A 108,594-nucleotide genomic window follows, 5' to 3' on the forward strand; every position below is an offset into this window, starting at 1 on the left:
GTTCGACTGCCTCGCCATCTGCGCCGAACCACGAGAGTGCCGTGCCGCGCCCGACGTTCCGTGTCACGACTTCGTGGGTGATGTTGAGTGCTGCGGGTGCGTCCCAATCGAACTGTGCCCAAACCGCCTCCCAAGAGAACTCGTTGGCTGCTGGAATGCCCGTCATGGCTGCAGGTTTTCACCTCCAGAACTATGTGTGTGTTGTTCTCATTCAGCATAGTCCGGGTCGCGCTTTTCGAGAAACGAGAGCGCCCCTTCGTGTGCCTCCGGCCCGGCGAACAGGTAGCCAAGCCCGGTTCGCATCGCGTCGTTTTCACCCGCGAACTTGAGGCTCGTGTTCAGCCACGCTTTGGTCGTCTCAATGGCGGGCGGCGACCCACGTTTGAGGTTCGCCACGAGCGATTCGACGGTTTCGTCTACCTCATCGCCCGAAACGGCTCTGGCGAACAGTCCCCACTCTGTGGCCTCCTCACCGGAGAGCGTGCGCCCCGCGAGCGCGAGGTCGGCGGCGCGCTGGCGGCCAATCATCCGCGCGAGGCGCTTTGCGCCGTAGAACGGGTACGCCCCAATCTGCACCTCCGGCAGGGCGTATTCGGCGTCTTCGGGGACCACGGTGAGGTCACACGCGAGGAGCAACTCGAAGCCGCCGCCGTAGGCCGAACCATTGGCTTTCCCGACCACGGGCATCGGTGCGTCTTCAATCGCGCCAAAGCAGTCTAAGGCAATTTTGGTGAGTTCACGCACTGCTCGCGTGTCGTCGATGTCGCGCAGCGTGGCGATGTCGTCGCCCGCACAAAAGACGCGTCCTTCGCCCGTGAGCACCGCGACGCGCGCGCCGTCTCGGTCTGCTCGGGTGAGCAAGTCGTCTACGGCTTCCCACATTTCGAGCGTGAGCGCGTTCAGCTTCTCCGGCCGTGAGAGGGTAATCGTCGCAACGCCGGCTTCGAGGTCGTAGGTGACGTGGTCGGTCATACGCCACACTCCACGGCCACGGTGATAAACGGTAACACAGGTAGGCTTATTCGCCTCCACCGGAAGCTAGCACCATGAGAGATGTGAGTATCGTTGGCATGGGCACGACCGAGTTCGGGGTGCTCGATGCTGGCGTCAAAGACCTCGGGGTACGGGCCGTCTCACGGGCATTGCGCTCGTGTGACGTGAGTAGGGCAGACGTCGATGCGCTGTATCTCGGCAATTTCGTCGCGGGGATTCTCGAAGGGCAAGAGAACATCGCGCCGCTCGTCGCAGACAGCGTGGGACTCACGGGTATTCCCACGATGAAAACCGAAGGTGCGTGTGCGAGTTCGGGTATCGCCCTGCGGCAAGCCTATCAGGCCGTCGCCACTGGCGTCCACGACGTGGTGGTCGTCGCGGGCGTTGAGAGCATGACGAGCGCCGAAACCACGGAGTTCACCCGCGCGCTCAACAGCGCCGCAGACACCCAAACCGAAGGGAAAACCGGCCTCACCTTCCCCGGCTTCTACGGCCTCTGGCTTGACCGCTATACGTACGAACACGGGACGACCCGCGAGGAGGTGGCCGCGATTCCAGTGAAAAATCGCAAAAATGGGGCGACCAATCCACGAGCGCGATTCCGCGACCCAATCACCATCGACGATGTCGTCGAGTCCAGACTGGTCGCAGACCCGCTGCGTCTCTACGACTGTTGTCCGGCCGCAGACGGCGGCGCAGCGCTCGTCATCGCCGCGAGCGACCGAGCGCGCGAGTTGACCGATACACCAATTCAGGTGCTCGGGAGCGGCCACGCGAGCGGGCGAAGCGGCGCGTATCGCTACGACGACCTGACCACGCTCGACGCGACGGTCACCGCCGCGACCGACGCCTACGCGCAGGCGAACATTTCACCGACCGACCTTGACGTGGTCGAACTCCACGACTGCTTCAGCGCCGCAGAAATCGGCGACTCAGAAGACCTCGGGCTGTTCGAGAAAGGCGAGGGAGCAACGGCGGCCGCAGAGGGTATAACCGCGGTCGATGGCGACGTGCCAATCAACCCGAGTGGGGGCCTGCTCTCGAAAGGGCATCCGGTCGGCGCGACGGGTATCGGGCAGGTGTACGAAGCTTGTCTCCAACTGTTCGGCGAACACGAAAATCAGGTCGAGGGCGCGGAACTCGCGCTCACCCACAATCTCGGTGGGAGCGGCGCAGTCTGTACGGTCACCGTCCTCGGGAGGGATGCGTGATGCCCGCGTTCCCCGCCACCGAGTGCGCCGACTGTGGCGAACTGTATGGCTTCCCGGTCGTCGCCTGCCGCGCCTGCGGGAGCGAGTCGTTCGAGGCTCACGACGTAGTCGGGTCGGGAACCGTCTACGCCCGGACGACCATCCGCGTGCCCGGCGCAGACCATCAGGGCCAAGAGCCGTTCGAGGTGTGCGTCGTCGACCTCGCAGCCGACATCCGCATCACCGCACGGGTTCTCGACAACCCCGGCCTTTCTCCGGGCGACTCGGTACAGTTTGTCGAAGCCCGCGACGGCGTTTTCTTCTTTGAGGCGGCCTGACGCGGCTTATTCGAGCACGAACGGGTCACCCACTTCGCCCGCGTGGTTGTACCAGACGCTTTTGGTCTGGTAGTACTCCTCTAAGCCTTCGCGGCCGTTCTCGCGGCCGAGGCCGCTCGCCTTGTAGCCGCCAAACGGCGAGTTCGGCGCGATGAGACGATACTCGTTCACCCACACCGTCCCGGCCTCGACAGTTTCGACGAACTCGTTTGCGCGGTCCATGTCTTGGGTCCAAATGGCCGCCGCGAGGCCGAAGTCGGTGTCGTTGGCGATTTCGAGCGCCTCGTCTAAGCTCGAAAATGAGATGACGCTCGCAACGGGGCCGAAAATCTCCTCGCGGGCGACGGTCATGTCGTTTTCCACGTCCACGAACACCGTTGGCTGGATGAAACACTCACCCGGCTGGTCTGCGGGCATCTCGCCGCCAATTTCGAGCGTTGCGCCCTCTTCGAGTCCGGACTGGACGTACTTGTGGACGGTCTCCCACTGCCCGCGGAAGGCGACCGGCCCCATCTGTGTGTCCATGTTCCGGGGGTCGCCCATCTTGATGTCGCCCGCCCGTTCGGTCAGTTTCGACACGAACTCCTCGTGAACGTCTTCGTGGACGAGCACGCGCGACCCCGCCATGCAGGTCTGGCCCGTCGCGGCGAAAATCCCCTTCATCACGCCGTTTACCGCGTCATCAAGGTTGGCGTCAGAGAAGATGACGTTCGGACTCTTCCCGCCGAGTTCGAGCGAGACTTTGGTGAGGTTCTCGCCCGCCGCTTTCGCCACTTTGCGCCCGACTGCGGTGCTCCCGGTGAATGCGAGTTTGTCCACGTCCGTGTGTGCGGTGAGCGCCGCGCCGGTCTGCCCCTGCCCGGGTACGACGTTGTACACGCCGTCTGGTAAGTCGGTGTGCTCGTAGATGAGTTCCACAAATCGGAGCGCGCTCACGGGCGTCTCCTCGCTCGGTTTGTGGACGAACGTGTTGCCCGCTGCGAGCGCGGGAGCGAGTTTCCATGCCGTCAGGAGTAACGGCGAGTTCCACGCCGTAATCGCGCCGACGACGCCGAACGGCTCGTGGCGGATGTAGTTGAACATCTGCCCGTCTTTCTTATCGACGGGAATCGTGCGCCCGGATTCGACCTCCTCTGCGATGCGGCCGTAGTAGCGATACCACTCCCCCAACCCGCTCAGTTGCTCTTTCATCTCGCGCAGCAGCTTGCCGTTCTGGAGCGTTTCGAGTTCGGCGAGTTCGTCTGCGTGCGCGTCGATGGTGTCGGCGATTTGGTTCAGGATGACGCGTCGGTCGCTCGGCTTGGTGTCTCGCCACTCGTCGCGCTCAAAGGCGGCACGTGCCGCGGCGACAGCGTCGTCTACGTCTTCTTCGGTCGCATCTGGGACGGTCGCCCACACCGTCCCGTCGTACGGGAACGACACCTCGATGCGGTCGCCGCCGTGGGATGCCCGGAACGCACCGTCAATGAACAACTCGTAGTCTGTGACCCCCTCGATGTCTGTTGTTGACATGGCTCAATTGAGTGGTTCAGGTACTCGTTAATAAGCGCATGGACAACTGCAAGACAGGCGACTGAATCGTGACAAATACGTACGATTACTGCAGGAGGCACAGTTAAACTACCCTCCATACGGAAATCGAACGTCTATGCAATACGTTCACATTGGACGGGAGTATGGCTACTGAAGGCGGCAGAACGTGGACGGTCGACGGCGACCAACGGGCACGGAGTATCGAGGAGATTGACTTACACGACTTGGCGATGCAGCCGGTGCTGAAATTCCTTCTCGCCTTCCTCATCGGCGGCGTGTTCTTCCTGCTGCCGGTTCGCTACGGCGGCGAAATCACGGTTCCTTTCGACATCGCGGTGAGCTACATCACCGAAACCTTCCCCGGCGCAGTCGGCGTCTACGCGCTGGCGATTATCGTCGCCGGCGGCGTGTTGACGACGCTTGCGATGCTCACCGACGAACCGATTGCAGGCGTTGACCTCTCGTACTTCGAGACCTCGGTCGTGTTCTGGATGCTCCGGCTTGCGGGACTCGTCCTCGCCCCCATCATGTTCTTCAACCTCGGCCCGGCGTGGCTTCACACGCCCGGCACGGGTGGATTGATGTGGGGGACGCTCGTCTACAGCGTCGGCATCATCATCCCCATCGGCGCGGTGTTCATCACCATCTTCGTCGAACTCGGCGGCCTCGAATTCGTAGGCACTCTCTCGCGGCCGGTGATGAAGCCGCTATTCAAGGTGCCCGGCCGCGCCGCCCTCGACAGCCTCGCGTCGTGGGTTGGCTCCTACAGCGTCGGCCTCTACGTCACGCGAAACGTGTTCGAACAGGGTGGCTATCACAAGCGCGACGTGTTCACCATCGCAACCTGCTTTTCGACGGTGAGCATTGGCTTCGTCGGCGTCGTTGCCGCTACCCTCGACATGCTTGCACTGTTCCCCGTCATTTTTGGCGCGTACTTCGTTTGCGTCGTTCTCACGGGTATCATCCTCGTCCGGATCCCACCCATCTCCACGACGCCGAAAGAGTACATCGCAGAGCCGGACCCAGAAGTCGGCTTCACCGGCTCACTCGTAGACTATGCCCGCTTTGCGCTCTCTGAAGCTGTCAAAAAGGCGGACGAGGGTGAATCGTTCCTTGAAGCCGCAACCCGCGGGTTCGTCGATGGTCTCAAACTTACGAGCCTCATCTTGGGAACCATCCTCGCCGTTGGCTTGGCAGCCACCCTGCTGTCTGCAAACACGCCCGTCTTCGACATCCTCGGGCGGCCCTTGGTTCCCATTATCGCTGCCCTCGGCATCCCGAACGCCGCCGCAGTCGCACCCGCGACCATCGTTGGCATCACGGAGATGTACGTCCCCGTCTTACTTGTGACCGAGACCGCGCCGATGGCGAAGTTCTTCATCGCCGTCCTCGCCGTGTCCCAGCTCATCTTCTTCTCCTCGGTGGGACCGATGATTATGGACATGTTCAGCGACGTGCCGATTCGCTTTCGCGACCTCGTGGGGTTGTTCGTCATCCGGACGGTCATCCTCGTCCCGGTCATCGCCGGGATGACCCATCTCGTCGCGGCATTGGGCCTGCTTTAATCAGAGAAATTCGACCAGCATATCCGCAAATTTCTGTTCTGCGCGTCTGAGGTGGTGTTCGACGGTTCGCCGTCCCACGCCGACTTGGTCTGCGATTTCAGTTGTCGTCGTCCCCCGAGGAATTTCATAGTACCCGCCCTCGTGGGCCGCGAGGAACACCTCGCGCTGGCGAGCGGAGAGTGTCGGAAGCGCCGATTCAATCGACATGAGCGGCGTGTCCGAGGCGATGCTTTCGAGTTCCTGTTTCGATTCGACCGTCACCTGCTGGTCTGCGGTAATCGCCCGATAAAACGCCGTGAGATTCGTCGAGTCGAGGGCCAGCACGCGCACTATTTTCGCCCCCTTCTCGTAGCGAAGCGGCGGCAACAGCAAGCAGTCGTGGTCGGCGAGATACGATTCGATGTAGTCTGTGCCGTGTTCTTTCAGACAGGCGTTCGTGATGATGACTTGGTCTGCGCCGTTATCGATTCGCTCACGCATGCCCACCTCCGCTTCGACGCGCGCGAGCACGTCGTCCGTGTGCTCGCCAGTCAGGTGCAGGAGGTCACAGTGGTCGTTACACCAGAGTTCGATTTCCGTGTCGTTTCGCGCAGTTGCCCGGGCGTACGGGCCGCTTCCTGTGATACGGAACACGGCTTTGTACATGCGGCCACTTCGGGGCGTCAGTATAAAAATACAGTTCCATATGGAGACTCCACCCTCTCGGCGTCTCGCCTACTTGGTATGCGTATACATGGGACACAAGCAACCGACCGACCGAAAGAGCCGACTCGGTGAACCCTCCGCGCAGTGGCGCGAGTATCAGGGTGCACCAACCGGTACTGATATCGAATGTAAGGGCTGGCGACAAGAAGCGGCCCTCCGCATGCTCAACAACAACTTAGACCCTGACGTAGGCGAGAATCCCGAAGAACTCGTCGTTTACGGTGGAACGGGCCGCGCTGCCCGCAGTTGGGACGCCTACGACGCGATTCTCGCAGAACTCCGCGAGCTCGACGACGACGAAACCCTGCTCGTCCAATCCGGCAAGCCAGTGGGCCGATTCACCACACACGAGCGCGCCCCGCGTGTCCTGATTGCGAACTCGAATCTGGTGGGCAAGTGGGACAACTGGGAGCACTTCCACGAACTCGAAGCCAAGGGCCTCATCATGTACGGCCAAATGACCGCCGGGTCGTGGGCGTACATCGGCACCCAAGGCATCATTCAGGGAACCTACGAAACGCTCGCGGAAGCCGGTCGCCAGCACTTCCCCGACGCCAAGGGCCTCACGGGAACCATCACCGTCACCGGCGGCCTCGGCGGGATGGGCGGGGCACAACCCCTTGCAGTGACGATGAACCACGGCGTGTGCATCGCCGCGGAAGTGGACGAACACCGCATCGACCGTCGCATCGAGACGCGCTACTGCATGGAGAAAACCGACAGCCTCGACGAGGCCATCTCGATGGCAGAGAAAGCCGCCGCGAAGGGCGAACCGCTCTCGATTGGCCTCCACATGAACGCCGCCGACATGTTCGACGGGATGATCGAACGCGGCTTCGTCCCGGACATCGTCACCGACCAGACGAGTGCCCACGACGAACTTGAGGGCTACTATCCAAGCGGCTACACCGTCGAAGCAGCCGACCAACTGCGCGCCGAAAATCCCGAGAAGTATGTCACAGAGAGTCTCGATACGATGGTTCGCCACGTCGAAGGCATCCTCGCCATGCAGGAGCAGGGCGCTATCGCCTTCGAGTACGGGAACAACATCCGCGGGCAAGTCAAAGAACACCGTGGCATGGAGAACGCATTCGATTTCGAGGGCTTCGTCCCGGCCTACATCCGCCCGCTGTTCTGCCGCGGCAAGGGACCGTTCCGTTGGGCCGCACTCTCCGGAGACCCGGCAGATATCCACCGCACCGACGACGCCGTGAGAGAACTGTTCTCCGAGAAGGAGCACCTCCACCGTTGGATCGACCTCGCCCAAGAACAGGTCGCCTTCCAAGGGCTCCCCTCCCGCGTTTGCTGGCTCGGCTACTCGACCGATGAAGACGGCGTCACCGAGCGCGCGAAGTTCGCACTCAAAATCAACGACCTCGTCCGTGAGGGCGAGATTTCCGCACCGGTCGTCGTCACGCGCGACCACTTAGACGCGGGGAGCGTCGCAAGCCCGAACCGCGAGACAGAGGCCATGCGAGACGGCTCTGACGCCGTGGCCGATTGGCCAATTTTGAACGCCCTGCTCAACTGCGCGGCGGGCGCGGACATTGTGAGCGTCCACGACGGTGGCGGCGTCGGCATCGGCAACGCGCTCCACACGAACAACCACGTCGTCTTAGACGGGACGGACCTCGCCGCAGAGAAGGCCCGGCGCGTCTTTACGACGGACCCCGGCATGGGCGTCATCCGCCACGCAGACGCCGGCTACGAAGACGCCTTAGACGAGGCGACGGTGTCGAACGTCCCGATTCCGATGCGAGACCGGACATGACGCTCGAAGCAGCCGAAAACTGGCAGGGCACGTCGAGCGACCCGAACGACGAACAGTTCGGCCACGTCATCGAGGCCACGTCGCTTGCCGAAGCGAGCGAATACGACGCCGTGCTCGTCGGGGAACCCTACGACGGCGCGGTCATCTCGCGGAAAGGCGCGGCGGCCGGCCCTGCTGCTATCCGAAAATCCCTCGCAGGCACCAAGAGCCATCACTTCGACGCCGGACCGGTCTCGAATATCGGTGACCTCGGTGATGTGGTGATTCCCGACGGTTCCGTCGCAGCGGTGCAAGCCGCCGTCCGAGAGGTGACGAGTGAACTCCACGCACAGGACGCGCTGCCGGTGTTCCTCGGCGGCGACAACTCGCTCACCTTCCCGAACGTGGCTCCGCTGGTCGACACTGGTTCTGTTGGCGTCATCAATTTCGATGCCCACCTCGACGTGCGCGAAGTGCCCGACTCTGGACCGACGAGCGGGACGCCCTACCGGCAACTCCACGACGCGGGCCTCGATGGCTACGCCTGCGTCGGTGCGCGCCACTTCGAAACGAGCACGGACTACCATGATTTCGTGCTCGACAACGAGGGGGAAGTCGTGACCGCAGAGGAGGTCACAGACGACCCGGTGGCCGCAATTGACCGCGCACTTTCCGCGCTCGCTCACGTTGACACGCTCTACGTGAGCGTGGATATCGACGTGCTCGATGCCGTGTATCCGGGGTCGAGCGCCCCGACACCCGGCGGCCTCTCGCCGGGCGACCTATCCCGCGCGGTCAGACTCGCGGCGAGCGACGACCGCGTCGCTGGCTTTGAGGTGGTGGAGTGCGCACCGCCACTCGATGCAAACAACCGAACGGTCGATGCCGCCGCACGCACCGTCGCCCACTTCCTCGCGGGGTGGTCGGCGTGAGTGACCTCGTCATCCACGACGCCGCAGAACTCGTGGTCGGGAAGGGCGATGGAAAACCGCTCGAACGCTACGAGAATGCTGCGATTGCGGTGGTAGAGGGGAAAATCGTGGCCGTCGGCCCGACCGATGAGGTCACCCGCGAGTACCCCGCAGAGAACGCGACGGAGGCCATCGACGCCACCGGAAAGACGGTGCTTCCGGGCTTCGTTGACCCGCACACCCACGCCCTGTTCGCGGGCGACCGCTCGGACGAGTTCGAAGCGAAACTGCGCGGGAAAACCTATCAGGAGATTCTCGCCGCCGGCGGCGGCATTCTCAAATCCGTCCGTTCGGTTCGCAAAGCGAGTGATGAAACGCTCGTCTCGAATTTGCTGGGGCATTTGGACCGGATGCTCGCCCACGGGACGACGACCGTCGAAGTCAAATCCGGCTACGGTCTCGATACGGAAACCGAACTCCGGATGCTCGCGGCCATCCGCGACGCCGACGAACAGCACCCCGTGGACGTGATTCCGACGTTCATGGGCGCACACGCCGTTCCGCAGGGCGTGGACGCTGACGACTACACGCAAGCAGTCATCGATGAGCAACTGCCCGCCGTTGCAGAGCAGGGCATCGCCGAGTTCAACGACGTGTTCTGCGAGGAGGGCGTGTTTTCGGTCGAACAGTCGCGTCGCATCCTCGAAGCCGGGATGGAACACGGACTCACGCCAAAGGTGCACGCAGAAGAACTCGCGCACATCGGCGGGACGAAACTCGCCGCTGAAATCGGTGCGACGAGCGCAGACCACCTGCTCCACTCGACCGAAGACGACATTTCGGCGCTCGTGGAGGCAGGGGTCATCCCCGTCCTCCTGCCGGGAACCGCCTTCGGCCTCGGCGCGGAGTTCGCAGACGCGGGGATGATGCTCGACCAGGGCGCGCCCGTCGCCATTGCGACCGACTTCAACCCGAACTGCCACAGCCACTCGATGGGCTTCGCCCAGTCGCTCGCGTGTGTGGAGATGCGCATGACGCCTGCGCAGGCGCTCGTCGCCGCGACCGAACACGCCGCACTCGCGCTGGATAGGCAACATCTCGGTCGCCTCGACGTGGGCGCACCAGCAGACCTCGTCGTCGTGGATGCGCCGAATCACGTCCACGTGCCCTATCAGTACGGGACGAATCTGGTGGAGACGGTCGTCAAAAACGGCGAGCGCGTTTTTGGCTAGGTCAGTTCACGTTTCGTTCCGCGCCGTCCCAGTACTCGTCTCGCAGGTCGGTTTTCCGAACTTTCCCATACGAGCTGCGCGGCAGTTCGGCGACGATGTCGATTTCTTTCGGTTTCTTGTACGCGGCCAACTCCGTATCGCAGGTCGCTTCGAGTTCTTCCCGGAGGGTTGCTTCAGCAATCTCCGCGTCCGGGCGCGGTTCGACGATGGCGACCACCTTCTCGCCCCAGTAGTCGTCGGGGACGCCGATGACGGCGGCGTTCGAAACGGCCTCGTGGGTGGCGAGCACTTCCTCGATTTCGCGGGGGTAGACGTTCATCCCGCCGGTGATTATCATGTCCTTCTTGCGGTCTAAGATGTAGAGGAAGCCGTCTTCGTCGAAGCGTCCCACGTCGCCGGTGTGGAGCCAGCCGTCCACGATGGTTTCTGCGGTTTTTTCCGGTAACTCCCAGTAGCCCGGCGTGGCGAGTGGCGACCGAACGGTGATTTCTCCGAGTTCGCCCTGCTCGACGGGTTCATTTTTATCGTCTACGAGTCTGACTTCCGCGGTGTCCACTTCGCAGCCCGCAGACTGGAGCAGTTCTTCGTTTTCTTCTGCCGCCCGGCGGTGAGTTTCGTGGTCGAGCACGGTGATGGTCATGGGACATTCCATCTGGCCGTAGGACTGGATGAACACGTCGCCGAAGGTGTCGAGGCCTTCGCGCAGGCGGGCGGCGCTCATCGGCGCACCGGCGTAGTAGAGGTTTCGCAGCGAGGAGAGGTCGCGACCGTCGTCTGCGTCGTAGGTGTCGAGCAGTTTGTAAATCATCGTCGGGACGACGAAGATGGAGTGGACGCCGTGGGCGTCCACCGCGTCTAAGAACTCGTCGGGGTCGAAGCCATCGACAAGGATGTTCGTCCCGCCGACGAGCATCGTGGATTCGACGAGAAAGCCCGTGCCGTGGGTGAGCGGTGCGGCGTGGAGCGTCACGTCGCCGTCTTGCTGTGTGAGTTCGGCTTTGAGCGAGAGCGCAGTCGAGAGCCACGTGTCGTGGGTGTGGGTCACCCCCTTCGGGAGGCCCGTCGTGCCGGAAGTGTACATCAGCGCGCAGGGGTCGTCGCCGCTCCCGACCGACTGAGGGGCCGCGTCAGATTCGAGGAGCGATTCGTAGGCGTGCGTCTCGCCGGGGAAAGCTGCGTCTTCGTCACCAACGACCACGTAGTGGCCCGCTCGCGCCTCCATCTCCGTGCAGTGGGCGGCGAACTGGGATTCTGCGACGAGCACGTCGATACCGGCGTCAGAGACGAGGTGGTCGTGGTCGCCCGGCGTGAGCATCGTGTTGAGCGGGACTTTGAGCGCCCCGAGTCGGTAGGCCGCGACCGACGTTTCGATGAAGGCGGCGTGATTTTTCACCATCAAGCCGACGCGGTCACCGGGTGAAACGCCAAGTTCGGTGAGGCCCGCGACGAGTCGGTCCACGCGTGCATCGAGTGCTTCGTAGGTTCGCCCGTCTTCTGCCCCACGCCCGAGCAGCGCCGTTCGTTTGGGGTGGCGTCTCGCGACCCGCCGGAGAATATGCCCTAAATTCATGCGTGACAGTTTCTGACGTGGGATAAAATAATTCCGCATGCGACAGGATGTCGGCAAGAACGGGGCCGACCCGACGATACAAGCCACTTCGAATCCGTGTGTATCTATGCCACAGACGGCGTACTTCTACGAGGATTTGGCGGTGGGCGACACGTTCGAAACGCGCGGACGAACCATCACAGAGAGCCATCTCGTCACCCACGCGGGCAACACGGGCGACATGAACGAACTCCAGATGAACGCGGCGTTCGCCGAGAAAACACGCTTTGGCGAGCGCGCCGTCCACGCCCCGCTCACCTACTCGATGATGGAGGGGCTCATCACGAGCGACTTCCGCCACGAGGATTCGAACATCTGTTATTACGGGCTCGACAAGATGCGGATTCCACACCCCACCTTCATCGGTGACACCATCAGCGTCTCGCGGAAAATCATCGACACGGAAGACCGCGACGACGGCGGCATCGTCACGTTCCGCGACGAAGTGACGACCGAGGAGGGAAAAGTCGTCCTCGTCTGTGAGACGCTCGAATACATCCGGACCCGCGACTGACTACCACGCGGCTTCGAGGAACGCGACGAGGTCTGCTTCGGTGATATCTCGCGGATGACTGGCGAGCGACGGCTCCGCTGCAGCGATTTCCGCGATGGCTTCGAAATCGGCCTTCTCGACGCCCACGTCGCGCAGGCGGGTGGGCGTCCCGAGCGTCTCCTGAAGCGTCGTGACCGCGTCGAGAACGTTGTCGAGAATCTCTTCTTCCGTCCCGGCCACGTCGACGCCCATCGCCTGCCCGATACGACGGATGGCGTCGGGGGCCGCGGGTGCGGTGAATCGAATGCCGTGGGGCAGGAGGATGCTGTTGCCGTCGCCGTGTGAGACTGGGTGGCGCGCACAGAGGATGTGATTCACACCGTGGTTGATGCTGATGCCACCGACGACGCCGAGTCCCGAGAGCGCCGCGCCGAGCTGGGCTTGCACCCGGGCTTCGGGGTCGCCCGCGACCGCGCCGGGGAGGTTCTCTGTGAGCAGGCGAATCGCCTTCTCTGCGGTCGCCTGATAGAACGGATTGTCGCGTCGTCCCTCTGAGTAGAGAATTTCGACGGCGTGGTCGAGCGCGTTCATGCCCGTGCTCCCGATGACCGATTCGGGGGTCGTTTCCGCGATGGCCGGGTCGTAGATGCTCGCTTGCGGTCGCACCTTCTCGTCTAAGAGGACGACCTTCTCTTCGGGAGTGGACACGCCACAGATGTTCGTCACCTCTGCTGCTGAGAGCGTCGTGACCACGCAGTAGAGCGGCAGTTTTTCGGCGGGCAACTCAGGGACTTCGACCTGCCCGTCTACCGTCCGCGTTTTGAGTTGTTCGAGGTCTGCCGTCTCTTCTGCGGCGAAGATGGCGATGGCTTTCGCCGTATCGCTCGCACTGCCGCCGCCAATGCTGACGAGGGCATCTGCGCCGCAGTCGTGCAGGCGTTTGACGCCTTCGACGACGGTTTCGTGCGGGACGTTCGGTCGTGCGCCGGTGTAGGTTGCGACGAGGTGCTCGCCAAGTGCCTCGGTGACGGGTTCCATGACAGCGTCTGTCGCGCCGACGTGTTCCCCACAGACGACCATCACCTTTGCGTCTGCGTCGATGCGTTCGGTGAGTTGAGAGACGCTGTTCGGCCCCCACACGAATCGTGCCCGTTCGTATTCGTGGTCAAAAATCATACATAATGTAGGAATATGCAGAAAGTTAGCAGTTAGCATTCAGGTGATTTGTCGCGCTGGTTGCGTTCATCCCAAACGTCTTAGGGCATGATTGCCCTTGACAATGTAATGCAGTACAACGACTCTGCCCTCGCACAGGAAGTCTCCGGACGGGTGCGAGAGTTCATGGACGACGTGGTTATTCCAGCAGAACGTGACCTCGAACCGGGCACCGTGGTCTCCGATTCAGTCCTCGCTGACCTGCGCGAGCAGGCTCGTGAGTACGACGTGTACGCACCACAGATTTCAGAGGAGTACGGCGGGATGGGCCTCGAATTCCGTGACGTGCTCCCGGCGTTCGAGCAGGCTGGTCGCAGCATCCTCGGTGCGCCCGCGATGCGCGTAGACGCCCCCGACGAAGGCAACATGCACACCTTCGAAATGCTCGGCACCAAAGAACAGAAAGACAAGTGGCTCCGCCCGCTCGTCGCCGGAGACATCCACTCCGGGTTCGCCATGACCGAGCCGATTCAGGGCGGTGGCTCCGACCCGAAGATGCTGAAGACGAAAGCCGAGAAGGACGGCGACGAGTGGGTCGTAAACGGCCACAAGTGGTGGACGACCAACGGCAGCGACGCGAGCATCCTCATCGTGATGGCGCGCACCGACTTCGACGCCCACCCGTACCAGGGTGCCTCGCTCATTCTCGTCCCAATCGACACGCCCGGCGTGGAAGTCGTCCGCGACATCCCGCACACCGGCGGCGGCGTCATCGGAACAGTCCACTCGGAAATCAAGTTCAACGATGTGCGCGTGCCCGAAGAGAACTTACTCGGCACCGAAAACATGGGGTTCAAACACGCCCAACAGCGCCTCGGTCCGGCCCGCCTGACTCACTGTATGCGGTTTTCGGGGATGGCCCAGCGCTCGCTTGACGTGGCGAAAGCCTACATTTCAGAGCGCGAAGCCTTCGGTGGCCCCGTCGCAGAGAAGCAGGGCCCACGCTTTGCCATCGCCGAACACGAGACGAAACTCCACGCCGTGAAAACGATGGTGCGCCACGCCGCGTGGCAGATAAGTGAGGGCGACGAAGCCCGGATTCCCGTCTCCATGTGTAAGGTGTTCGCCGCGAACGTCGCACAGGAGGCCATCGACACGGCGCTCCAGTTCTGTGGCGCAAACGGGATGGGCAAAGACCTACCAATCTCTGATTTCTACGAGGAGGTTCGACAGTTCCGCATCGTAGACGGGGCAGACGAGGTGCACAAGCGCGTCATCGCCCGCAACGCCTTCGACGAAATCGACCCCGAAGAGATTTCGACGGTCACTCGGTTCGACGGCTAAAACCCACAGCTACCGGCGGCAACGCACGGCGCGTTGCCAACACCCTTATACTGGTATTTCATACCACAGCACACATGCGAATCGACGACTTGCTGGAGGCGCGCGTCGAGAAGACGCCAGAGAAGACGTTTCTGAATTTTGGTGACCAGCAGTACACCTACGCAGCCGCCGTCGCGGCCTCGAAACGCTACGCGAACGCGCTCGCAGAGTGGGGTGTCGAACAGGGGGACCGAGTAGCGCTCTTTCTCCCGAACCGACCCGAGTTCCTGTTCACGATGTTCGCAAACGCGTACCTCGACAGCATCACCGCGCCGTCGAATCCGGAGTACAAGGCAAGCGCACTCCGCCACTCGCTCGAACTCTCACAGCCCGTCGTGCTGGTGACCTCAGCAGACTTGCTCAACACTGCGGTCGAAGCCGCGCGTGGAACGAGCGTCGAAGAAATTCTCGTATGCGACGACGTTGAGGGCTATCAGTCGCTCCCCGACCTCGCCGCAAACCAGTCAACTGAGGTTACGCCGCCGTCCGACGACGACCGGGCAATTGGCCTGCACATGTACACCTCGGGGACGACGGGGCCGCCGAAAGCCGTTGAGTGCGAACACCGCAACTGGACGATTTCGGCCATCGACTTCCAGAAACGGATGGGCTTTACCCACGACGACGTGCTGTTCACGGCCCTGCCGTTGTTCCACGCCAACGCCCAGATTTACTCGACGCTCGGTGCGGCAGCCGCCGGAGCCGAGGTCGTCATCTACGAAAAATTCTCCTCGTCTAACTGGTGGGACTGGTGTCGCAAACACGGCGTCACTGAGTTCAACGCGATGGGGAGCATGCTGAAGATGCTCGACAACATGCCACCGGCAGACGACGACGCCGACAACCCGGTCGAGTACGTCTTCTCTGCGGGGACGCCGAAAGACCTGTTCGAGCCGTTCGAAGCGCGATTCGACATCCAGATTGTCGAGGGCTACTCGCTCACCGAAGACCCGTTGCTCATGCTCAATCCGACGGACAAAGACAAGCGCCGCGTCGGAAGCATCGGCCTCCCGCCCGCAGAAAAGCGCGTCAAGGTCGTCGATGACGACGGCAACGAGGTGCCACGCGGCGAAAAGGGAGAGCTCATCCAGAACTGCCCAGCCATGCTTGCGAGTTACTACGACCAGCCCGACAAAACTGACGAGGCAGTCGTAGACGGGTGGTTCTACACCGGCGACTACGCGAAAATAGACGAGGACGGCTTCGTCTACTTCTTAGACCGGAAGAAGGACATCGTCCGCCGCGGCGGAGAGAACATCTCCACCTACGAAATCGAGGGCGTCATCAAGGCGTTAGACGGCGTCGAAGAAGTCGCCATCATCCCGAGTCCGGACGAGTTCTACGACGAAGTCGTAAAGGCGCTTGTTATCAAAAAGGAGGGCTTCGACATCACACCTGAGGAGATAATCGAAGCGTGTGAAGCAGCGCTCTCGTCGTTCAAAGTGCCCCAGTACGTGGAGTTTGTAGACGAGTTCCCGTACACTCCAACCGGGAAGATTCAGAAACAGAAACTCCGCACCCGCGAGAAAGAAGAGCGCCCGAGCCACTGGTCGCGCCCGGAGTGACTCAGCGCCCGGTGTCGTACTTGTAAGTCGCGTCGGCCGGGTCGATGCCGAAGTCTTCGGGCGTGTCTTCTGGTTCCGGTTCTCGCTTTTTTTCTGCCTGCTTGAACCGTTCGCGCAGCGTTTCTGGCATCACGAACTCCTCGGGCGCGATGGCGACGGAAATCACGTCCGGTGACTGATGCTGTCGTTTCTCTTCGAGACGTTCTTTGAGTTTCTCGGGGAGGTCGCTCGTCGAAACCGGCTCGAAGCCGAACTGCGAGAGATATTCGGGTGTGTCGGTGAGCGCATACACCGTGTCGAAGTCGTTGTCTGTCGCTTGCGTGAGCAGTCGTTCGACGACGTGGGCAGAGACGCCCTGCCTGCGCCAGTCGGGGAGGGTACCAATGGACGTGAGTTCACACAGCTCGCCGTCGTCGATAACGTGGATGCGGATGCGGCCGAACCCGGCGCGCTCGTTGGTGGTTTCATCGACCGCAATCACGTAATCACGAGAGCGAAAAGCCGTGCCGTCGAGCCCCATCGCCTCGATGTGGTCGAGCAACCAGACCTCATCTCGGTTCTTCGCGTCTCGGACGTACATGGCAATAGCTTGTCTCGCAATGAGCAAAAGGATTTGGCGCGACTCGCTGTCCACGAGAAAAATTAGCCGGCGTGTGACACTGCGTTGGGATGTCGTGGCACAACTACTTTGTATTCGCTTGAATATCTCCATATAGGCTAATCATGGAATCCCTTGAGGACTTTGACGACATCGTGTACGAACCCTCCCAGGAGTTCGTCGAATCGACGAACGTCTGGCGGTTCATGCAGGAACACGACATCGCTGATTATGACGAACTCATTGAACGCACGACCGTCGATGCGGGCGATGGCGAATCGGGCGTGGAGTGGTTCTGGGACGAGATTGTTGAGTGGATGGGCATCGACTTCTACGAGGACTATGACTCGGTGCGCGACGACACGGACGGGCCACAGTTCTCGAAATGGTATCCGGGCGGCAAACTCAACATCGCGCACAACACGGTCGACCGCCACGCCGCGGTCGATTCACCGAACCGAAACAAGGTCGCCTGCATCTGGGAAGGCGAGCCGGGCGAGGTTCGGGAACTCACCTACCACGAACTGTACCGCCAGTCGAATCAGGTCGCAAACGCGCTCAGTGACCGTGGCATCGAGAAGGGCGACACGGTGGGCCTCTACATGCCGATGGTTCCCGAAGTCATCTCGATTCTCTACGGTTGTTTCAAAGTCGGCGCGATTGCAGTTCCCATCTTCTCCGGCTTCGGCGTTGACGCCACCGCAACCCGCATTGAAGACGCCGAGTGTCGCGTCCTGTTTACGGGCGACGGGTTCTACCGTCGGGGCAGCAAGGTGCGCCTGAAAGGACAGGCAGACGAGGCCATCGAGGAGGCCGGGCACGTCGAACATACGATTGTTTACAACCGCTTTGACGACGGCGAAGCGCCGTGGGACGACGCCCGCGACGAGTGGTGGGACGACGCCGTCACGACCCAAGACGACGAGTTCGACACCGTCGCCATGGATTCGGCCGACGAGTCAATGCTCCTCTACTCTTCGGGGACGACGGGCATGCCAAAGGGCATCGTCCACACCCACGCGGGCGCACAGACGATGACCGCAAAGGAGATTCACTTCGGCTTCGACCAGAAGCCGTCTGACCGCTTCTTCTGGGTGTCCGACATCGGCTGGATGATGGGGCCGTGGACGCTTATCGGGAACCACACCTTCGGCGGGACGATTGTGATGTACGAAGGCGCGCCGGACTACCCGAACCCAGACCGCTTCTGGTCGATGATCGACCGCCACAACATCTCTACGTTCGGCATCTCGCCAACAGCCATCCGCGCGATTCGCAAGAAAGGCGACCACTGGGTTGAGGGACACGACCTCTCGTCGCTTCGCCTCCTCGGTTCGACCGGCGAGCCGTGGGACCCCGAATCGTGGATGTGGTTCTTCAACGAAGTCGGCGGCGGCGATACGCCGATTATCAACATCTCTGGTGGCACCGAAATCTGTGGCTGTTTCCTCATGCCGATGCCGATTCAGCCGCTCAAGCCGTGTACGCTCGGCGGTCCCGGGCTTGGGATGGCCATCGACATCGTGAACGAACAGGGCGAGTCCATTGCCGCAAACCACGAACGTGGCTATCTGGTTGCCACAGACTCCGTGCCGTCGATGACCAAGAGTCTCTGGGACGGCGACGAACACTACCTTGAGGAGTACTGGTCTAAGTTCGGCGACATGTGGAATCACGGCGACTGGGCGCAGATTGACGACGACGGCCTCTGGTTCCTTCACGGCCGCTCTGACGACGTGCTCAACGTCGCAGGCCGCAAGGTCGGTCCCGCAGAGGTCGAAGGCGCGCTCATCGAACACGACGCCGTGAATCAGGCCGCCGCCGTCGGCGTAGACGACGACACCACGGGCACAGCCGTCGTCGCCTACGTCATCGTCGAGGATGGCGTTGAGGAGTCTGACGACCTGCGTGCGGAACTCACCGACCAAGTCGGAGAGGAACTCGGCAAGCCGTTCCGCCCGCGCGAGATTCTGTTCGTAAACGAGTTCCCAAAGACGCTGAGCGGGAAAATCATCCGCCGTGCTATCGCCTCGGCGTACGACGGCGACGCCATGGGCGACCTCTCAAGCATCGAGAACCCCGACGCCTTAGACGCCATCAAGAACGCGCGGTAAGCCTCACGGCCCCGACTCGCACCATTTTTGCTCGCGGACTCGTTACGACCAGTCATGGACACGTTCGCCGACCTGCTGGCAAGAGAGCGCCGAAGTGGTGCTCCCGCCCTTCGGACACACGGGAGTCGCATCCGGCGGTACACTTACACCCAACTGTGTACCCTCTCGTGGCAGTCGGGGAGCGTCCTTCGCCACGTCGGCGTCGCCAAGGGAAGAAAGGTCGCGCTCGCCGCCTCTCAGTCTCCTGAGCCGGTGCTCACCTTCCTCGGCGCTGGCCTCCTCGGGGCAGTCGTCGAATTCGAACCCGAAAAGGAGGTGGACGCTCGCGCGCTCGTCGCACCTTCTACAACCATCGCGGACTACGAACTCCCGCCGGGTGGCCAGCGAATCGCCTACGGCGAACGCCCCGACGACCCTTCCACGATGTTTTTCGAGAAGGAAGTCTGGAGCGAGAACCCGGTGATTCCACCCATCGACATTTCACCAGACGACCCAGTTCTGGCGGCCGGTGGCGAGGCCTACACGCAAGGACAGTTGCTCGCGGCGGCTGAGCGAGTGATTGAAGAATACGACATCACCGACGAGGACGAAGTCGCCATTCGCACGCCGCTCACCGAACCCGGAACGGTGGTCGCCGGGATTCTCGCACCGCTCGTGGTCGGCGGGACGATTGTGTTCCCCGGCGAGGATGGGGAGGGGACGGTTGCGGTCGCAGACGGTGACGCTCCCGAGTCGCGCGTGATTGCGTTAGCAGACGTGCAAGTCGAGTAACGGCTATTACGGGAGTTCGAATGCGAGGATTGCAACTTCGTCAGTCCCGACGTAGGCGGCCCCCTCTTGCACTGTGAGAGCGGTTACGGCATCACCTTTTGTCTCGTGCGTCCAATTGTGTGTGCCATCGGTCGAAAACGATTGTACTGTACCATCGGTCATCCCGGCCAGTATCTGCGTGTCAACCACAGTGGGACGAGTCGTCGGTGACGGGGTTGTTTCGCGCTCCCAACGGCGTTTTCCGGTCTCCAAATCGAACGCCCAGAGTCTTCCTTCGTTGTCGTGAGGGTTGTCAGGGGTTCGAGTAGATCTGCTTGCTACAAACACCGATTCCTCCGCAATCGTCGGTTGTCCAAACGGTTCGGTGACCGTGTTCGTCCATTCCACTTCACCAGTGTCTGCGCTGAGCGCAGTGACCTCTTTGCCAACGAGAACAATGTGATTTTCATCCCCCACTACGGTTTGCCCGTAAGAACCACTGTACGACCACCGCATCGTGCCTGTTTCTGGCTCAACACTAGCGAGCATTCCCTCTTGGTTGCTAGCAAAAATGGACGTGCCTGCCACAATGAGTGAAGTGATAGGTGACGGTCCTTCGAGAGACGTTTCCCACACCTCTCTTCCAGTGGTCACGTCTCGGGCCACAACCATTCCGTCATACTCTCCGGAGACGACTATATCGTTGAGTGCGAGCGGAGTGACGCGCATTCCTGGATTCTCGTCTCGCTGTTTTTCCCACAGCGTGTCCCCGTCGTGAGATAGTGCAGAGACGCCATACTCCGCATAATAAATCGCCCTTTGCGTGATTGCTGGCCCGTTACTGGAGGTTGAACTAACTCTTTTATCCCACTTGATGTCACCGGTCTCTCTTGAAACGTTGAAAAGTGTTCCACTGTGCGTCGCAAAAATGATTGCCTTGTCCGTGACACAAAGTGGAGACTCGATTTTCGTATGTCCCGTTGGAAGCCCGGTTTTCCATTGCTGAGACGGTTGTGAAAACAGGTTCAGTTTCGAACATCCAGCGATTGAGGTCACTCCCGCCACAAGTCCGCTGAGGATTGTTCGACGGGTAGGATCAGCCATTGTCTCCGCAAACGGACAGCATACAAAAATACATATGGGTTGACAAATAATGGTTCGGTGAGTTCCAGTCAACGCAGATACGAGGATAATGCGACGGACGCTCGGTCGATAACGGCGTCGCAGAAAACCGAGTCGCTGCTTAGAAACTGTTTTTCAACTTCTCGAAGAAGCCTTCGCTGACTTCGACTTCCTCGCCGCCTGCTTCGGCGAACTCCTTGAGCGCCTTCTTTTGCTCTTTGTTGAGTTTCTCTGGCGTGACGACCTGCACCTGGACGAACATGCTTCCCTTGCTCCGGCGGCGGAGGCGTGGCATCCCTTTGCCCTTCAGGCGGAAGGTTTCGCCCGACTGCGTCCCCTTTGGGATGTCCATCGTGACGCTTCCGGCGAGCGTCTCGATTTCAACCTTGTCACCAAAGACGGCCTGTGGGAAGGAGATTGGGTGGCGATAGTAGAGGTCGTCGCCGTCGCGCTCGAAGTCCGGGTGCGGTTCGATTTGAATGTCGATGAGGAGGTCACCGTTGGGGCCCCCCTTCTCGCCGGGTGCGCCCTCGCCGTCCATCCGGAGGGTCTGGCCGTCGCGGATGCCCGCGGGAACATCGACCGAGAGGGTTGCCTCGCGGCGCACGCGCCCGTCGCCGTGGCAGGTGTCACACGTCTCTGAGTAGAGCGTTCCTTCGCCGCCACAGTGGTTACACGTCTGGGTTTGCTGGATGCGCCCGAGCGGCGTCTGCTGGACGTGTGTGGTCTGGCCGCGCCCGTCACACTGCGGGCAGGTCTCTGCGTCTGCGTCTTCGGGATAGCCCTTGCCGCCACAGTCGTCACACGCCTCGGGTCGGGTGAGCGTGAACTGGCGCTGGAGGCCGTCGTGGGCGTCTTGGAGGGTGATGGTCATCGACGTGCGGAGGTTCTGGCCCTGTCGCGGGCCGTTGCGCTGGCTCCGACCGCCGCCGAAGAACTGCTCGAAGATGTCGTTCATCCCGCCCATGCCGCCACCGCCGCCACCGAAACCGCCGCCGAAGCCACCGGTTCCGCCCGCACCGCCGTCGAAGCCGCCGCGCTTTTCTGCCTGCTCGAAGCGTTCGTGACCCATCCGGTCGTAGGCGCTTCGTTTTTCCTCGTCAGAGAGAACCTCCTTCGCTTTCTTCACCTGTTTGAACTTCTCTTCTGCGTCGGGTTCGTCACTGACGTCTGGGTGATACTTCGCGGCCTTCTTGCGGAAGGCACTCTTGATGTCATCTTCGTCAGCGTCACGAGAGACGCCGAGCACTTCGTAGAAGTCCTCGCTCATTCGTTACCCGTGGTAAATCCCGGAAATACTTGAAAAGAACGGGTCACACCGACACACATTCGAGTCAACAATTTTACAAAAATCGGGTTCAGCGAACGGTTATGTTCGCATGACAACAACTGACGCATATGGCTACAGAAGCCGACTTCGTCCCGGTCGCCTCGCTCGCAGCCCTCAAAGCAGACGGGACGACCATCGTTTCACACCACGGCCGCTCGGTCGCGCTGTTCTACCACGAAGACCAGGTGTACGCGGTTGACAATCGCTGTCCGCACATGGGTTTTCCGCTCTCGAAAGGCACGGTCGATGAAGGCATCCTCACCTGCCACTGGCACCACGCTCGCTTCGAACTCTCCTGTGGCGACACCTTCGACCCGTGGGCTGACGACGTCCAAACGTTCCCCGTCCGCGTCGAGGGCGACGACATCCTCATCGACCCCGACCCAGAACCGACCGTCCCACCGGCCACCCACTGGCGAAATCGACTGGCAGACGGGCTGCAAGAGAATTTACGGCTCGTCATCGCCAAAGCCGTCATCGGCCTCGCAGACGAGGGTGAAGATATCGCAGTTCCCATCAAAACTGGCGTCGATTTCGGCACCAAGTACCGCGACGCGGGCTGGGGGAGCGGCCTAACCGTCCACGCCGCGATGGCGAACATCCTCCCCGCGCTCTCAGACGTAGACCGGAAACGCGCCCTCTACACCGGTCTCCGGTACGTCGCAAACGACGCCGCGGGCGAGCCGCCGCGCTTCGAGCAACCCGGGTTCACCACCACGGACGTGTCGAAAGATCGCCTGAAGACGTGGTTCCGTGAGACCATCGAGGTTCGGGACAACGACCCCTCAGAGCGCACTCTCCGCACCGCCATCGGTACGCTCTCACCGGAGGAAGTCGCAGAAATCATGTACACCGCCGCGACCGACCATCGGTATCTGAACGCGGGCCACTCCTTTGACTTCGTGAACAAGGCGTTCGAAGTCTTAGACCACATCGGCTGGGAGAACGCCCCAAACGTCCTCCCGACGCTCGTAGACGAACTCACGGGCGCAATGAGAAGCGAAGAACTCTCGTCGTGGCGACAGCCAATCGACGTGGCCGGACTGCTCGAAGATACTTACGACCGCCTCGATGAGATGGTCGCAACCGGCGCAGGCAAGACGTGGGAGAAACCTACCGACTTCACCGAAACCCTGCTCGCGGACGACCCACACGCGATTGTCGATGCCCTCGTTGAGGCCGTCGAATCGGGCGCGAACACGATGGAACTCGCCCACGCCGTCTCCATCGCTGCGATGCGCCGAGTCGCCCACTTCGGCACGGTAAACGAGTTCACCGACTGGAACACCGTCCACCACACCTTCACCTACGCGAACGCGGTGGAGCAAGCCACCCGTCGCACCGACGCCACAGAACTGTATCGGGGAATTTTCGATGGTGCGATTTCGGTGTATCTCGACCGCTTCCTCAACATGCCACCCGCACCACTCCCGGAACCCGGCGAGTCCGACGCCGACCCGGCCGAGATTCGCGCCCGCCTCATGGATGTGTTCGACGAGGAAGGCGAGGTGAACAAGGCAGCAACACTCGTGAGCGAGCACTTCGATGCGGACGGCGACCCAACCGAACTGATGCAGACGCTCGGTGAAGCCCTGCTTCGCGAGGACGCGAACTTCCACACGCTCCAGAACCTCGAAGCCTCGTTCAAGCAGTTCGAGGTGGCCGACTCGGAAGACGAAAAACGACTCGCGTTGATGACCGTCGCGCGCTACATGGCCGCTCACTTCCCGACGCGCCGGGAGGCAGAACAGACGTTCACGATTGCGTCACGGTTACACCGAGGAGAGAAAATTTACGAGGAATAGGCCGTCAGACCGTCGGTTCGCCGGGACTCCGCGTCGTCGTCCACACGAGATACCCGACGACGGCGACGACGATCGCCCCGAGTTCGAATTCGAGACGCGCGGTCCAGAACGCCCCCGCGAGGAGTCCCCAGATGCAGGCAAGCACGAAGGCGCGCTCCGTCTCGCCCGCTTTCCCCGCCGCGTACGTGAGGTACAGACCAACCGCCGCGACAAGCGCGAACAGAATCTGCTGGAGGATGACGATTCCGTATCCGAGAGTGGCGACGATGGCCAGAAAGACACCGATGTCGAGGATACGCCGATGCATGTCCGATATCGTGTCGGAGCGCAAACAATTGTTTTCCGCCAACAAACCTACATTTTTCACTCGCTGGCTCGATGGTGAGTCATGGTCATCTCACCAGAATCGCTCGCCGACGAGTTCGCGCAAATTTTCGAAGATGAGTACGACGACGTCGTCATCTACGGCGACGAAGCCAAATCGACGGTTCTCCACGAAGGCCCTGCTCGCATCCGGGCGAACGGGTGGGTCGAGGTTCCGAGTGGCCGCCTGTTGTCGCCGAACGCGGTCCACCACATCGACGTGCAGTCGACCAAGTAGCCGATTTCACACTGGCTGGCAGCGTGTTTTTCTCACCGAACAACGAATCGTCTAGCATGGCACTTGACGTTTTGATTCCGGACCCACCATCGCTCTCGGGTCCACAGTCACGAGGCGAGTACGAAGCGATTAGTAACCCAGTCGAGAACCCCGAAGACGACTATCGTCGGGAAGAACTCGCAACGATTCTCGCTGACGGTGCGTGGGAAGACGCCTTCGACGAGTGGGCGGCCCACACCGGAATGTCGGAGGAACAGTTCGAAATCGTCCTCGAACACGACCTCGTAGAGGGGTTCGACTTCTACTGGGACGCTAGCAGTGACGAGGTTGGCTACCGCTCTCCGACGCTCTCCGAGGATGCTCGCGCCGACCTCGACACGTCTGTCGTGGACGACATCGAACTAGAACTCGACTCCCTCGGCCGAGTAGTCACCGAGATGCTCGAAAACGACTACCTCCGGCGAGACGACGAAACCTTCGGCTTCTTCGCCGACGATTCTCCAGAGAACACGTACGAGTATCGCGACGACGACATACTCTGAGTTTGGGTTTTCGCTGCTCGAATAGTGTGACTCCACAGCCGTCGCTACAGTGTGGATGCGATGAAAAATCTGCGTGAATTAGGAGCCGAAGCTACTTGTCGTCGTCTTCCACGTCTTCGAAGTCGGCGTCGACGTACTCGTCGCCACCGTTGGTTTCGGCATCGGCGTCGCCGCCCATTCCACCCATGCCGCCCATTCCAGCGCCGCCTGCGGCCTGTTGCTGGGCCTGCTGTTGCTGGTACATGCGCTTGCCAATCTCTTGGAGGCTCTCTGCGAGGTCTTCGGTCGCGGCTTCGAGTTCGTCCGCGTCTGCGTCCTCGTCTTCGAGGGTTGCCTCGACTTCCTCGATTGACGCTTCGATTTCCTCGCGGAGTTCGTCGTCTACGTTCTCCTCGTTTTCGTCGAGCAGGGTCTTTGCACGCTGGACGGAGCCTTCTGCCTCGTTGCGAGCCTCGATGAGGCGACGGCGTTCTTTGTCCTCTTCTGCGTGCTGTTCTGCCTCTTGGGTCATACGGTCGATTTCATCGTCGGAGAGGCCAGCACCGCCTTCGATGGTGATGGACTCTGCATTCCCGGAGCCTTTGTCCTCTGCTTCGACGTTCACGATACCGTTTTCGTCGATGTTGAACGTGACTTCGATCTGCGGGGTTCCGGCGGGTGCCGGTGGGATGCCCGTTAGCTGGAACTCGCCTAAGAGTTCGTTCTTGTTTGCAATCTCGCGTTCGCCCTGGAACACGCGAACCTGCACCGAGGTCTGGTTCGGCGCGGCGGTGGTGAACACCTTCGACTCCTCGGTCGGGATGGTCGTGTTCTTCTCGATGAGGCGCTCGAACAGGCCGCCTTTGACCTCGATACCGAGGCTGAGCGGCGTCACGTCGAGCAGGACGATGTCGTCCACATCTCCGGAGAGAACGCCACCCTGAATCGCCGCACCGAGCGCGACGGCTTCGTCCGGGTTGACGTTCTTCTTTGGCTCTTGGCCAACGACGTCTGCCACCTTTTCGGTGACCTGTGGCATGCGCGTCGAGCCACCGACGAGGATGACCTCGTCGATGTCGGAGGCGGAGTAGCCCGCGTCTTCGAGGGCCTGTTTCGTCGGGCCGACGGTGCGCTCGATGAGGTCCTTCGTCAGGTTCTCGAACTTCGCACGGGAGAGGTCTTTTTCGAGGTGAACCGGGCCGTCGTCCGTGGCCGTGATGAACGGGAGGTTAATCTCCGTCTGCTTGCGGCTGGAGAGTTCGATTTTGGCCTCCTCTGCGGCGTCCTTCAGGCGCTGGAGGGCCTGCCGGTCGTCGCGGAGGTCGATGCCGTGTTCGGCTTCGAACTCTTCTGCGAGCCAGTCGATGATAGCCTGGTCCCAGTCGTCGCCACCGAGGTCGTTGTCCCCGTTCGTGGCGACCACTTCGTAGACGCCGCCACCGAGGTCGAGGATAGAGACGTCGAACGTCCCGCCACCGAGGTCGAAGACGAGGACGGTCTGGTCCGAGTCGTCGTCTAAGCCGTACGCCATCGACGCGGCGGTTGGCTCGTTGACGATGCGCTCGACTTCGAAGCCAGCGATTTCGCCGGCGTCTTTCGTCGCTTGGCGCTGGCGGTCGTTGAAGTAGGCAGGAACGGTGATGACCGCCTTCTCCAGTTCGTCGCCGAGGTAGTCCTCGGCGTCTCGCTTGATTTTCTGGAGAATCATCGCCGAAATCTGCTCGGGCGTGTAGTCCTCGCCGTCGATATCGACGGTGTACTCATCGCCCATGTGGCGCTTGATCGATTGAATGGTCTTTTCTGGGTTCTGGATGGCCTGGTTTTTGGCCGGTTTCCCGACTAACCGTTCGCCATCGTCGGTGAACGCGACCACCGAGGGCGTGGTTCGGTCCCCTTCACTGTTGACGATAATCTCGGGGTCTCCGCCCTCCATGACCGCGAACGCGCTGTTCGTGGTACCAAGGTCGATACCGAGAATCTTGTTGCTCGCCATCTTGGTGAGCACTATCGCCTTCGTCCGGTTAAAAGTTGCTAGATACGTTGCCTCACACCCACGCCACACAGCGCCTCAGTCGGGCGATTTCAAAATGTGTGTCTGTCTCACATCCTGTGCTTATATGATGACCGCAATTCAACCGCCGCAGTCGCCCGGTTACTCAGCGTCGCTGACCGTCACCTGCGCCGGGCGCAGGACGCGGTCTGCCATCTCGTAGCCCGACTGGAACACCTCTGCGATGGTGTCTGCGGGCTGGTCGCTTTCTACTCGCAACATGACTTCGTGGCGCTGGGGGTCTACCTCGCTGCCCGGCTCTGGGCGAATCTCGACTACGTTTTCGTCTTCTAAAATGCGGTCGAACTGCCGAAGCGTCGATTCGACGCCGCTCACGATGTCCGAGTCTGCAGACTCGTCGGCTTCGTCGAGCGCTCGCGCGAGGTTGTCGCGCACGTCGATGAGGCGTTCGACCAGGTCTTCGGTCGCGCGCTGTTTTTCCTGCTCGCGGCGTTTTTTCATCCGCTTTTTGTAGTTCTGGAACTCGGCTTGTTTTCGCTTCAGGCGACTTTCTAAGTCCTCGCGTTCTGCTTCGAGCTCTTCTGTGGCCGCTGCCTGCTCGCGGAGCGACTCGATTTCGCGGGCCAGTTGTTCTGGCTCCGTCTCCGCGATACGGGCAACGAGTTCAGAAAACGCATCGTCCTCGGTGTCTGCCACGGCCTCTGGGGCGTCCTCGGGTTCTGCGTCAGGCACAGGCTCCTCTGTGCCCTGATTTTCACTCATGACTAACACAGACGCGCCAGCGGCCATAAAAATTCAGAAATGCGATTCGGTTCGGTAGTTGGGATTTTCCACGCCGAGTCGATCTCGACACGGGAAACGCTCCTCTGCATCGCTGGCTCGGGTGGCGAACGTTAAGTGTCCCCACCGCCGAGTTTCGCCCGTGTCTGCGGTCACTCTCATCTTCGAAGACGGGACGATTCACGTGTCCGGGCTCCCAGAGCAAACCGCCCGCGACCTCCCGCACGTCGAGTACGACCCGCGCTCGAAAACAGCACGCGCACCGGCGATGCACTATCCAGAAATTCGTGACGCGCTCGCCGCAGCCGACGTAGACGACCGTGTCCTCTCGCTTGCGGCCGTCCCCTCCCTTTCTTCCACGTACGACCTTCGACCCTACCAACAGGCTGCCCTCGATGCGTGGCAAGCGGCGGGCAATCGCGGCGTCCTCGAACTGCCGACGGGAAGCGGGAAAACCGTCATCGGCCTCGGCGCAATCGAAGCCTTGCAGACCCCGACGCTCGTCGTCGTTCCGACCATCGACCTGCTCACCCAGTGGCGCGACGAACTCGAAACCGAGTTCGACTGCTCGATTGGCCAGCTCGGCGGTGGTGAGCAAACGCTCGAACCAATCACCGTCTCAACCTATCACTCGGCGTATCTCAAAGCCGATTCCATTGGCGACCGCTTCGGCCTCGTCATCTTCGACGAGGTTCATCACCTCGGCGGCGAGGGGTTTCGCCAGATTGCTCGCCTGCTCGCCGCGCCCGCTCGGCTCGGACTCACGGCGACGTTCGAGCGCGAAGACGACGCCCACGAGATAATCGAGACGCTCGTTGGCCCGCTTTGCTACACCATTGAGATAGACGACCTCGCGGGCGAGCACCTCGCGAACTACGACATCAAACGGCTCACCGTCGAGTTGACGCCGGAGGAACGCCGCGAGTACGAGCGCCACCAGTCGGTGTTCACCGACTACCTCGCCGCCTCGAACATCCACCTGAGAAGCGGGAGCGACTACCAGAAACTCGTGATGCGCTCTGGCACCGACCCCCGCGCCCGCGAAGCCCTGCTCGCCAAACAACGCGCCCGCGAAGTGATGATGAACTCACAGGCGAAACTCGACTCCCTCGCGACCATTCTCAACCGCCATCGCGGCGACCGCATCATTGTCTTCACCGCGCACAACGCCCTCGTCTACCGCATCTCAGAGCGGTTTCTCATCCCAGCGATTACCCACCAGACGGGAACAAAAGAGCGCCGCGATGTTCTCCGCAAATTCCGAAGCGGCGAGTTCTCGCGGGTCGTCACCGCGAACGTGCTCGACGAAGGCGTGGACGTGCCAGACGCGAACGTCGCCGTCGTCCTTTCGGGAAGCGGGAGCGAGCGCGAGTTCACCCAGCGCCTCGGGCGAATCCTCCGGCCGAAAGCCGACGGTGGTCGGGCGGTGTTGTACGAACTCGTGAGCAAGGAGACGGCCGAAGAAGGGGTCGCAAACAGACGGCGATAGCTTATTTTGGGAATTTAATCACGAGACTGCCTTTGGCGTCGAACGCTTCCATGGTGACGGGGAAGGGTACTTCGAACGACGCGGTTTCGCCGGGACCGAGGTCGAACATTTTGCCCGCTTGGTAGCTGTCTTCGCCAACGCTGATGTGGATGACGAGCGCCTGTTTGGCCTGCTTTTCGGTCACGTTTTTCGCGGTGCCAGTAATCACGAGGTTGCCAGCGTCGTCTGCTTTGAAATCGAACGCTTCCACTTCGATTGGCGTTGGCCCCTCGCGTTCTTCGCCGTCGTCGATGCTCTGTACGTCTCCTGTCCAATCGTTCGGGTAGCCGACGGTCGTCGTTGTGTCTCCAGAGCCACCAGACGAACTGGTTTCGGTATCATCCCCACCATTGGAAGAAGAGCATCCTGCGGCAAAACTCAGAGACGCGACTGTCGTTGTCGCGCCAACAGTACGAAGGAAAGTCCGACGTTCCATATCTATCACGTATCCATTCTCTTGTAAGAACGTTGGGGCCGTTGTCAGACGATTTTTGTGTAACCCGCACCCAATCTTACGTGTGCTCACGAAAGACCTCCTCCGGGTGTCGCGGGCGGGCGGTGGCTACACGCCACAGTTTGCCAGTCGCGAAGAGCGCCCGCTCGCCGCGCGCGTCATCGGAACCTATCAAGGCCACGTCGGCGAGACCCGCGCCCGCTTAGAGGAGGCACTCACCCGCCTTGAAGCCGATGCCGACTTCAAACTCGTTCGCGGGCTTGCCAAACTGGTTGAACGCGAGGCCGTCTTCGAGACGGACGCGCCACTCCCGCCGGAGCGCACTCGCGCGAGCGTGTTCGCCGCCGGAGAAGCCGTCGGCGTAGTGACGGAAGCAGAACGCGCAGAAGCTCTCGAACAAGCTGCTCAGTCGCTGGCCACCACCACGGAAACCGTCTCCCAATCGCTCTACGCAGACCTCGAAGAACGACAGGTGCTCACCTCGCTGTCGGTTCGCTGGACTCCCGACGAACTACTTGCGCAGTACAATCTCTCGCTCGCCCAGACCGCGCTGTTCGACGCGACGGAACTCAGAATCCGAAGCAGCGACCCGAAGGCGCTGATATCCGCCGTCAAGCGCCTCCGGCTGATGTACGAGATTCGCAAGACGGATGCGGGCCGTGAGGTGGTCGTCACCGGCCCGACCGGCCTGTTCCAGACGAGTCGGCGCTACGGCACGCGCTTTGCCCGCCTGCTCAGGTCGGTCGCAAAGGCTCCCGAGTGGCGCATCGAAGCCACCATCGACGACCGGGGAACAGAACGCCTGCTGACCCTCACGCAGGACGACGTGTCCGTCCCCGGCACGGAGCCGGTCACCGACGTGACGTTCGACAGCGGCGTCGAAGCCGAGTTCGCGGCGCGCTTTACCGCCCTTGACCTCGATTGGGACCTCGTGCGCGAACCCGAACCGCTCGAAGCGGGCGCGAGCGTGATGATTCCGGATTTCGCCTTCGACTGGAAGCACGCGCCGTTTCGCATCTATTTCGAAATCATGGGCTTCTGGACGCCCGAATACGTCGCAAAGAAACTCGGGCAGATGGACGTGGTCGAAGACGTCGAACTCCTCGTCGCCGTCGATAGCACCCTCGGCGTCGGCGAAGAAATCGCCGCCCGCGACCACCGCGCGATTCCCTACACCGGCTCCGTTCGCGTCAAAGACGTGGTGGGCGTGCTCCGCGAGTACGAACAGGAGTTGGTCGAAGCGAGTGCCGCAGACCTCCCAGCAGAACTCTCGCCCGACGAAGCTGTGATCACCCTCAAAACGCTCGCCCATGACCTTGGCGTGAGCGAATCGGTGCTCTCTGACAAGGTGTTTCCTGACCACGAACGTGTGGGGCGGACGCTCGTCCGTCCGCACATTCTCGATTCACTACGGAGTGAACTCCACGCTGGAATGTCGCTGAGTGAAGCCGAAACTATGTTTTCGAGGTACGAAGTGGATGACGTGAGTGCGGCGCTCTCCAGATTGGGGTTCCGGGTGGCGTGGGAGGGGCTGAGCGGCGGGACGATTCGTGAAAAATAACTGACAAAATGTGTCTCTTTTGGGAGGAAACGGGAGAGATCAAGAACGGGAAAGAGGGGGGTGGGGGATTCTGATTTTCCTTGTCCTCTCCCGTATAGTAAAATACTCCATCCGACGATAAACCCATCGTACACTTTATATTCACTCTTCTGAATTCAACAGAGAGAACCCATGTAAATTGCTGTTTTCGCAAACAATTGTGTGTGTTATCTGCATTTGATGCGATTATTTTGTGGATTCCAAATCATCGTCTCGGATCAGTCACTTATCAGACTCAGTGACTGAGGTATTTTCAGCGTGCGCGCTGCTCTGTTCGGTTCCTTGCAAGAAGAAATGGTTAAACGGCTGAACGTGACGTTTTCTCATCACTTCTGAGCTCTCGATTTCGCCACCGATGTTGTGGATGGAATCAGTAATCCGTGTCAGATCTCCCGAACTCGTTCCAACCACGTCAACGTGGAGATTCCGACGACCCGTGAGCATCTCACGAACGTCGATAACGCCTTGAATCCCTCGCAATTTCGTCGAATATTCCTCCAGTACCGTCGGCGGTACGCTCACGATAAACGTCACCTGTAACGGGAGGTTTGCCGCTTCGTAGTCAATCTCTGGATGGTATCCTTTGATGATGCCGTCTGCTTCGAGTTGGTCGATGCGATTGCGAACCGTGCTCGCTGAAACGCCAGCCCTATCGGCTATCTGTTGGGCAGTCGTATTCCGAGCGTCTCGTTGTAACATATAGAGAATACTTCGGTCAACATCGTCGAGGTCGCGACCCATGAGAGGAAGTACGGAGCGTTCGCTATTACGCTTTCTCGCTCTCACCCGCTCGAATTGGTCTCAAACACTCGAACGCTGGACTGGCTACTACGTATCCCTGCTATAGACGATTGTACGGAGTTCCACTCATCCAGTAATGAGCGAACGTGGTCAATAATTATTCTACGTTCTGCCGTACACACCGCATGGCCCCGACCGACACTGAGGCGTATCCGATGCCGCTGTTTTGCCAACTTGCCGTCTCCGACATCGAAGGTTCGCTGGCGTGGTACGACGCCCTCGGCTTCACCACCATCTACGCAATGCCGGTGATGAGCCACGTCCGCTATCGCAAATACGCCGACATCATGCTCGTCGCAGACGAAATGCGCGTTGGCGAGGAGCGTCCCGCGTCGCGGGGAAGCGGCCTTTCGATTTACATCAACGTCGAAAACGAGTCGGTCGATGACGTTGCTGCACGGGCCAAAGCGTACGGTGTGGACATCGAGAATGGGCCGACCGACACGCCGTGGAACACCCGCGAAATCTCCGTGCGCGACCCGGATGGCTACCGAGTCGTGTTCACCGAAGTCGCGGACAAAGCTCGCTCGTTTGCCGAAGTCATGGGTGACTCAACTTCGGAGAGCTACGAGTGGGACGAGGCCACGTCGGCCGAAAGCGAATAGCCTTCGTCAGGCTTCTACAGCCGTATGGCCGACAGACAACACTCGCTGTGCCTCCACGCGCTGGACGACGCAGCAGGCACTTCTTCGGACGCGTATGCCTGTTTCGTCGATTACTGTAGTTCAGACGGGACGCTCCTCGCGCGGACGGCCGCCGATGCGGAGCACAACCACTGGGGCGTGTACACGCGCAAACATCCACTTGACAACCCTTCGGGAAAGCGCGTCAAACGGCTCTCGATGAGCGGTGGGATGGCAGACACCATCGCCCGGTTCATGAGCCCCGAAAACGTGCGGATTTGGGTCGATGCGGAAGAACAGCCGATTCTCGATTTGCGGAGTCGGCAGGCGGATGAGCGCGTCGTCATCTACGTCGATAGCGACCGCAACTCGCTACGTATCAACGACCTTGGCCGGAAGAAAGAACTGCTCGAAATCAGCCTCGGCGAACAGCCAAAAATCGACTTCAAGGGTCTGCCGGTCGAGGGATTAGAACTTGAGGAATACGTCTCGAAAGACCGCTACGAAGCCCTTGAGAAGCGCGTCGAAAAACTCGAAAATCAGCTCGAATAGCTCAGTCGAACTGGCGTCCCTTCGGGACGACCGAGCGCAGTTCGCCGTGGAGGTAGAGACCGACGCCGATTGGTTCGGTGACGCCCGCGAGTTCGTGGGCGGCGATGAGATAGCCCCAGTCGCCGTCCCAGTCGGGGTAGTCGATGTCCGTCCCGTGGGCGAATTTCTCGGCTTGGTCTGCGTCGAGGAGAATGACGTTCTTGGTCGCGTGGCGGCCGAAGCGCTGTGCCCCGTTCGTCGTTGGCTTCCAGTGTTCTTGGCGGGTGCGCATGAGCTTCATGCCGAGTCCTTCGATGCTGATTGGCGCGGCCACGTCGCCGCCGAAAATCCAGATTTTCCCCGCGCCCTTCTCCCAGAGCGTGAAGTCGGAGAATACGGACTTTGGGACGCCATAACGGTCGTGCCAGAAGTTCACGACCTGCTCGCGCGAGGCCCGACCGTCGATTTCCTGTTCGTCGAGGGTTTCTGGGAGCCGGTCGAACTGCTGGCCCACGTTTCCGTCGCTCATTGGCCCACCTCCAACTTCGCACAGAAGAAGCCACCAGTGTCGTTGTGCTGCGGATAGACGCGCTTTGCCTTGGTCACCTGCTCGTCGTACTCCTCGCCCTGCCACTCGGTGATGCCGGGGACGTGTTCGAGGCCGAGGTCGTAGTCTACGACGCGACAGTCCTCTTTGTCGAGGACGTGGTCGAGAACCGCCTCGTTCTCCTCGGGGGCGAACGTACACGTCGAGTAGACGACCGTACCGCCGGGGCGCGTAATTTGGAGCGCTCGCCGGAGGATGCCCTTCTGAATACCTGCAATCGATTCGACGTGGTCGAGCGTCCACTCATCGACCACGTCAGGGTTCTTTCGAACCGTGCCTTCGCACGAACACGGCGCATCCACGAGCACGCGGTCGAACTGGTCGAAGCCACCGTCGTCGGGCGAGTCGAACGGCTTCATCGAGAAGTTGCGCGCGTCCTGGTTCGTGACCGCGACGCAGGTTGCGCCCAGTCGCTCGGCGTTGAATCGCAGCGCAGAGAGCCGACCGAGATTGTTGTCGTTGGCGATGAGCACGCCCTTGTCGTCCATCTGGGCGGCAATCTGCGTAGTCTTGCTCCCCGGCGCGGCGCAAGTGTCAAAGACGTGGTCGCCCGGTTGTGGGTCGAGCGCGAGCGGCGGCAGCGCAGACACTTCTTCTTGGCCGTGAATCCAGCCGTGGAAGTACGGCCACGTGTTTCCCGGACTGCTCGTTTCGAGTTTGAGCAGGTCTGGGTTCCACGCCAGTTGCTCGTAGCCGACCCCCTCTTCGTCAAGGGCGGCACAGACCTGTTCTCGCGTTGCTTTCAGCGTGTTCACCCGGACGACGGAGGGAAGCGGGCGCTCACAGGCTGCCCGATAGGCCTCCACGTCGTCCATCAGCGGTTCGTACCGCTCAAGAGCCTCCATTTACCGTCTCTATTCTCGGCGTCCGCTTGTGGGTTTCGAACGCGCACACTGCCCGGGCCCTTATGCAAGTCCGGTGAGTATGCCAATTTATGGCGCACGTCCAACTTCACGACGATTCGCTCGAACTCACAGAGCCAACGCTGGTCGAAGGACTCCCCGGCGTTGGCCTCGTCGGGAAAATCGCGGCCGACCACCTCGTCGAACAGTTCGAGATGACCCACTACGGGTCGCTCCACTGTGAGGGCATCCCCCGCGTTGCGGTGTACGGCAAAGGCGACGGAGCCGTCAAAGCCCCTGTCCGGCTCTACGCCGACGAAGCGCGCGACCTCGTCGTCCTCCAGAGCGACATTCCCGTCTCCCCCTCTCAGGCCGTCGAGTTTTCGAGTTGTCTCACCGGCTGGATCGCAGAACACGACGCAACCCCCATCTTCCTCTCCGGCCTCCCGACCGACAAAGACGCAGACGAACCCGCCCTCTACGGCGTCTCGACCGGCGACGGCGCGTCGCTCCTCGAAGCCGCCGACATCTCATTTCCGACCGAAGGCGGCCTCATCTCCGGTCCGACGGGCGCGCTCATAAACCGCGCCGCCGAACTCGACATCACCGGCGTCGGCCTCATCGTCGAAAGTGACAAACGCTTTCCCGACCCCGAAGCTGCCCGCATCCTCCTCCTGCGCGGCATCGAACCGCTCGCGGGCATCGACGTGGACACCAACGACCTCGTCGCTCGCGCAGAGGAGATTCGCACCGCGAAAGAACAGTTCGCAAAGCGCATGCAGGACGCAGACGAGGAGAGCACGCAGGCGAAGCCGCTTCGGATGTTCCAATGAAACTTTTTGAGAGCGCGGCATAAAGCCGCGCTCGAAAAACTTTCATGAAAAAGGCCGCACCGAACGCGACTCTGTCGCGTTCGGGTGCTGTACGTGACGATTACCGCTCCGCGACCGCACAGCACGGCCCCGCAACTGCACCACACTGCGTTCTCATTGCGACCTGTACAAGGTATTCTGCCAGTTTGAAATACGGTCGGGTTCAACCTCTCTGTATGACCGAGCTAGAAGACGCCGTCTCAGAGTTCCTGCGGAATGCAAAGAGCGTCTACAACGAGTACGAGCGCGGCTACACCGATGCCGACGCCGCCTTGTCGGTGCTCGAAATGCGCATCGACGAACTGCGTGACGAGTTCGAAAACTAACCTAGCGGTTGGCTATCTCTCGACCCGAATCACGCACCCTGTCCACACACCACACATCAGAGTTATTCTCTCCCCCACCCGACTTCGCCTATGACTGAATTTGCTCGTCGAGTCGAGCGCGTCTCGATTAGTGGCATTCGCAAGGTGTTCGAGGCCGCAGGCCCTGACGCCATCAACCTCGGCATCGGACAACCCGATTTTCCAACGCCCGTACACGTCCGCGAGGCCGCCCAGCAGGCCATCGCAGACGGCGTGGTTGACGCCTACACGCCGAACAAGGGCATCCTCCCGCTGCGCGAGGCCATCGCGGCCAAACACCAACGCGACAACGGCATCGCGGTCGACCCCGAGAACGTCATCGCCACCTCGGGCGGGAGTGAGGCGCTCCACCTCGCCTTCCAGGCCCACGTCGACCAAGGCGACGAAGTCATCTTCCCCGACCCCGGCTTCGTCTCCTACGACGCGCTCACCCACATCGCAGGCGGCGTGCCCCGGCCGCTCGGCCTGCGCGACGACCTGACGATGGACCCGGCAGCTGTCGAAGACGCGATTACCGAAGACACGGCGGCCTTCGTGGTCAACAGCCCCGCGAACCCGACCGGCGCGGTGCAGTCGAAAGCAGACATCAAGGAGTTCGCGCGCATCGCGGACGAACACGACGTGCTCTGTATCTCTGATGAGGTGTACGAACACATCGTCTTTGACGGCGAGCACTACTCACCGCTCGAATTCGCCGAGACGGACAACGTCGTCGTCGTCAACGCCTGTTCGAAGGCGTACTCGATGACCGGCTGGCGGCTCGGCTGGGTCACCGGCAGCCACCGCCGCGTCGAGCGCATGCTTCGCGTCCACCAGTACGCACAGGCGTGTGCCGCCGCGCCCTCACAATACGCCGCAGAAGCCGCGCTCTCGGGGCCACAAGACTGCATTGGGGAGATGGTGGCTGCGTTCGAACAACGCCGCGACGTGGTGTTAGACGGCCTCGCGGACATCGGCCTCGAAACGCCGAAACCTCGCGGTGCGTTCTATGCCATGCCAAAAGTCCCCGAGGGCTTCGTCGACGAAGTCATCGAGCGCGGCGTCATCCTCGTGCCCGGTGAGGCGTTCGGCGAGAACGGCGCGGGCTACGCGCGCATCTCCTACGCCACCGGCATCGAGGACCTGAAAGCCGCCCTCGAACTGATGGGCGACGCGGTCGCAGCCGTGCAGTGACGCGTTTTCCACCCTGCACACGTTTATCAGCTAACACGTCAATGGTACGGGTATGCACGTCTCCCGCCACGGAACCGGTCTCGCCGCGGCGATTCGGGCCCTCGCCTCACAGATTCATCCGGTGTTCATGCTCCCGCCCATCGCCGCGTCGTGGTTCGGTGCGGTGCTGGCGCATGACCTCTCGCCCTCGCTCGCCGCACTTCACATGACAGCGGCGTTCTTCGCGCTCTACACCGCCCACGTCAAAGACGGCTACGTGGACTTCTACATCCGAGGAGAGGACGACGACCACCCCCTCTCGTCAGGGGGAGCGAAACTCGCACTCACCCTTTCGTCTGCCGGATTCTTCGTCTGCCTGCTCACCATCGGATACGTCGTGGACGTGTGGGCCGCCCTGCTTACGCTGCCGGGCTGGCTCATCGGCTACCTCCACGCGCCCCAACTCGACATGCACGCCCTCACGACGACGATGGGCTACCCACTCGGGATTTCGATTTCGCTCCTCGGCGGGTTTTACGTCCAGACCCAAACGCTCACGCTCCCGGTGTTCGCCTTCGCCGCAGTCTTCCTCACCATCCTTTCAGGGGTGAAAATCATCGACGACGCACAGGATTACGACTACGACCGCTCCATCTCGAAACACACAGCCGTCGTCGTCCTCGGTACGACCCGGTCGCGGCGAGTCGCGTATCTGCTCATGACTCTCGGCCTCCTCGCTATCCTCGGCCTCTCTGCGCTCTCGGTGTTCCCGAAAAGCGCAATACTCGCTGTGCTCGGATTCGGCATCGTCGCCCTGTTCGCCCGCCGTGCTGGTCCCGAACTCGCTACGATGCTCCTGATTCGCGGCTCCTACGTCTTTCTCGCGCTGTTGCTCGTCGCCGTTTGGTTTCGGCCACTCGGGTGAACAGTTTTCAGTATTCCGACCGTTTTCTAGGATATGGAAAAGACCGTCATCGCACCAGAGGAGAGCGATATCGACTCCGAAGTTCTCGAGACGACCGCCTCATCACTTGGTGTCGTGACTCATCACGAGACACATCGTGAAGTGACGCTTTCCGGTCTTGCGTGGCCAGAAGACGACACCGCCGCCGAACAGGTGCGGACGCTACTCAATTTCGTCTCACTGGTCTTTGAGGAGGTACTCGATGCTACCGTAGATGACGTCACACACACGACGTTCTACGTTCGCGACGACGTCCTAACCAGCGACGTGCGGGCCGCTATTCACGAAGTACGCCACGACTATTTTTCACTCCCCCACTTTCCAGCGAGTACTCTGGTCGGCGTCTCGAAACTCGCGCTGGACGGTGCACTCGTTGAACTGCAGATTGAGGCAACTGTTCCGAACGATGGGTGGGACGTAGAAACAATCGAATTACCGGGAGCAGACGCATGACCTTCCCCATTCTCTCTGACGACGACGTACTCGCAACAATCGACACCGCAGACGTCGTCGCAACCATGGAACTCGCCATCCGCGAACACGCCTTTGGCAATCTCGTCTCGCCACCACGATTCAGCGTTGATGTCGAAGATGGGTCGCTCGTGTTCACCGCAGGGGCCGCGACGGGCGAAGTGCAGGCACTCGGCTTCCGCGTGTACGAAACCTTCCGCGACAATTCGCCGGAACACACCCAACTTGTCGCCGTCTTCGACAGTGAGACAGGTGCGTTCAAAGGCCTCGCCCTTGGCGACCAGATTGGCCTGCTGCGAACCGGCGGCATAGGCGGCGTCGCGGTCGAACACCTCGCCCGCGAGGATGCGACGACGCTCGCGCTCATCGGGGTTGGAACGCAGGGCCGGATGCAGGCACGCGCCGCCGCGAGCGTCCGGAATCTCGATGAGATACGGGTGTTCTCACGAACGCGCGACAACCGCACGGATGCGGCGATGGAACTCAACGCCGAACTAGATGCGCACGTCGTCGCCGTCGAGAGCGCGAAAGCCGCCGTCGAGGAGGCGGACATCGTCATCTGCGCAACGACAAGTCGCAATCCCGTGTTCGAACACAAGTGGCTCGCGCCGGGTGCGCACGTCACGACGCTCGGCCCGAAGTACGTCGGCGCACACGAACTCCCGATGGAGACGGTCAAACGCGCTCACACCGTCGTCACCGACTCGCTCGTACAGGTCGAGGGGTACGCCGAGTACAAACAGCCGTTTTTCGTAGAAGGCGACCGACGCGCCGAGATAGTCGAACTTTCGACGGTGGTTGCGGGCGACCACGCCGGGCGAAAGCGTGAGACCGACCTGACCGTGTTCTGCTCGGTCGGCCTCGCAGGCACGGAAGTCGTGTTGGCCGACGAAATCCTGCGGCGGGTCGGCGAGTAATCAGTCGAGTCGTGTCGCCAGCCGGTGACAGCGGTCTATCCACTCCACGTCGTAGGCTTCCGGTGAGAGCACGCGACCTGAGAGGTCTGGAATCGTTTCGACGCCCTCCTCTTCACACCAGTCGATACATTCGACGTACACCGGGAAGTCGTCGCTCGTGCGGATTTCCGGGTCGTAGGTGACTGGGAGTTTCATACACCCAGCGAGGTGCGCCACGAACGCCCGGGTGTGGCCGTCTGCGAGGTACGTCTCGCCTTCGTACTCGAACACCGGCAGCGGTCCGAACGTCGGCCCGTCGAAGTCGAACCAGTTCATCACGGCGGTGAGTTTTTCACTCGACAGATAGAGTTGGCTTGGCTTCACCTCGGCCAGCTCCACCCACGCAGTGTGGCTCATTTGGCCGACGAGACGATTTTGATGACGTCCCCTTCGTCGAGTTCGTGGTTCTCTGCGATGCGTCGATTCGACTTTGCATCGACGGCGTGGAGGTACGCGTCGCCGATGTCCGAGTGGACTGCGTACGCGAGGTCGTGAGGCGTCGACCCCCGCGGCAGAAGGAAGGCGTCGGGGAGAACGTTTCCTTGGCCGTCAGTCCACTTGCCCTCGTTCTGGACGGGGTAGGCGGTAAAGTGGTCGAGAAGGTCGTAAACGGCGGTGTTCAGCGCCTGTTGGACGCCCGTGCCGCCGAACTCGGCCATCACGTCGCGAATTTTCTCTAAGCCTTTTTTCTGCGGTCCAGAAAGGTCACCGAGAATCTCGAAGTCCTCGTCGCCGGGGTCGTAGGCGATGAGTCCGGCTTTTGCGCCCTGGCGCAGTGCGAGTTCTCCGTCTGCGGTGGCCGGAATGACCAAATCTGCGGCCTCGCGGAGACGTTCTACGTTTTCCGGTGGCGCAATGTCCGCCTTGTTTGCGACGATGACGATTGGTTTGGTTTGGGCGCGGATGTCGCGCGCGAGGCGCTCGCGGTCCGCGTCGGTCCACTCCTGTGGGTTGTCCGGATAGTCGAGGTTGCGGAGAATCGTGGTCACATCGTGTTCGGTCGCACCGACGCCCGTGAGCAGTTCGGTGAGAGCCTCGTCGATGTCGAAGCCGGGCGAGCGCGACTGGCGGGTGACCGACTCCCAGTTCTTGTTCAAAATACCGGCGAGCCAGAGGTCCATCTCCTCTTGGATGAACGTCACGTCCTCTACGGGGTCGTGGTCACCGATTTCGACGGGTTCTCCCTCGGCGTTCGTCCCGCCAGAGGCGTCCACGACGTTCAGAATCACGTCGGCGTTCGTGAGCGCGTCCAAAAACTGGTTGCCGAGGCCGCGTCCCTCGTGTGCGCCCGGAACGAGGCCGGCCACGTCGAGCAACTCGATGGCGACGTAGCGCTTGCCGTCGTGGCAATGTTCGTTGTTACAGCGTTCCTCGCGGGTGAGACACGGACATTCCGTTCGCACATAGCTCACACCCCGATTCGGGTCGATGGTCGTAAACGGGTAGTTGGCTACGTCCACCTCGGCGAGGGTGGCGGCTTTGTAGAAGGTTGACTTGCCGGCGTTTGGCTTCCCGGCAAGCGCGATAGAGAGCATGTGCTCACATACCGTGGTTACCCAAAATTGCCTTTCGGTCTATTCGGTGGTTTCGTCTTCGGTGTCGCGGACCTGCGTAATCTCGCCGCGGGCGCGAATCGAGCCGTCGATGACCGCGCCGTCGTGGAGCAAGAGGTCTTCACAGGCAACATCGCCGAGGATGCGGCTTCCTTCCGTTACCGAGACGGTTCCTCTGCGCGTCGTCACGTCGCCGTGAATCTGCGTCCCCTTGCCAATCGAAATGTCACCGCGCCCGCGGAGGCTGCCGAAGATGTTGTTGTCATCCCCGACTTCGATGGATTCTGCGCGGATATTCCCGTGTAGGCGACACTCGTTGCCGATGGTCGCGGGCGTCGAAACCCGCCACGCGTCGTCGCTGACGTGGGCGTTTCGTGGGATGACGACCGGTTCATCCTCCGGTTCGCCGCCGTCTGCGAGTTCGGTGAGGACGGACTCTGCAGCCTCTTCTTCACCGAGCCGGAGGAGCTGTGAAAGGTAGATGAACAGGAAGACAATGGTCGGCACCGGATTGCGAATCACGATCCAGCCGTTCGCCTCGAAGCCGTTTTCGATGTTCACGTCGTCGCCAATGTCCAAGTCTCCAGAGACGATGAGTTGGCCTTCGATGTGGACGCGCTCGCCGAGGTAGGCATCTTGGCCAACGAGGACGTTTCCGGCGATGTCAGACCACATGTCGATACGACAGTCGCCCTCCGCTTCGATATCGCCGCCGAAGGTGACACCCTCACCGGCGATGACGTTGCGTCCGCGAACCCCAAACTCGACCGTGCTGCGCGCGCCGACGAAAACGTCGCCGTCGGTCACGAGGTCGTGTTCTTCAACCGTCGTCCCGTCTGGGATGGCTAATTTGTCGAGAGGGTCCGAACGCAGTGGCACGAAACAAACTCGTCTCTCTGCTCGTATTAATCCTCCGTGAATGTCTGACGAGTGGCTGACGAGGTCGGTTGGTTTTTACTCTGCAAGATAGTACCCTTCCCTATGACGGTTCTTTCCTTTGATAAGCAGGGTGTTGATGTCGTTTACGAGGGGTCTGAGTTTCGCTTAGAGCGTGCGTTCGTCGAAGAAGCAATCGGGAAATCCTACCCCGACATCACCGACCACGAAATCCTTAAAATCATCGAGAAAAACCCCTCGCTCAACGGCCCGGCCCGCCGCATCGAAGACATCCTTCGCACGTAACGGCAAAAGACTCAAGAGACGACCGAGCAACGGTTTGCGTATGAACCTTCCCGCGCAGTTCGACCACGACTCGTTTACGGCCGCGATTGGCGCGTTCCTCGGCTACGGCGTCATCCTCGCGGCGATGACACTGTTGTTGTTCGCCATTCCGTACCTCGCCTTCCTCGCCCTCGCCCAGTAGCTACTCTGCCTCGTTTTTCCGCCTGTTGACCACGCGCCGAGCGTACCACAGAATCGAAAAGTCCTGTGGGCTCGGAATCGCACACGCCATCCAGCCGATGAGCGCGACCTGAAAGACGAGATTCTCGGTTGCAAACGGGTCGGGGAGGATGCCGAGTGGGATGCCTGCGAGCGGGAGTAACAACGTGAGCGGCATCATCGACGCGACCCTAAGCCGAAACGGTGCGCGGGCAGCCGGGAACGTCTGTGGCGTCACTGCAGCGAGTTTTCCGAAGAAAATCATCGCCAACAGCCCATCGTCGCGCGCGGGCAGCCAGTCGATGCGGTAGGACACGCCGAGCGCAGAGAGTGCAAGCGCGTGGGCCAATTCGTGGGCGAAAATGCCAGCGACACCGCTTGCGAGGAGCGCGAGCGCGGCACCGAGCAGTTCGTGAGCCATCTCAAGCGATGAATATAGAATCTGGACGCTGCCACCAGCATAACTGCTCCGAACTGTCCCAATTTCCCCCCTCTGAGAAGCTGTCAGTATAACGTACCCTTATTTTTATACGAGATGCGTGACCCACTGCATAACGAACCTCTCACCGGTTGTTCGTAGAGATATGGTACTCATAGAGACCGCAGCCATTGCACAACTCATCCCCATTCAGGCGTTCTCCGGTCAGTTCCTGCAATGGGCGATTGTGTTCTTCGTCCTCGCCATCATCGCCGCGCTCGTCGGGGCACGCGGAGTCGCGGGCGTCACGATGAACATCGCACGCTGGTTCGTGATAATCTTCGTCGTGCTTGCGCTCATAACACTCATCCTCTAACGAGGCAGAGCGCAAGCGCTTGAATCGAGCGACAAACAGAAAAACAGCGTTTTCAGGCGAACGTCTTCGAGACGTCCTCGTCTTCTTCTTCGGCCTGAATCTTCGCCCACGCGTCCTGGAAATCTTTCATCGCAACGTTGGTGCGCCCATCGCGGATGGCGAACATCCCGGCTTCCGTGCAAATCGCGCGAATGTCCGCACCGGAGGCGTTGTTCGTCACTTCTGCGAGGTTCGAGAAGTCCACGTCGTCGTCGACGTTCATTTTGCGCGTGTGAATCTCGAAGATTTTCTCGCGGCCTTCGGGGCCGGGCTTTGGCACTTCGATGAGCCGGTCGAACCGACCCGGCCGAAGGATGGCGCGGTCGAGCATGTCGAAGCGGTTCGTGGCCGCGATGATGCGGATTTCCCCGCGCTCTTCGAAGCCGTCCATCTCGGAGAGCAACTGCATCATGGTGCGCTGGACTTCAGCGTCACCCGAGGTTTTCGAGTCCGTGCGCTTGCTCGCGATGGCGTCGATTTCGTCGATGAAGATGACCGCAGGCTCGTGGTCGCGGGCGACCTGGAACAGGTCGCGCACCAGCTTTGCACCCTCACCGATGAACTTGTGGACGAGTTCCGAGCCAGCCATCTTGATGAAGGTGGCGTTGGTCTGGTTGGCGACGGCTTTCGCGAGCAGCGTTTTCCCCGTGCCCGGTGGGCCGTAGAGCAGCACGCCGGACGGTGGCTGAATCCCGACCTGTTCGAACATCTCGGGGCTTTCGAGCGGCATCTCGACGGTTTCGCGCACTTCGTTGAGCTGCTCTTCGAGTCCCCCAATGTCCTCGTAGGTCACGTCAGGCTTGTGTTCGACCTGCATCACCCGAGCGCGGACATCTGTCTCGTCGTCGAGCGTTTTGACGATGGAAAGAGAGTTGTTGACGGCGACGCGCGTGCCCGGTTCGATCTGCTCGAGCATCTCGTCTGTGACCTCGGTGAGCGCCTCCTGATTGTTCCCGTGTTGTTTGATGACGACACCTTTCTCGGTGATTTCCTGAATCGTCGCAATAAACAGCGGAGACTGCTTTAATTTCTTGTTCTCGTGGGTCAGTCGTTCGAGTTTCTGTTGGTACTTGTTGTTCTCTGCGTTGGCGTCGAGGAGCTTGTCGCGCATCTCCTCGTTTTGTGATTCGACCACCTGCAAGCGCTGGCGCAAAGCCTCAATTTTCTCCTGCTGTGACGCGTCCTCATCGTAGGGAAGGTCCACGTCGTCAACAGTATCAGTCATTACACCGGCTTAGGTCGCAAGTTCATAAGAGGCTTCGGGTAATCCCCGCCAACATATGACACATATGACGGCCGGATTGACTCTCCAGAAACGCAGGCGATATGCTCTAAGGTAATAATCACTATCCGGAATTATTAATACCGAGTATCTGCACACCTCTGATAATGAGTACACAAGAGCCAGTCGTGGCGGACGAAGAGCAAGACCGGTGGGAACTGGTACGCGAACTCCCCCCAAGTGCAAAACTCGTCGCGAAAATCCTCGATTACAACGACACGCTCACCCAGAGCGAACTCGTAGAAGAGACGCTGTTGCCACCGCGGACGGTGCGCTATGCGCTCAACCGGCTCGAAGACGCGGGCGCTGTCTCCTCTCGCTTCTCGTTTACCGACGCCCGAAAGCGTCTCTATTCACTCGACCTCGAATAGATATAGGAAGCCGAACCAGCGGGGGCTGTGCCCGACACAGACCCATCGACCGTTACCGTAAAACGTGCGCTCAGACGGCTCGCTTTTTCCGTTTCGGCTCCCCAGTCAGTCTGTCGTGACCCGGCTGCATGCCCAGATTCGACTCAAATTGTCACTCGCGCCGTCGCGGCGATAGACGACATCGAACAGGCGGCGGACTTTCTCACAGACGTTGGCATCGACCGGTTCGAACAGGCGCTCATCGAGTGCGAACGCGCAGGGACGACCGCGCTCGTCCAATCGGGACGCGAGGCCGCTGCGGCGTACCGGGCGTATCGTCGCGCGGCCAATCACTTCCGCTCTGGTCGCGGAACCCCTTTACGTCGAGACGCGAAATAGCTTCGACATGACTCGGGTGATTCACACGGGGGACACCCACATCGGCTATCAGCAGTACCACGCTGCAGAGCGCCGAGAGGATTTCCTCGCTGCCTTTCGACAGGTCGTAGACGACGCGGTGGCGGCGGACGTTGACGCCGTCATCCACGCTGGCGACCTCTTTCACGACCGCAGACCGGATTTACAAGATTTGCTCGGGACGCTCTCTGTCCTGCGAACGCTCGACGACGCCGACATCCCGTTTCTCGCCATCGTCGGCAACCACGAGGGGAAACGCAATGGCCAGTGGCTCGACCTCTACGAGAATCTCGGCCTCGCCACGCGCCTCGGCAGCGAGCCATACGTTCTCGGAAACACCGCCTTCTACGGCCTCGACTTCGTCCCGCAGTCACAGCGCGACCAACTCGCGTACGACTTCGCTCCACACGACGCTGCGCACGCCGCACTCGTCACCCACGGCCTGTTCACGCCCTTCGACTTCGGGGATTGGGACACCGAAATCCTCCTCGAAACGGCGTCAATCGACTTCGACGCGATGTTGCTCGGGGACAACCACAAGCCTGGCAAGACGCAGGTCGGCGAGACGTGGGTCACCTACTGTGGCTCGACCGAGCGCGCGAGTGCCACCGAGCGCGACGACCGCGGCTACAACATCGTCACCTTCGAGAACGGCGTAGATATCACTCGTCGAGGACTGCCGACCCGCCAGTTCCACTTTATCGACATCGAACTCGGTGAGGGCGAAGGCATCGACCACGTGCGCGACCGCATCCGCGAATACGACCTCGACGACGCAGTCGCCCTCATCACCATCACCGGCGACGGTGAGTCTCTCTCCCAAGCCACGGTCGAAGAGTTCGCAACCGACCGCGGGACGCTCGTCGCCCGCGTGACCGACAAACGCGAGTACGACGCCCCAGAAACCGTCTCGAACGTCTCGTTTGCAGATCCGGACGAAGCCGTCCGTGAGCGCGTTCGCGAACTCGGCCTGAGCGGGGCCGCCATCGAACTCGACGAGGTGGTTCGCGCGAGCAAACTCGCCAACGCGAACGTGCGAGACGAGGTCGAAACCCGCGTCCGCGAACTGCTCGAAGACGACGACTTTGCGGCATTTTCGCCCGCGCAACGCGAGAAGCCAAACGAAGCGAGCCAGCAACCTGCCGATGCGGACGACGACGTGACCGATGGCGAGACTGACGGAGATGCGCTCGAAGCAGCGACAACGGAAGCAGCCGCTGCCGCGAGCGAAGCTGCCGACGACACCGACGAGACGGACGACGCGACCGCTGGACCAGCGCCTGAGTCTGAGGCGGAAGTGGAAGCTGCACCTGACGCAGTAGGCGACGCAGATACAGCCGAAGAGTCGGATTCAGCAGCGACAGAAGAGACAGCCGAAGACTCGCCTGCGACGAGTGACTCATCCGGCAATGCCTCCCAGCGCTCCATGGAGGAGTACCTATGAGATTCGAGCAGATTCGCTTGGAGAACTTCAAGTGCTACGACGACGCCGACCTCGGCCTCGAACACGGCGTGACGGTCATCCACGGCGTCAACGGGAGCGGAAAATCGTCACTACTTGAAGCCTGCTTCTTCGCACTCTACGGCCCCGGTGGCTTCGACCGCAGCTTAGACGAATTCATCACCATCGGCGCAGAGGAGGCCGCGGTCGAACTCTGGTTCGCCCACGCTGGCGCAGAGTACCGCATCGAGCGCCGTATCAAACTGCGCGGCGAGCGCGCCCAGACGACAGCCTGCGTGCTCGACACGCCCGAGGGAACCATCGACGGCGTAAACGACGTGGAAGCGCACATCCGCAACCTGCTCCGGATGGACGCGGATGCGTTCGTCAACTGCGCCTACGTCCGCCAAGGCGAGGTGAACAAACTCATCAACGCCTCCGCGCGCGAACGCCAGTCGATGATAGACGACCTCCTCCAGCTCGGGAAGCTAGAGGAGTACCGCGAACGCGCGAGCGACGCTCGTCTTGGGGTCAAAAGCGTCCTCGACGACCGCCACGGGAGTCTCACGCAACTCGACGACCAAATTGCAGAAAAAGAGGCGAAGAATTTCCACGAGCAACTGAACGAGGCCGAGACGGAACTCGCCAAACTGGACACCGAAACCGAGCGAATCGAAGAAAACGTCGAGAAAGCGAGGAAGACGCGCGATGACGCCGAAGAAATCCTCGAAGCGCACGAGGAAAAACGCGAAGAACTCGCCGAACTCGTTGAAGAAATCGAAAGCGTTCGTGAGAGCATTCGGACGGACGAGAGCGAGCGAGACGCGCTGAAAGAACGCATCCGGAATCTCAAAGAGGCGACCGAGGAACTCAGAGACGACCTCGCGGCACAGGTCGAAGCGAGCGAGCTCACGGAGGGAACTGAGGAGGCGGTCGAAGCCGCCCTCGATGCCGTCGAGCAGGAAGACGACGACCTCCACGAACAGTTCAGCGAACAACGCGTTGAGGTACAAACGCATACCGGGAATGCAGAGGCACACGAAGAACGCGCGGCAGAACTCGAAGCCGAGGCGGAACAAAAACGCACCGAGGCAGAAGAAACGGCGGCGGCCATCGAGGACGACGAACAGACGCTCACAGAGCGCAGAGAGAAGGTCACCGCTCTCGAAGACGAGATTGCAACCGAGCGGGCGCGGTTCGATGACGCTCCAATCGACTTTGGAGACGCCGCCGACTTCCGCGAACAACTGACCGACGAGCGTTCGGAACTCACAGCCACGGAAACAGACCTGAGAGCGCAGATCACATCACTTCGCTCGAACATCGAAGACGCAGAGACGTTGTTGGCAGAGGGGAAATGCCCGGAGTGTGGCCAACCTGTCGAGGACTCGCCGCACGTCGATTCGCTCACGGAGGACACCGAGAGGCTCGAAGAACTCGAAGCCGAACTCGACTCGCTCAAATCGGAAAAAGACGCGCTCGAAGAACGCATTGAGACCGCAGAGTCCCTCCGCGAAGCAGAGCGAACCGTTGCAGACGTAGAAAGTCAGAAATCGAGCCTTGAGCAACTCGTCACAGAGCGCAAAGAGACGATAGAAGAACGACGCGAGTCAGTCACCGGACTGCGCGAGCAAGCAGCCGAACTGGTGACTCGGGCAGCCGAAAAACGCGAGGCGGCCGAAGAGGCAACCGAGAAAGCCAGCGAGGCGAGAAAGAAGGTTGCAGAACTCAACCAACAACGGACGACACTCCGTGAGCGAAAAGCTCGTTTAGAGGAACTACAGGCAGTTCTCGCGGACATTGCAGAGAACGAGGCACAAATCGAACAAAAGCGCGAGCGCCGTGACCACTTAGACGAGATAAACGACGAGCGCAGAGAGCGGCTTTCTTCCCTCACAACCCGAAAGCGTGAGCTAGAAGACGAGTTCGATGAGCAAACAATCGAGAACGCGCGCAGCGAGAAGAAGCGGGCGCGCACCTATCTCGACAAAGCAGAGCCGAAACTCGCCGAACTCACCGCAGAACGCGACGAACTCACTGGGAGGATTGGCGCACTCGAAAACGCCATCGAGGAACTCGAAAACCTCCGCGAACGGCGCGACCGCGTCGCAGACGCCGTCTCGCATTTAGAGTCGCTGTACGACGAGGCAGAAGACCTCCAGAACATGTATGGTGACCTCCGTGGCGAGCTTCGCCAGCGCAACGTAGAGACGTTAGAACGCATGCTAAACGAGGTGTTCGACCTCGTCTACCAGAACGACTCGTACTCGCGTATCGAACTCGACGGCGACTACGAACTCACGGTGTACCAGAAAGACGGCGAGGCACTCGCTCCAGAGCAGCTATCGGGTGGCGAACGCGCCATCTTCAACCTCAGCCTTCGGTGTGCCATTTACCGGCTGCTCTCTGAAGGTATCGACGGGGCCGCACCGATGCCGCCGCTCATCCTCGATGAGCCGACGGTGTTCTTGGATGACGGGCACGTCACCCAACTCATCGAACTCATCGACTCGATGCGAACGCTCGGCGTCGAGCAAATCGTGGTCGTCTCGCACGACGAGGAACTGGTCGGGGCGGCAGACGACCTCGTCGTGGTGGAAAAAGATTCGACGAGCAACCGGTCGCACGCGGAGCGAGAAACCCGTGAGTTACCCGCGGAGTTGCTGTAGCGCCTCGGTTGCGCGAGCAGTCGTTTTGTAGCCGCGTTCGCCAAACACGTCCGTTTCTTCGACGAGGCCAGCCGCGCGAAACTCGCTCATCGTTCCATACAGCGTGCTCTCGCACTTGTCGTCCGTTTCCATGAGTTCACGGGCGGCGAGCGGGCCGTTTTCTTCGAGATGGATGAGCAGGCCAAGCGCCCAGTCGTCACGGGTCGCAGAGAGGAGTTTTCTTGTGGGTTCGGGGACGGTTCGCGCGAGGGTTTCGAAGGTGGATTCGCCAGAGGTGTGGGAGAGACGGGCGTTTTCGACGTAGAACTCCTCGCCGGTTTCTGGGTCGCGGACGCGGCTGGCGTCGCTCGATTCGCTGATGAGCACGAGGTGGCGTCCTGTGTCGTCGGTGACCGTCCGCATGGGTAGCAACAGGTGCCCGCGAGGGTTATCGGTTCTGGTGGGCGCGGTACTTTGCGAGCCCGTAGACGAGCGAGAGTGCGCCGATGGCGAACACGGGGCCGCCGGTCCAGTAATCGGCTCTGAAGTACATCAACATCGCACCGAGGCTGAGGGCGAACAGGGCGACGTTGAACGTGAGGACGAGCGACCAGAACGTGCGAAAAACGTCGTCAGGAATGTCAGAGACGTCCGAGTTCGGCATTTTGACTGAGGGGATTTCCGGGCCGATGTCCGTCTCGGGGTTGAACTCCTTTGGCTCATCCGGCCAGGCGTCGGATTGCTCTTCCTCTAGGTCAATCACACTTGCCCTACGATGTCGGTAAAAAAGTATTCTCCGACGTGTGTTTTCGCTTCGGTACCCCAAACCCCCTCTTATGCCACGTCGCGGAGTAGAACTGCGTGCGTGGCCTGTACCCACGCAAGTGGATTCTCTGCGTCATAGAGCACGATTCCGTCCTCTGTCTCATAGACCTCTGTGGTCTCGACTCCGTCTGGAACGGCTGGCTCTGGTCTGTCAGCGCTATCTGGCTGCCGACGCGGACTTGCGTGGTTTGACATTAGGCCATTTCACCTCGAGGTATGGTATGTGTTATCATATTATATGTTTTGTGGATGAAGCAAGCGCGGGCGACAGACCGCTGGTGTTTTTATCAGCCGAACGACTTTGATGAGACAATGACGCAGACGGGGCTCAACCAGTTTGCCGCCGACGAGCAAGACGAAGACCGGCTCGCCGCAGAGGCACGAGCAGTCGCAGGCGACGACGGGAGGGGCGCGGTCGTCGTCAATTCGGCGGCGAAAAAATACCCGAATGCGACGGGCACCGTCGAACTAACGGTCTCGCAAGTCGATTACACGCTCGTCGGGAGTGGCGACCAAGAAGCGCCCGTGTTGCACGTGTTCGGGCGCACCACCGAAAACGAGTTAGAACACGTCATCGTCTCTGGTTTCCGCCCCTACTTCTACGCGCCGACAGCGTCGCTATCGGATGATAAACTCGACCTCGACACCATCACCGGCTGGGAGGAGGGCTACGAGAGCATCCGCGGCGAGAAACTGACGAAAATTTACGGGCGCACCCCCCGCGACGTGGGCCAGATGCGCGACCGCTTTGACCACTTCGAGGCGGACATCTTGTTCCCGAATCGCTTGCTCATCGACAAGGACATCACAAGCGGGATTTCCGTGCCTGAACGTCGTGGTAACGACGGGGCGATTCACGTCCCTCACACCGAAATTGAAGCCGTCGATGTGGACGCAGACCTCCGCATCAACACCTTCGACATCGAGGTCGAAGACCGAAACGGCTTCCCGGAAGACGGCGAGGAGCCGATTATCTGTCTCACCAGCCACGACTCGTTCGACGACGAGTATATCATGTGGCTCTATGAGGCTCCCGGCGGCGAGCGTGGCCCCGATGAACTCCCCGACTACGACCCAATCGAGGGCGATATCACCTTCGACATTCGTCGTTTCGAGGCCGAAGACGAGATGCTCGCCGCATTTCTCGACTACCTCATCGAAACCGACCCGGACGTCCTGACCGGGTGGAATTTCGCGGATTTCGACGCGCCGTATCTCTTAGACCGCCTCGAAGAACTCGAACGCGGTTCTGCGTACGACCTGAACTACAACCGCCTCTCGCGCGTAGACGAAGTCTGGCGCTCTGACTGGCAAGGACCGAACATCAAAGGACGCGTCGTGTTCGACCTGCTGTACGGCTACAAACGCACGCAGTTCACCGAACTCGACTCCTACCGACTCGACGCGGTTGGCGAAGTCGAACTCGGCATCGGGAAAGAGCGCTATGCGGGCAGCATTGGCGATCTTTGGGAGGAAAACCCGTCGAAGCTCCTAGAGTACAACCTCCGCGACGTGGAACTCTGTGTCGAACTCGACCGCAAGCAAGGCATCATCCCCTTCTGGCGCGAGGTGGCGTCGTTCGTCGGGTGTAAACTCGAAGACGCGCCAACGCCGGGCGACGCGGTCGACCTCTACGTGCTCCACAAGGTACACGGGAGTTTCGCGCTACCCTCGAAGGGACGCGCAGAGAGCGAAGACTACGAAGGCGGTGCGGTGTTCGACCCCATCTCGGGCGTCCGCGAGAACGTGACTGTGCTCGACTTGAAGTCGCTGTACCCGATGTGCATGGTCACCATCAACGCCTCGCCCGACTCGAAGGTCGATTCCGACTACGACGGCGAGACGTTTGTCGCGCCAAACGGGACGCACTTCCGGAAACAGCCAGACGGCATCATCCGGGAGATGGTGGACGAACTGCTCACCGAGCGCGAGCAGAAGAAAGAACTCCGGAACCAGAACGACCCCGATTCTGCGGAGTACGACCGCTTCGACCGCCAGCAGGCGGCGGTGAAGGTCATTATGAACTCGCTATACGGGGTGCTGGGTTGGGAACGTTTCCGCCTCTACGACAAGGAGATGGGCGCGGCGGTGACGGCGACGGGCCGTGAGGTCATCAACTTCACCGAACAGTCCGCGAACGACCTTGGCTACAACGTTATCTACGGCGACACGGACTCCGTCATGCTCTCGCTTGGGCCGGACGTGGACAAGGAGACGGCCATCGAACAGTCGTTCGAGATTGAGAACCACATCAACGCAGCCTACGACGCCTTCGCACGCGAGAAACTGAACGCCGACGAACACCGCTTCCAAATCGAGTTCGAGAAGCTCTATCGCCGGTTTTTCCAGGCAGGCAAGAAAAAGCGGTACGCGGGCCACATCATCTGGAAGGAGGGCAAGGACGTAGACGACATCGACATCACCGGCTTCGAGTACAAGCGCTCTGACATCGCGCCGATTACGAAGGAAGTCCAGCTTCGAGTCATCGAGATGATCGTCCACGGCGAACCGTTAGAGGAGGTCAAAACCTACGTCCACGACATCATCGCGGATTTCAAAGAAGGGAACGTAAATTTCGATGACGTGGCGATTCCCGGCGGTATCGGCAAGCAGTTGGACAACTACGACACCGACACCGCTCAGGTGCGCGGGGCGAAGTACGCCAATCTCTTACTCGGCACGAACTTCCAGCGCGGGAGCAAGCCAAAGCGTCTCTACCTCGCAAAGGTTCACCCGTCCTTTTTCCGGCAAATCGAGGCAGAGCGAGGGCTTGACCCAGCGGGAATGAGCGCCGACGAACTCCTCTATGGCGAGTTCAAGCGCGATCCGGACGTCATCTGTTTCGAGTACGCAGATCAAGTTCCCCCAGAGTTCCACGTCGATTGGGATAAGATGTTAGAGAAGACGCTTCAAGGACCTATCGAGCGCATCTTAGAAGCGCTCGACATCTCGTGGGAAGAGGTCAAATCCGGGCAGGAGCAGACTGGGCTTGGCAGCTTTATGTAACTGTCTGTGATGTGACGGGTAGTCTGGTTTTTAATGCGAAATCACGGTGCAGACGGTCGATTTTCTCTGAACTCCCATCCGTGATTGAGTGTCTCTAGCAAAAATCGATACACTGAGACTGTGTTATTGGGAACACCGTTCCGTTACCAACAACAACTGTTTCTGAATATGCACAATTACTTTTCTGAAGTGAAAACTTCTGTTTGCTCAAATCGAAAACCTTTGCGCAAGATTGCGAAAGGATTATGGGCGCGACGTACCCATCTCAGGACGACTTAGGTGTCTCCAGAATGGCTAGGCTAGAAATCAAAAACCTACACGCAGAAGTAGCAGAAGAGGACGGCGAGCAGATTCTCCGCGGTGTGAATCTAGAAGTCAAATCCGGCGAGATTCACGCGCTGATGGGACCAAACGGCTCCGGGAAGTCGACGATGGCGAAGATTATCGCCGGTCACCCGGCCTACGAGGTCACCGACGGTGAGATTCTGCTCCACCTCGAAGCAGACGAATACGCCGACTTAGAAGAGGCAATTCCAGAGGCCCGTCGCACCTGGAACCTCCTCGAACTCGAACCACCAGAGCGTGCCGCACTCGGCATCTTCCTCGGCTTCCAGTACCCAGCCGAGATCGAGGGCGTCACGATGGTCAACTTCCTTCGCACCGCACTCAACGCGAAACTCGAAGAGCGCGAACACCTCCTGTTCGGTGAGGACGACGAGGAAGCAGCCGAAGAAGAAGAAGAATCCGGCTACTCCACCTCCCCGATGGAAGGGCCAGCAGACGACGGCGAAGTCGGCGTCGCTGAGTTCCAGCAGATCCTCAAAGAAAAGATGGAACTCCTCGACATGGACGAGAAGTTCGCCATGCGCTACCTGAACGCCGGATTCTCCGGCGGCGAGAAAAAGCAGAACGAAGTGCTTCAGGCAGCCATCCTCGAACCGTCCATCGCCGTGCTCGACGAAATCGACTCCGGGCTGGACATCGACCGTCTGCAGGACGTCTCGAAGGGCATCAACGCGCTCCGTGACGAAGTCGGGACGGGCATCCTCCAGATTACCCACTACCAGCGCATCCTCGACTACGTCGAGCCAGACCACGTCCACATCATGATGGACGGGAAGGTCGTAAAGAGCGGCGACGCGTCGCTCGCAGAGGAACTCGAAGACAAAGGGTACGACTGGATTCGCGAAGAAGTCTACGAGACAGCGTAAAGGGACTGTAAGACAAACACCCACACAAGATTATGAGTTCACAAGAAGACCACCTCAAGAAAACCGACACCGAGGCCCGCTTCGAGTTCAAAAAGGAGCAGAAGTCGGCGTTCAAAACGGAAAAAGGCCTCAATGAAGAGACAATTCGTCTCATCAGCGAAGACAAAGACGAGCCCGAATGGATGTTCGAGCGTCGTCTGCGCGCGCTGAAGCAGTTCCAGAAGATGCCGATGCCAACCGACTGGCCGGGCCAGCCCGACCTGACGGAGCTCGACATCAACGAGATTGTCCCGTACATCCGCCCGGACGTGGAGACACGCGGCGGTGTCGACAACTGGGACGAACTGCCAGAGGAGATTCGAGACACGTTCGACAAACTCGGCATTCCGGAAGCTGAACGCAAGGCGCTCTCGGGCGTCGGTGCGCAGTACGAATCCGAGATTGTCTACCAGAACATGCAAGAGCAGTGGGAGGAAAAGGGCGTCATCTTCTGCAACATGGACCAAGCGGTCCGTGAACACCCAGAGATCGTCAAAGAGTACTTCATGACCAAGTGCGTGCCGCCAAGCGACAACAAGTTCGCGGCACTCCACGGTGCGGTCTGGTCCGGTGGCTCGTTCGTTTACGTCCCAGAAGACGTGACCGTCGAGATGCCAGTCCAGGCGTACTTCCGCATGAACTCGGAGGGGATGGGCCAGTTCGAACACACGCTCATCATCGCAGAGAAGAATTCCGAAGTTCACTACATCGAAGGTTGTTCGGCACCGAAATACGGTGTCCACAACCTCCACTCCGGTGGCGTCGAAGTGTTCGTCAAAGAGGGCGCACACGTCCAGTACTCGACCGTCCAGAACTGGTCGAAGAACACGTTCAACCTCAACACGAAACGCGCCATCGTCGAGAAGAACGGGACGATGGAGTGGGTCTCCGGGTCGATGGGGTCGAAAGCAACGATGCTCTACCCCGCGACCATCCTCAAGGGACCAGGTGCACGTGACAACCACATCACGATTGCATTCGCTGGCAAGGGCCAGAACATCGACACCGGCGCGAAGGTGTACCACAACGCGCCGAACACGAAGTCCACCATCGAGTCGAAATCCATCAGCAAGGACGGCGGCCGCACGAACTACCGTGGCCTCGTCCACATCTCCCGCGGAGCAACCGGCTCCTCTACGAGCGTCGAGTGTGACGCGCTGATGTTCGACAACGAGTCCACCTCGGACACGATGCCGTACATGGAGATTCAAGAGTCCCAAGTCGACGTTGCCCACGAGGCAACCGTCGGGAAAATCGGCGACGAGGACATCTTCTACCTCCAGAGCCGTGGGCTCGATGATGACGAAGCAAAGCAGATGATTGTCGCCGGGTTCATCGAACCCATCACGGAAGAACTGCCAATCGAGTACGCCGTTGAGCTGAACCGGCTCATCGAACTCGAAATGGAGGGCAGCCTCGGATAACATGAGTGCGCAAGTACACGCCAACCTCAGCGAAGAACAGGTTCGCCAGATCAGCGAGCAACTCGACGAACCCGAGTGGATGCTCGACACGCGTCTTTCCGCCCTCGCGGCGCTCGAAGACGCCGAGATGCCCCACGTCATCCGGACGCCCGGGCGCAACTGGACCAACCTCGCAGACTTAGACTTCGAGTCGTTCGTCGATCCGCTCAACGCGGCCGAAGACAAAGACCAGGTTGGCCCTGACAACGTCGAAGTCCTCTCCTTTGCGGAGGCACTGGCCGAACACGAAGACCTCGTCAAAGAGCACTTCGGCTCGGTCATCCCGACCCAGGAGAACTACCTCACGGCCCTCTCTACGGCCCTGTTCACTACGGGCACCGTCGTCTACGTCCCCGAGGGCGTCGACGCAGAGGACGTGAAGATTCGCACCACGATGAACTCCCGGTCGCTGTTCAACTACACGCTCGTCATCACGGAGGACTCCTCCTCGGTGACCATCCTCGAACGCCAGTCTACTGGCGAGGCAGTCGAGGGCGAGCGCTACTACAGCGGTATCGTCGAAATCGTCGCGGGCGAGAACAGCCACGTCCAGTACGGCTCGCTCCAGAACCTCGACGAGGAGACGTACAACTACCAGCTCAAGCGCGGCCAGACTGACACCTACTCGACTATCAACTTCATCGAGGGCAACATCGGCTCTCGCATGACGAAGTCCTCGGTCGAGACGCAGCTCAACGGAGACACCTCGGAGACGAAAATTGTCGGTGCGTTCTTCGGTCACGACGACCAGCACATCGACATCGCCTCGCGCGTCTGGCACAACGCAGAGCACACGACCGCAGACCTCGTCACGCGTGGCGTCCTTGACGACGCCGCACGCTCTGTGTACGAGGGTGTCCAAGACGTTGGCCGCGAAGCATGGGACACGAGTTCCTACCAGCGTGAGAGCACGCTGATGCTCTCAGACCAGAGCGAAGCGGACGCGAGTCCGAAGCTCATCATCAACAACCACGACACAGAGGCAAGTCACTCCGCCTCCGTCGGACAGGTTGATAAAGAAGACCTCCTCTACATGACCTCACGGTCGATTCCAGAGCAGGTTGCCAAAAATATGCTCGTCGAAGGCTTCTTCGTCCCCGTCTTAGACGAAATCGAAGTCGACGAGTTCCGCACGGACTTAGAATCGCTCATCGTAGAGCGCCTTTCTCCCTAAACGGGTGAGTAGGGAACTGCTTAAGTTCCCCTCGCTCTGAACTACCCTTATGCGAATGGTCACGACGGCGACGGTCTCTGGTCGTCATGCGGGGTGCGCGCCATGAGCCTTGGCCAGCGCGTCTCGTCGGACCACCAACTCGCCAGACTGCTCCAGATTGGAGTCGTCTTAGAAGAAGTGGTCGAAGCGAGAGCCCACCACCACTACGAATCGCTCGGCAAAGATGAACTGGACGACGAGATCGTCCACCTGCTCGAACACGCAGCAGAGGAGTCAGCCGAGCACCGCGAACGGCTCTCTGCGCTCATCGACGAACTCGACGCTGAGGTCATCGGCTACGAAGAAATCGAGATGCTCGTCTCAGAGCGCTACGGGCGCACCAAACCAGAGGACTTCGACGGGCTGCTCTACGACCAACTGTGCAACGAGGAGACGGCCTACAAGTTCTACGACGACCTTATTGACGCCATCGAAGCGAGTGACACCGCCTTTACCATCGACCGGAATCGCCTCATCGAAACCCTAGCCTCTATCCGCGAGGAGGAAGCAGAGGGCGTAGAAGCAGTGACGAAACTCATGGAGACGCGCGAATGAACACCGCCGACCAATACCTGAAAGCAATCTACCTCGTCCAACAGATGGAAGACGGCCCGGCCGCCACGGGCAAACTCGCAGATATGCTCGAAGTGAGTCCCGCGAGCGTCAACGAAATGGTCGGGAAACTCGAATCCCGCGACCTGCTCATCCACGAGAAGTACAAGGGCGCGTCGCTCACCGACGAGGGCATCATGCGCGCACGCGACTCGCTGCAGACTTACTGCATCATCGAGCGCTTCCTCATCGAAGTGCTCGGCGTAGAGGAGTTTAACGCCGAGGCGAAAGCGCTCGAAAGCGTCATCGACGAGACGGTGGCAGACCGCCTCGATACGATTATCGACCGTGACTCACAGTGTCCAGACTGCTTCTCAGCAGAGGACGACGTGTGTTCGTTGCTCGTCTCCGAACTCGAATTCTCCCAGTCGTCTTCGCAGTCGAGTCCGGCGAAGTAACCCGGTTCCGTCGGCATCTTTTATCACACTTCCTTGAGTAGCCACTGGCATGGACACTGGATTGGTTGTCGTCGAACCCATCGACAGCACACGAGAACTCGTCCGCGAAGCCGGTGCGCTCGCCAAAGGGAGCGACGGTCGGCTCATCCTCCTCTCTATCCTCCCCGAAGAGGAGTACGACGAGCGCCACGAGGCCCGCAGACAGGGTTCTGACTTCGAGACCACCTACACCCTTGAAGAGGCAGAAGACGAAGCCCTACGCCTCGCACGGAAGATTGGCCTCGAGGAACTGAAGCCCCTCGACGTGCCCTACGAGACGATTGGTGTCGTTGGCCAGCTCACAAAGCGCATTCTCGCCACCGCAGCGGAACACGACGTAGACCACATCTTCCTCGTTGGAACGCGCCGGTCGCCCTCTGGGAAGGCGCTGTTTGGCGACGTCGCGCAGTCTATCCTCCTCAACTTCGACAACGGGCCGGTCACTGTGTTGATGCAAGACCGAGAGTGACACACCTTCACGGGCTTGCGGATTCTCGAAGCGTTCAAGTATCCTGCAAAGATACGTCGAAGTAAGTCGCGTACGAAGGCGTGACAGAAGTCCCATGGTGGTGAGCAATCTCGAAGAGATTGCGAACTACATGGGACGAGCGAACGGTAGTGAGCGAAGTCCCATGGTGTCTTCACGCCGCGCGTGAAGGCTGGTGGGGCAAACGAAGTGCAGTCCCATGGTGTAGTGGCCAATCATAGCGGCCTTTGGAGCCGTTGACTCCGGTTCGAATCCGGGTGGGACTATTGTGTTTTCGCGCTGGAAATCCCAGCGCGTAATTCGTACCAGAAGCAACCGGTTCGAATCTTGGAGCGACCTCTGGGAGCGACTTCGGTTCGAATCCGGGTGGGACTACTTTTCCCGAAGCACAACCCTGAGCCTTGACTGTGAGAAAAACTCCACCATTCACGTCACCGGCTCAGGAAAATCCCCAAACTCAGCGTTATCAGGAGTAAGCCGCCAACGAGGCCGAAGAACACTTTGATGAGCGGGTAGCTCTCCTGCAGTTGTCCGACGTAGGCGTAGCCAAGGGTGGCGATGACGACCGTGACGAAGGCGAGCACCATCCACGGTTCGAGGACGGGCGTCAGGGATGTGCGATTGCCGGTGTGTGCGACACGTGTGTACGGTCTACGGTGAAACGAGAGTCCTTGCAAACCGTATCGACTTGCTACGTTTCGTTGCTCTGCGATGCGTCGGACGTCTGCGTTTCCGTCGGAGATGTCCCACCAGTAGATGGCGATGTAGTTGAACTGCTTGCTGAGTGCCTTGAGCTGGAACTGAAAGGCCTTCATGCCGGAGGCGCGGGTGTCGCCGATGATTGCGATACCGATCTCACCGTTTACCACCACGTCTGCAGAGAGGCTGCCGCGGCGGCGTTCGATAATATCTTGTTCCCAAATGGGTCGGTCGTCGGTGTTGAGACTCGCATCGAGGTAGTTGCTCAGTCGTTGCCCCAGCGTGTCGGTCTGTTGTGCACCCTCCGGATTCCAGCTATCCAGGAGGGTGCGGACGGCGTCGAACGTTTTCGCTGAACCCTCTGCACCGAAGTTATCGGCCATCGTTCGTGGTTCCAGTGGCTGACTTGAGCGGTTGAATCGATGGCGAGTCAGTTGCGTCGAACGTTACGCAGAAATCCATCGGCTGTTGGAGAATTCGTCTCGTTTTCCGGCCAACGGTGTCAGAAATCACGTACAGTGCGGTTTTTTGGGTCGCTGCGACACGCTTTGAGACCAGATAGAGGAGTCGATAAATCGATTGGACGGGTTCGTGTTCGAGCAGCGCATTGATGTTCGTGATGTAGAGGATATCACAGCGTGGAGTCGCGTCGAGTGCTTCGAACAGTTGCTTCCCGAGTTCTGGAATGGGGATGTGTGTCGCAGGGTCGTTTGAGCCGTCGCCAGAAAACCCGATTTTGGTGAGTGGCAGGTCGAACGATGCGTCGGTGAGCTTTTCGGTGTAAAACGGCTGGTCACAGCTCGAAATGGCGATGCCGAGACCGCTGTTCGCGTCTTCTATGTGGCTGTGAAAGTAGTCCCAACTTTGGTCTGGTTCACCAACGACGAGGATGTTTGCTCGGGGGAGGCTCGACTCCTCGTGTGGAACCCCGCGCGCGTCTTGTGCGTTGTTCTCAGTGGGCGTAGAAGTAGTCATTCTCGAAGGATTGCAAAGACGTCATCGTTCGAAAGCTGATAGAGTGCGGCACCGGCTTGTTGGTCTAATCGCTCCCACTCTTGTTTGAGCGAGTGATACACCTCACTCTGTGCAAGCTCCGCACTGGATTTGTGCGTTTCAAGCAACGCCAGCTTTGAGCTGACGGAGAACAGCTGTTTGAGGCGGTCGTCGTACTCAGCGCGCGACAACATGCGATTGATGATGTTCTTGAGGTCGTCTTTTCCGACGGGTTTGACGAGATAGTCGTCGAACCCCATTTCGTAGATATCGAAGTCTGGCTCGATCGCAGAGATGATGGCGACGGTGCAGTCGAATTCTTGGTCGCGAATCCAAGCGAGGACTTCGTCACCACCCATCTGTGGAAGATTCCTATCAAGGAGAATAACATCGAAAGAGTCGTCGAGGATGTCGAGTGCTTCCCGACCCGTGTATGCAATTTCGATGTCGTATGTCGACCCTATCCACTTGGCATAGAGCTCTGCAATATCTTTCTCGTCTTCCACGACCAAGACGCGATGCGTACTGGAACCGCTCGTATCGTTCATGTCTTACCCACCAACTATCAATATGGTTACTGTTGGAACTATAATAAGTCACACGGATTTATCAAATGTGGATAGTTATGGTTGAAAACATTTTATCGCCGATATTTTCCCAGCGATCTGCCCGGAGATTGAATTGTGGCAGTCACAGTTCCTGATGAGCCGACAGATATATTATAATCAATCATTCAGAATTTGGGGCGCGCGCAACACTCGGCCGACAAAATCTTTGTGGCGGATATTGCCAGAATTGGTTGTCTCATTGATATTATTATTCGTCAGTCTCACAGTGACACATCATGTCAGTGTCCATTCAATCTCGTGGTGTGAAAACCCTAAAAATCGGGGGTTATGACCTCTCTAAACGTGACTGGACGAGGAACCACTACAATTGTTGATAGGTGTGTGAAATCGTGACGGATTCGAATAATTGTGGAAAGTCCATAATTCGAAATATGGGTTTTCAGGCCTTGAAACTACTGAAAAACACAAATGCAACGGTGTGAAACGATTCGTTAAGCACTACCTAGTTTCACCTATTTCTTCCGACATTAATCAGTCCATGTCAGGATATTACTGAAAGCATAACAATTTTATATCCTTGTAAGAATGTTAATATTAGAAAGTAATTCAAACGGGAATTACTATCACGAAAATAAGAAAATACGGCTTGGCGATAGCTACGGGTATAGTCCCAACTCCACTCATACGGCATTCGACGTGCCCGAGAATCGCTACAGAAAAACATGGAAAACCTCGACAACATCTCTCAATCGGCAGCACAGGACGACTCTACTTCGCACATCGGGCGACGCAAATTCATGGGCGCAGTTGGGGCAACTGCCGCGGGCGCAACATTGTTCTCTTCGCAGAACGCGAAAGCAGCGACCACGACCAGCATTGAAGACGGCTACAGTCGTGTCATCGACATTGTCGAGGACGCAGGGGCTGACAACACTGGCACGGAGTCAATCACGCCAATTCTCCGCAAGTACGCGGGCGATGATACGCTCATCAAGTTCCCACCGGGCCGATACTACATGGACTCACAGTTCCGCTTTACGGGCTTCCGGAACTTCGGGCTGGTAGGCGACGACGCCACGCTCGTCCCCGCGAACTACGACGAGTTCGACGGCCCGCAGTACCGTCTGTTCCGGCTTGGCATCTACTACAACCCCGGCGTTGACCTCCGTGTCCAGGGGTTCACCGTTGACCTCACCGCAGAACGCACCGGGATTCGCGCAATCGACGCGATGGTCGATGACGGCCTGTTCGTAGACGACATCACCATCGTCGGCCGCCACGACACGGGCACCTTCGGGCCAGCGCTGTTCTCGATTACGTCTCCAGACGGCAAGGGCATGGTCAAGCGCTTCCGCGCAAACGACGGTGGTGCGTGGGACGAAAACACGCCCGGCGACCTCTGGCGGGGGCCAACGGGCATCCTTTGCAGCCAGTACCACACGGGTCAAATCGAGTTCAAAGACTGCGAACTCGACGACTGGCCGGACAACGGGCTCTACGCGGTGACCAACGGTCGCGTCATCGTGAACGGTGGGCGCTACGCCAACAGCGAGGCAGCGAGCATCCGCCTCGGTGGTCACGACTGCATCGTCACGGGCGCAGAAGTCGTCGTCGACAAACAGAACCCACAGAATCAGAACCAGCGGGGCATCCGGCTCGACGCAGGCCCCAACATGGCGGTCGTCGATACGACGATCCGATTGGAAAAACCAAACGGCCACGCGCTCACGGTGATGAACGACTGTGAAAGCGCGTACCTCCGCGGCCTCGATATCTCTATCGGCGACGAAGTCTGCCACGGTATTGTTGTCCAGTCGCAGGCCGGCCCAACCGAGATTGTTGACACGAACATCGACATCCAGCGCGGCGGCAACGCCATCCAAATCAACGGCACCGACGCGGGCAAAGTCCACTGTGAGTACGTCGACATCACGGGTAACGCAGACGGCGACTCGTGGCGACACGCGATTCGCTGCAACCGTAACGACTGCGAGTTCCGCGTCGTGAACGTCAACCAGCCGGGCGACCACTTCCGACGCGCACTCGTGCTCAACGGCGACAACGTGCTCGTTTACCGCGGCAAGCAGGCCGCAACCCACGTCCCAATCGTGGTCAACAGTGCGGGCGCATGGATCGAACGCATCGAAGCGGAGTCGTTCAGCGGGCGCGAAGGCATCAAGCTCAACAGCATGAGCTCTGACGTAACCATCAAGCGCAGCACCATCGCAAACGGCATCTGGGACAAGAGCACTGACGGACTGCGGATGTACGGCAACGAGTTCGAATTACGTTAATTAACTCTTCTGGCCGTTTCGGTGTCCACGATTGGCCCACACACCTTTCTGTGTCTGGCGGTGTGTGCCTGTATGGTTGAAAACGACCTCGGTCAGGCGACTATCGTGTATGACAGCCCCGACGGCACTGTCGAGCAGACGGTCGATAACGAGCACGTCGCGTATTTTCAGGACCACTGGATCGTCAAAACCGGCGAAGACGACCACGGCAACGACACCATCCGACGCATTCCGCACCAGCGTGTCCACTACGTCGAACGGAACGTAGAGCAGTTCGAAAACGAAGTTGAGACGCTGAAAGACCGCGTCCAGTCGTTCACCGACGACCTTAGAACGCGAATCATGGGCGACGAACAGTCACAGTCTCAAGAACAGACCCAAGAGTCGATTCACGTCGATATCGAAGACGAAGACCGGTCGCAGTGACCGCAGGGCATTGTTACTCCTCGCGCGCGAACACCGGATACGTGCGAGCGAGCGTCGGTCTGTCCGCTCGGTCGAGCGCTACACCCGCATTTTGAATCGCGCGCACGACATCTTCGATGTCCGTGAGCGTCGTCCGGTGTGAGCAAATCGAGAAGCGCAACACGGTGCGGCCATGGATGGCGCTCGTGCCGAAAAACGCGAGGCCGCTTTCTTGGATTGCGTCGGTTATTTTCTGATTTAGCGTATCGAGATACGTGTCGAGGGCGTCTTGTTGCTCGGCCGTGAGCGACTCGATTGTGCCGAGGTCTGTGGGCACGTACCGGAACGAATAGATGTAGAGGTTCGGCTCTTGAATCGCCGCTAAGTCGGGTTCCCGTCGCACGAGCGTGTCGAGATGGTGGGCACACTCGATGTTCTGGCGAAGCAGATCGCGGTAGCCCTGTACGCCGTAGTGTTTGAGGCTCATCCAGACTTTGAGCGCCCGGAAGCCGCGTGACATCTGCGGGCCGTGTTGGTAGAAGTCGTGGCCTTCGTACGCAGTGGGGAGCGTGCCGTGGAGATACGGCGCCTCCATGTCGAACGACCGGCGGAGGCGGTCTGGCTCGCGCACGAGAATCGCGCCACACTCGTAGGGGACGTAGAGCCACTTGTGCGGGTCAAGCGTTATCGAGTCTGCGCGGTCTAATCCCTCGTACTTGGTGGCGAGTTCGGGAAGCATCGCGCCGACTGCGCCACACGCACCGTCTGCGTGGAACCACAGGCCGCGTTCGTCGCAGATGCGCGCGATGTCTGGAAGTGGGTCGATGGCGCTCACGTTAATCGAGCCGACCTGTCCGATGACACAGAAGGGGATATCGCCGTTTTCGATGTCTGCGTCGAGAAGTGTTTCGAGTGCGTCCGTGTCCATCGTCAAGTCGTCGTGGCTCGGGACGAGACGCACGGCGTCGCGGCCGAGGTTGAGCATATCGGCTACGCGGAAGATGGAGGAGTGGCCCTCGTGGTCGGCCATGTAGAGCGTATAACGCCCGGTTCGGGTGGGCGATTGGAGACCCCCTGCGGTGGTGTCGTACTCGGCGGTGTTCCTGAGTGCGGTGAGAATGGCGACGAAGTTCGCCATCGTCCCGCCGCTGGTCAAGAGGCCGCCACAGTCCGGGTCGTACCCAATAAGCTCTGCGAGCCATGAGAGAACCGTGCGCTCTACTTCCGTCGCGGCGGGTGCGGGCTTCCACCCCCCGGTGTTCATATTCACGGCCGCAGCGAGCGCCTCTGCGAGCGTTCCCATCATGGTCCCAGACCCCATCACGTAGCCGAAGTAGCGCGGCGAGGTGTTGTGGGTCGCGTTCGGGAGGATTTTTGTCTCCCACTCGCGGAGAATCGTCTCCGGGTTCTGCCCTCGTTCCGGAAGCGGTTCGTCGAACAATGCTTCGACCGCCTGCTCTGACTTTGCTGGGAAGACGGGACGAGTCTCGACGTCCTCGTAGAACGCCGTAAGCATGTCCACGGTTTGGTACCCAAGCTTGCGGAACTCTGCGGGTGTCAGGTCGTGGGTCGAAAATTGGTGGCCGCGCGATGCCATAGCTGAGGTTGGCTGTGCGATTCGATAAGTAAGCACCGCGACACTCTTGAAATAGCGATACACCTGCTGCTGGGGTGTTCTCGCGGCGCTGAGTCTCCCGATTTCGTGGCTACCGCAGAGGGCGTGCGGGTTGTGTGTCGTGCTAGCACCGGTTAAGAAAGCATTAAGCCACTCCCCTTGCTTGTCCAGCCACGAATGCTTCGCTGTCCCCACGACGATTGCGGCTGGCACGCCGTTGCGCCGACGACACAGGCCGCACAGGACAGGCTCGCAGAACACATCGCCGTCGAACACGCAGTCGAGGTCGATACGACAATCCCTGCGGGGATGGTACAGGTATGCTTCGGTGACGGTGAGTGGAAAACCGTCACCCCGGAAGAGGCGCTCGAACTCCACCGCGAACAGCGTGACGACGAAGCTTAATACGCCACTTTTCCTGACTACGCGGCTGCAAGCGACGAATAACTACGTGAAACGCTCGCCTTTCTCTGTGGGAGGCTACACCAATGGCTCACCAAGTAATCTGCCGCGACGCTGGCAACGACTGCGACTTCATGGTTCGCTCTGAGAACCAAGACGAGCTCATCGAGATGGTCAAAATGCACGCAAAAGAGACCCACGCTCTCGACTACTCGACGGACGACGTCAAAGGCGTCATGAAGTCGGCCTAAATCACCCGTTCAACTCGTCCTTTTTCAGGTTGCCACAACCCGTAGCGTAAAGCCGGGGCTTTCACAAGAACGAGCATGTCACTCGAAGGCACACCGGCACCGGAGTTTACGGTCACCGGCACCGACGGAAGCACGCTCTCGCTCGCAGACGCGGTCGAAAACGGCCCCGTTGTCGTGCTCACGCTCCGCGGTCACTGGTGTTCGTACTGCGCAGAACAGCTCCAGACGTTCAGCAACCACGCCTACGACCTCTGGCGAAATCACGACACGACCATCATTCCGGTCAGCCACGACCCCGTCTCGAAACTCACAGAGATGCGCGACCGCTTTGGCCTGAAGCTGCAACTCTACTCAGATCCCGACTTCGAGATGGTGTCTGCCTACTCGGGCACCGAACAGTCGAAAAAACACGGAAAGATTCCGCTCTCGGGGACGTTTATCGTAGACGAAGAGGGCATCGTGCAATACGAACAGGTCGCTGAAAACGCTGCAGACCGGACGTACGCGAACTACGCGCGACATTTCATCAACCTCGGCTTCGAGCGACCGTACACCGACTAGGCTTAGCCACCCCACTCGCTGCCGATGTCGTCTGCGACCTGCTGGCGCCACAGACTGAATCCTTGATTACACGATTGACTCGTCTCGATGTGGTCGATGAAGCCGGAACCACCATCGACCAACGCTGCCTCACAGAACGGACAGTGTTCCGGGTCACTCCACACCGGGGAAGTATGCATATGTTCAGCTGATTGCGCCATATGGAATGTGTTTCGATGTGTTATTAGATAATTCTTTGGCCGTTAACGCAGATAATTCGCGCATTCTCGCAGACAAACGTCCAAAAATAAGGGTTTTCTGGATGGTTAGTCGTGGAGCACGAATCGCACCCGCTCGAAGCCCTTGCCCCGCGACTCTCTGCCCTGCATCTCGAATTCGCCTAGCTCCTCGGTGTTGGCGACGTGCGTGCCCGCACACGCGGTGCGGTCGTAGCCCTCAATCTCCACGATACGGAGCTGGTCGATGGATTTCGGCAGCAGGTCGATGCGCGTGCGCTCGGGGTCAAGTTCGCGTTCTGCGGTCTCGCGGTCTAACTCGTACCACATCACCGGTCTCGCGTCTTCGATGAGTTCGTTCATCCGGTCGGTGATGTACGCGAGGTCGGCTGCGTCAAATCGGTCGTGTTCGACGTCCATGCGCGCGTAGTCGGTGTAGAGTTGGTTCCCCGTCGTCGGGGCGTCGTACTCCTCAATGAGCAACGCCGAAAGGAGGTGCTGGGCGGTGTGATAGCGCATATGCGCATAGCGCCGTTCCCAGTCAAGTTCGCCCGAAACGGTCGTCCCCTCTTCGGGTGGGTCGCCTGCGAGCGTGTGGTAGATGGTGTCTTTTTTCTGGACGTCCGTGACGGTCCACTCGGTGTCGTCTGCGCGAAGGGTGCCGTGGTCTGCGGGTTGACCGCCGCCTTCGGGGTAGAAGAGGGTTTCAGCCAGTACAACGCGATCGTCTTTGACGCGCGTTACGGTCGTCTCGAACGACCGCGCGGCAGTATCGGTGAGATACTGTGGAGTCGTGTCCATACCTGCTAGAGGAGGCTCGTTATTAATCAATCGGGTTGTCGTAACGCTAAAGAGTGGTACATACGTTTTTCTACGTAACATGAACACATCACCAACGCTCGGGAGGCGATTCTGTGGGAGTTGAGATCCAGGAGTCACCCATCACCGACGAGGCGTTCGAGGAGATGAAGCAGTTTGTCTTTGATTATCTCCAAGCGTCCGTCCGAAACGAAGACGAGGGTGGCCGAATGCGGTGGTACCCGTGGCACTCTGCGGAGTACCGATACAACCACATCCTGAACGTGGTGGCGATTGCAACGAAAATCGCGCGCAGAGAGGGGGCAAACGTGGACGTGACGCGCGTCGCCGCGCTGTTTCACGACGTTGCCAAACTCGAAGCAGACCAAGAGATTCACGCAGAAGAGGGCGCTCGCGTCGCCCGCGCGTTTCTCGAATCACACGGCGACTACCCAGAGTCGTTCATCGTCCAAGTGTGTGATTCGATTACCGACCACTCCTATCAGGGCGACCTCTCGAACCTTACACTGGAAACCCGGTGTCTCATCGAGGCCGACTTGCTCGATAAGGTCGGCGCGAACGGCACGGCGCTCATGCTCCTGCGGATGGGGTACGAGGCGCGCACGCACATGGATTCGGCCGAGATGGTCGGACGCGTGCTCGAACGCGGCCGCGACGCCGCCCAGCGCGTCGAAAGCGACACCGCTCGCTCGATTGCCTTCGAGCGCCTAAAGCGCGTCAAGTGGTTCCAAGAATGGCTCGAAGGCGAAATCGCTGAGATGGAAAGCGAGCTGTAAGCTGATTCGCTTTAGAGCAGCGTTCTCGCTGCGTCAGAAAGAAAGAGGACGCCGAACAGCGCGAGAATCCCCGCGCTCGCGTAGGCGACGGCGGGCGCGACGGCGTCCATCCGGCTTTCGGCAGCCACGAGCATTGCCGGAAAGCCGCCGACCCAGACGAGAATGCCGCCGAAAAATCCGGCGAGAAGCATCGCGCTTCCTGTTTCGACCACGAGCGACCCGGTCAGTGAGTCCCCCACGTAGGGCACGAGTGCGAACACGTCGATAGTGCCGGGTTGGAGCAGGCCAACGCCAATCGTGAGCCAGAACACGATTTGGTAGGGGTTCGTGAGCGCGAGCACGAACGCTTTTTTGAAGCCGTTTTGCTCATCGCCGTGACTGGTTCCCGTAAAGCTCTGTGTCGCGCTCTTTGCTGCGCCGTAGGCGAAATAACACATCAAGATGCCGCCCGCGCCGACCATGACGCCACGGACGGTCGGATAGGTTTCGACAAACGTCACGGCTCCGTACAACGCGAGCACGAAAAACACCACGTCAGCCGTGAACGCGCCGAGTCCGGCGCGAACGCCCGCGAGCCAGCCTCGGAGGACGCTTTCCTCTGCGATAACCGCGTTCATCGGGCCGGGGGGCGCAGCGATTGCGAGACCGAAAATAACGCCCGCAAAGAGCGTCGAGAGGGCTTCCAGCATTGGTGGCACATAGGGGTGAAACTGCGAAAAGGGTGGTGTTCCCGGTTAGAAGCCGAGGCCCATCAGGTGACTGCGGAGGATGTCATCTTCTTTGTTGCCCGCGCCGGTGTTCATGAGGACGATGGTGTCATCTTCGTCAAATTCACCTCGGTCTGCGAGTTCCCACGCGCCGCTCGCGGCGGCCCCGCAGGTCGCACCCATCTCGACGCCGGTCTGTTGGGCGACCGCGACGGCCGAGTCGAGAATGTCGTCGTCGTCGGTGGCAACCGCACCGCCGCCCGACTCGCGGATGGCGTCAAGAATCAACGGACTCGCACCGGGATTCGGAATCTCGATGCCACCACAGATTGTGTCCGGAACCTCCCACGGCTCGTGGCGGTCGTTGCCTTCCTCGAAGGCTTTGACGATTGGCGCACAGCCGGAGGCTTGGGCGGCGTACATCGGCGGAAGCTCGTCGATGAGTCCCAACTCGCGGAACTCGGTTGCGGCTTTGTGCATCCCGATGAGGCCGACACCGCCGCCGGTAGGATAGAGGATTGCGTCTGGAACCTCCCAGTCAAGCTGCTCGATAATTTCGTAGAGCATCGTCTTCTTGCCCTCGTGGCGGTAGGGCGTCTCGAAGGTAGCGGTCGAGTACCAGTCTTCTCCTTCCATTTCGCTCTTGTAACGCTCGCTCGCGTCGTCGATGCGCCCTTCGACCACCGTCATGTCGCCGCCGTGGACGTTGACCATCGCCTTGTTCACGAACGGCGAACGAGACGGGAGAAATACGTGGGAGGCAAGGCCTGCGCGGGCGGCGTAGGCGGACGCCGACTGGCCCGCGTTCCCCGCAGAGGGCAGGGCGATGTCGGTCGCACCGTGCTGGACGGCGGCGGTGACGGCGACGGCGTGCCCGCGGTCTTTGAATGTCCCCGTTGGATTCCGACCTTCGTCTTTGATGAGCACGCGCCCGACGCCCAGGCTATCTGCGAGGTCGGGAGCCTCGACAAGCGCCGTCGCGCCTTCGTCCATCGTGACGCACGATGCGCGGGTGAACGGGAGGAGTTCTTCATAGCGCCACATCCCCGTGAACGGGCGCGATTCGAGTTCCTCGCGCGTGAGGTCGATGGCGTCGTAGTCGTACGTCGCATCCAAAATCCCGCCGCAATCGGGACAGCGGTGAGGCGCGTCCTCGGCGTCGAACGCCTCGCCACACTCTGTGCACGTAAGGCCGCGGAAGGCCGCAGTCGTCTCCATACCTGTGTGTTCGAACCAATCGACTAATCGCTGTCTGTCTGGACGCGCAACACGGTTTAGTGTCTTGCCTGCCAACAAATTTCCATGACCACAGTCGTGATACTGGGAGCCGGACTCGCCGGACTCGTCGCCGCCCGTCGCCTCGCTGACGCCGGATTTTCTGTCCACGTCGTCGAACAACAAGAAGCCGTCGGCGGCCGCGTCCAGACCATCGAGAAAGACGGCTTCACCCTCGACCGCGGCTTTCAGGTGTTGTTTACGGCCTACCCCGCCGCCCGACGCGAACTCGACTTCGACGCGCTCGACCTCCACGCCTTCTCCCCGGGCGCGACGATTGCCCGGCCCGGACACCGCGCAACGCTCGCAGACCCGTTTAAGAATCCCGGCGACCTCACCGAATCGCTGTTCAACCGCGAGGTGACCTTTCGCGACAAAGCCCGTGTGTTGAAACTTCGGCGTGAACTCACAAGCACCGACCCTGAGACGTTCTTCGACGGTGTAGACCAGTCAATCGAGGACTCGCTGCGTGAGCGTGGGTTCTCTCAGGCGTTCATCGACAACTTTGCCGCACCCTTCTACGGCGGCATCACGCTCGACCGGTCGCTTTCGACCTCTGGGGCGGTGTTCGACTACACCTTCAGCATGCTCGCAACGGGCGATACGGTGGTGCCCAAACAGGGAATGGGAGCGATTGCAGAACAACTCGCAGCCCGCGCCCGGCGCGCCGGTGCCGACATCAGCCTCGAAACGCACGCCGTTGGCGTCTTCGACGGCGACTCACCAACCGTTGAGTTGGAGGGTGAAACGCTCGATGCAGATGCCGTCGTCGTCGCAACTGACCCGAAAGCCGCAGGCGAGTTAACCGGTAGTTCGGAGATTCCAACGCAGGCCCACTCCTGTGTCACCCAGTACTACTCGATTTCCGTGCCGCTCGAAACCCACCGACGACTCGTGCTCAATGCGACCGACGAGGGGCCGAACCACGTCGCGCCACTCTCTGCGGTCTGTCCGAACTACGCCCCCGGCGGTGAACACCTCGTGAGCGCGACGTACCTCGGCCTGCCTAACGAAACGGACGCGGCGCTCGCCGAGCAGACGCGCGATGCGCTTGCCTCGTGGTTCCCCGAGCAGTCCTTCGGCAGCCTTCGCCACATCCACACAGATCGCATCGAGTTCGCCCAGTTCAGCCAGCCACCGGGCATCCACGACCGCCTGCCGGACGTGCGCGACGGCGGCGAGAACGTCTACCTCGCGGGTGACTACACGCAGTGGTCGTCGATTCAGGGCGCGCTCAAAAGTGGCCGGGTGGCCGCAGAAGCCGTCATCGAAGACCAGTCCTAATGCGCACCTGTTCAGTAAGGCGACAACTACTGCCAGCTGTACCCGTGTTGTCTCTCCCCGTCACCTTCGTGGCGAGCAGACCCATCGCCGTACAGCTGTCAGTACAATTTATAGCCCCCCGTCCGTAGGATGGGACATGGCGGATGTTCTCGAAAACAAGCGCGCTGCCACACGGTTTCGCATCCTCGTCGAAATCGCAGACCGGCAACCAGCCGTGAGCCAAGGCGAAATTGCTACCGCGGTTGGCGTGACGAGTCAGGCTGTGAGTGAATACATCCGCGACCTCGTAGATGAAGGCCTCGTCCGCAAAGAGGGGCGCTCTCGCTACCGCGTGACCAAAGAGGGCGTCGACTGGTTGTTCCAGGCCGCGACCGACGTGCGGAGATTCGCAGAACACGTCACCGACGACGTGCTCGGCAACGTCGGTGAAGACGCCGCAATCGCCACCGACTCGGTCGAGGCAGGCGAGACGGTGACGCTCTCGATTGTGGATGGCCTCCTCCACGCAACGCCCGGCGACGACGGCCCGGCGACCGGCGTGACGACGACGCTGGCTGAGGAAGGGAAGGTCGTCGGCGTCACCGGATTTTCGGGTGTTATCGACTTAGAACCCGGCCTCGTCACCGTCTATCAGGTCCCACCCATCCGCGCGGGCACCGACGAGGTAGACTTAGAGACGCTCGCAAAGGCGTGTGAAGGCGCAGACCTCGTCGCCGCGATGGGCGTCGAAGCGGTTGGCACGCTTCGCAGTCTCTCGCTCACACCGGACACGATTTTCGCCGCCGGTGAAGTCGCTGCAGACGCTGCAAGCCGCGGACTGGACGTGGTCGTCGTCACCACCATCGATACCGCCGGGCGTGTCACCGACGCGCTCCGCGATTCTGGTCTGGCCTACGAAGTCGCAGACCTCTAGTTCGCGCGCTTTTTCGCCGTCGTGTAGGCTTCTCGCACGCGCGTGAACGTCTCGTAGTCGCCGCCGTGGTCGGGGTGCACCTCTTTGATGCGCTTTCTGTAGGCCTGTTTCAACTCGTTGCTGCTCGCGGTTTTTGGCACGCCAAGCACGGCGAACGCCATACTCGTCGCATCCGGCGTCCCATCGGTGAGTTCGATTTCCGGCGTCTCAAAGGGGAGGCGTCCGGCGAGCTGGAAGCCCGGCATCTCGTGTTCGACGAGGACGGCGTAGGTTGGCGAGCGCTCAATGCGGTAGTACGCCCGGGCGTCGAACGTAATCGCTACGTCGCGCATCGGGAGGTAGAAGGCGACGGTTTGGCCTTCTACGAAGTGATTCTCTGCGAATGGTTCGTTGATGGTTCGCAGAAACTCGCGGATTTCGGCGCGCCTGCGCTCGTCGCCGCTCCACACCCGCCTCGGGTCTATCGGAGCGGTCGGGTACAGCCGCTCGCCGACGATGAAAGTGGCCGCGATGGCGACAGAAAACACCATGCCGAGGGCCACTCCAAGGACGAGCCAGTCTGGCAACACCGCCAACAGCTCACCAATCACACCGGTGTCTTTGGGCGCGACGAATATGAACCGTGTGGGCACGTCGCGCACAGCAGGTGCGGCGGCTGGCTACTCGAAGAAACTCGTCCGCAAACGGGTGAAAATGAGGGAATCGTTAGCCGATATAGCGCAAGTCTTCGTCTGTCGCGCTCGAACCCTGCTCCATCTCTTTGATTTTGCCCATCACGTCTTCCATCTCGTCTGCGCGCTCCTCTAAGTCCTCGTAGTCGAGTTCGACCGAGAGCACGGTTTCGAGGATTTTGAGCACAGCTTGGGCGCTTTTTGGGTCGACGAGGTAGCCGCTCGTCTCGCCCATCAGACAGGCCGCAGGAATCCCCCGACGGCGACCGAGGCCGAGCATGAGCCCGCTCACGCCGACGATGCCGCCTGCAGGTTCGTCCTCGCGGAACTCAACGTCGAGTTCTTCGAGCGATTCAACAAGATCTTCGTTCGTCGCCGCGCCGAGGACGGCGTACTCCTCGATGAGTTCGCCGGTTGGCACGCCACCGAGCGCGTAGATTTTCGAGACGTCGAACTCTTCTGCGATGTCGAGGAAGGCGTTCGTGAGGTGGTAGTGGCCAGCGTTGTCCTGTGCTTGGTGGTCGCCCGTGAGAATGAGCAAGTCCTGTTCGTCGCCTTCGATGGCGTGGAACTCGGCGCAGGTGAGTTCTGCAATCCCGTCTTCGAGGGTCACCTGTGGCGGGAAGTGCTCTGAGTAGACGCGGCGTACCAGTTCGCTATCTAACTGTTCAACGAGGTACTCTGCGGCTAGCTTTCCAACGTGCCCAACACCCGGCAGCCCCTCGACAAGAATCGGGTCAGAGAGGTCTGGGTCTGCGAAGACCTCGATATCAAACTCGTCCATATGGCCCTACTCGTGTTCTCGGCGCTTAAGTGCGCGTCGGTACTCCCCGTAGGGGTCTTCGGGGTTGAACTTCGCCGGGGCTGAATTTACGGCCTCGGCTCCACAGATGGGGCAGGTCGCAGAAAGCGTGTACACCGGGCGGTCGTGCGCGATCGCACTCGCCGAACACACCCGGATGTCGGATTTCATTCGTCGTCTTCGTGGCGCTCGCGGTGGTAGTGGGCAGTACCGCCGTTTGCCTTGATGTAGTCGGCTGCTCGCTCGGCGCTCGATTCGAGCGCGTCTTCGGCGAGCTTGTAGTCCGGTGCCTTCACCTTGATGCGGTATTCGGGCGACCCGACGTAGCTGACGGAGAGTTCGATGTCATCGGAGAGGTCGTCGTCGCTTTCGGCAACCTTGAGCGCCTCTTTGATGACGTCCACGCCGTCCGGGTCCGGACAGCGCAGGTCGATGTAGCCCGTGACGTTCACGTACGGCACCGACACGTTCTCGCGGGCGGATTCGACGATGGCGCTGACTTCGTCATCGTCCAATCCCGTCTCTTCTAAGGCTTCTGCGCCGTGAATCGCGGCGGCCTCGAATCCGGCGTACAGGCTGCCGTACTCGTCGAGCAGTTCGTTTGCGATGGCGGCGTACTCGTCGTCGGCGATGTCCTCGCCAAATGCGATGAGCATCCACTTATCGGCCTTCTGCTCGTTTTTCCAGTCCTGAATCTTGTCTTTGCGCTGGTGGTCGTTTACGTCCTTGATAGAGAGGTCAATCTGCTGGGAGCTCTCGTCGACAGAGAGCACCTTACAGACGACAGTTTGTCCCTCACGGACGTGGTCACGAACGTTCTTGATCCATCCGCTGGCCACCTCGCTGATGTGGACGAGTCCGCGCTTTTCGTCGTACTCCTGAAGGTCGATGAACACACCGAAGTTCTCGATGTCTTCGACCTTCCCGACGACGAGTTCGCCCGGCTCGGGCCAGCCGCTGTATTTCATCGTGACTCGACGACCTCTGTGACCTCACCCTCGATGGCCGCTTTGCCGCCGGTCGGGCGGGCGAGCGTGTGCCCGCAAACGGCGCACGCAACTTCGGTGGCTGCGCGTTCGAAGAGGGTCTGTTCGTTCTCACAATCTGCGCATTTGACGGTGATGAAAGAGCCTGCCATGAGATTACTCCTGGAACTCAAGCTTGCCTGCCCGCCAGCCAGCGCGGAGGTGGGCTTTGCCGCAGTCGCTGCAGCGGTATTTGAGGTTCGTTTTCTTGGTTGGCTTGTCGCCACCAGGCACCTTCGAGAACTTACCGGCGTTACCAATCGTGGCTTTGCCACGGGCACGCTGGCGGTCGATCCACTTCATCCCGGTCTCGCGACCGCGGCGAACTTTCTCGACTTCGTGTTCGTGATGCGTTTGGCAATGCGGACAGTACGTATTGAAGCGTCGTGGCATCTGCATAGCTAATCCCTTACTTCAGCCGTAACGTGCCACGCCTTAAAACGCATTTGGTTTATCCGTGTCTCACGCGCGGCGCGTCCGCCCGCCCTCCGGGAGTCCTCGCGCTACTCGCTCACACACAGAGTACCAACTATCGGCCAATTTTCTGTGTCTCTGTAACTTCGCTCTCGGTGCGCTGTCTCGCCACGCCTTATCGCGGTTGGACGCATTCTCCAGAATTTTCGAGCGTGTCGTCGGTGAATCGGACGGTCGCACTGTACGACGCGCACGTCTCGGTGTCCCACGTCTGTTCTGTTTTCCAGTCGGTCCCTGACACAGTGACCGTGTAGCGACCTCGCTCTGTGACGGTGAAATCGAAGGATCGACCAACGCTCACGTCAAGGCGGTCGGTTTCTTCGTCTAGTACCGTCTCATCTGCGTCGGTGACCGTGACGGTCACGTCGGTCGGTGAACTGCTCTCGTTTTGAATCGTGAGCGAGAGCGAACTCGACTGCGATGTGGACTGGGTTGGGATAAGCGAACAGCCCGACAAGGAAGCTGCGAGGACGAGGAGAAATGGGCGACGACCGTACATTACACCACCCACGCACGCTACGACCAAAATCCTTCTGTGACTACAGGACGCACGGGTTCGGTTTGCCGTCTCACTGCTAGCCTACAACAGTCACCGACAACCGACAGTATAATTTCACCCACGTCCATATCCGAGACCATGAAGCGGCTCATCATCCACGGGGACCCCGGCATCCGTAAGGGTGGTATCATCGAATACGACGGCGAACAAATGCACTGCTTTGGTGTCGCACGACAGGGCGATTACCACGGGCCAGACCGCGTCCAGCTCTGGTGTACCATCGGTACCGAAGACGAACTGGAAGCCTTCGAGCGCCGGGAGTTCATCCCGATGCACTTAGACGTAGACGCCGTAGACGCCTCGGAAATCGTCGTCGTGAAAGCGAAAGGCGACCTCGCTGTTTGAGAAACTCGGTTTTCCTCTCGAACCTGATTCTGGCCCAAAAGTACGTCTCACGTTCTGAGACCCGACGATAGGTGTATTCCCCCAACCAGCCTATCATATCGTATGGCCAGCACAACGGCTGCGTCAAGAGGAGTACCGAGTGGGGAACGTGGAGATAGTACTGGCAGACGCACCTTCTTGAAGGCAACTGGGGGACTCGCCATTGTCGCACTCGCTGGCTGTACGGGCGGTTCCGGCCCAAGCCCGGACACGACAGTGGATGTGACGCTGTCCGATTTCAAAATCGAATTGAGTGACAGTTCGGTCTCCGCTGGCCGAATTCAGTTCGACATCACGAACGTGGGGCCATCGCTCCATGAGTTCGTAGTACTGAAGACGGAGATTATGGCTGGAGAGCTACCGACCGACGAAGACGGGGCGGTAGACGAAGCGGGTGCAGAAGGTATCGAACTCGTAGACGAAGTCGAAGATATTGAGGACGAAGCGACAGCGACGTTGACACTTGACCTTGACGCGGGCCACTACGCGCTCATCTGTAATCTCCCCTCCCACTACGAGTTGGGGATGTTCGCAGACTTCGTGGTGACGTAAGTCACTGGCAACTGTGGCTTTTTACGAGTGCCACACCTACCGACTGCTATGCGCGTGGCCCTCGTTTCCGTCGGTGATGAGATACTTGCAGGTGATACCGTCAACACGAACGCGACGTGGCTCTCCCAGCAACTGAACGCTCGGGGAGCGACCGTCGAACGCGTCACAGTCGTCCCCGACCGCATCGCGGACATCGCCCACGTCGTAAACGAGTACCACGCAGAATACGACGCCGTCATCGTGACCGGCGGGCTTGGCCCGACCCACGACGACCTGACGATGGAGGGCATCGGGGCTGCGTTCGGCCGTGCTGTCGAACGCCACGAAGAAGCTCTTGCGTGGCTCACGACCCACGGCGGCTACTCCCACGATGACCTCGCCACGGGAACCGCCCACCTGCCCGTCGGCGCGCGGATGCTCCCGAACGAAGTCGGCGTCGCGCCGGGGTGTGTCGTAGACGCCGTCTACGTGTTCCCGGGCGTGCCCGCCGAGATGAAGGGGATGTTCGACCTCGTCGCAGACGAGTTTTCGGGTGTGAAACGCTACACAGACGAGGTGATTGCTGCAGAGCCAGAGAGCGCGCTCATCGACCGGATGAACGAAGTCCAGGAAAAATTCGGCGTGAAAGTCGGGAGCTATCCCGGTGAGAACGTTCGCATAAAACTCGAAAGCGAGGACGAAGACGCCGTCTCAGCGGCGAAAGCGTGGTTACAGGAACGTGTGACGGAAGCCTATCGGTAGAGCGAGTACCACCACGCGCCGACGATGGCGAGGCCGATAATCCCGACACCCCCACCAATAAGGTTCATTTGTCCTGCAGTGAACGCCGTTTCTCCCATCTCAGCGAGCGGAACATACATGGATGGCCGTTACAAGCGGGTTCGCATAAATGTTGATACGTTGGCTCAGTGGGACTCAGCCGCTTCGAGGTGCGACCGGCAGGTGCTGAGAAACTCCACGAACGAACATTCGGCGTCAGTGTCAAACGAGAGGATGACCGCGCCGTATTCGACCAAATCGTCAAAGATTACCATGACGGCTTGTTCGAAGACACGCACTGTTGCCTTGAGCGACCCGACGGCGTACAGCCCTTCGTGGTGGCGCTGTTCGAGCGTACTCAAGACGAGTTCGTCGCGGATACGCGAAAACGCAAGTTCATCGTAGAGTTCAGAGACATCCTCTCGCATGAACGTGTACGTTATCTCCGCTTCTGTGGCGTAGCCGACCGCTCGCAACTTCTCCCCCAAACACGCCGTCGCATACTCCAAAACCGCTTGTAGGCCTTCAATATTCATGGTGGTGTTTATAAGTCGGTGTATATGTCACAAACAAGGACTATAAGAGTTAGCCTTCGCGGAACTCGAATGGCGCCACCGCATGCCTTTTCTATCGCTCTCGCACATGAACAGGTATGCGACGCATCGGCGTGGTTGTGAACCCAATCGCTGGCATGGGCGGGCGCGTCGGCCTCAAGGGAACCGACGGCGCAGTCGAGCGTGCCCGCGAACTCGGCGCAGAGCCGCGCGCACCCGAACGTGCACGCACCGCCATCGAGCGCCTCGCAACTGACGCCCCCGACACCACGATTTTCACTGCCGCCGGTGAGATGGGGGAACTCGCGGTCACCGCTGCCGGATTCGACCCCGAACTCGTCTACGAACCGCCTGCAGCGTCGAGTGCCGCCGACACCCGCGAAACCGTCCGTCGGTTCGTCGCGGAAGGCGTTGATTTGATTCTGTTCGTCGGCGGCGATGGCACCGCCGTGGACATTGCAGAGACACTCGCGGAACTGGACGCAGACACACCCGTGCTCGGCGTCCCGGCGGGGGTGAAAATCTACTCGTCTGTGTTCGCTGTCTCGCCTGCGGAGGCCGGGCGCATCGCAGCCACCTACACCCGTAGCGAGCCAAACGAAGTGATGGACATAGACGAGGAGGCATATCGAGCAGGCGAGGTGCGCGCCGAACTCAAAGCCGTCGTGAACGTTCCGGTCGCAGAGGGCCTCCAATCGTCAAAACAGCTCTCCTCGGGAACGATTGAAACGCTCGTCGAGGGATTCGTCGAAGACGTAGACCCAACGGTCACCTACGTGCTTGGCCCCGGCAGCACGGTCGGCGCAATCAAAACTGCGCTTGGGTTCGACGGCTCGCCGCTCGGCGTCGACGTGTGGAAAGACGGCGACCTGCTCGTCAAAGACGCCCGTGAACAACAGATTCTCGACGCGCTCGGTGAACGAAATCGCATCGTCGTGTCCCCGATAGGCGGACAAGGCTTCATCTTCGGGCGCGGGAACCACCAGCTTTCACCGGCCGTGATTCGCCGGTGTGACATCGACGTTGTTGGCTCGCGGGCGAAAATCGACGACATCGGCGTCCTCCGCGTTGACACGGGTGATGCGGCGCTTGACGAGGAGTTAAAGGGCTGGTATCAGGTTCGAGTCGGGCGATTCGAGCGGCGGATGCTGAAAACGGTTTAACAATGCATAGGTCCCTAGTACGAAGCATGGGGTATAGGGTTCCCATATAGTGAGATATAAGGTCGTGCAAATAGAGTAATCTCCCTATGGAAACACGTAAGGTACAGCGACTCGGCCCCTCGACGTTAGCAATGACGTTGCCCGCAGAGTGGGCGAAGGCACACGGTGTCGAGAAGGGCGATGAGGTAACGATTCGGATGGGTGGAAAGGGGACGCTCACGGTCATGCCGGAGTCCGCGCAGGCAGAAGAGTCAGAAGCGATTATCCACGCCAAAAACCTCGATGCGGATTCTGTCGAACGGGCAATCGTGGCACAGTACGTCCTCGGACGCCGCGTCATTCACGTCGAAGCCGACGAAGGTGAGACGCTCACGAGCGCGCACATCAACGCGGTGTACAACGCAGAGACCCAGCTCATGGGCCTCGGCGTCATCGAAGAAACCCCAGACCGAATTGCGATTCGATGCTCTGTCGACCCTGAAGACTTCACCCTCGACAACCTCTTAGAGCGCCTCGAATCGACGGGCAGCACGATGCGAAACGAGGCCGTGAAGGCACTCGCCCACGGAAACCCCGACTTGGCCCAGCGCGCGCTCAACCGAGAGCGTCAGGCAAACAAGATTTTCGTCCTCCTGCTTCGCCTCATTTTCACCGCTTACCAGAATCCGAACCTCGCCCGAGCTGTTGGCCTCGCAGACGGCTTCCCGCTCATCGGCTACCGGTCGATTGCGAAAAACCTCGAACTGACGGCTGACAACGCAGAAGACATCGCAAAGACCGTCATCGAAACCGACGGGCACACCCTGAACGTCGACTCTGCGACGATGCGCCGCATCCGCGAGTTCACCGACCAAGTGAACGAAATCACGGAACTCGCCGTCCGCTCTGCGGTCGAGCGTGACTTCGATATGACCATCGAGGTGCGTCGGATGTTCGCAGAAATCGGTGACAAGGAACACGAGATTCTCGATGACCTCCCGGAGATGTCGAACAAAGACCTCCTGCAGGTGCGCGAAGTGCTCGTGAGCCTCCAGCAGACCGCCCAGTACGCCGTCCGCAACGCCGAAATCGCCACCAACCTCGCGCTGAACGAGGAGTCAGAACACACGACGATTCGGTAACTACGCTTTTTTCACCGCCAACGGATTTCGCCGCGTGATACGGCAATCGAACGCCGGATGCTCAGCGACGTGTCGCACCAACAGGTGGCGACACAACCCGGTGATTCCGCTTTTACCGACGTCCGTCGCAGTGAACGTCTCTGGCAGTCGGTCGTAGAGTCGCTCTAACTCCTCGAAACGCCGGAACACTTCTGCGTTGCCCGAAGAACTCCCCGCCCGGCGACTCACGCGATACGAGCCATTCTCGCGGTACTCGCTGACGGTTTTGAAAAACTCCGTGCGCTGGCACAGCGCGTCGCCGAGGTCGTCGTGCAACTGCTGGGCGACCGCGGGTGGCAACTCGTGAGTCTCGCCGTCGATTGTCACAAACACCGAGTCACCGTCCGCCGTTACGCCATGCTCACGGGAGAAGAACGCGACCAGGAGTGTGGGTACTCCGTGTTATTGTAGCCGAATTTACACGAGACCGGAATAAAATGCTATCGCCTACCGACGAACGAGCGCGAGCGGGGAGCGTGGCACGTCGAGGATGCCGCCGTCGTCGGTGGTTTCCGTGGCGGTCGTGGTGGTCTCCGTGGTCGTGGTTTCCGTGGTCGACGCTGTCGTTTCATCCGACTGCTCGGTTGTCGTGGTCTCTGCGGTTTGCGTCTGCTCGTCGTCTGTCGAGGTACTGCTGTTCAGGTTCGTGTCGATGTCCGTCTGGTCTTTCGTGCCGAAGATGTCCGTTTCGACGGTCTGGGTGTGGGTCAAATCGTCGAGTGGGAGTCTAAAGGAGGGGCCGCTCTGGCCGACTTGCACCTTCGCGTAGAAGTCGATGCGGAGTTCTGTGACCTGATTATTTCTGAGGTGGGAGGCCCACCAGTCATCGAGCAGCTGGTTGTTGATGGTTGCCGTCGTCGCAACCGTCTCCGTTGCGCCGCCGGGGATGACGTGCGAGCGGTCGGTCACGCCCTCGCCCACGGTGATGTTGTTCATCGTAATCGTGTAGCCGAGTTCGGTGATGGTGTAGGGCGTCGCCTTTGGATTGTAGAGGACGAACTGGAGGTCGATTGGCGTCTGTTGGTCGGTGACCGTCCCCCACGTCGCGCTCGTCTGGTTGATGTAGAGCACCGGATCCGAGATAACCGCCTGATTGGCGTTTATCGGCCGCGTCTCGTCTGAGTTCAACTGCCCAATCAGATTCGTGTGGATCTGCTGTGACTGGGGGACGTTGAACGTGCGCCCGAGCAACGAGGAGTGAACTTGCGCGTTGATGTTCACGTTCGTCGTCTCGTTGTTCTGGATGTGCGTGACCCACCACGCCGGTATCTTCTCGTTATCCATTCGCGTGTCGAACTGGAGGGTTGTGTTGCCCTGTTCGATGTCGAGTCCCTCTTTTTTCCCGTAGGCGATGGACACGTCGTTCATCGCCACGTCGTACTCCACCGAGGTACCCCCGAGCTGGAGGCTGATGGGGTTCGGATTCGAGACGACGAGGTCGGTCTGGATGGCGGTTTGGGTGTCGCTCACGCCCGTAAACCGGTTCTCGACGCCGCCGACGACCGGGACGCCGATGATGCCAAGCGCCCACGCGCCGCCAATGCTTGCGACTAGGAGGCCGACGACTGCGACGAGAACCTTCAATTTACTCCCAAAAACGAGTGTCTTTGCCCCTGCCATTATGCTCAGATATGCGCTTTCCTGTATAGTTCTTCGGACGGCAGGCCGTCGCCGGAAAAGAATGAACTAAGACCCTCCTGTCGTTACCACATGATATGACCGCAGAATCCGCCGCCGCGACGGACAAGGGCATTGGCATGGCCATGCTGTTTGGCGCACTCGCCCTCGTTGGAGTACTCGTGATGTACGTCTTCCCAGAGACGCTGAACGCCGCCTACGGCTTCGCTGCCGCCATTGTGTTCGGGTGTATCTTGATTACCACCTTGCACGTCTACGGCAACTGAGTCGGTAACGGTTAAACCGTTGAGCGTCGTATTTACTTGTTGATGACAGACTTCACAGATGAGGACCTGCGAATTCTCGCGCACCTGCGAGAGAGCGTCGCCAAGGGAGAACGCTACTTCCGGGCGAAGCACATCGCAGAACAGATTGGGCTTACAGCCAAGCAGGTTGGCGTCCGCCTTCCCCGTCTTTCTGAGAAGTCAGAGGACATCGAAATCGAAAAATGGGGTCGCGCCCGCTCGACGACGTGGCGCGTGACGCTTGGCTAATCGGGCACCCGCTTTCTGCACCGTCGTTTTACGACACGCGTATTCGGACAGGGCGTACTCCCCAGTCAGCGCCTTTTTTACGTGGCGAGCAAGTAGGAGTGTCGTATGACCGTCCGGGTTTCAGAAACGTTCGAGTTGCCCGCCACCCCCGCTCGCGTCTGGGAGTTCATCGCAGACCCGGCCAAACGCGCAGAGTACATCAGCGTGGTCGATTCCTACACCATCGACAACAAGGAGGGGACGAAAGCCACGTGGCAAATCAGCCTCCCCATTCCGTTTATCAACAAAACCGTTCCCGTGCGCACAGAGGACGTAAAACGCGAGGAACCGGCGTTCATCAAGTTCGTCGGCAAGTCGTCGGTGATGCACGTTGTTGGCGAACACGAACTCACGGAAACGGAGACTGGCACGAAACTCGCAAATCGGTTCGTCGTGGAAGGCAAAGTGCCGGGTGTCGAGCGATTTTTCAAACGCAATCTGAGCAAAGAGCTCTCCAATCTCGAAGCTGCGTTGCTCGCAGACCTCCGCGACTCAGCCGAGTAACAACCGGGTCGACAATGCGCGAATTTATGTGTGGTGAGTGTCTTCTCTCAGACACCGGGACGACGCTTTTCTCGTCAGACCGGTAACAACGCACCGCCACATCGGACCGTCATGGCCACGGTCCACCGACGCCCGCCGCAGCGTCACCACGGCTCGGTCGCGTGCAGGGCGCACACGCGACTCAGCCATCATCACTTGAAATCTGCTTTCCAGAGCGACTGCAGGAACATAGACCATGACTCTTGAACCTCATTCACCTTCTGCCGGTACGTAGGATTTGATTTAACCTTGTAGCGACGTGGACGGTGAGTTTGATAACCGAGAGCCACATCCTGAGTGGAAATGAAATTAACAGTCACCCATCTGACTCTCCTGACCTACGCGGTTTCGCCAGCCCATAAAGACTGCAACACGGGTTCGGCAGCCTCGAACGCCACCGGATTCGTCCTGCAAGCGTACGCCGAGTAGTCCTCGAACGGTGCGTGTTGCACTCCCCAATTCTCCGTGAACAAGAGCAACGGCTTTCCCGGGTGCTCAGGATGTCGAAACGTCACAATCGTTTTCACGTCGAACCCAGACGGGTCAGTGCCCGGCAACGTAGCGTACATCTCTTGATTCTCCATGACGTGCCGGGCAGTGCGTTCACTCGGGATGAAGCAGAGTTCGAAGCTCACAGGCGTCGTTGGCCGAGGCGTGTACGCACTCCCGGGGAAGAAATGCGCTCGTGCGCGGTTGAACTGACGAATCACCGCGTTTGCGCCGGTCACGGAATTAAGCGCAGCATCCGACTTGAACTCGAATACGTGCACGCCGCCGATTCCTCGCTCGTAGAGGTCGATTGAACCGCGATTCCCGTAATGGGAGTAGGGAACTTCCACGTCGTGAAACGCGGATTTGATTGGGACGCCGTCCTCGCGGCTGGCTTGCTCTCGCTCGCGTGTGTGCTCGATGAGAGCGTTGGTGAGGTCGTCTTCAGTGTACGGGCCGGTTGGCTGCGACGTGGCCGAGTGTGGGTTATCTGTGGACATTGGCATGGAGTAGGCGTGGGCTGGTTGGCCGAGCGTTACCACTCGTCGAATGAGTGAATGTTATCGTTGGAACTGGCCTGTTGAGGGGCATGGCGGTCGATACCGACAATTGCCCTTTCCCATCAGAAAATTGGACATACAGTGATATAAGTGATTTTGGAGGTTTGACAGACTGTGTACCAAGATTGTCAATCAAACCGTACATTCCAATAATTTTATCAATCTTTCTGGAATGTGCCCGTGGAGCTATCGTCGGTCGAGCGTTGCCACTCGGTGAGTAGGCTATTTTCATGGATGTGGCTGGTGTGCGGCCAGAACTTCTCGGTTCCGGCTGGTTTCCCCGAATCCCATCAATCTGGAAGCGAGACGCACACTTGAGTCATATGCACCGTTAGGTAGGCATAGATGCGCGAGCGATGTTACTCTCGGCGTGATGGTATTCGTTGCAGTCAATCGGACGAAGGCAACTGGTAGAACGGTTCTACCTGCCTAAGTCACACTTGTGACAACGGACGCCCCCCAGAAAAAGACTCGCGTTTTGTACAGGGACTACCAAGGCGCTACTCATCCAACTTCGAAAGAATCGCCCGCGACGTGGACTCGCCGACGGCCCCACAGCGTCACCAAGGTTAGGTCGCGCGTTTTTCGATTTCACCCTTCACGACTCCAGCTTCGAAATCGTGGTCGGGGCGCATGTTGATGAAGTCGAGAAAGTCCTGTGCGGCGAGCAGCTCGTCTACGCTGTAGCTTTCGAGCGCGGCGTCTACGGCCGAGCTTGCGCCGATGAGCGGTTCGAGTGCTGCGAGCGCGCACGCGAGGTCGTACGACCGGGCGTCTGCGAGGCCGGACTCTTTCACGTTGGTCGCGTCGATGAAGTAGAGCGTGTTGTTGGCGATGAGGACGTTCTCACCGCGGAGGTCGCCGTGGGCGAGGCGGTTGTCGTGCATGGTGGCGAGCGACTCGAACATCTCCGGCGCGTAGGACAGTGCCTCGCGGCCCGACAGCTCGTTGAGCGTGCGAAATTCGGGGAGATATTCGAGGACGAGCACGCCGAGGTCTTCGAATTCGAAGGCTTCGACGGGTTCGGGGGCGTTGATGCCGATTTCGCGCAGTTTCTTCGTCGCCTCGAACTCGTGTTCGGCCATGCCGTAGGCGGTTCCAAAGTGGTCGAAAAAGCCCTCCGTTCCGCTCGTAAACGCACCGATGTTGCGGCCCGTCGTGAGCAGGGCGTGGACGAACGAGTTCTGCTCGGTGATGATTTTCACGAACCAGCGTTCGTTGATGACACAGGGTGTAGAGAGCCAGTTGTCGGCTTCGAGAAACTCGATGCGAACCTCGTCTTCGTCGTAGCGCTCGGCGATTGCTCTTGCGACCGACTCTAATCGGTCCCATTCAATCCGGCCGCGGAGGAACCGCCTGAATGCCATTGGAAAAATACGGGCGGCCCGGAGACATATGTCTTCGCCAGAACGCTTATGCGCCGTATCACCGCGTGGCACAGTCGTTAATGATTGTCGGTGTTTTTATCTTCCGTTGCCCGAATCTTCGGGTATGGATTTCAGCCTACCTGCAGAACACCGGATGATTCGAGATACCGTCCGGGAGTTCTGTGACGAGGAGATTGTCCCCATTGCACAGGAAATCGAGGACGAACACCGCTGTCCGACCGAAGTGTTCTCCGCCCTCGCAGACCTCGACATGATGGGCGTCCCCATCTCCGAGGAGTACGGTGGGCTTGGCGGCGACCAACTCATGTATGCGCTCACGACCGAAGAAATCGGGCGCGCCTCCGGCTCTGTCGGGCTCTCCTATGCTGCACACATCTCGCTTGCCTCGAAACCTATCGAAATGTTCGGTACCGACGCACAGAAAGAGCGTTGGCTTCGCCCGCTCGCAGAAGGCGAGTATCTCGGGTCGTGGGCGCTCACCGAACCCGGCAGCGGCAGTGACGCCTCGAACATGGACACTACCGCCGTGAAAGACGGCGACGAGTGGGTCATCAACGGCACGAAGCAGTTCATTACGAACGCGAGCGAGGCCGGTTCGGTGCTCGTAAAGGCCGTTACGGACCCCGACGCCGGGTACGACGGCATCTCGACGTTCATCGTCGACCCGCGCAACGACGACGGTTTCGAAGTCACGACCGTCTGGGACAAGATGGGCTTGAACGCCTCCCCAACCTGCGAGATTCAGTTCAACGACGTTCGCGTCTCTGAAGACCGCCTCCTTGGCGAGGTTGGTGAAGGCTGGAAACAGACGATGAAGACGCTAAACGGCGGCCGCATCTCGATTGCCGCCCTCTCGGTCGGCATCGCACAGGGCTCTTACGAAGCCGCCCACAAGTACTCGAAAGAGCGCGAACAGTTCGGCCAACCGATTTCGAAGTTCGACGCCATCCGCGACAAAATCGTCTCGATGGACCGCAAAATCGAACGCGCACGCCTCCTGACCCACAAGTCGGCGTGGCAGTACGACCAGGGCATGGACGTGACCAAGTCCTCGGCGCTCGCCAAACTCGACGCGAGTGAGGTCGCCCGCGAGGTCTCAGAGGACGCCGTGCAGGTGCTCGGCGGCTACGGCTACACCACCGACTTCGCCCCACAGCGGATGTACCGCGACGCAAAGCTCATGGAAATCGGGGAAGGCACCTCCGAAATTCAGCATCTCATCATCGGCCGCGAACTCGGGCTGTAAGGCGAAAGGCCGAGCGGTCACTAACCTGATTTTTCAGAATTGTCGGAAAACGAGCGGGCGCGAGCGGTTTTAGGGGAAGGTGCCGCCTTCTTCGAATGCCTTGACGACGCGCTGGATAGCGACGACGTAGGCTGCCGTGCGGAAGCTTGGCAGGCCGTGGGTTTCGTAGGCGTCCACGAGGCCGTTGAACGCGTTGACAATGATCGTCTCGAGTTCGTCGTTGACGCGCTCTTCAGACCAATAGAAGCGCTGGCGGTTCTGTACCCATTCGAAGTAACTGACCGTCACGCCGCCGGCGTTTGCGAGGATGTCGGGGAAGACGTACACGTCGCTTTCGGTGAGCACTTCGTCGGCCTCGGGGGTGAGTGGGCCGTTTGCGGCTTCCACGATGACGTCTGCGCGAACCTGCTTCGCGAGGTCGCCGTCGATGGCGTTTTCGAGCGCCGCGGGGACGAGCAGGTCCACGTCGAGGGTGAGGAGGTCTTCGTTCGTCAGCTCCTCGGTGGCTTCGGCGTAGCCCGTGACCGAGCCGGTGTCGTTTTTGAACTCCTTGACCGCGCGGGCGTCTAAGCCGTCTGGGTTGTACACGGCACCCGACGAGTCGCTCACGGCGACGATGTTCGCGCCGAGGTCTTCGATGAGGTAGGCGGCGATGGAACCGGCGTTCCCGTAGCCTTGGACGGCCACGCTCGCGCCTTCCATGTCTTTGTCGAGATAGTTGAACGCCTCGCGGGCGGTGAGCATCGTCGAACGACCGGTCGCCTCGACGCGGCCTTCACTGCCGCCACTTTCTAAGGCTTTCCCCGTCACGACGCCGGGTGCGGTCGTGTTTTCGAGGGTCTCGTAGGTGTCTTTAATCCAGTTCATCTCGCGCTGGCCGGTGTTCACGTCGGGTGCGGGGATGTCGCGGTCTTCACCGATAATCGGGCGCAGTTCCTTTGCGAACGACCGCGTGATGCGTTCGAGTTCGCCTTCCGAGTGGTCTTTGGGGTTGATGACGATGCCACCCTTGCCGCCACCGTAGGGAATGTCCACGACGGCGCACTTGTACACCATCCACCCTGAGAGTGCTTTGACCTCGTCGCGGGTGACACCCGGGTGATAGCGAATCCCGCCTTTGTACGGCCCGCGGTCGCCGTTGAACTGCGAGCGGAAGGCTTTGAACACGCCAATCGTTCCGTCGTCCATCTTCACGCTCAGATTCGTTTCGAGCACGCGCTGGGGATGTTTGAGCCGCTCTAAAACATCCGATCGAACGTCGAGGAACTGAGACGCGTTGTCGATTTGTCGCTGTAGGCTTTCGAATGGGTTCGCCTCTTCAGACATACCCTGTAAAAATGGGACACGGTACGGTTAAACGTACCGGCAAATTTTCGTATGAATGGTCTTCCCTATAGCAAGTTTGCAGCCCGTGCTCGCGCAACGATTCGCTCTGCTTGGGCGATGAGCGGGGCATCTATCATCTCGTCGTTGACGCGAAACACGCCGCGCCCCTCTGCTTCTGCCTCGTCGCGTGCAGCAAGGACGGCACGCGCCCACTCGACTTGGTCGGGCTCGGGCGTGAACGCGTCATTGATAACCGACACCTGTGCCGGGTGAATCGCCATCTTGCCGTCGTAGCCGAGTTCGATGGCGAACGCTGTCTCGTCTGCGAGACCGTCCGTATCACGAATCGCCGTATAGACAGTGTCGATGGCATCAACGCCCGCCGCGCTCGCCGCGAGGACGACGTGTTCGCGCGCGTAGAGCACTTCCGTTCCGTCCTCGGTGCGGGTCGCACCAATATCTGCAGCGAGGTCTTCTGCGCCGAACACGAGCGCGGCTGTCGCCTCCGCATTCGCAATCTCGACGGCGTTCAACACGCCCGCCGCGGATTCGACCAGCGAGAACACGGGCAGGTCGAAGCCACGTTCTGCGAGCAGGGCCTGAAGTGCGTCTACGTCGGCCGCCCCCGTCGCTTTCGGGAGCATGATGGCGTCGATGCGCGGGTCGCCAGCGAGAACGCCATCGAGGTCGGCGTCCGTGACGGTACCAATTGGGTTCACGCGCACACACACCTCGCAGTCGGGGTCGAACGACGAGTCTGTGAGCACTTCGTTTATCGCCTCGCGTGCGGTTTGTTTGCGTTCTGGGGCCACGGCGTCTTCGAGGTCGAAAATCACTACATCCGCGCCGACACCGGGCGCTTTCTGCATCATCTCCGGGCGGTCGCCGGGGGAGAACAGGAGGCTTCGTCGTGCCATATTCAACCCTCTCGCGGAGACGGTTTGAACGTACCTCTCTTCGGCTAATCGGCGGGATTTTTCACCTCACTTCGCGCATGTGCGGATATGACCGGCCGATACTACGAAGAGTTCGAGGTTGGCGAAACTGTCGAGCACGCCGTTCGTCGCACCATCTCAGAGAGCGACAACCAGACGTTCTGTGACATGACGATGAACCAACAGCCACTCCACCTCGACGCGGAGTTTGCAAAGGACACGCAGTTTGGTCAACGGCTCGTAAACGGTCTCTACACGATGAGTCTCGCGGTGGGTCTCACCATCCCCGACATGACCGACGGCACCATCGTCGCAAATCTCTCGTACGACAACGTCAGTCACCCGAAACCCGTCTTCCACGGCGATACGATTCGCGTCCAGTCGACGGTAACAGAAAAGCGCGAGACCTCAGACGGCGAACGCGGCATCGTCACCATGCACGTCGAAGTGTTCAATCAGGACGACGAACTGGTCTGTGAGTTCGACCGAACGACGTTGTCGCTCAAAAAGCCAACCGAGTAACTAGATAACGAGGAAAACGAGCACCGTATTGATGCACACCGCGATAATCGACGGTGTAGCAAGCCCGAGCGGAATAATTGGGGCGTACTGCTTTGGGGTGAGCGCCCAACACACCAAGCCGATTCCGAGGGCCAGACATTTGAGTACGCCAAGTCCCGCGTAGCCAAACGCCGAGATTGCGCGGACGGCAACGGGGTTCAGCTCCGTCAATCCGAGTTCGAGACCGTACATCGTGAGTAATACGTCGGCAGCCATGGCACTCACCACGATGAACCACAGTTTGTACTGGAGCGGGCCAAGGACGTGGGTAATCCAACCGCCGGACTCATCGGGGGGTGTCGATGAAACGTCAGCGCGCGTCTGTCGAAGACGACGAGACTCATCAGTATGGGACATTGTAGATACTCTTGGGGTGCTCCGTGGGGAGAGCCGGTGTGCAACTCACACACAGACCGTGATGGGGCGTTTTACAGCACCACAACGGCAAAAACAGGTAAGCAGACTGACCGCATAGTTACATGTCGCTTACAACAGCGCCTCGCTGCTAGCACTGACATAACGTTCTCCCAACCCAGAGTGTTCGAAAAACCGGACGCTCTGCCGATTAGAGAATCGTGCCGTGTTTCTTGCTCGGCAGGTCTTTTTCGACGTCTTCGTAGAAGTTGAACCGGTTGATAAGTTCCTGGCGAAGCGTGCTCGGTGGCACGATTTCGTCCACGACGACTTCGCTTGCCATGCGGTGGATGTCGATGTCGTGGCGGTACTCCTCGCGGAGTTCTTCGGTGCGTTTTGCGCGCTCTTCGGGGTCTTCGATGGCGTCCAAATGGTTGCGATAGACGGCGTTAATCGCAGCTTCCGGCCCCATAATCCCGATTTCGCCAGTTGGCAGCCCGATGACACCCTCCGGGTCGTAGGCGGGCCCGGACATGGCATAAATGCCTGCACCGTACGCCTTGCGGATGACAACCGATTGCTTTGGCACCGTCGCAGACGACGTGGCGTAAATCATCTTCTTGCCCTGCTCTAAGATGCCCTCTTTCTCGACTTGCGACCCGGCCATGAAGCCCGGCGTGTCACAGAGGTAGAGCAGGGGCACGTCGAAGGCGTCGCACTTCCAGACGAACTCTGCGGCCTTCTCTGCGGCCTTCGGGAAGATTGCGCCCGCGCGGTGGGCGGGCTGGTTTGCGATGATGCCGACCGGCCGTCCATCGAGGCGGGCGAACGCCGTGATAATCTCCTTGCCGTACTCGGCTTGCAGCTCGAAAAAGGAGTCGCGGTCGACGATGCGTTCGATGAGGTCGACCATGTCGTAGCCGCGATTCGGCTCGCGGGGAATCATGCCGTCGATGCCCTCTGGCGACTTCGCCGGTGGCTTTGGCTCTGTGTGTGGCGGTTTCTCGTCTGCGTTGTTCGGCAGATACGAGATGAGTTTCGCCCCGAGTTCGCGGGCGTGTTCCTCGTCGCGGGCGACGAGGTCGGCACTGCCGGTGTGTTTTGCATGAACCATCGGGCCGCCAAGGTCTTCCATCGAGATGTCCTCGCCGGTGACCATCTGCACCATGCGTGGGGAGGCAATTGCCATCGCGCTCATCTTCTCGACCATGATGGTGAAATCAGCGAACACCGGCGTGTAGGCCGCCCCCGCGATACACGGCCCGTAGAGCACACAAATCTGGGGAACGCGTCCCGACAGCATCGAGTGGTTGTAGTAGTACTTGCCAATCCCTTCGCGGTTGGCGAAAAAGCCGGTCTGCTGGTCGATACGTCCGCCGGATGAGTCCATCAGATAGAGGACGGGTTTCCCGCTTTTGAGCGCGCGCTGTTGCATCCGGAGGAACTTCTCAACCCCGTGACGCGCCATTGACCCAGCTTTCACGGTGAAGTCGTTCGCCATGAAGTGTACCTCGCGGCCTTCGAACTCCGCCGCGCCCGTGATGAGGCCGTCTGCAGGGAGTTGGTCCTCGGCGTCGAACTGGGCGAACTTCCCATCCTCAAACAGTAGTCCGTCGTCGAACCAGAGTTTCATCCGGTCGCGGACGAACAGCTTGCCCTGGTCGGGGAGGCGTTGTTTGTACTTCTCCGGGCCGCCGAGGTCGATTTCCTCGATTTCCGCCCAGAGCTGCTCCTCGCGCTCGGTCGGCCCGAAATCATCGACTTCCGGCTCCGGTTCTGGCTCCGGCAGGTCACTCCCGTCTGCAGTTGCAGCGGGTTCGTCCGCTCCGCGCACGTACACCTCAACCTCGTTTCGGAAGTTTTGGGCGAGGGCTTCCGCGATGGCCGCGGCTTCCTCCTCGTTTGCACCCTTTGCGATGGTGACTTTCATGAAAAACCAGAGGTGGTAGGGGATTGAAACCGTTTCCCTTGAAAATTGATGAGGGTTATCCGGCCTCAGTCTGCGAGTGCGGCTTCGAGCCGGTCGATGAGGCGAGAATTGCCAACGTGAACCGGCACTCGCTGGTGGAGGCTGGTCGCTTCAACCGAGAGCAGTGACCCGGTTCCATCGGAGGAACGGCCACCTGCGGCCTCCACGATGTAGGCGATCGGGTTCCCCTCGAACTGGAGGCGGAGTTTGCCCTCCGGGCGCGACTGGAGGCCGGGGTAGGCGAAGATGCCACCGTAGGTGAGCACCTGATTTACGTCGCCTATCATCGCCCCACCGTAGCGCAGTTTCAACTCCTGTTCTATCTCGCGGGCGAACTCGGTGAACGCGGGCGTCCACTCGGGGACGCGCCCGCCAAAGCCGTAGGTGACCGGCTCTGCGGGGAGCGTGATGTCCTCGCGGACGGCGCGTTTGTCGCCGTCTTCGATGACGTACTCGGTCACACTGTCGCCCTCTGCCACAATCATCGTCGTGATGGGGCCAAACAGGACGTAGGCGGCGGCGACGAGGTCGTGTCCACTCGCGGGGAGCGGGGCGTCGTAGACGCCGAGAATCGTCCCCATCGTGTTGTTGGACTTGAGATTCGACGACCCATCGAGGGGATCACACGCGAGATGATACCCGTCTGCGTCAGGGTTTCCATCGATATCGTCGCGTTCTTCTGAGGCGTAGGTCGCAACACCGTCGAGTGCGAGCAGGCGCTCACTGAGGAGGTCGTCCGCGTAGAGGTCAGCGGCGAGTTGCGCCTCTCCGGACGGATTCTCCTCGGCTTCGTAGGTGCGTCGCCCGGTCAGCCCCGCACGGATGTCGGGGGCCGTCGCGGCGACGGTGTCGATGATGCGAGTGAGTGTGCTCATTCGAGGGCGGCTTCGACGGATTTGCCGTTGAAGATGAGCTCTTCGAGCGCATCGAGGATGTGCGCTGGCTCCTCACGCTGCCAGACGTTGCGGCCCACAGCGAGGCCCTTCGCACCGGCGTTCATCGCGGAGTTGACTGTCGAGAGGAACTCCTCGTCGGAGGTCTTCGACCCGCCGCTCATGACGACTTTCGTCGCGCCTGCGGCCTTGACGGCGAGTTCCATGGCGTCCTGACTGCCGGGGTACTTGACCTTCGCAATGTCCGCGCCGATTTCGTGGGCGATGCGGGTTGCGTAGGCGATGGTGTTCGGGGAGGTGTCGTTTTTCAGTCCCTGACCGCGTGGGTACGACCACATGACGACGGGGAGGTCGTACTCGCGGGCTTTCTCCTGGACGTCGCGGAACTCTTCGAACATCTCGACTTCGTGGTTCGAGCCGCTGTAGACGGTGAAGCCTACGGCGTCTGCGCCAATCTCTGCGGCGTAGTCCACAGAGCAGTTGACCGGCGAGTCTGGCTCGCCCATCCAGAGATTCGAGGTGCCGTTCATCTTGACGAGGAGGTTCACGTCGTCCTCGTAAGAGGGGTAGTACGCTTCTGCGAGCCCTTTCTGGACGGCAAAGGCACTCACTGCGTCGTGCGTTGCGATGTCGAACACCGTCTCGGGGTCCATCCGCTCTGGGACGTCGGTGAAGTCCACCGGACCGTGTTCGAGACCGTGGTCGTACGCGAGAATGAGTGACTTTCCATCCCGGATAATTGGGGAGTCGTCAACCGGAATCATACGCCTAAAACTGGGGTGACTTTGCTTAATAGTCTATTGGGTCGGGTTGTGCTGTATGCCCACGTATCCCACCCTACGCGCCCGAATCCAGTTGTCGCCAGTCGTCGCGCCTGAGGCGGTCGATCGTCGCCTCGACGGTGTCGCGTGGCAGCTCGAAAAAGCGGAGTCTGCCGGCGGGCGTCTGGATTTTGACGACACAGGAGTGTTCGGTGAGCGTGTACGCGGTGAGCGTTTTCCCCGTGCCGTAGCGCAGCGAGACGGACTGGTCTACTGGTGCGTGCTCGGTCAAGTATTCACCCAACTCACAGCTCAGCCGATGGGCAGATTCGATGTCAAACGGAACGCCGCGGCCACCAGACTGGTCGCGGACACCATGCGATGCCATGAATTACCATAGTCGGTCCGTTCGCAATAAAATATGGTATTCGTGGACACACCTGGCGGTTTGTGGCAGTGTCTCCCACGACTTCGGCACGTTTACACCCCCTGCCGAGAGTGTGTCTCGTATGCGCGGAATGGACGACATCAACACGATTGGCGTGATTGGCGCGGGAACGATGGGCAACGGGATTACGCAGGTCGCGGCCGCCTCGGGCTACGACGTCGTGATGCGCGATATCAAAGACGAGTTCGTCGAACGCGGACTGTCTGCCATCGACGACTCGCTCACTCGGTTTGTCTCGAAAGAGAAGCTGAGTGAAACCGAGAAAGATGCCGCGCTCGACCGTATCACGGGCACGACAGAGTTCGACGACCTCGCAGACTGCGACCTCGTCATCGAAGCCGCAGTCGAGAACATGGAAGTCAAACAGGACATCTTCTCGGACTTAGACGACCTCATGCCCGAAGACGTGGTTCTCGCCACGAACACGAGCACGCTCTCGATTACGACCATCGCAAGCGCCACCGAGCGCCCAGAACAGGTCGTTGGCCTTCACTTCATGAACCCGGTTCCCATCATGAAGGGCGTCGAAGTCGTCATCGGCGAGAAGACGAGCCCCGAAGTCGGGAAACTTGCCCACGAACTCTCTGAGAAACTCGGCAAAGAGACGTGGGAGTCCGACGACAAACCGGGGTTCATCACCAACCGCATCCTCATGCCGTGGCTGAACGAGGGCATCCGTGCCTACGACGAAGGCCTCGGCACGAAAGAGGACATTGACAAGGGCATGACCCTCGGGACGAACGTCCCGATGGGGCCGCTCCAACTCGCAGACCACATCGGCCTCGACGTCTGTCTGCATGCGAGCGAAACGCTGTTCGAAGAGCTTGGCGACCGCTACAAGCCAGCCTACCTGTTAAAGCGCAAAGTCGCCGCAGGCGACCTCGGGAAAAAGACCGGCAAAGGCTTCTACGAGTACTGAGCGAGTTCGCGTTCGTACACGTCCAACAACTGGTCGACCGCCGCCTCGACGCTAATCTGGTCGCGGCGAGAAACACAATTTTCACTCAGCTCTGCATTGTTCGCAAGCGCCCGCTCTAAGCCGTCTCTGAAGCCGGCGATGTCGCCGGGTTCGAAGTGATACCCAGTCACGCCATCGATGACCGTGTCTTCGAGCGCACCGGCGTTCACGCCGACGACTGGCGTCCCGGCAGCGTTCGCTTCGAGCGCGACAATGCCTTGGGTTTCGACCGGACTCGGGAACGCGAACACGTCGAGGGCGGCGTAGAACGATGGGAGGTCTTCGCGGTCGAGAAAGCCGAGGAAGCGAATGTCCATGTCCATCTCTGCGGCTCTCGCTTCGAGCGTTTCCCGGGCGGGGCCGTCGCCGCCGAAGACGACGGTCACGTCCATTCCGTCGATGGCATCGAGGATGGAGGTGAGCGACTTCTCGAAGCCGTGGCGGCCGGTGTAGCCAATCAGCGGTCGGTCCGTGTCGATGCCGTGTTTGTGCCGGAACTCTGCGCCGTCTGCGGGGCGAAACGTCTCGATGTCAACCCCGTTCGGGACGACTTCCACCAGACTTTCGATGCCGACTTCGTCCGTGAGGTGCCGTTTCGTGTCTTCACTCGGGACGAGGACGGTGTCTGCTTGGCCGAAAAACCAGCGCTCGTAGGACTCCGCGATGCGGCCGAGACCGTTCGAGAGGAACTCGCGCTGAGCGAGGTAGTCTGCGTACTCGCTCGTCGGCGTGTGATACGACGTGATGAACGGCGCGTCGACCTCCCGTGAGAGTCGAAGGCCGCCAAGCCCGAGAGAAAACGGCGTGTGGGCATGGACGATGTCCACGTCAGAGACGGCAGACGGAACGGAGGGTGTCCCGAGATAAAACCCGTCATAGAAGGGGAACGGCAGGCTTCTGACGGCATGTTCGCCCTGGTCGGGGCTGTAGCCGCGCGCTTTGGGAAAGACGATGTCCATGCGCCCGCCGCGGGCGAGCCACCGGTCGCGCCACGTTTTGACCGTATATGTGACCCCGTTTACCGTGGGCAGGTAGGTGTCCGTGAAGGCGGCGACCCGGGGCATCATTTCTCACCCTTGTTCAGCCGAGACTTAATGGTTTGTGACATCACGATAGATTGTAAGAAGTTCGCTTGCAACGCGGTCTAAGCCGTGGTCGGCCGCGGTCTGCCTCGCGTTTTCCCCGAGTCGTTCTCGGAGGTCGGGTTCTGTTGCCAGTCTGTCAAGTGCGGCGCGGAACTCCGCGTGAGTCGAACACTTGAGGCAGTCTTCGCCGTGGGTGTAGAACTCGGAGAAGACCGGAATGTCGCGGATGACGACGGCCTTGCCACAGGCCATCGCTTCGAGGACGGCGATGCCCTGATTCTCGTTTTTCGTCGGGAACAGATACACGTCGCCTGCGCCGTACGCGCCGCGAATGTCTTCGACCCACCCGGTGAACGTCACATTTTCCGGTGGGTTGTTCACCCACTCGGTGACGGTTGCGCTCGCTTGTGGACCGGTGTCGTAGGTGCCGAACCACGCGAAATCGTAGTCCGTCTCTTCTGCGAGTTCACAGAACGTGGTGAGGCCCTTTCGCTCGAAGACGCTCCCCACAGCGAAGACGACCATTCCCGAGAGGTCGTATCTGTCCCGGTACTCCTCGCGCAACTCCTCGTGACCTTCGAGCGCGTCGATATCCACGCCGTTCGTTATCGGGCGAATCGGGGCGGTCACAGGGTACGATTCGAGGATGTCCTTCGTGAACTCGCTCGGGCAGAGCACGAGGTCTGCCTGCGAGTAAAACCACGTCAGGTAGCGCGCGAGAATCGGCGCGGCGAGGTTCGACCCGCGGAAACTCTCTGCGAAATCTTCGCCCGTCGTGTGGGCGTGTAAGATGAGCGGAATACCCTTCGATTTCGCGTGGCGAGCAAGTGCAAGCGAGACCGGTCCAATCGTGTTCAGATGCACCACATCGACCGATTCGAGCAGCGGGCCGCCGTACAGCACGCTCCTGAGTCCGCGGTCTACGTTCCCACCCACCCACGGGGAGGTGATGACCTCTACATCGGTCTGTTCGAGCGCCGCGCGTTGCTGGTCGGTTGCGGTGCCAATTCCGCTCCGCGCTAGCGCCGATTCGAGTTCGAGATAGTTGAGCGCGCGCACAGCAAAACCGACCCACGGATGCCGATTAACTGTTGCGGTCACTGCCGTATATTATCCCGGTAATCGGAATCTATTTATATGCAACAACAAATCAATTCGCTTGGGGCTACACAGGAGCTTTTCTTTCCTATGTGTTCGGCCCCGGAAACCCCCCACCCCACCCCTCGTTTCCGATGACTACTATTGCCGAAGAGCGGATTGCGCGCCTGCACGACCTTTCAAGAGACGCCGTCAAAACCGGTTACGATGACCGGGCACGCGAGTACGTGAGACTGGCAAGACGCATCGCCGAGCGACATCGGTTGCGTCTCCCCCGGGAGTTCAAACGCTTTACGTGCGCCTCGTGCGACGCGTACCTGGTTCCCGGGCGCAACGCACGCGTCAGGCTGCAAGACGGGCACGTCGTCATTTCCTGTGATTGTGGCCACCACGCCCGTCACCCATACTAAACTGTTTTCCCTAACCTGACACCGGGCACGACGGCCATACCTCAATATTCACATAGCTCCGGTTAATAAAGCGCATAAGCCAATGGTAAATCAAGACTTGCGGAAAGAAGCCCACGATGTCGAAGTCACCGTCTGGGTCGGCAAGAGCGGCCACGGTGCCGTCCTCGAAGAGTTGAAAACCCAACTCCAAGACCGAAAGCTGGTGAAAGTCAAGTTCCTCCGCGCCTCGCGGGGCGGAACGACGGTCGAAGAGATGGCTGAAGAACTCGCGGAAAACGCCGGTGCGGAGGTCGTTGATACGCGGGGCAACACGGCGGTTTTCCACTAGATGGTTGGAACACTCCCCATCTTCGAGCAGTTTCTTGGGGCGACGTACGGCCTCATCGCCACGCAGTTCGTGCTGTTCGTCGGCGCGTTCATCGCGGTGTTCCTGCTCGGAAAAATCATCGTCACGCCACTTTTCGACCGCGTGGTTCGCTCTCGGGGCTTAGACGAACACGCTCGCCAGCCGCTTCGTCGCCTCGTCTCGATCATCGTCCTCTTTACGGCCATCTCCGTTGCCTTCGGCGCGGCTGGCTTCGGCAGCTTCCTCACCTCGCTGGCCACCATCGCGGCGGCCGCCACGCTCGCCATCGGCTTTGCGATGCAAGACGTCATCAAGAACTTCGTCGCGGGTATCTTCATCTACACGGACAAGCCGTTTCGTGTCGGTGACTGGATCGAGTGGGACAGCTACTCGGGCATCGTCGAAGACATCAGCCTGCGGGTCAGCCGCGTGCGCACATTCGACAACGAACTGCTCACCGTCCCGAACTCGACGCTCACCGACGGCGTCATCAAGAACCCGGTCGCCAAGAGCAGGCTTCGCCTGAAGTTCGTCTTCGGCATCGGCTACGACGACGACATCGACCTTGCGTCGAAGATTATCGTCGAAGAAGCCGAAAAACACGAGGGCATCATGGACGAACCAGCGCCGACGGTTCGCCTCACGGAACTCGCAGACTCCTACGTCGGCCTCCAGTCGCGCATCTGGATCGACAATCCGAGCCGCGCAGACTTCGTCAAAACGCGCGGCGAGTACGTCACGAACGTGAAAAACCGATTCGACGAAGCCGACATCGAGATTCCGTACCCACAGCGCGACCTCTCTGGGGCTGTGGTTCTCCAGAACGGCTCTGACTTCGGCGCGGTCGAACAGTAAGCGGCCCTTTTTTTGAGTTTTCGTCTCCGACAGCAGCATACAGCGCAGCGGCTCACGGGTGTGAATACGGTATGAATGCGGACGGACGGAGTTGCCTGGCGTTCCACCACGGGGAATCCCGGTTGCCGCCTCCACCCCGCACCCCTTCGAGCGACAGGTGTCCACGAGTTCGCTGCTCGCTTCCGCGCCTGACGGGTTGCTCGCGGTTAACCACGGTGAGACGTCCCTGCAGACGTTCACCGAAAGACCGCTGTCCCCGAAGGACGAGGCTTCTACGTTGGCTCCCGGGGCCCGTGCCGGTCTGACCGGACGCACCCGTTGTTCGGTCCCCACTAAAGACCATAGCGTGGGTGACGAGCAGGGCCTAACTGCCCGACCTAGTCCAGTTATTTGATAACTGTCTCCGGCTTAAGGGCCTTTCGACTTTTCGCGCTAAAATAACTTGAGGGCGCGGGCGTACCACACGCCGCTCACAGGCACGCCGAGCGAGCACAGCAGCACAATCCAGCGGTGGTTCTCCATGAGCGTCGCACCAAAGGCGCTCTCCACCGTCGTGAGACTGCCGAGTACGTCTACCGGCACCGCGAGCGCCCAGAGCAGCGTCAACAGCACCATGAAGACGCCGAGGGCAGTCGTCGCTGCCGCAACCGTCACCGGCTCGGTGCGCTGGTAATACCCCGCCGCAAAGGCGATGAGCGTCACGAGCGCGAACCCGGCCGCGCCGAACACGCCTGCGAGGCCGCTCGTGTAGTAAACGGTCAATCCGGACGCCGCGTTTGTGGGCAAGATGAGATAGGGCGCGAAAATCGCCGCGAGAACGGCGATGTCGGCGGCGATACCGAGCAGGGGTGCAGGGGTGTGAAACGAAGAATCCTCAGCCATTGCCGGGAGTTGTCGGGGAATCGAATTAAACGCCCCGCTCTGAAAGCCGCAACGCACACGTAGTTCCACTCCATACGCCCGACCATGGGACTTGGTGGAACCGCAAAGAAGTTGCAAAAAGTCGCAGACACCGCAGAAGAACTCTATAAGCGCTTAAACGAGTTGCGCGACCAGATTCTCGCGCTCAGACAGCAGGTCGAATCGACCGGCGCGAAAGTCGAGTCGATAGAAGCGGACCTCACCGAACAGCGCGTTCTCTTGGAAGCGCTCGCGGAGAAAGAGGGCCTCGACGTAGAGACACTGCTCGCGGAAGCCGAAGCAGAAGCCACAACGGATGACATGGAGGAAGAAGATGTCGCGCCGCCCGCCGAAACGCCAGCAGAAAGTAGCGACTGACTGGCAAAACGTGCCGCTTTAACTGGCCGGGTGCGAACCACCGGGTATGACCACGCACCGAGAACCGCTCGACTCGGTTCTTGAGACGATTGGCGAAACCCCGCTCGTCCGGGTCACTGCCTCCCCTGACACTGTTCGCGTCTACGCGAAGCTCGAATCGTTCAATCCGGGCGCGAGCGTGAAAGACCGCATTGGCCTGTATATGTTAGAACAGATGCTCGACCGTGGCGAGCTTTCTCCGGGCGGAACGGTCATCGAGCCAACCGCCGGGAACACCGGAATCGGCCTCGCCATCGCGGCGGGCCAACTCGACGTGAACGCGATTTTCGTCGTTCCCGAGCGATTCAGTGTCGAAAAGCAACAGCTTATGGCCGCCCTCGGTGCGGAAATCATCAACACGCCGACCGAGGACGGGATGGGCGGAGCAATCGACCGCGCCCACGAGCTTGCGGAGGAACTCGATAACGCCGTCGTCCCCCAACAGTTCGCAAACCCACTCAATGCGGAGGCACACTACGAACTCACCGCACCGGAGATTTTCGACGCCCTCGATGGCGACGTCGGAGCCATCGTCGCCGGGTGTGGCACCGCGGGGACGCTCATGGGCATCGCCCGCTACGCACTCGAACAGGACGAGGATATTCACATCTGTGCGGTCGAACCCGAAGGCTCGCTCTACTCGACAACGAAGGGGAAATCCGCAGAAGAAGCCGAGTACAAAATCGAAGGGATTGGCACACACAACGTGGCCACCAACGAGTTGTTCGACCCTGATCTCGTGGACAGCGTTGCGCAGGTGAGCGACGAGGCCGCCCATACCGAATTGAAACGGCTTGCCCGCGAGGAAGGCCATCTCGTGGCCTCAAGTTCAGGTGCTGCGAGTGTTGCCGCCCAGCGTCTCGCCGCGAAAATCGAGGCAGGCGAAATTGCCGCCCCACACAACTCGGTCGTCACCATCTTCCCCGATTCGAGCGAGCGCTACCTCTCGAAGGGTATCTACCGCTCGTTCGAGGAGTGGGAAAACTAGGTTACAGCAGCCGGGCGTGTTCGACTTTCAAACACCGATTTTGGACGAATTGCTTGCCCGCGGCTTCTGCCTTTTTCGCCGCGTCGTCGTCGCGGATGCCGAGTTGCGTCCAGATGACTTTCACGTCGTCGCGGGCGATAGCAGCGTCGACGATACCCGCGACTTCTTCGGATGGGCGAAACACGTCCACGATGTCGATGTCCTCTTCGACATCTGCGAGCGAGTCGTAGGGTTCCATCCCGAAAATCTCGTCTGCGTATGGGTTCACGGGGATGATGGTGTAGCCGTGATTTCGCAGATACTTTGGAATGCTGTGAGCGTCTTTCCCGGGGGTCGCAGAGCAGCCAACGACAGCAATCGTTTTGAGTCCAAGAATCTCGCGGAGTTCGGCGTCCGTCTCGACTGGCATAGCCGTACGAACGAGAGCGGCTCGCAAAAGGGTACTGCAGGTGTGTACGCCAGACACAGAAGCGCCTCTACGCTGTTGACGACCTGAGCGTGACCTGTGGCGTCTCTTGGTTGGTTTCGATGACACCGTCGAACAGTTGGGTCAGCATGTTCTTCGTCTGCTGGTCGTGGGCCGTAGACTCCATCACGAAGATTCCGAGGGCGTTTGCGCTCTGTGTTCTCCCGGTGAACACGTGGAGGAAGCGAAACACCGTCTGGATGTTCGAGTAGATGATGAGCGTCGATAGCGAGTGGAGCATCACGCGATTGCGGTGGATGCCCTGATTGCCGTAGAAATGTTCGAGTATCTCTGAGAGTTTAATCCCAATGCCGGTCATGTCGTGGGGCGAGGAGGCAAACTTGCGCGTCGCAGTCTCGGTGGTCGTCCCGATTCCCTGGTGTTTCGTCACGCAATCGACGATGCCCAGTGGCACGTTGTCGAGTGAGTCACCTGTCCGTGTGTACTCTTCTACGATGCGGTCACCGCTGTCTTTTGTCGAGATGACGATACCGCCCTCGCCGTCTTCGAACCCCTGTTTGAGAATATCGAGCGCGAGCTGTCGCTTGCCAGAAAGTGGCGGCCCAGTAATGAGGAGGTTCGACCCGGCCGCTATCGACTGTCCATCGAGTTTCGGCCCGAGATTATACATCTCGGAGTTTCACCCCTGCACGTATGGACATCGATGGACAAGAGTGGTGAACATCCCGTTCACACCTTCGCATCTATTCATGATAATGGGGCACAGCCTCATAAACCCCTATCGTACTCAATTACGCTCAGACGATGACGCCGATGCGCCCCGCGATGAACGCCGCTGCCGCGAGGAACATCCCATATTTGAGATGAGATTGGCTTGCCGTCGGGTCGTGAAAGCTCTCGTACCCCGCATACAACATGAGGAGGTCTGCGGGAACCACGACGAGGAGGTAGGCGAGGCCGAACGTCGCTTGGAGATAGGGAACGGGGCTGGCGAGGACGGCGACTCCGAGCAAGACGACGCCGAGGAGGAGCGCATTTCGCTCACCGATGGCAATCGGCAGCGTGTTGAGCCCCTCTTCGCGGTCGCCCGCGATGTCCTCAACGTCTTTGACGATTTCGCGGGTCAGCGTCGAGATTGCAGCCAGCGCGAATAAGACGACGACGGCCTCGTTCAGGACGTTGACCGCCGCGCCCCCGAAAAGGAAGGTGCTCCCGCCGAGATACGCGACGACCACGTTCCCTGCGCCCGGGAGGCCTTTGAACACCTTGGTGTAAGCGACGAGCGCGACGAGGTTCACGACCGCAATCGCAATCGCGGCAAGTGGTAAGAGCAACGCGAGAACGACCGCGCCCGCAAAAAGCGCGAGGCTGAACACGAGTGCCTCGCGCGGGGTGACGGCTCCACGCGGGATGGCGCGTCCGGGCTGGTTGATGCGGTCGATTTCGCGGTCGAAATAATCGTTGATGGCGTTGCCCGCGCCCGTTGCGAAGATGGTTGCGCCGACCGCCGCGCCCGTTTCGACCGGGAGCGCGAACGCGCCGCCTGCGACAAATGCGCCAATAAACGTCAGCACGCCCGCCGCGACGGCGTTGACTGGGCGGGTTAGCTCCAGCAAGCCGCGGACACGGTCTCCCATCGACATGACAGGAGTTCTTCGCGGGGTGCGGTTAAATGGCGCGAATCTCGCGGGGCGAATCGCGGGGTTTAAAATAGTCCGTCGTCTTAGAATCGGATGAGGGCGCTTAGCTCAGCCTGGACAGAGTGCTTGGCTTCGGACCAAGTTGTCGGGAGTTCAAATCTCTCAGCGCTCGTCATTCTTCGCGACGCTCACCTTCGTAGCGTCGCGTGTAATACGGACCGATGAGGATTGAACGAGGGAGCGAAGCGACTGGCGTTCAAATCTCGGTCCCGGCGTTTTACGTGGAGATACTCGGTTTCGAGGAACGTGAGAAACCCGCGTCACTCCGGAAAAACGGCGGCGTGTGGCTGCAGAACGGGGCAATTGAACTGCATCTTGGCGTCGAAGTGTCGAAGGAGCGTCAATCGAGACAGCACGTCGCACTCGAAGTTGCAGACCTTGCTGCGACACGGGCGGTGCTCGAAGCCCACGACGTGCCTATCAACGAAGAAACGCCGATACCGGGCCGCGAGCGAGTTTTCGTTCGCGACCCGTTCGGGAATCGGCTTGAACTGCTCGAACGGACTGACTAATTGTCGCTTATCTCTCGTTCGATTTCGTTGCCGAAGTTTTCTGCGAGCTCGTCGGCTGTGATTTCGCCGCGTTTGAACAGATCAAGGGCGTCGGGGCCGACAACTTCTGCGAGCGCGCGATATCGGGCGGCGGTGATGCCCGTTTCGAGAAATTCGACGAAGCTTTCGGTTTCTGCTGGATTGAGAACCGTGCGATCGCCAAACGTTTCGTTTGGGTCGTCGCGCGTTTGAATGGAGACGCCAACGACATCGGACAGCTCTACTATCGAGACACGGTACCGTTGCCCCTCGCCAATTGTTCGATTTTCGACCCATTCGTCCATGTGAATTAATTCACACGCGGAGAATTTATAGTTACTATCCCAACCACTCTGTCGGTTGTCACGCCGATACCGGCCGTATAAGTTTAGTCGTCTCGTTACAACCTCAAGTCGATGAAACGTCGCGCCGTATTATCTCGGGCTGGCGGTGTCATTGGAATCGCTGTTGCGGGCAGTGTTCCAGCAACCGGCGCTAGTCGTGGCTCTCCTGTGGCAACCCGCGAAACTTACACACTACTCGACGGAACCAATCATGCGACTGAGGTGGTCGTTATCGACGGCGCACAGTCGGGACCAACGGCGATGGTCACAGGCGGCATCCACGGTGACGAAATCTCCGGGTATCGCGCAGCGGAGACCGTTTCGGGGTGGGACATTGCACAGGGAACGCTCATCGTCATCCCGCGGGCGAACACCGTCGCCATCGAACGCGGCACGCGCGAGGGAACCGGCGGTGACCTGAACCGGTTGTTCCCGCCAGGCAAAACGCCGACCTCAGAGCTCGCACAGGCGCTCTGGGAAGCGATTGAGCGTCACGACCCGGACGTGTATATCGACCTGCACCGGTCGCTTGGCATCTACAACGTCCAGCCCGGCTACGTCGGGCAGGCCATCTTCCCGACGGCGGCGGGTGATGCGCTCGAACACGCACGGGACGTCGCAGCCCTGCTCAACGAAGAAAAAGTGCCGTGGTATATGCCGTTGCACAAGTATCGCGCAGGCGACCCGATGCCGGAGTCGGGCCCGCTCATCGCGAACAAGGTCGGTCAGGACAGGGACACGCCCGCGTACATCGTCGAATCGACGAGTTTCCTGCTCGACCTCGATACGCGCACCGACTGGACGACGCGCGCGGCAGAAGCGTTGCTCGCCCGCCACGGCATCGAGCGGACGGGAGGGAGCTGACATGGAGCTAAAGCGCGTCTTACTAGACCCGATTGCCATCTCCGTGTTCCTCTTGTTGGTCGTCCCGCTCGCCCTCGGGGCGCGCAACACCCAGTGGATGACACCGCTTGCGTTGCCGGGCTATCTCATCCTCACGATTGGCTCTGCGCTTGGCAAGGCCCTGTTTCCGACCTTCGAGTTCTACGTGTTCTGGGTGCCACACGTCATCGTGAGTTACCTGATTGCCGTCGGCGTCGGAGCGACTTACCGCTGGATTGCCGCCGGGTTTGGCGGCTGAGACCTCTTACTCCTCATTTTCACGCGTCTTAGCGGCCGAATAATAAGGTAGGTACTGTGTGTGTTCCCAAACGGGGTGACCTACAATGCCCCAATCAGGAACAAACACCCGGACTCAGTCCGGCCAACAGCGCTCACAACAGCAGAGTGCGAATCAACAGGGCTCACAGCAGGGTCAGCCGACCCAATCGTCCCAGGCGTCGTGGTTTGCAACGACCGCGGTCCGCACTGGTGTCATCGTCATCGGCTTCATCTTGCTGTTGTTCGCCCTGGGGCAGGCCGTTGGTGCGAATCTGCTGGGCATGGTCGCAGACGCGCTCAGCTCACAGACAGGCCAGTGGCTTATCGTGGCGTTCTTCGCCGTGCTCCTCATCGGAGCCGCCCAGCGGGGACTTACCGCGACGCGGTAACTTCCCGCGTTCCTGTCTTTCCATACAGAAACCACCGTGAGAGTGGCACATGATGCGTGGTATCAGTGCACACCAGACGTGGGAATTGGCAGTAGGTTGGGGTTACAAGACTCCTGAAAATTAAGCCAGAACAAACCTCCTGACTGCAGCCGATTCACACATGCTTGACAGCCCCACTCACGGAAAGTTCAATATCGTTTAATCGACAGACGGAAAACGGTTGAAACGGTTCGAAACAGAAAGAAACGGGTCGAAACCACTGACCCCCTTTATTATCTCCCCTCCTCTTGAGCAGATTGTGATGACGGTAAGCACCGACTCCCCAAACGCGAACGTGCAGACTGATGCCCTCGCGGGTATGCCAGAAGACACAGACGACTCCCCGCTGTCGCAAGACCAGATCTTCCATCTCTTGCAAAACGAGCGCCGCCGTGCGGTTCTCCGCTACCTCGCGCAGACGAACGAGGACAGCGTCCGCATGCGCGACGTTGCAGAGCAGGTTGCGGCGTGGGAAAACGACACCACGGTTCAACAGCTGCACTCAGACGAGCGCCAGCGTGTCTACATTGCGCTGTACCAGACGCATCTTCCAAAGCTCGACGACGAAGGCGTCATCGAATACAACCAGAGCCGCGGCATCGTCGCCCCCACGGCGAACGCCGCTCAGCTCTACCCGTTCATCGACACGGACTCCCACGACGCCGCCACGTCGAGCCAAGAGGCTGCAGACGGCGCTGACGCCTCCGATGCGCCAGAGGCAGACGCAGATAACGACCTTGCGTGGTCTAACTACTACCTTGGTCTCTCCTCTGCGAGCGCCCTCCTCCTCGGCGCGACCTCCCTCAGCCTCGTCCCGGCCGCGCTCATCTCGAGTTACCTCCTGAGCGTGCTTACGGTCGCCGCCTTCGGTATCACCGCCCTCGGACAACGGTTCCTCTGACCACACAGAACCCTTCAATCGCAAGCTAGCGCGCGACCGTGCGGTCGCAGCGTTACGCTTCCGTCCTCACGCTTTCTGCATCCGTGAGCGATGGTTCGGCAACCTTCACGAGTTGCTTTCCGATGTTGTCGCCCTCGAACAGTCCCAAGAAGGCCGCTGGCGCATTTTCGAATCCCTCCACGATTGATTCTCGGTAGACGAGGTCACCGGAGGCAACCCACGACGCGAGGCGTTCCGTTGCCGTTTCGAACTCGGAGGCGAAATCAGAGACGAGAAAGCCCTCGACCCGCGCTCGACTCACGATAAGCTGGCCGAATTTTCGCGGTCCCTGTGGCGGTTCTGTGGCGTTGTACTGTGAAATCTGCCCGCAGACAGCCACGCGTGCGCCGACGTTGAGCTGTTGCATCACGGCGTCGGTGATGGGGCCACCGACGTTGTCGAAGTACACGTCTACTCCGTCCGGACACGCGTCTGCCAGTGCCGTTGGCATGCTCTCGGTGGTTTTGTAGTTGATCGCCGCGTCGAAGCCGAGTTCCTCGGTGAGCCACGCGACCTTCTCATCGCTCCCTGCGGTCCCGACCACGCGACAGCCCGCGAGTTGCGCCAACTGGCCGACGACCGAACCGACTGCTCCGGCCGCCCCCGAGACGACGACGGTGTCGCCGGGCGTTGGTTCTGCGACTTCGAGGAGGCCGAAGTAAGCGGTTCGCCCCGGCATGCCGAGGACGCCGAGTGCGGTCGAAATGGGTGCATAATCCGGGTCGACGGCGGTGAGTTCGTGGCCCTTCGCGGTCGCATACTCTGCCCAGTCGAGATTCCCGGCGACGATGTCTCCGGTCTCGAATCGCGGGTTGTTCGATTCGACCACTTCGCCAACGATGCCTGCGCTCATCACGTCGCCTACGTCCCACGGTTCTGCGTAGGAGTCTGCGTCGCGCATTCGGCCGCGCATGTACGGATCAACGGAGAGATAACACGTCTTTACGAGCACTTCCTCGTGGCCGGGGTCGGGAATGTCGGCTTCGACGAGGTCGAAGTCTTCCCGCGTCGGCGTGCCGGTCGGTCGCTGTGCGAGACGGAACTGTCTATTGGATTCGGTCATAGCAGGGTTTGTGGCCGCCGGAGGTTTGACGCTTCGGGTGGCGGATGTGGCCACCTCACACGTCAGGTGGCCAATGAGTATATCCGTACGCTCGGAGTTACGGACGGCTATGGGAGTAATTGATTCACTCATCGTGTTCGTCGTCGGCCTGCTCGTCGGTGGCTTTGGGCTGTACGTCGGTGCTCGTGTACTGGCCGACATAGACGACTACGGTCACGCGGTGGTGACGGCGCTCATTGGGGCGGTTGTCTGGGCGATATTGAGCTTCATCCCGCTCATCGGGACGCTGCTCGCGCTCATCGCCTATATTGCGGTGGTCAATTGGCGGTATCCCGGCGGCTGGGGCAGTGCCATCGGCATCGC

At 60.0% G+C, this 108,594-nt stretch carries 128 protein-coding genes, 2 tRNA genes and 1 other RNA gene (2 of these 131 running past the window's edge); 70 read left to right on the forward strand and 61 right to left on the reverse strand.

Annotated features, from left to right (window positions below; translation table 11 throughout):
- Together V5N12_RS07020 and V5N12_RS07025 are read right to left on the reverse strand one after the other, a co-directional pair.
- On the reverse strand, positions 1-166 hold the beginning of the coding sequence (locus V5N12_RS07020; protein ID WP_332898442.1) for an acyl-CoA synthetase. 1,472 nt of this gene lie to the left of the window's left edge; 166 of the gene's 1,638 nt are visible here — the first part of the coding sequence; the start codon lies at positions 164-166; its stop codon lies off the left edge, out of view.
- Positions 167-207: 41 nt separating this feature from the next.
- Complete coding sequence (locus V5N12_RS07025) at positions 208-972, reverse strand: enoyl-CoA hydratase/isomerase family protein (protein WP_332898443.1); 765 nt, start codon at positions 970-972, stop codon at positions 208-210.
- Positions 973-1,046: 74 nt separating this feature from the next.
- On the opposite strand from V5N12_RS07025, the gene V5N12_RS07030 reads away from it, so the two are divergent.
- A complete protein-coding gene (locus V5N12_RS07030; RefSeq protein ID WP_332898444.1) occupies positions 1,047-2,204 on the forward strand; it encodes a thiolase domain-containing protein in 1,158 nt (385 codons plus the stop codon).
- Entirely contained in the window at positions 2,204-2,521 is a 318-nt protein-coding gene (locus V5N12_RS07035) for a Zn-ribbon domain-containing OB-fold protein (protein WP_332898445.1), read from the forward strand. Before V5N12_RS07030 ends, V5N12_RS07035 begins: the two co-directional genes overlap by 1 nt.
- A 6-nt stretch (positions 2,522-2,527) precedes the next feature.
- Here V5N12_RS07035 and V5N12_RS07040 read toward each other — a convergent pair whose 3' ends face one another.
- Positions 2,528-4,033 (reverse strand): aldehyde dehydrogenase, encoded by a 1,506-nt coding sequence (locus V5N12_RS07040; RefSeq protein WP_332898446.1) that lies wholly within the window; start codon positions 4,031-4,033, stop codon positions 2,528-2,530.
- Positions 4,034-4,197: 164 nt separating this feature from the next.
- Between V5N12_RS07040 and V5N12_RS07045 the strand changes: the two genes are divergently transcribed.
- Positions 4,198-5,619: a YjiH family protein gene (locus V5N12_RS07045; RefSeq protein ID WP_332898447.1), complete on the forward strand. Its 1,422-nt coding sequence runs from the start codon at positions 4,198-4,200 to the stop codon at positions 5,617-5,619.
- Here V5N12_RS07045 and V5N12_RS07050 read toward each other — a convergent pair whose 3' ends face one another.
- The gene (locus V5N12_RS07050) at positions 5,620-6,264 is read right to left on the reverse strand and encodes a helix-turn-helix domain-containing protein (protein ID WP_332898448.1); all 645 of its coding nucleotides are present in this window, start codon (positions 6,262-6,264) and stop codon (positions 5,620-5,622) included.
- A gap of 88 nt (positions 6,265-6,352) precedes the next feature.
- Between V5N12_RS07050 and hutU the strand changes: the two genes are divergently transcribed.
- The 3 genes from hutU to hutI are packed head-to-tail and all read left to right on the forward strand — an operon-like array spanning position 6,353 to position 10,217.
- On the forward strand, positions 6,353-8,095 hold the full coding sequence (gene hutU / locus V5N12_RS07055; protein WP_332898449.1) for a urocanate hydratase: 1,743 nt from the start codon (positions 6,353-6,355) through the stop codon (positions 8,093-8,095).
- Entirely contained in the window at positions 8,092-9,006 is a 915-nt protein-coding gene (gene hutG, locus V5N12_RS07060; RefSeq protein ID WP_332898450.1) for a formimidoylglutamase, read from the forward strand. The genes hutU and hutG overlap by 4 nt, the downstream gene beginning before the upstream one ends.
- Positions 9,003-10,217, forward strand: coding sequence for an imidazolonepropionase (gene hutI, locus V5N12_RS07065; protein ID WP_332898451.1), 1,215 nt, complete (start codon positions 9,003-9,005; stop codon positions 10,215-10,217). The genes hutG and hutI overlap by 4 nt, the downstream gene beginning before the upstream one ends.
- A gap of 1 nt (position 10,218) precedes the next feature.
- On the opposite strand, the gene V5N12_RS07070 is transcribed toward hutI, so the two are convergent.
- The gene (locus V5N12_RS07070) at positions 10,219-11,787 is read right to left on the reverse strand and encodes an AMP-binding protein (protein WP_332898452.1); all 1,569 of its coding nucleotides are present in this window, start codon (positions 11,785-11,787) and stop codon (positions 10,219-10,221) included.
- 37 nt (positions 11,788-11,824) lie between these two features.
- Here V5N12_RS07070 and V5N12_RS07075 point away from each other — a divergent pair, with 37 nt between their 5' ends.
- Positions 11,825-12,340: a MaoC/PaaZ C-terminal domain-containing protein gene (locus tag V5N12_RS07075; protein WP_332898453.1), complete on the forward strand. Its 516-nt coding sequence runs from the start codon at positions 11,825-11,827 to the stop codon at positions 12,338-12,340.
- Here the strand turns inward: V5N12_RS07075 and V5N12_RS07080 are convergent, their stop codons facing one another.
- Positions 12,341-13,495, reverse strand: a complete 1,155-nt coding sequence (locus V5N12_RS07080) for an iron-containing alcohol dehydrogenase family protein (RefSeq protein WP_332898454.1) — start codon at positions 13,493-13,495, stop codon at positions 12,341-12,343.
- A 108-nt stretch (positions 13,496-13,603) separates the two neighbouring features.
- On the opposite strand from V5N12_RS07080, the gene V5N12_RS07085 reads away from it, so the two are divergent.
- Entirely contained in the window at positions 13,604-14,818 is a 1,215-nt protein-coding gene (locus V5N12_RS07085) for an acyl-CoA dehydrogenase family protein (protein WP_332898455.1), read from the forward strand.
- Between the two features lie 74 nt (positions 14,819-14,892).
- Positions 14,893-16,422, forward strand: a complete 1,530-nt coding sequence (locus V5N12_RS07090) for a class I adenylate-forming enzyme family protein (protein ID WP_332898456.1) — start codon at positions 14,893-14,895, stop codon at positions 16,420-16,422.
- Position 16,423: 1 nt separating this feature from the next.
- Here the strand turns inward: V5N12_RS07090 and V5N12_RS07095 are convergent, their stop codons facing one another.
- On the reverse strand, positions 16,424-17,002 hold the full coding sequence (locus V5N12_RS07095) for a GNAT family N-acetyltransferase (RefSeq protein ID WP_332898457.1): 579 nt from the start codon (positions 17,000-17,002) through the stop codon (positions 16,424-16,426).
- Positions 17,003-17,145: 143 nt separating this feature from the next.
- On the opposite strand from V5N12_RS07095, the gene V5N12_RS07100 reads away from it, so the two are divergent.
- Entirely contained in the window at positions 17,146-19,134 is a 1,989-nt protein-coding gene (locus V5N12_RS07100; protein WP_332898458.1) for an AMP-binding protein, read from the forward strand.
- Positions 19,135-19,188: 54 nt separating this feature from the next.
- Positions 19,189-19,905, forward strand: a complete 717-nt coding sequence (locus V5N12_RS07105; RefSeq protein WP_332898459.1) for an AMP-binding protein — start codon at positions 19,189-19,191, stop codon at positions 19,903-19,905.
- Positions 19,906-19,911: 6 nt separating this feature from the next.
- Here V5N12_RS07105 and V5N12_RS07110 read toward each other — a convergent pair whose 3' ends face one another.
- Positions 19,912-20,988, reverse strand: coding sequence for a PQQ-like beta-propeller repeat protein (locus tag V5N12_RS07110; protein ID WP_332898460.1), 1,077 nt, complete (start codon positions 20,986-20,988; stop codon positions 19,912-19,914).
- Between the two features lie 139 nt (positions 20,989-21,127).
- Entirely contained in the window at positions 21,128-22,276 is a 1,149-nt protein-coding gene (gene dnaJ / locus V5N12_RS07115) for a molecular chaperone DnaJ (RefSeq protein ID WP_332898461.1), read from the reverse strand.
- A gap of 128 nt (positions 22,277-22,404) precedes the next feature.
- Between dnaJ and V5N12_RS07120 the strand changes: the two genes are divergently transcribed.
- Positions 22,405-24,141, forward strand: coding sequence for a Rieske (2Fe-2S) protein (locus V5N12_RS07120; RefSeq protein ID WP_332898462.1), 1,737 nt, complete (start codon positions 22,405-22,407; stop codon positions 24,139-24,141).
- Positions 24,142-24,145: 4 nt separating this feature from the next.
- Here the strand turns inward: V5N12_RS07120 and V5N12_RS07125 are convergent, their stop codons facing one another.
- Positions 24,146-24,448, reverse strand: a complete 303-nt coding sequence (locus V5N12_RS07125; RefSeq protein WP_332898463.1) for a hypothetical protein — start codon at positions 24,446-24,448, stop codon at positions 24,146-24,148.
- Positions 24,449-24,529: 81 nt separating this feature from the next.
- Between V5N12_RS07125 and V5N12_RS07130 the strand changes: the two genes are divergently transcribed.
- The gene (locus tag V5N12_RS07130) at positions 24,530-24,742 is read left to right on the forward strand and encodes a hypothetical protein (RefSeq protein WP_332898464.1); all 213 of its coding nucleotides are present in this window, start codon (positions 24,530-24,532) and stop codon (positions 24,740-24,742) included.
- Positions 24,743-24,798: 56 nt separating this feature from the next.
- Complete coding sequence (locus V5N12_RS07135; RefSeq protein ID WP_332898465.1) at positions 24,799-25,284, forward strand: hypothetical protein; 486 nt, start codon at positions 24,799-24,801, stop codon at positions 25,282-25,284.
- 91 nt (positions 25,285-25,375) lie between these two features.
- Here V5N12_RS07135 and dnaK read toward each other — a convergent pair whose 3' ends face one another.
- Positions 25,376-27,256, reverse strand: a complete 1,881-nt coding sequence (gene dnaK / locus V5N12_RS07140; protein WP_332898466.1) for a molecular chaperone DnaK — start codon at positions 27,254-27,256, stop codon at positions 25,376-25,378.
- Positions 27,257-27,415: 159 nt separating this feature from the next.
- A complete protein-coding gene (locus V5N12_RS07145) occupies positions 27,416-28,063 on the reverse strand; it encodes a nucleotide exchange factor GrpE (RefSeq protein ID WP_442904930.1) in 648 nt (215 codons plus the stop codon).
- 133 nt (positions 28,064-28,196) lie between these two features.
- On the opposite strand from V5N12_RS07145, the gene V5N12_RS07150 reads away from it, so the two are divergent.
- Complete coding sequence (locus V5N12_RS07150) at positions 28,197-29,543, forward strand: DEAD/DEAH box helicase family protein (protein WP_442904931.1); 1,347 nt, start codon at positions 28,197-28,199, stop codon at positions 29,541-29,543.
- A gap of 1 nt (position 29,544) precedes the next feature.
- Here V5N12_RS07150 and V5N12_RS07155 read toward each other — a convergent pair whose 3' ends face one another.
- Entirely contained in the window at positions 29,545-30,018 is a 474-nt protein-coding gene (locus tag V5N12_RS07155) for a hypothetical protein (RefSeq protein WP_332898469.1), read from the reverse strand.
- An 82-nt stretch (positions 30,019-30,100) separates the two neighbouring features.
- Here V5N12_RS07155 and V5N12_RS07160 point away from each other — a divergent pair, with 82 nt between their 5' ends.
- Positions 30,101-31,597: a DUF790 family protein gene (locus V5N12_RS07160; RefSeq protein WP_332898470.1), complete on the forward strand. Its 1,497-nt coding sequence runs from the start codon at positions 30,101-30,103 to the stop codon at positions 31,595-31,597.
- A gap of 261 nt (positions 31,598-31,858) precedes the next feature.
- Here the strand turns inward: V5N12_RS07160 and V5N12_RS07165 are convergent, their stop codons facing one another.
- Entirely contained in the window at positions 31,859-32,377 is a 519-nt protein-coding gene (locus tag V5N12_RS07165; RefSeq protein ID WP_332898471.1) for an Lrp/AsnC family transcriptional regulator, read from the reverse strand.
- 185 nt (positions 32,378-32,562) lie between these two features.
- Here V5N12_RS07165 and V5N12_RS07170 point away from each other — a divergent pair, with 185 nt between their 5' ends.
- A complete protein-coding gene (locus V5N12_RS07170; protein WP_332898472.1) occupies positions 32,563-33,042 on the forward strand; it encodes a VOC family protein in 480 nt (159 codons plus the stop codon).
- Positions 33,043-33,066: 24 nt separating this feature from the next.
- The gene (locus V5N12_RS07175) at positions 33,067-33,612 is read left to right on the forward strand and encodes a hypothetical protein (RefSeq protein ID WP_332898473.1); all 546 of its coding nucleotides are present in this window, start codon (positions 33,067-33,069) and stop codon (positions 33,610-33,612) included.
- 1 nt (position 33,613) lies between these two features.
- Here the strand turns inward: V5N12_RS07175 and V5N12_RS07180 are convergent, their stop codons facing one another.
- Positions 33,614-34,120, reverse strand: coding sequence for a DUF7122 family protein (locus tag V5N12_RS07180; RefSeq protein WP_332898474.1), 507 nt, complete (start codon positions 34,118-34,120; stop codon positions 33,614-33,616).
- Entirely contained in the window at positions 34,117-35,043 is a 927-nt protein-coding gene (locus V5N12_RS07185) for an RsmB/NOP family class I SAM-dependent RNA methyltransferase (RefSeq protein WP_332898475.1), read from the reverse strand. The genes V5N12_RS07180 and V5N12_RS07185 overlap by 4 nt, the downstream gene beginning before the upstream one ends.
- Before the next feature lie 89 nt (positions 35,044-35,132).
- Here V5N12_RS07185 and V5N12_RS07190 point away from each other — a divergent pair, with 89 nt between their 5' ends.
- The 6 genes from V5N12_RS07190 (at position 35,133) to V5N12_RS07215 (ending at position 39,781) form a co-directional block, all read left to right on the forward strand.
- Positions 35,133-35,873, forward strand: a complete 741-nt coding sequence (locus V5N12_RS07190; protein WP_332898476.1) for a proteasome assembly chaperone family protein — start codon at positions 35,133-35,135, stop codon at positions 35,871-35,873.
- A 215-nt stretch (positions 35,874-36,088) separates the two neighbouring features.
- A complete protein-coding gene (locus V5N12_RS07195; protein WP_332898477.1) occupies positions 36,089-36,238 on the forward strand; it encodes a hypothetical protein in 150 nt (49 codons plus the stop codon).
- 90 nt (positions 36,239-36,328) lie between these two features.
- On the forward strand, positions 36,329-37,450 hold the full coding sequence (locus tag V5N12_RS07200; protein ID WP_332898478.1) for a pyridoxal phosphate-dependent aminotransferase: 1,122 nt from the start codon (positions 36,329-36,331) through the stop codon (positions 37,448-37,450).
- Positions 37,451-37,502: 52 nt separating this feature from the next.
- Entirely contained in the window at positions 37,503-38,354 is an 852-nt protein-coding gene (locus V5N12_RS07205; RefSeq protein WP_332898479.1) for a UbiA family prenyltransferase, read from the forward strand.
- A 33-nt stretch (positions 38,355-38,387) separates the two neighbouring features.
- Positions 38,388-38,846: a RidA family protein gene (locus V5N12_RS07210; RefSeq protein ID WP_332898480.1), complete on the forward strand. Its 459-nt coding sequence runs from the start codon at positions 38,388-38,390 to the stop codon at positions 38,844-38,846.
- Positions 38,843-39,781 carry an ornithine cyclodeaminase family protein gene (locus V5N12_RS07215; RefSeq protein WP_332898481.1) on the forward strand — a complete coding sequence of 313 codons (939 nt, stop codon included), beginning with the start codon at positions 38,843-38,845 and terminating at the stop codon, positions 39,779-39,781. The genes V5N12_RS07210 and V5N12_RS07215 overlap by 4 nt, the downstream gene beginning before the upstream one ends.
- On the opposite strand, the gene V5N12_RS07220 is transcribed toward V5N12_RS07215, so the two are convergent.
- From V5N12_RS07220 to V5N12_RS07230, 3 genes are read right to left on the reverse strand one after another with little or no spacing between them, the layout of a single operon-like run.
- Positions 39,782-40,177 carry a hypothetical protein gene (locus V5N12_RS07220; protein WP_332898482.1) on the reverse strand — a complete coding sequence of 132 codons (396 nt, stop codon included), beginning with the start codon at positions 40,175-40,177 and terminating at the stop codon, positions 39,782-39,784.
- Entirely contained in the window at positions 40,174-41,355 is a 1,182-nt protein-coding gene (locus V5N12_RS07225) for a redox-regulated ATPase YchF (RefSeq protein WP_332898483.1), read from the reverse strand. Before V5N12_RS07225 ends, V5N12_RS07220 begins: the two co-directional genes overlap by 4 nt.
- 39 nt (positions 41,356-41,394) lie before the next feature.
- Entirely contained in the window at positions 41,395-42,252 is an 858-nt protein-coding gene (locus V5N12_RS07230) for an acyltransferase (protein ID WP_442904932.1), read from the reverse strand.
- A 102-nt stretch (positions 42,253-42,354) separates the two neighbouring features.
- Between V5N12_RS07230 and V5N12_RS07235 the strand changes: the two genes are divergently transcribed.
- A complete protein-coding gene (locus V5N12_RS07235) occupies positions 42,355-42,555 on the forward strand; it encodes a DUF5800 family protein (protein WP_332898484.1) in 201 nt (66 codons plus the stop codon).
- Between the two features lie 40 nt (positions 42,556-42,595).
- Positions 42,596-42,736, forward strand: a complete 141-nt coding sequence (locus tag V5N12_RS07240) for a hypothetical protein (protein WP_332898485.1) — start codon at positions 42,596-42,598, stop codon at positions 42,734-42,736.
- Here V5N12_RS07240 and V5N12_RS07245 read toward each other — a convergent pair whose 3' ends face one another.
- The gene (locus V5N12_RS07245) at positions 42,737-43,174 is read right to left on the reverse strand and encodes a hypothetical protein (protein WP_332898486.1); all 438 of its coding nucleotides are present in this window, start codon (positions 43,172-43,174) and stop codon (positions 42,737-42,739) included.
- A 163-nt stretch (positions 43,175-43,337) separates the two neighbouring features.
- Here V5N12_RS07245 and V5N12_RS07250 point away from each other — a divergent pair, with 163 nt between their 5' ends.
- Positions 43,338-43,547 carry a DUF1328 domain-containing protein gene (locus V5N12_RS07250; protein ID WP_332898487.1) on the forward strand — a complete coding sequence of 70 codons (210 nt, stop codon included), beginning with the start codon at positions 43,338-43,340 and terminating at the stop codon, positions 43,545-43,547.
- Positions 43,548-43,599: 52 nt separating this feature from the next.
- On the opposite strand, the gene pan1 is transcribed toward V5N12_RS07250, so the two are convergent.
- Complete coding sequence (gene pan1, locus V5N12_RS07255) at positions 43,600-44,811, reverse strand: proteasome-activating nucleotidase Pan1 (protein WP_332898488.1); 1,212 nt, start codon at positions 44,809-44,811, stop codon at positions 43,600-43,602.
- A gap of 164 nt (positions 44,812-44,975) precedes the next feature.
- Between pan1 and V5N12_RS07260 the strand changes: the two genes are divergently transcribed.
- The 4 genes from V5N12_RS07260 to rad50 are packed head-to-tail and all read left to right on the forward strand — an operon-like array spanning position 44,976 to position 49,745.
- Positions 44,976-45,239, forward strand: a complete 264-nt coding sequence (locus V5N12_RS07260; RefSeq protein WP_332898489.1) for a MarR family transcriptional regulator — start codon at positions 44,976-44,978, stop codon at positions 45,237-45,239.
- 27 nt (positions 45,240-45,266) lie between these two features.
- The gene (locus V5N12_RS07265; RefSeq protein WP_332898490.1) at positions 45,267-45,617 is read left to right on the forward strand and encodes a hypothetical protein; all 351 of its coding nucleotides are present in this window, start codon (positions 45,267-45,269) and stop codon (positions 45,615-45,617) included.
- A gap of 7 nt (positions 45,618-45,624) precedes the next feature.
- Positions 45,625-47,079: a DNA double-strand break repair protein Mre11 gene (mre11, locus tag V5N12_RS07270; protein ID WP_332898491.1), complete on the forward strand. Its 1,455-nt coding sequence runs from the start codon at positions 45,625-45,627 to the stop codon at positions 47,077-47,079.
- A complete protein-coding gene (gene rad50, locus V5N12_RS07275; RefSeq protein WP_332898492.1) occupies positions 47,076-49,745 on the forward strand; it encodes a DNA double-strand break repair ATPase Rad50 in 2,670 nt (889 codons plus the stop codon). The genes mre11 and rad50 overlap by 4 nt, the downstream gene beginning before the upstream one ends.
- On the opposite strand, the gene V5N12_RS07280 is transcribed toward rad50, so the two are convergent.
- The 3 genes from V5N12_RS07280 to V5N12_RS07290 form a co-directional block, all read right to left on the reverse strand.
- Complete coding sequence (locus V5N12_RS07280) at positions 49,725-50,147, reverse strand: DUF7346 family protein (RefSeq protein ID WP_332898493.1); 423 nt, start codon at positions 50,145-50,147, stop codon at positions 49,725-49,727. The genes rad50 and V5N12_RS07280 overlap by 21 nt on opposite strands.
- Before the next feature lie 25 nt (positions 50,148-50,172).
- Complete coding sequence (locus V5N12_RS07285; protein ID WP_332898494.1) at positions 50,173-50,487, reverse strand: DUF7322 domain-containing protein; 315 nt, start codon at positions 50,485-50,487, stop codon at positions 50,173-50,175.
- A gap of 71 nt (positions 50,488-50,558) precedes the next feature.
- Positions 50,559-50,744, reverse strand: coding sequence for a DUF7331 family protein (locus V5N12_RS07290; RefSeq protein WP_332898495.1), 186 nt, complete (start codon positions 50,742-50,744; stop codon positions 50,559-50,561).
- A gap of 117 nt (positions 50,745-50,861) precedes the next feature.
- Here V5N12_RS07290 and V5N12_RS07295 point away from each other — a divergent pair, with 117 nt between their 5' ends.
- The 8 genes from V5N12_RS07295 to V5N12_RS07330 all read left to right on the forward strand — a co-directional run bounded on the left by V5N12_RS07295 (position 50,862) and on the right by V5N12_RS07330 (position 59,283).
- On the forward strand, positions 50,862-53,555 hold the full coding sequence (locus V5N12_RS07295; protein ID WP_332898496.1) for a DNA-directed DNA polymerase: 2,694 nt from the start codon (positions 50,862-50,864) through the stop codon (positions 53,553-53,555).
- Between the two features lie 290 nt (positions 53,556-53,845).
- Positions 53,846-54,766 carry an ABC transporter ATP-binding protein gene (locus V5N12_RS07300; RefSeq protein ID WP_332898497.1) on the forward strand — a complete coding sequence of 307 codons (921 nt, stop codon included), beginning with the start codon at positions 53,846-53,848 and terminating at the stop codon, positions 54,764-54,766.
- A 32-nt stretch (positions 54,767-54,798) separates the two neighbouring features.
- Complete coding sequence (sufB, locus tag V5N12_RS07305) at positions 54,799-56,229, forward strand: Fe-S cluster assembly protein SufB (protein ID WP_332898498.1); 1,431 nt, start codon at positions 54,799-54,801, stop codon at positions 56,227-56,229.
- Between the two features lies 1 nt (position 56,230).
- The gene (gene sufD, locus V5N12_RS07310) at positions 56,231-57,442 is read left to right on the forward strand and encodes a Fe-S cluster assembly protein SufD (RefSeq protein WP_332898499.1); all 1,212 of its coding nucleotides are present in this window, start codon (positions 56,231-56,233) and stop codon (positions 57,440-57,442) included.
- Between the two features lie 102 nt (positions 57,443-57,544).
- A complete protein-coding gene (locus V5N12_RS07315; RefSeq protein ID WP_332898500.1) occupies positions 57,545-58,036 on the forward strand; it encodes a ferritin-like domain-containing protein in 492 nt (163 codons plus the stop codon).
- The gene (locus V5N12_RS07320; RefSeq protein WP_332898501.1) at positions 58,033-58,491 is read left to right on the forward strand and encodes a metal-dependent transcriptional regulator; all 459 of its coding nucleotides are present in this window, start codon (positions 58,033-58,035) and stop codon (positions 58,489-58,491) included. Before V5N12_RS07315 ends, V5N12_RS07320 begins: the two co-directional genes overlap by 4 nt.
- Before the next feature lie 49 nt (positions 58,492-58,540).
- Positions 58,541-58,999, forward strand: coding sequence for a universal stress protein (locus V5N12_RS07325; protein ID WP_332898502.1), 459 nt, complete (start codon positions 58,541-58,543; stop codon positions 58,997-58,999).
- Between the two features lie 211 nt (positions 59,000-59,210).
- Positions 59,211-59,283, forward strand: a tRNA-Gln gene (locus V5N12_RS07330).
- Between the two features lie 165 nt (positions 59,284-59,448).
- Here V5N12_RS07330 and V5N12_RS07335 read toward each other — a convergent pair.
- The 3 genes from V5N12_RS07335 to V5N12_RS07345 are packed head-to-tail and all read right to left on the reverse strand — an operon-like array spanning position 59,449 to position 61,257.
- The gene (locus V5N12_RS07335; protein ID WP_332898503.1) at positions 59,449-60,099 is read right to left on the reverse strand and encodes a hypothetical protein; all 651 of its coding nucleotides are present in this window, start codon (positions 60,097-60,099) and stop codon (positions 59,449-59,451) included.
- A complete protein-coding gene (locus V5N12_RS07340; RefSeq protein WP_332898504.1) occupies positions 60,089-60,691 on the reverse strand; it encodes a hypothetical protein in 603 nt (200 codons plus the stop codon). The genes V5N12_RS07335 and V5N12_RS07340 overlap by 11 nt, the downstream gene beginning before the upstream one ends.
- Positions 60,688-61,257, reverse strand: a complete 570-nt coding sequence (locus V5N12_RS07345; RefSeq protein WP_332898505.1) for a response regulator — start codon at positions 61,255-61,257, stop codon at positions 60,688-60,690. The genes V5N12_RS07340 and V5N12_RS07345 overlap by 4 nt, the downstream gene beginning before the upstream one ends.
- Before the next feature lie 818 nt (positions 61,258-62,075).
- Here V5N12_RS07345 and V5N12_RS07350 point away from each other — a divergent pair.
- Positions 62,076-63,572 carry a hypothetical protein gene (locus tag V5N12_RS07350; protein ID WP_332898506.1) on the forward strand — a complete coding sequence of 499 codons (1,497 nt, stop codon included), beginning with the start codon at positions 62,076-62,078 and terminating at the stop codon, positions 63,570-63,572.
- Positions 63,573-63,644: 72 nt separating this feature from the next.
- On the forward strand, positions 63,645-63,998 hold the full coding sequence (locus V5N12_RS07355) for a hypothetical protein (protein ID WP_332898507.1): 354 nt from the start codon (positions 63,645-63,647) through the stop codon (positions 63,996-63,998).
- A gap of 13 nt (positions 63,999-64,011) precedes the next feature.
- On the opposite strand, the gene V5N12_RS07360 is transcribed toward V5N12_RS07355, so the two are convergent.
- The gene (locus V5N12_RS07360) at positions 64,012-65,574 is read right to left on the reverse strand and encodes a pyridoxal phosphate-dependent decarboxylase family protein (protein WP_332898508.1); all 1,563 of its coding nucleotides are present in this window, start codon (positions 65,572-65,574) and stop codon (positions 64,012-64,014) included.
- Positions 65,575-65,769: 195 nt separating this feature from the next.
- Between V5N12_RS07360 and V5N12_RS07365 the strand changes: the two genes are divergently transcribed.
- From V5N12_RS07365 to V5N12_RS07375, 3 genes are all read left to right on the forward strand, one after another.
- The gene (locus V5N12_RS07365) at positions 65,770-65,997 is read left to right on the forward strand and encodes a hypothetical protein (RefSeq protein WP_332898509.1); all 228 of its coding nucleotides are present in this window, start codon (positions 65,770-65,772) and stop codon (positions 65,995-65,997) included.
- Between the two features lie 83 nt (positions 65,998-66,080).
- Complete coding sequence (locus V5N12_RS07370; protein WP_332898510.1) at positions 66,081-66,245, forward strand: DUF1059 domain-containing protein; 165 nt, start codon at positions 66,081-66,083, stop codon at positions 66,243-66,245.
- A gap of 75 nt (positions 66,246-66,320) precedes the next feature.
- Positions 66,321-66,806, forward strand: coding sequence for a peroxiredoxin family protein (locus V5N12_RS07375; protein ID WP_332898511.1), 486 nt, complete (start codon positions 66,321-66,323; stop codon positions 66,804-66,806).
- 2 nt (positions 66,807-66,808) lie between these two features.
- Here the strand turns inward: V5N12_RS07375 and V5N12_RS07380 are convergent, their stop codons facing one another.
- Together V5N12_RS07380 and V5N12_RS07385 are read right to left on the reverse strand one after the other, a co-directional pair.
- Complete coding sequence (locus tag V5N12_RS07380; protein WP_332898512.1) at positions 66,809-66,985, reverse strand: DUF7501 family protein; 177 nt, start codon at positions 66,983-66,985, stop codon at positions 66,809-66,811.
- 126 nt (positions 66,986-67,111) lie between these two features.
- Positions 67,112-67,822, reverse strand: a complete 711-nt coding sequence (locus tag V5N12_RS07385) for an alanyl-tRNA editing protein (protein WP_332898513.1) — start codon at positions 67,820-67,822, stop codon at positions 67,112-67,114.
- Positions 67,823-67,935: 113 nt separating this feature from the next.
- Between V5N12_RS07385 and V5N12_RS07390 the strand changes: the two genes are divergently transcribed.
- Complete coding sequence (locus V5N12_RS07390; RefSeq protein WP_332898514.1) at positions 67,936-68,616, forward strand: HD domain-containing protein; 681 nt, start codon at positions 67,936-67,938, stop codon at positions 68,614-68,616.
- A gap of 11 nt (positions 68,617-68,627) precedes the next feature.
- Here the strand turns inward: V5N12_RS07390 and V5N12_RS07395 are convergent, their stop codons facing one another.
- Together V5N12_RS07395 and V5N12_RS07400 are read right to left on the reverse strand one after the other, a co-directional pair.
- Entirely contained in the window at positions 68,628-69,269 is a 642-nt protein-coding gene (locus V5N12_RS07395; RefSeq protein ID WP_442904961.1) for a LysE family translocator, read from the reverse strand.
- Between the two features lie 81 nt (positions 69,270-69,350).
- On the reverse strand, positions 69,351-70,541 hold the full coding sequence (locus V5N12_RS07400; RefSeq protein WP_332898516.1) for a threonine synthase: 1,191 nt from the start codon (positions 70,539-70,541) through the stop codon (positions 69,351-69,353).
- An 84-nt stretch (positions 70,542-70,625) separates the two neighbouring features.
- Between V5N12_RS07400 and V5N12_RS07405 the strand changes: the two genes are divergently transcribed.
- Complete coding sequence (locus V5N12_RS07405; protein WP_332898517.1) at positions 70,626-71,882, forward strand: NAD(P)/FAD-dependent oxidoreductase; 1,257 nt, start codon at positions 70,626-70,628, stop codon at positions 71,880-71,882.
- Between the two features lie 136 nt (positions 71,883-72,018).
- The gene (locus tag V5N12_RS07410; protein ID WP_332898518.1) at positions 72,019-72,795 is read left to right on the forward strand and encodes a DUF7839 domain-containing protein; all 777 of its coding nucleotides are present in this window, start codon (positions 72,019-72,021) and stop codon (positions 72,793-72,795) included.
- On the opposite strand, the gene V5N12_RS07415 is transcribed toward V5N12_RS07410, so the two are convergent.
- The 7 genes from V5N12_RS07415 to V5N12_RS07445 form a co-directional block, all read right to left on the reverse strand.
- Complete coding sequence (locus tag V5N12_RS07415) at positions 72,792-73,325, reverse strand: J domain-containing protein (RefSeq protein WP_332900082.1); 534 nt, start codon at positions 73,323-73,325, stop codon at positions 72,792-72,794. The genes V5N12_RS07410 and V5N12_RS07415 overlap by 4 nt on opposite strands.
- 175 nt (positions 73,326-73,500) lie before the next feature.
- Positions 73,501-74,250: a proteasome assembly chaperone family protein gene (locus V5N12_RS07420; RefSeq protein WP_332898519.1), complete on the reverse strand. Its 750-nt coding sequence runs from the start codon at positions 74,248-74,250 to the stop codon at positions 73,501-73,503.
- Between the two features lie 6 nt (positions 74,251-74,256).
- On the reverse strand, positions 74,257-74,439 hold the full coding sequence (locus V5N12_RS07425) for an RNA-protein complex protein Nop10 (protein WP_332898520.1): 183 nt from the start codon (positions 74,437-74,439) through the stop codon (positions 74,257-74,259).
- Positions 74,436-75,236: a translation initiation factor IF-2 subunit alpha gene (locus V5N12_RS07430; RefSeq protein WP_332898521.1), complete on the reverse strand. Its 801-nt coding sequence runs from the start codon at positions 75,234-75,236 to the stop codon at positions 74,436-74,438. The genes V5N12_RS07425 and V5N12_RS07430 overlap by 4 nt, the downstream gene beginning before the upstream one ends.
- Entirely contained in the window at positions 75,233-75,406 is a 174-nt protein-coding gene (locus V5N12_RS07435; protein WP_332898522.1) for a 30S ribosomal protein S27e, read from the reverse strand. The genes V5N12_RS07430 and V5N12_RS07435 overlap by 4 nt, the downstream gene beginning before the upstream one ends.
- Before the next feature lie 4 nt (positions 75,407-75,410).
- Complete coding sequence (locus tag V5N12_RS07440) at positions 75,411-75,692, reverse strand: 50S ribosomal protein L44e (RefSeq protein ID WP_332898523.1); 282 nt, start codon at positions 75,690-75,692, stop codon at positions 75,411-75,413.
- A 190-nt stretch (positions 75,693-75,882) separates the two neighbouring features.
- Complete coding sequence (locus V5N12_RS07445; RefSeq protein WP_332898524.1) at positions 75,883-76,266, reverse strand: hypothetical protein; 384 nt, start codon at positions 76,264-76,266, stop codon at positions 75,883-75,885.
- A gap of 138 nt (positions 76,267-76,404) precedes the next feature.
- Between V5N12_RS07445 and V5N12_RS07450 the strand changes: the two genes are divergently transcribed.
- The 3 genes from V5N12_RS07450 (at position 76,405) to V5N12_RS07460 (ending at position 78,003) form a co-directional block, all read left to right on the forward strand.
- Entirely contained in the window at positions 76,405-76,671 is a 267-nt protein-coding gene (locus tag V5N12_RS07450) for an HAH_0734 family protein (RefSeq protein ID WP_332898525.1), read from the forward strand.
- 177 nt (positions 76,672-76,848) lie between these two features.
- Entirely contained in the window at positions 76,849-77,262 is a 414-nt protein-coding gene (locus V5N12_RS07455; protein ID WP_332898526.1) for a hypothetical protein, read from the forward strand.
- 48 nt (positions 77,263-77,310) lie between these two features.
- Positions 77,311-78,003: a competence/damage-inducible protein A gene (locus V5N12_RS07460; RefSeq protein WP_332898527.1), complete on the forward strand. Its 693-nt coding sequence runs from the start codon at positions 77,311-77,313 to the stop codon at positions 78,001-78,003.
- On the opposite strand, the gene V5N12_RS07465 is transcribed toward V5N12_RS07460, so the two are convergent.
- Positions 77,994-78,122 (reverse strand): hypothetical protein, encoded by a 129-nt coding sequence (locus V5N12_RS07465; protein ID WP_332898528.1) that lies wholly within the window; start codon positions 78,120-78,122, stop codon positions 77,994-77,996. The two genes, V5N12_RS07460 and V5N12_RS07465, sit on opposite strands and share 10 nt — an antisense overlap.
- A gap of 45 nt (positions 78,123-78,167) precedes the next feature.
- Positions 78,168-78,557, reverse strand: coding sequence for a hypothetical protein (locus V5N12_RS07470; protein WP_332898529.1), 390 nt, complete (start codon positions 78,555-78,557; stop codon positions 78,168-78,170).
- A gap of 116 nt (positions 78,558-78,673) precedes the next feature.
- On the opposite strand from V5N12_RS07470, the gene V5N12_RS07475 reads away from it, so the two are divergent.
- The gene (locus V5N12_RS07475; RefSeq protein ID WP_332898530.1) at positions 78,674-79,738 is read left to right on the forward strand and encodes an ATP-NAD kinase family protein; all 1,065 of its coding nucleotides are present in this window, start codon (positions 78,674-78,676) and stop codon (positions 79,736-79,738) included.
- An 86-nt stretch (positions 79,739-79,824) separates the two neighbouring features.
- Positions 79,825-80,859, forward strand: a complete 1,035-nt coding sequence (locus V5N12_RS07480) for a PhoU domain-containing protein (RefSeq protein ID WP_332898531.1) — start codon at positions 79,825-79,827, stop codon at positions 80,857-80,859.
- On the opposite strand, the gene V5N12_RS07485 is transcribed toward V5N12_RS07480, so the two are convergent.
- On the reverse strand, positions 80,860-81,231 hold the full coding sequence (locus V5N12_RS07485; RefSeq protein ID WP_332898532.1) for a DUF7528 family protein: 372 nt from the start codon (positions 81,229-81,231) through the stop codon (positions 80,860-80,862).
- Positions 81,232-81,345: 114 nt separating this feature from the next.
- On the reverse strand, positions 81,346-82,518 hold the full coding sequence (locus V5N12_RS07490) for an LEA type 2 family protein (protein ID WP_332898533.1): 1,173 nt from the start codon (positions 82,516-82,518) through the stop codon (positions 81,346-81,348).
- A gap of 95 nt (positions 82,519-82,613) precedes the next feature.
- On the opposite strand from V5N12_RS07490, the gene V5N12_RS07495 reads away from it, so the two are divergent.
- From V5N12_RS07495 to V5N12_RS07505, 3 genes are all read left to right on the forward strand, one after another.
- Positions 82,614-82,802: a DUF7525 family protein gene (locus tag V5N12_RS07495; protein ID WP_332898534.1), complete on the forward strand. Its 189-nt coding sequence runs from the start codon at positions 82,614-82,616 to the stop codon at positions 82,800-82,802.
- A 42-nt stretch (positions 82,803-82,844) separates the two neighbouring features.
- Positions 82,845-83,069 (forward strand): DUF7123 family protein, encoded by a 225-nt coding sequence (locus V5N12_RS07500; protein ID WP_332898535.1) that lies wholly within the window; start codon positions 82,845-82,847, stop codon positions 83,067-83,069.
- 105 nt (positions 83,070-83,174) lie between these two features.
- Positions 83,175-83,612 carry an SRPBCC family protein gene (locus V5N12_RS07505; RefSeq protein WP_332898536.1) on the forward strand — a complete coding sequence of 146 codons (438 nt, stop codon included), beginning with the start codon at positions 83,175-83,177 and terminating at the stop codon, positions 83,610-83,612.
- Between the two features lie 377 nt (positions 83,613-83,989).
- Here the strand turns inward: V5N12_RS07505 and V5N12_RS07510 are convergent, their stop codons facing one another.
- Positions 83,990-84,640, reverse strand: a complete 651-nt coding sequence (locus V5N12_RS07510) for a hypothetical protein (protein ID WP_332898537.1) — start codon at positions 84,638-84,640, stop codon at positions 83,990-83,992.
- Positions 84,641-85,269: 629 nt separating this feature from the next.
- Positions 85,270-86,067, reverse strand: coding sequence for an RIO1 family regulatory kinase/ATPase domain-containing protein (locus V5N12_RS07515; RefSeq protein WP_332898538.1), 798 nt, complete (start codon positions 86,065-86,067; stop codon positions 85,270-85,272).
- 124 nt (positions 86,068-86,191) lie between these two features.
- Here V5N12_RS07515 and V5N12_RS07520 point away from each other — a divergent pair, with 124 nt between their 5' ends.
- A complete protein-coding gene (locus V5N12_RS07520; RefSeq protein ID WP_332898539.1) occupies positions 86,192-87,334 on the forward strand; it encodes an acyl-CoA dehydrogenase family protein in 1,143 nt (380 codons plus the stop codon).
- Between the two features lie 69 nt (positions 87,335-87,403).
- On the opposite strand, the gene V5N12_RS07525 is transcribed toward V5N12_RS07520, so the two are convergent.
- Both V5N12_RS07525 and V5N12_RS07530 read right to left on the reverse strand, forming a co-directional pair.
- Positions 87,404-88,660: a Glu/Leu/Phe/Val family dehydrogenase gene (locus V5N12_RS07525; RefSeq protein WP_332898540.1), complete on the reverse strand. Its 1,257-nt coding sequence runs from the start codon at positions 88,658-88,660 to the stop codon at positions 87,404-87,406.
- Between the two features lie 65 nt (positions 88,661-88,725).
- Entirely contained in the window at positions 88,726-89,577 is an 852-nt protein-coding gene (locus V5N12_RS07530) for an HpcH/HpaI aldolase/citrate lyase family protein (protein ID WP_332898541.1), read from the reverse strand.
- Between the two features lie 87 nt (positions 89,578-89,664).
- On the opposite strand from V5N12_RS07530, the gene V5N12_RS07535 reads away from it, so the two are divergent.
- Positions 89,665-90,117, forward strand: a complete 453-nt coding sequence (locus V5N12_RS07535) for a MaoC family dehydratase (RefSeq protein ID WP_332898542.1) — start codon at positions 89,665-89,667, stop codon at positions 90,115-90,117.
- Here V5N12_RS07535 and V5N12_RS07540 read toward each other — a convergent pair whose 3' ends face one another.
- The 5 genes from V5N12_RS07540 to V5N12_RS07560 all read right to left on the reverse strand — a co-directional run bounded on the left by V5N12_RS07540 (position 90,118) and on the right by V5N12_RS07560 (position 94,521).
- Positions 90,118-90,513 carry a DUF5658 family protein gene (locus tag V5N12_RS07540; RefSeq protein WP_332898543.1) on the reverse strand — a complete coding sequence of 132 codons (396 nt, stop codon included), beginning with the start codon at positions 90,511-90,513 and terminating at the stop codon, positions 90,118-90,120.
- Between the two features lie 208 nt (positions 90,514-90,721).
- Complete coding sequence (locus tag V5N12_RS07545) at positions 90,722-92,440, reverse strand: acyl-CoA carboxylase subunit beta (RefSeq protein ID WP_332898544.1); 1,719 nt, start codon at positions 92,438-92,440, stop codon at positions 90,722-90,724.
- Positions 92,441-92,505: 65 nt separating this feature from the next.
- On the reverse strand, positions 92,506-93,354 hold the full coding sequence (locus tag V5N12_RS07550) for a class 1 fructose-bisphosphatase (RefSeq protein WP_332898545.1): 849 nt from the start codon (positions 93,352-93,354) through the stop codon (positions 92,506-92,508).
- On the reverse strand, positions 93,351-94,136 hold the full coding sequence (locus tag V5N12_RS07555; RefSeq protein ID WP_332898546.1) for a class I fructose-bisphosphate aldolase: 786 nt from the start codon (positions 94,134-94,136) through the stop codon (positions 93,351-93,353). The genes V5N12_RS07550 and V5N12_RS07555 overlap by 4 nt, the downstream gene beginning before the upstream one ends.
- 73 nt (positions 94,137-94,209) lie before the next feature.
- Positions 94,210-94,521 (reverse strand): hypothetical protein, encoded by a 312-nt coding sequence (locus V5N12_RS07560; RefSeq protein WP_332898547.1) that lies wholly within the window; start codon positions 94,519-94,521, stop codon positions 94,210-94,212.
- 121 nt (positions 94,522-94,642) lie between these two features.
- Between V5N12_RS07560 and V5N12_RS07565 the strand changes: the two genes are divergently transcribed.
- Positions 94,643-95,500 carry a 3-hydroxyacyl-CoA dehydrogenase family protein gene (locus V5N12_RS07565; protein ID WP_332898548.1) on the forward strand — a complete coding sequence of 286 codons (858 nt, stop codon included), beginning with the start codon at positions 94,643-94,645 and terminating at the stop codon, positions 95,498-95,500.
- Here V5N12_RS07565 and V5N12_RS07570 read toward each other — a convergent pair.
- Positions 95,488-96,603, reverse strand: coding sequence for a glycosyltransferase (locus V5N12_RS07570; protein ID WP_442904962.1), 1,116 nt, complete (start codon positions 96,601-96,603; stop codon positions 95,488-95,490). The genes V5N12_RS07565 and V5N12_RS07570 overlap by 13 nt on opposite strands.
- 27 nt (positions 96,604-96,630) lie before the next feature.
- Positions 96,631-97,683 carry a glycosyltransferase family 4 protein gene (locus V5N12_RS07575; protein ID WP_332898550.1) on the reverse strand — a complete coding sequence of 351 codons (1,053 nt, stop codon included), beginning with the start codon at positions 97,681-97,683 and terminating at the stop codon, positions 96,631-96,633.
- A gap of 173 nt (positions 97,684-97,856) precedes the next feature.
- On the opposite strand from V5N12_RS07575, the gene V5N12_RS07580 reads away from it, so the two are divergent.
- From V5N12_RS07580 to V5N12_RS07590, 3 genes are all read left to right on the forward strand, one after another.
- Positions 97,857-98,132 carry a ribonuclease P protein component 4 gene (locus tag V5N12_RS07580; RefSeq protein WP_332898551.1) on the forward strand — a complete coding sequence of 92 codons (276 nt, stop codon included), beginning with the start codon at positions 97,857-97,859 and terminating at the stop codon, positions 98,130-98,132.
- Positions 98,133-98,214: 82 nt separating this feature from the next.
- Positions 98,215-98,460 carry a YhbY family RNA-binding protein gene (locus V5N12_RS07585; protein WP_332898552.1) on the forward strand — a complete coding sequence of 82 codons (246 nt, stop codon included), beginning with the start codon at positions 98,215-98,217 and terminating at the stop codon, positions 98,458-98,460.
- Complete coding sequence (locus V5N12_RS07590) at positions 98,461-99,333, forward strand: mechanosensitive ion channel family protein (RefSeq protein WP_332898553.1); 873 nt, start codon at positions 98,461-98,463, stop codon at positions 99,331-99,333.
- A 75-nt stretch (positions 99,334-99,408) separates the two neighbouring features.
- Here the strand turns inward: V5N12_RS07590 and ffs are convergent.
- Together ffs and V5N12_RS07600 are read right to left on the reverse strand one after the other, a co-directional pair.
- Positions 99,409-99,721, reverse strand: an RNA gene (gene ffs / locus V5N12_RS07595) — signal recognition particle sRNA.
- Between the two features lie 44 nt (positions 99,722-99,765).
- Positions 99,766-100,215, reverse strand: coding sequence for a DUF7548 family protein (locus tag V5N12_RS07600; protein ID WP_332898554.1), 450 nt, complete (start codon positions 100,213-100,215; stop codon positions 99,766-99,768).
- 84 nt (positions 100,216-100,299) lie between these two features.
- Between V5N12_RS07600 and V5N12_RS07605 the strand changes: the two genes are divergently transcribed.
- Together V5N12_RS07605 and V5N12_RS07610 are read left to right on the forward strand one after the other, a co-directional pair.
- Entirely contained in the window at positions 100,300-100,611 is a 312-nt protein-coding gene (locus V5N12_RS07605) for a DUF5798 family protein (protein ID WP_332898555.1), read from the forward strand.
- A 46-nt stretch (positions 100,612-100,657) separates the two neighbouring features.
- Positions 100,658-101,638: a PLP-dependent cysteine synthase family protein gene (locus V5N12_RS07610; RefSeq protein ID WP_332898556.1), complete on the forward strand. Its 981-nt coding sequence runs from the start codon at positions 100,658-100,660 to the stop codon at positions 101,636-101,638.
- A 1-nt stretch (position 101,639) separates the two neighbouring features.
- On the opposite strand, the gene V5N12_RS07615 is transcribed toward V5N12_RS07610, so the two are convergent.
- From V5N12_RS07615 to V5N12_RS07625, 3 genes are all read right to left on the reverse strand, one after another.
- Positions 101,640-102,047 carry a CoA-binding protein gene (locus V5N12_RS07615; protein WP_332898557.1) on the reverse strand — a complete coding sequence of 136 codons (408 nt, stop codon included), beginning with the start codon at positions 102,045-102,047 and terminating at the stop codon, positions 101,640-101,642.
- 67 nt (positions 102,048-102,114) lie between these two features.
- Positions 102,115-102,735, reverse strand: coding sequence for an RAD55 family ATPase (locus tag V5N12_RS07620; RefSeq protein ID WP_332898558.1), 621 nt, complete (start codon positions 102,733-102,735; stop codon positions 102,115-102,117).
- A 127-nt stretch (positions 102,736-102,862) separates the two neighbouring features.
- On the reverse strand, positions 102,863-103,708 hold the full coding sequence (locus tag V5N12_RS07625) for a geranylgeranylglycerol-phosphate geranylgeranyltransferase (RefSeq protein WP_332898559.1): 846 nt from the start codon (positions 103,706-103,708) through the stop codon (positions 102,863-102,865).
- A gap of 94 nt (positions 103,709-103,802) precedes the next feature.
- Between V5N12_RS07625 and V5N12_RS07630 the strand changes: the two genes are divergently transcribed.
- A tRNA-Arg gene (locus V5N12_RS07630) sits at positions 103,803-103,877 on the forward strand.
- A gap of 49 nt (positions 103,878-103,926) precedes the next feature.
- A complete protein-coding gene (locus V5N12_RS07635; RefSeq protein ID WP_332898560.1) occupies positions 103,927-104,277 on the forward strand; it encodes a VOC family protein in 351 nt (116 codons plus the stop codon).
- Here V5N12_RS07635 and V5N12_RS07640 read toward each other — a convergent pair.
- Entirely contained in the window at positions 104,274-104,600 is a 327-nt protein-coding gene (locus tag V5N12_RS07640) for a hypothetical protein (protein ID WP_332898561.1), read from the reverse strand. The genes V5N12_RS07635 and V5N12_RS07640 overlap by 4 nt on opposite strands.
- Before the next feature lie 207 nt (positions 104,601-104,807).
- Between V5N12_RS07640 and V5N12_RS07645 the strand changes: the two genes are divergently transcribed.
- The 4 genes from V5N12_RS07645 (at position 104,808) to V5N12_RS07660 (ending at position 107,129) form a co-directional block, all read left to right on the forward strand.
- Positions 104,808-105,503, forward strand: coding sequence for a succinylglutamate desuccinylase/aspartoacylase domain-containing protein (locus tag V5N12_RS07645; RefSeq protein WP_332898562.1), 696 nt, complete (start codon positions 104,808-104,810; stop codon positions 105,501-105,503).
- A 1-nt stretch (position 105,504) separates the two neighbouring features.
- Positions 105,505-105,780 carry a hypothetical protein gene (locus V5N12_RS07650; RefSeq protein ID WP_332898563.1) on the forward strand — a complete coding sequence of 92 codons (276 nt, stop codon included), beginning with the start codon at positions 105,505-105,507 and terminating at the stop codon, positions 105,778-105,780.
- A gap of 85 nt (positions 105,781-105,865) precedes the next feature.
- Positions 105,866-106,189, forward strand: coding sequence for a hypothetical protein (locus V5N12_RS07655; RefSeq protein WP_332898564.1), 324 nt, complete (start codon positions 105,866-105,868; stop codon positions 106,187-106,189).
- A gap of 358 nt (positions 106,190-106,547) precedes the next feature.
- The gene (locus tag V5N12_RS07660; RefSeq protein WP_332898565.1) at positions 106,548-107,129 is read left to right on the forward strand and encodes a DUF7344 domain-containing protein; all 582 of its coding nucleotides are present in this window, start codon (positions 106,548-106,550) and stop codon (positions 107,127-107,129) included.
- Between the two features lie 52 nt (positions 107,130-107,181).
- Here V5N12_RS07660 and V5N12_RS07665 read toward each other — a convergent pair whose 3' ends face one another.
- A complete protein-coding gene (locus tag V5N12_RS07665; RefSeq protein WP_332898566.1) occupies positions 107,182-108,231 on the reverse strand; it encodes an NADP-dependent oxidoreductase in 1,050 nt (349 codons plus the stop codon).
- A gap of 109 nt (positions 108,232-108,340) precedes the next feature.
- On the opposite strand from V5N12_RS07665, the gene V5N12_RS07670 reads away from it, so the two are divergent.
- Positions 108,341-108,594, forward strand: the 5' portion of a protein-coding gene (locus V5N12_RS07670; RefSeq protein WP_332898567.1) for a hypothetical protein. 94 nt of this gene lie beyond the right edge of the window; only the first 254 of its 348 coding nucleotides appear in the window; the start codon lies at positions 108,341-108,343; its stop codon lies beyond the right edge, outside the window.

Source organism: Haladaptatus sp. CMSO5, from assembly GCF_036689885.1.
Classification (GTDB): domain Archaea; phylum Halobacteriota; class Halobacteria; order Halobacteriales; family Halococcaceae; genus QDMS2.

Coding starts and splice junctions, on each gene's coding strand:
- V5N12_RS07025 (WP_332898443.1), bottom strand. CDS start 972: ATGACCGACCACGTCACCTACGACCTCGAAGCCGGCGTTGCGACGATT.
- V5N12_RS07030 (WP_332898444.1), top strand. CDS start 1,047: ATGAGAGATGTGAGTATCGTTGGCATGGGCACGACCGAGTTCGGGGTG.
- V5N12_RS07035 (WP_332898445.1), top strand. CDS start 2,204: ATGCCCGCGTTCCCCGCCACCGAGTGCGCCGACTGTGGCGAACTGTAT.
- V5N12_RS07040 (WP_332898446.1), bottom strand. CDS start 4,033: ATGTCAACAACAGACATCGAGGGGGTCACAGACTACGAGTTGTTCATT.
- V5N12_RS07045 (WP_332898447.1), top strand. CDS start 4,198: ATGGCTACTGAAGGCGGCAGAACGTGGACGGTCGACGGCGACCAACGG.
- V5N12_RS07050 (WP_332898448.1), bottom strand. CDS start 6,264: ATGTACAAAGCCGTGTTCCGTATCACAGGAAGCGGCCCGTACGCCCGG.
- hutU (WP_332898449.1), top strand. CDS start 6,353: ATGGGACACAAGCAACCGACCGACCGAAAGAGCCGACTCGGTGAACCC.
- hutG (WP_332898450.1), top strand. CDS start 8,092: ATGACGCTCGAAGCAGCCGAAAACTGGCAGGGCACGTCGAGCGACCCG.
- V5N12_RS07070 (WP_332898452.1), bottom strand. CDS start 11,787: ATGAATTTAGGGCATATTCTCCGGCGGGTCGCGAGACGCCACCCCAAA.
- V5N12_RS07075 (WP_332898453.1), top strand. CDS start 11,825: ATGCGACAGGATGTCGGCAAGAACGGGGCCGACCCGACGATACAAGCC.
- V5N12_RS07080 (WP_332898454.1), bottom strand. CDS start 13,495: ATGATTTTTGACCACGAATACGAACGGGCACGATTCGTGTGGGGGCCG.
- V5N12_RS07085 (WP_332898455.1), top strand. CDS start 13,604: ATGCAGTACAACGACTCTGCCCTCGCACAGGAAGTCTCCGGACGGGTG.
- V5N12_RS07090 (WP_332898456.1), top strand. CDS start 14,893: ATGCGAATCGACGACTTGCTGGAGGCGCGCGTCGAGAAGACGCCAGAG.
- V5N12_RS07095 (WP_332898457.1), bottom strand. CDS start 17,002: ATGTACGTCCGAGACGCGAAGAACCGAGATGAGGTCTGGTTGCTCGAC.
- V5N12_RS07100 (WP_332898458.1), top strand. CDS start 17,146: ATGGAATCCCTTGAGGACTTTGACGACATCGTGTACGAACCCTCCCAG.
- V5N12_RS07105 (WP_332898459.1), top strand. CDS start 19,189: ATGGACACGTTCGCCGACCTGCTGGCAAGAGAGCGCCGAAGTGGTGCT.
- V5N12_RS07110 (WP_332898460.1), bottom strand. CDS start 20,988: ATGGCTGATCCTACCCGTCGAACAATCCTCAGCGGACTTGTGGCGGGA.
- dnaJ (WP_332898461.1), bottom strand. CDS start 22,276: ATGAGCGAGGACTTCTACGAAGTGCTCGGCGTCTCTCGTGACGCTGAC.
- V5N12_RS07120 (WP_332898462.1), top strand. CDS start 22,405: ATGGCTACAGAAGCCGACTTCGTCCCGGTCGCCTCGCTCGCAGCCCTC.
- V5N12_RS07125 (WP_332898463.1), bottom strand. CDS start 24,448: ATGCATCGGCGTATCCTCGACATCGGTGTCTTTCTGGCCATCGTCGCC.
- V5N12_RS07130 (WP_332898464.1), top strand. CDS start 24,530: ATGGTCATCTCACCAGAATCGCTCGCCGACGAGTTCGCGCAAATTTTC.
- V5N12_RS07135 (WP_332898465.1), top strand. CDS start 24,799: ATGGCACTTGACGTTTTGATTCCGGACCCACCATCGCTCTCGGGTCCA.
- dnaK (WP_332898466.1), bottom strand. CDS start 27,256: ATGGCGAGCAACAAGATTCTCGGTATCGACCTTGGTACCACGAACAGC.
- V5N12_RS07145 (WP_442904930.1), bottom strand. CDS start 28,063: ATGGCCGCTGGCGCGTCTGTGTTAGTCATGAGTGAAAATCAGGGCACA.
- V5N12_RS07155 (WP_332898469.1), bottom strand. CDS start 30,018: ATGGAACGTCGGACTTTCCTTCGTACTGTTGGCGCGACAACGACAGTC.
- V5N12_RS07165 (WP_332898471.1), bottom strand. CDS start 32,377: ATGGGTCGCGACCTCGACGATGTTGACCGAAGTATTCTCTATATGTTA.
- V5N12_RS07170 (WP_332898472.1), top strand. CDS start 32,563: ATGGCCCCGACCGACACTGAGGCGTATCCGATGCCGCTGTTTTGCCAA.
- V5N12_RS07175 (WP_332898473.1), top strand. CDS start 33,067: ATGGCCGACAGACAACACTCGCTGTGCCTCCACGCGCTGGACGACGCA.
- V5N12_RS07180 (WP_332898474.1), bottom strand. CDS start 34,120: ATGAGCGACGGAAACGTGGGCCAGCAGTTCGACCGGCTCCCAGAAACC.
- V5N12_RS07185 (WP_332898475.1), bottom strand. CDS start 35,043: ATGGAGGCTCTTGAGCGGTACGAACCGCTGATGGACGACGTGGAGGCC.
- V5N12_RS07190 (WP_332898476.1), top strand. CDS start 35,133: ATGGCGCACGTCCAACTTCACGACGATTCGCTCGAACTCACAGAGCCA.
- V5N12_RS07195 (WP_332898477.1), top strand. CDS start 36,089: ATGACCGAGCTAGAAGACGCCGTCTCAGAGTTCCTGCGGAATGCAAAG.
- V5N12_RS07200 (WP_332898478.1), top strand. CDS start 36,329: ATGACTGAATTTGCTCGTCGAGTCGAGCGCGTCTCGATTAGTGGCATT.
- V5N12_RS07205 (WP_332898479.1), top strand. CDS start 37,503: ATGCACGTCTCCCGCCACGGAACCGGTCTCGCCGCGGCGATTCGGGCC.
- V5N12_RS07210 (WP_332898480.1), top strand. CDS start 38,388: ATGGAAAAGACCGTCATCGCACCAGAGGAGAGCGATATCGACTCCGAA.
- V5N12_RS07215 (WP_332898481.1), top strand. CDS start 38,843: ATGACCTTCCCCATTCTCTCTGACGACGACGTACTCGCAACAATCGAC.
- V5N12_RS07220 (WP_332898482.1), bottom strand. CDS start 40,177: ATGAGCCACACTGCGTGGGTGGAGCTGGCCGAGGTGAAGCCAAGCCAA.
- V5N12_RS07225 (WP_332898483.1), bottom strand. CDS start 41,355: ATGCTCTCTATCGCGCTTGCCGGGAAGCCAAACGCCGGCAAGTCAACC.
- V5N12_RS07235 (WP_332898484.1), top strand. CDS start 42,355: ATGACGGTTCTTTCCTTTGATAAGCAGGGTGTTGATGTCGTTTACGAG.
- V5N12_RS07240 (WP_332898485.1), top strand. CDS start 42,596: ATGAACCTTCCCGCGCAGTTCGACCACGACTCGTTTACGGCCGCGATT.
- V5N12_RS07245 (WP_332898486.1), bottom strand. CDS start 43,174: ATGGCTCACGAACTGCTCGGTGCCGCGCTCGCGCTCCTCGCAAGCGGT.
- V5N12_RS07250 (WP_332898487.1), top strand. CDS start 43,338: ATGGTACTCATAGAGACCGCAGCCATTGCACAACTCATCCCCATTCAG.
- pan1 (WP_332898488.1), bottom strand. CDS start 44,811: ATGACTGATACTGTTGACGACGTGGACCTTCCCTACGATGAGGACGCG.
- V5N12_RS07260 (WP_332898489.1), top strand. CDS start 44,976: ATGAGTACACAAGAGCCAGTCGTGGCGGACGAAGAGCAAGACCGGTGG.
- mre11 (WP_332898491.1), top strand. CDS start 45,625: ATGACTCGGGTGATTCACACGGGGGACACCCACATCGGCTATCAGCAG.
- rad50 (WP_332898492.1), top strand. CDS start 47,076: ATGAGATTCGAGCAGATTCGCTTGGAGAACTTCAAGTGCTACGACGAC.
- V5N12_RS07280 (WP_332898493.1), bottom strand. CDS start 50,147: ATGCGGACGGTCACCGACGACACAGGACGCCACCTCGTGCTCATCAGC.
- V5N12_RS07290 (WP_332898495.1), bottom strand. CDS start 50,744: ATGTCAAACCACGCAAGTCCGCGTCGGCAGCCAGATAGCGCTGACAGA.
- V5N12_RS07295 (WP_332898496.1), top strand. CDS start 50,862: ATGACGCAGACGGGGCTCAACCAGTTTGCCGCCGACGAGCAAGACGAA.
- V5N12_RS07300 (WP_332898497.1), top strand. CDS start 53,846: ATGGCTAGGCTAGAAATCAAAAACCTACACGCAGAAGTAGCAGAAGAG.
- sufB (WP_332898498.1), top strand. CDS start 54,799: ATGAGTTCACAAGAAGACCACCTCAAGAAAACCGACACCGAGGCCCGC.
- sufD (WP_332898499.1), top strand. CDS start 56,231: ATGAGTGCGCAAGTACACGCCAACCTCAGCGAAGAACAGGTTCGCCAG.
- V5N12_RS07315 (WP_332898500.1), top strand. CDS start 57,545: ATGAGCCTTGGCCAGCGCGTCTCGTCGGACCACCAACTCGCCAGACTG.
- V5N12_RS07320 (WP_332898501.1), top strand. CDS start 58,033: ATGAACACCGCCGACCAATACCTGAAAGCAATCTACCTCGTCCAACAG.
- V5N12_RS07325 (WP_332898502.1), top strand. CDS start 58,541: ATGGACACTGGATTGGTTGTCGTCGAACCCATCGACAGCACACGAGAA.
- V5N12_RS07335 (WP_332898503.1), bottom strand. CDS start 60,099: ATGGCCGATAACTTCGGTGCAGAGGGTTCAGCGAAAACGTTCGACGCC.
- V5N12_RS07340 (WP_332898504.1), bottom strand. CDS start 60,691: ATGACTACTTCTACGCCCACTGAGAACAACGCACAAGACGCGCGCGGG.
- V5N12_RS07345 (WP_332898505.1), bottom strand. CDS start 61,257: ATGAACGATACGAGCGGTTCCAGTACGCATCGCGTCTTGGTCGTGGAA.
- V5N12_RS07350 (WP_332898506.1), top strand. CDS start 62,076: ATGGGCGCAGTTGGGGCAACTGCCGCGGGCGCAACATTGTTCTCTTCG.
- V5N12_RS07355 (WP_332898507.1), top strand. CDS start 63,645: ATGGTTGAAAACGACCTCGGTCAGGCGACTATCGTGTATGACAGCCCC.
- V5N12_RS07360 (WP_332898508.1), bottom strand. CDS start 65,574: ATGGCATCGCGCGGCCACCAATTTTCGACCCACGACCTGACACCCGCA.
- V5N12_RS07365 (WP_332898509.1), top strand. CDS start 65,770: ATGCTTCGCTGTCCCCACGACGATTGCGGCTGGCACGCCGTTGCGCCG.
- V5N12_RS07370 (WP_332898510.1), top strand. CDS start 66,081: ATGGCTCACCAAGTAATCTGCCGCGACGCTGGCAACGACTGCGACTTC.
- V5N12_RS07375 (WP_332898511.1), top strand. CDS start 66,321: ATGTCACTCGAAGGCACACCGGCACCGGAGTTTACGGTCACCGGCACC.
- V5N12_RS07380 (WP_332898512.1), bottom strand. CDS start 66,985: ATGCATACTTCCCCGGTGTGGAGTGACCCGGAACACTGTCCGTTCTGT.
- V5N12_RS07385 (WP_332898513.1), bottom strand. CDS start 67,822: ATGGACACGACTCCACAGTATCTCACCGATACTGCCGCGCGGTCGTTC.
- V5N12_RS07400 (WP_332898516.1), bottom strand. CDS start 70,541: ATGGAGACGACTGCGGCCTTCCGCGGCCTTACGTGCACAGAGTGTGGC.
- V5N12_RS07405 (WP_332898517.1), top strand. CDS start 70,626: ATGACCACAGTCGTGATACTGGGAGCCGGACTCGCCGGACTCGTCGCC.
- V5N12_RS07410 (WP_332898518.1), top strand. CDS start 72,019: ATGGCGGATGTTCTCGAAAACAAGCGCGCTGCCACACGGTTTCGCATC.
- V5N12_RS07415 (WP_332900082.1), bottom strand. CDS start 73,325: ATGGTGTTTTCTGTCGCCATCGCGGCCACTTTCATCGTCGGCGAGCGG.
- V5N12_RS07420 (WP_332898519.1), bottom strand. CDS start 74,250: ATGGACGAGTTTGATATCGAGGTCTTCGCAGACCCAGACCTCTCTGAC.
- V5N12_RS07425 (WP_332898520.1), bottom strand. CDS start 74,439: ATGAAATCCGACATCCGGGTGTGTTCGGCGAGTGCGATCGCGCACGAC.
- V5N12_RS07430 (WP_332898521.1), bottom strand. CDS start 75,236: ATGAAATACAGCGGCTGGCCCGAGCCGGGCGAACTCGTCGTCGGGAAG.
- V5N12_RS07435 (WP_332898522.1), bottom strand. CDS start 75,406: ATGGCAGGCTCTTTCATCACCGTCAAATGCGCAGATTGTGAGAACGAA.
- V5N12_RS07440 (WP_332898523.1), bottom strand. CDS start 75,692: ATGCAGATGCCACGACGCTTCAATACGTACTGTCCGCATTGCCAAACG.
- V5N12_RS07445 (WP_332898524.1), bottom strand. CDS start 76,266: ATGTACGGTCGTCGCCCATTTCTCCTCGTCCTCGCAGCTTCCTTGTCG.
- V5N12_RS07450 (WP_332898525.1), top strand. CDS start 76,405: ATGAAGCGGCTCATCATCCACGGGGACCCCGGCATCCGTAAGGGTGGT.
- V5N12_RS07460 (WP_332898527.1), top strand. CDS start 77,311: ATGCGCGTGGCCCTCGTTTCCGTCGGTGATGAGATACTTGCAGGTGAT.
- V5N12_RS07465 (WP_332898528.1), bottom strand. CDS start 78,122: ATGTATGTTCCGCTCGCTGAGATGGGAGAAACGGCGTTCACTGCAGGA.
- V5N12_RS07470 (WP_332898529.1), bottom strand. CDS start 78,557: ATGAATATTGAAGGCCTACAAGCGGTTTTGGAGTATGCGACGGCGTGT.
- V5N12_RS07475 (WP_332898530.1), top strand. CDS start 78,674: ATGCGACGCATCGGCGTGGTTGTGAACCCAATCGCTGGCATGGGCGGG.
- V5N12_RS07480 (WP_332898531.1), top strand. CDS start 79,825: ATGGAAACACGTAAGGTACAGCGACTCGGCCCCTCGACGTTAGCAATG.
- V5N12_RS07490 (WP_332898533.1), bottom strand. CDS start 82,518: ATGGCAGGGGCAAAGACACTCGTTTTTGGGAGTAAATTGAAGGTTCTC.
- V5N12_RS07495 (WP_332898534.1), top strand. CDS start 82,614: ATGACCGCAGAATCCGCCGCCGCGACGGACAAGGGCATTGGCATGGCC.
- V5N12_RS07500 (WP_332898535.1), top strand. CDS start 82,845: ATGACAGACTTCACAGATGAGGACCTGCGAATTCTCGCGCACCTGCGA.
- V5N12_RS07505 (WP_332898536.1), top strand. CDS start 83,175: ATGACCGTCCGGGTTTCAGAAACGTTCGAGTTGCCCGCCACCCCCGCT.
- V5N12_RS07510 (WP_332898537.1), bottom strand. CDS start 84,640: ATGTCCACAGATAACCCACACTCGGCCACGTCGCAGCCAACCGGCCCG.
- V5N12_RS07515 (WP_332898538.1), bottom strand. CDS start 86,067: ATGGCATTCAGGCGGTTCCTCCGCGGCCGGATTGAATGGGACCGATTA.
- V5N12_RS07520 (WP_332898539.1), top strand. CDS start 86,192: ATGGATTTCAGCCTACCTGCAGAACACCGGATGATTCGAGATACCGTC.
- V5N12_RS07525 (WP_332898540.1), bottom strand. CDS start 88,660: ATGTCTGAAGAGGCGAACCCATTCGAAAGCCTACAGCGACAAATCGAC.
- V5N12_RS07530 (WP_332898541.1), bottom strand. CDS start 89,577: ATGGCACGACGAAGCCTCCTGTTCTCCCCCGGCGACCGCCCGGAGATG.
- V5N12_RS07535 (WP_332898542.1), top strand. CDS start 89,665: ATGACCGGCCGATACTACGAAGAGTTCGAGGTTGGCGAAACTGTCGAG.
- V5N12_RS07540 (WP_332898543.1), bottom strand. CDS start 90,513: ATGTCCCATACTGATGAGTCTCGTCGTCTTCGACAGACGCGCGCTGAC.
- V5N12_RS07545 (WP_332898544.1), bottom strand. CDS start 92,440: ATGAAAGTCACCATCGCAAAGGGTGCAAACGAGGAGGAAGCCGCGGCC.
- V5N12_RS07550 (WP_332898545.1), bottom strand. CDS start 93,354: ATGAGCACACTCACTCGCATCATCGACACCGTCGCCGCGACGGCCCCC.
- V5N12_RS07555 (WP_332898546.1), bottom strand. CDS start 94,136: ATGATTCCGGTTGACGACTCCCCAATTATCCGGGATGGAAAGTCACTC.
- V5N12_RS07560 (WP_332898547.1), bottom strand. CDS start 94,521: ATGGCATCGCATGGTGTCCGCGACCAGTCTGGTGGCCGCGGCGTTCCG.
- V5N12_RS07565 (WP_332898548.1), top strand. CDS start 94,643: ATGCGCGGAATGGACGACATCAACACGATTGGCGTGATTGGCGCGGGA.
- V5N12_RS07570 (WP_442904962.1), bottom strand. CDS start 96,603: ATGCCCCGGGTCGCCGCCTTCACGGACACCTACCTGCCCACGGTAAAC.
- V5N12_RS07580 (WP_332898551.1), top strand. CDS start 97,857: ATGACTACTATTGCCGAAGAGCGGATTGCGCGCCTGCACGACCTTTCA.
- V5N12_RS07585 (WP_332898552.1), top strand. CDS start 98,215: ATGGTAAATCAAGACTTGCGGAAAGAAGCCCACGATGTCGAAGTCACC.
- V5N12_RS07590 (WP_332898553.1), top strand. CDS start 98,461: ATGGTTGGAACACTCCCCATCTTCGAGCAGTTTCTTGGGGCGACGTAC.
- V5N12_RS07600 (WP_332898554.1), bottom strand. CDS start 100,215: ATGGCTGAGGATTCTTCGTTTCACACCCCTGCACCCCTGCTCGGTATC.
- V5N12_RS07605 (WP_332898555.1), top strand. CDS start 100,300: ATGGGACTTGGTGGAACCGCAAAGAAGTTGCAAAAAGTCGCAGACACC.
- V5N12_RS07610 (WP_332898556.1), top strand. CDS start 100,658: ATGACCACGCACCGAGAACCGCTCGACTCGGTTCTTGAGACGATTGGC.
- V5N12_RS07615 (WP_332898557.1), bottom strand. CDS start 102,047: ATGCCAGTCGAGACGGACGCCGAACTCCGCGAGATTCTTGGACTCAAA.
- V5N12_RS07620 (WP_332898558.1), bottom strand. CDS start 102,735: ATGTATAATCTCGGGCCGAAACTCGATGGACAGTCGATAGCGGCCGGG.
- V5N12_RS07625 (WP_332898559.1), bottom strand. CDS start 103,708: ATGTCGATGGGAGACCGTGTCCGCGGCTTGCTGGAGCTAACCCGCCCA.
- V5N12_RS07635 (WP_332898560.1), top strand. CDS start 103,927: ATGAGGATTGAACGAGGGAGCGAAGCGACTGGCGTTCAAATCTCGGTC.
- V5N12_RS07640 (WP_332898561.1), bottom strand. CDS start 104,600: ATGGACGAATGGGTCGAAAATCGAACAATTGGCGAGGGGCAACGGTAC.
- V5N12_RS07650 (WP_332898563.1), top strand. CDS start 105,505: ATGGAGCTAAAGCGCGTCTTACTAGACCCGATTGCCATCTCCGTGTTC.
- V5N12_RS07655 (WP_332898564.1), top strand. CDS start 105,866: ATGCCCCAATCAGGAACAAACACCCGGACTCAGTCCGGCCAACAGCGC.
- V5N12_RS07660 (WP_332898565.1), top strand. CDS start 106,548: ATGCCAGAAGACACAGACGACTCCCCGCTGTCGCAAGACCAGATCTTC.
- V5N12_RS07665 (WP_332898566.1), bottom strand. CDS start 108,231: ATGACCGAATCCAATAGACAGTTCCGTCTCGCACAGCGACCGACCGGC.